Annotated in this window: 106 protein-coding genes, 1 tRNA gene, 1 pseudogene and 1 riboswitch; of the genes and pseudogenes, 63 read left to right on the plus strand and 45 right to left on the minus strand. The window is 66.1% G+C overall.

The window, feature by feature from the left end:
* On the plus strand, positions 1-988 hold a 988-nt coding region (boxB, locus tag NLR35_RS14280; RefSeq protein ID WP_257167172.1), incomplete at its 5' end, for a benzoyl-CoA 2,3-epoxidase subunit BoxB.
* A gap of 257 nt (positions 989-1,245) precedes the next feature.
* Here the strand turns inward: boxB and NLR35_RS14285 are convergent.
* Both NLR35_RS14285 and NLR35_RS14290 read right to left on the minus strand, forming a co-directional pair.
* Positions 1,246-2,055, minus strand: coding sequence for an SDR family oxidoreductase (locus NLR35_RS14285; RefSeq protein ID WP_257167173.1), 810 nt, complete (start codon positions 2,053-2,055; stop codon positions 1,246-1,248).
* 114 nt (positions 2,056-2,169) lie between these two features.
* On the minus strand, positions 2,170-3,228 hold the full coding sequence (locus NLR35_RS14290) for a polysaccharide deacetylase family protein (RefSeq protein WP_257167174.1): 1,059 nt from the start codon (positions 3,226-3,228) through the stop codon (positions 2,170-2,172).
* Positions 3,229-3,393: 165 nt separating this feature from the next.
* On the opposite strand from NLR35_RS14290, the gene NLR35_RS14295 reads away from it, so the two are divergent.
* The 4 genes from NLR35_RS14295 (at position 3,394) to NLR35_RS14310 (ending at position 7,944) form a co-directional block, all read left to right on the plus strand.
* On the plus strand, positions 3,394-4,788 hold the full coding sequence (locus tag NLR35_RS14295; protein WP_257167175.1) for an OmpA family protein: 1,395 nt from the start codon (positions 3,394-3,396) through the stop codon (positions 4,786-4,788).
* 2 nt (positions 4,789-4,790) lie between these two features.
* The gene (locus tag NLR35_RS14300) at positions 4,791-5,096 is read left to right on the plus strand and encodes a hypothetical protein (protein ID WP_257167176.1); all 306 of its coding nucleotides are present in this window, start codon (positions 4,791-4,793) and stop codon (positions 5,094-5,096) included.
* Between the two features lie 456 nt (positions 5,097-5,552).
* Positions 5,553-6,608, plus strand: a complete 1,056-nt coding sequence (locus NLR35_RS14305; RefSeq protein ID WP_257167177.1) for a lysylphosphatidylglycerol synthase domain-containing protein — start codon at positions 5,553-5,555, stop codon at positions 6,606-6,608.
* Between the two features lie 28 nt (positions 6,609-6,636).
* The gene (locus NLR35_RS14310) at positions 6,637-7,944 is read left to right on the plus strand and encodes an ATP-binding protein (RefSeq protein ID WP_257167178.1); all 1,308 of its coding nucleotides are present in this window, start codon (positions 6,637-6,639) and stop codon (positions 7,942-7,944) included.
* A gap of 66 nt (positions 7,945-8,010) precedes the next feature.
* Here NLR35_RS14310 and NLR35_RS14315 read toward each other — a convergent pair whose 3' ends face one another.
* Positions 8,011-8,526: a GcrA family cell cycle regulator gene (locus NLR35_RS14315; protein WP_257167179.1), complete on the minus strand. Its 516-nt coding sequence runs from the start codon at positions 8,524-8,526 to the stop codon at positions 8,011-8,013.
* 474 nt (positions 8,527-9,000) lie between these two features.
* Between NLR35_RS14315 and NLR35_RS14320 the strand changes: the two genes are divergently transcribed.
* The 3 genes from NLR35_RS14320 (at position 9,001) to NLR35_RS14330 (ending at position 12,449) form a co-directional block, all read left to right on the plus strand.
* On the plus strand, positions 9,001-10,212 hold the full coding sequence (locus NLR35_RS14320) for an aspartate aminotransferase family protein (protein WP_257167180.1): 1,212 nt from the start codon (positions 9,001-9,003) through the stop codon (positions 10,210-10,212).
* Between the two features lie 8 nt (positions 10,213-10,220).
* Positions 10,221-11,147 (plus strand): ornithine carbamoyltransferase, encoded by a 927-nt coding sequence (argF, locus tag NLR35_RS14325; RefSeq protein WP_257167457.1) that lies wholly within the window; start codon positions 10,221-10,223, stop codon positions 11,145-11,147.
* A gap of 306 nt (positions 11,148-11,453) precedes the next feature.
* Positions 11,454-12,449 carry an Hsp33 family molecular chaperone gene (locus tag NLR35_RS14330; RefSeq protein WP_257167181.1) on the plus strand — a complete coding sequence of 332 codons (996 nt, stop codon included), beginning with the start codon at positions 11,454-11,456 and terminating at the stop codon, positions 12,447-12,449.
* Between the two features lie 1,173 nt (positions 12,450-13,622).
* Here the strand turns inward: NLR35_RS14330 and apaG are convergent.
* Positions 13,623-14,018, minus strand: a complete 396-nt coding sequence (gene apaG, locus NLR35_RS14335) for a Co2+/Mg2+ efflux protein ApaG (protein ID WP_257167182.1) — start codon at positions 14,016-14,018, stop codon at positions 13,623-13,625.
* 427 nt (positions 14,019-14,445) lie between these two features.
* Here apaG and NLR35_RS14340 point away from each other — a divergent pair, with 427 nt between their 5' ends.
* The 4 genes from NLR35_RS14340 to NLR35_RS14355 all read left to right on the plus strand — a co-directional run bounded on the left by NLR35_RS14340 (position 14,446) and on the right by NLR35_RS14355 (position 17,871).
* Entirely contained in the window at positions 14,446-15,756 is a 1,311-nt protein-coding gene (locus tag NLR35_RS14340) for an OpgC domain-containing protein (protein ID WP_257167183.1), read from the plus strand.
* On the plus strand, positions 15,756-16,514 hold the full coding sequence (locus tag NLR35_RS14345) for an SGNH/GDSL hydrolase family protein (protein WP_257167184.1): 759 nt from the start codon (positions 15,756-15,758) through the stop codon (positions 16,512-16,514). Before NLR35_RS14340 ends, NLR35_RS14345 begins: the two co-directional genes overlap by 1 nt.
* Positions 16,515-16,527: 13 nt before the next feature.
* Positions 16,528-17,652, plus strand: a complete 1,125-nt coding sequence (locus NLR35_RS14350; protein WP_257167185.1) for an SGNH/GDSL hydrolase family protein — start codon at positions 16,528-16,530, stop codon at positions 17,650-17,652.
* Between the two features lie 81 nt (positions 17,653-17,733).
* Positions 17,734-17,871, plus strand: a complete 138-nt coding sequence (locus tag NLR35_RS14355) for a hypothetical protein (RefSeq protein ID WP_257167186.1) — start codon at positions 17,734-17,736, stop codon at positions 17,869-17,871.
* A 22-nt stretch (positions 17,872-17,893) separates the two neighbouring features.
* On the opposite strand, the gene NLR35_RS14360 is transcribed toward NLR35_RS14355, so the two are convergent.
* On the minus strand, positions 17,894-19,132 hold the full coding sequence (locus NLR35_RS14360; protein ID WP_257167187.1) for an O-succinylhomoserine sulfhydrylase: 1,239 nt from the start codon (positions 19,130-19,132) through the stop codon (positions 17,894-17,896).
* Between the two features lie 76 nt (positions 19,133-19,208).
* Positions 19,209-19,288, minus strand: a riboswitch (SAM riboswitch).
* Between the two features lie 112 nt (positions 19,289-19,400).
* Here NLR35_RS14360 and NLR35_RS14365 point away from each other — a divergent pair.
* Positions 19,401-20,507: a 2'-deoxycytidine 5'-triphosphate deaminase gene (locus tag NLR35_RS14365; protein ID WP_257167188.1), complete on the plus strand. Its 1,107-nt coding sequence runs from the start codon at positions 19,401-19,403 to the stop codon at positions 20,505-20,507.
* 121 nt (positions 20,508-20,628) lie between these two features.
* Positions 20,629-22,098, plus strand: a complete 1,470-nt coding sequence (locus NLR35_RS14370; RefSeq protein ID WP_257167189.1) for an MATE family efflux transporter — start codon at positions 20,629-20,631, stop codon at positions 22,096-22,098.
* A 3-nt stretch (positions 22,099-22,101) separates the two neighbouring features.
* Here the strand turns inward: NLR35_RS14370 and NLR35_RS14375 are convergent, their stop codons facing one another.
* The 5 genes from NLR35_RS14375 to NLR35_RS14395 all read right to left on the minus strand — a co-directional run bounded on the left by NLR35_RS14375 (position 22,102) and on the right by NLR35_RS14395 (position 25,014).
* Positions 22,102-22,503: an SRPBCC family protein gene (locus tag NLR35_RS14375; RefSeq protein WP_257167190.1), complete on the minus strand. Its 402-nt coding sequence runs from the start codon at positions 22,501-22,503 to the stop codon at positions 22,102-22,104.
* 10 nt (positions 22,504-22,513) lie between these two features.
* Positions 22,514-22,873, minus strand: a complete 360-nt coding sequence (locus NLR35_RS14380) for a VOC family protein (RefSeq protein WP_257167191.1) — start codon at positions 22,871-22,873, stop codon at positions 22,514-22,516.
* 51 nt (positions 22,874-22,924) lie between these two features.
* The gene (locus NLR35_RS14385; RefSeq protein ID WP_257167192.1) at positions 22,925-23,764 is read right to left on the minus strand and encodes an AraC family transcriptional regulator; all 840 of its coding nucleotides are present in this window, start codon (positions 23,762-23,764) and stop codon (positions 22,925-22,927) included.
* A gap of 63 nt (positions 23,765-23,827) precedes the next feature.
* Entirely contained in the window at positions 23,828-24,400 is a 573-nt protein-coding gene (locus NLR35_RS14390) for a methylated-DNA--[protein]-cysteine S-methyltransferase (protein ID WP_257167193.1), read from the minus strand.
* A gap of 191 nt (positions 24,401-24,591) precedes the next feature.
* Positions 24,592-25,014 carry an SPW repeat protein gene (locus tag NLR35_RS14395; RefSeq protein ID WP_257167194.1) on the minus strand — a complete coding sequence of 141 codons (423 nt, stop codon included), beginning with the start codon at positions 25,012-25,014 and terminating at the stop codon, positions 24,592-24,594.
* Positions 25,015-25,280: 266 nt separating this feature from the next.
* On the opposite strand from NLR35_RS14395, the gene NLR35_RS14400 reads away from it, so the two are divergent.
* Together NLR35_RS14400 and NLR35_RS14405 are read left to right on the plus strand one after the other, a co-directional pair.
* Positions 25,281-25,354 (plus strand) — tRNA-Gly (locus NLR35_RS14400).
* Positions 25,355-25,557: 203 nt separating this feature from the next.
* Complete coding sequence (locus tag NLR35_RS14405) at positions 25,558-26,313, plus strand: SDR family oxidoreductase (RefSeq protein ID WP_257167195.1); 756 nt, start codon at positions 25,558-25,560, stop codon at positions 26,311-26,313.
* 121 nt (positions 26,314-26,434) lie between these two features.
* On the opposite strand, the gene NLR35_RS14410 is transcribed toward NLR35_RS14405, so the two are convergent.
* Entirely contained in the window at positions 26,435-28,288 is a 1,854-nt protein-coding gene (locus NLR35_RS14410) for an AMP-dependent synthetase/ligase (protein WP_257167196.1), read from the minus strand.
* 191 nt (positions 28,289-28,479) lie between these two features.
* The gene (locus NLR35_RS14415; protein ID WP_257167197.1) at positions 28,480-28,845 is read right to left on the minus strand and encodes a nuclear transport factor 2 family protein; all 366 of its coding nucleotides are present in this window, start codon (positions 28,843-28,845) and stop codon (positions 28,480-28,482) included.
* 167 nt (positions 28,846-29,012) lie between these two features.
* On the opposite strand from NLR35_RS14415, the gene NLR35_RS14420 reads away from it, so the two are divergent.
* From NLR35_RS14420 to NLR35_RS14445, 6 genes are all read left to right on the plus strand, one after another.
* Positions 29,013-29,372 (plus strand): hypothetical protein, encoded by a 360-nt coding sequence (locus NLR35_RS14420; protein ID WP_257167198.1) that lies wholly within the window; start codon positions 29,013-29,015, stop codon positions 29,370-29,372.
* A gap of 685 nt (positions 29,373-30,057) precedes the next feature.
* Positions 30,058-30,582, plus strand: a complete 525-nt coding sequence (locus NLR35_RS14425) for a hypothetical protein (RefSeq protein WP_257167199.1) — start codon at positions 30,058-30,060, stop codon at positions 30,580-30,582.
* Between the two features lie 196 nt (positions 30,583-30,778).
* Positions 30,779-30,910 (plus strand): hypothetical protein, encoded by a 132-nt coding sequence (locus NLR35_RS14430; RefSeq protein ID WP_306577518.1) that lies wholly within the window; start codon positions 30,779-30,781, stop codon positions 30,908-30,910.
* A gap of 21 nt (positions 30,911-30,931) precedes the next feature.
* Positions 30,932-31,528, plus strand: a complete 597-nt coding sequence (locus NLR35_RS14435) for an SCO family protein (RefSeq protein WP_257167201.1) — start codon at positions 30,932-30,934, stop codon at positions 31,526-31,528.
* Between the two features lie 101 nt (positions 31,529-31,629).
* Complete coding sequence (locus NLR35_RS14440; RefSeq protein WP_257167202.1) at positions 31,630-32,538, plus strand: transporter substrate-binding domain-containing protein; 909 nt, start codon at positions 31,630-31,632, stop codon at positions 32,536-32,538.
* 111 nt (positions 32,539-32,649) lie between these two features.
* The gene (locus NLR35_RS14445; RefSeq protein WP_257167203.1) at positions 32,650-34,296 is read left to right on the plus strand and encodes a lysine--tRNA ligase; all 1,647 of its coding nucleotides are present in this window, start codon (positions 32,650-32,652) and stop codon (positions 34,294-34,296) included.
* A gap of 206 nt (positions 34,297-34,502) precedes the next feature.
* Here NLR35_RS14445 and NLR35_RS14450 read toward each other — a convergent pair whose 3' ends face one another.
* Positions 34,503-35,264, minus strand: coding sequence for a carbonic anhydrase (locus NLR35_RS14450; RefSeq protein ID WP_257167204.1), 762 nt, complete (start codon positions 35,262-35,264; stop codon positions 34,503-34,505).
* 282 nt (positions 35,265-35,546) lie between these two features.
* On the opposite strand from NLR35_RS14450, the gene NLR35_RS14455 reads away from it, so the two are divergent.
* Both NLR35_RS14455 and NLR35_RS14460 read left to right on the plus strand, forming a co-directional pair.
* Entirely contained in the window at positions 35,547-35,891 is a 345-nt protein-coding gene (locus NLR35_RS14455; RefSeq protein WP_006615238.1) for a DUF952 domain-containing protein, read from the plus strand.
* Positions 35,888-36,982 (plus strand): quinone-dependent dihydroorotate dehydrogenase, encoded by a 1,095-nt coding sequence (locus tag NLR35_RS14460; protein WP_257167205.1) that lies wholly within the window; start codon positions 35,888-35,890, stop codon positions 36,980-36,982. Before NLR35_RS14455 ends, NLR35_RS14460 begins: the two co-directional genes overlap by 4 nt.
* A gap of 135 nt (positions 36,983-37,117) precedes the next feature.
* Here NLR35_RS14460 and NLR35_RS14465 read toward each other — a convergent pair whose 3' ends face one another.
* The 5 genes from NLR35_RS14465 to NLR35_RS14485 all read right to left on the minus strand — a co-directional run bounded on the left by NLR35_RS14465 (position 37,118) and on the right by NLR35_RS14485 (position 42,868).
* A complete protein-coding gene (locus NLR35_RS14465) occupies positions 37,118-38,404 on the minus strand; it encodes an MATE family efflux transporter (RefSeq protein WP_257167458.1) in 1,287 nt (428 codons plus the stop codon).
* A 145-nt stretch (positions 38,405-38,549) separates the two neighbouring features.
* A complete protein-coding gene (locus NLR35_RS14470) occupies positions 38,550-39,284 on the minus strand; it encodes an MBL fold metallo-hydrolase (protein WP_257167206.1) in 735 nt (244 codons plus the stop codon).
* A gap of 14 nt (positions 39,285-39,298) precedes the next feature.
* A complete protein-coding gene (locus NLR35_RS14475) occupies positions 39,299-39,607 on the minus strand; it encodes a DUF6460 domain-containing protein (RefSeq protein WP_257167207.1) in 309 nt (102 codons plus the stop codon).
* 295 nt (positions 39,608-39,902) lie between these two features.
* Complete coding sequence (locus NLR35_RS14480) at positions 39,903-41,825, minus strand: ATP-dependent DNA ligase (RefSeq protein WP_257167208.1); 1,923 nt, start codon at positions 41,823-41,825, stop codon at positions 39,903-39,905.
* Positions 41,822-42,868: a ligase-associated DNA damage response exonuclease gene (locus tag NLR35_RS14485; protein ID WP_257167209.1), complete on the minus strand. Its 1,047-nt coding sequence runs from the start codon at positions 42,866-42,868 to the stop codon at positions 41,822-41,824. The genes NLR35_RS14480 and NLR35_RS14485 overlap by 4 nt, the downstream gene beginning before the upstream one ends.
* A 172-nt stretch (positions 42,869-43,040) precedes the next feature.
* Here NLR35_RS14485 and NLR35_RS14490 point away from each other — a divergent pair, with 172 nt between their 5' ends.
* The 4 genes from NLR35_RS14490 (at position 43,041) to pdeM (ending at position 49,714) form a co-directional block, all read left to right on the plus strand.
* Positions 43,041-43,967: a methyltransferase domain-containing protein gene (locus NLR35_RS14490; protein WP_257167210.1), complete on the plus strand. Its 927-nt coding sequence runs from the start codon at positions 43,041-43,043 to the stop codon at positions 43,965-43,967.
* Positions 43,968-44,075: 108 nt separating this feature from the next.
* The gene (locus NLR35_RS14495) at positions 44,076-45,305 is read left to right on the plus strand and encodes an ABC transporter substrate-binding protein (RefSeq protein ID WP_257167211.1); all 1,230 of its coding nucleotides are present in this window, start codon (positions 44,076-44,078) and stop codon (positions 45,303-45,305) included.
* 1,170 nt (positions 45,306-46,475) lie between these two features.
* On the plus strand, positions 46,476-49,013 hold the full coding sequence (locus tag NLR35_RS14500) for a ligase-associated DNA damage response DEXH box helicase (protein ID WP_257167459.1): 2,538 nt from the start codon (positions 46,476-46,478) through the stop codon (positions 49,011-49,013).
* Positions 49,014-49,060: 47 nt separating this feature from the next.
* Positions 49,061-49,714 (plus strand): ligase-associated DNA damage response endonuclease PdeM, encoded by a 654-nt coding sequence (gene pdeM, locus NLR35_RS14505; protein WP_257167460.1) that lies wholly within the window; start codon positions 49,061-49,063, stop codon positions 49,712-49,714.
* Between the two features lie 49 nt (positions 49,715-49,763).
* Here pdeM and NLR35_RS14510 read toward each other — a convergent pair whose 3' ends face one another.
* Positions 49,764-50,630: a LysR family transcriptional regulator gene (locus tag NLR35_RS14510; RefSeq protein ID WP_257167212.1), complete on the minus strand. Its 867-nt coding sequence runs from the start codon at positions 50,628-50,630 to the stop codon at positions 49,764-49,766.
* Between the two features lie 97 nt (positions 50,631-50,727).
* Between NLR35_RS14510 and NLR35_RS14515 the strand changes: the two genes are divergently transcribed.
* Entirely contained in the window at positions 50,728-51,645 is a 918-nt protein-coding gene (locus NLR35_RS14515) for a DMT family transporter (RefSeq protein ID WP_257167213.1), read from the plus strand.
* Here NLR35_RS14515 and NLR35_RS14520 read toward each other — a convergent pair.
* The 5 genes from NLR35_RS14520 to NLR35_RS14540 form a co-directional block, all read right to left on the minus strand.
* A complete protein-coding gene (locus NLR35_RS14520) occupies positions 51,642-52,421 on the minus strand; it encodes a TIGR02186 family protein (RefSeq protein ID WP_257167214.1) in 780 nt (259 codons plus the stop codon). The genes NLR35_RS14515 and NLR35_RS14520 overlap by 4 nt on opposite strands.
* Positions 52,418-53,344, minus strand: a complete 927-nt coding sequence (locus NLR35_RS14525) for a sulfite exporter TauE/SafE family protein (protein ID WP_257167215.1) — start codon at positions 53,342-53,344, stop codon at positions 52,418-52,420. Before NLR35_RS14525 ends, NLR35_RS14520 begins: the two co-directional genes overlap by 4 nt.
* A 147-nt stretch (positions 53,345-53,491) precedes the next feature.
* Positions 53,492-54,343, minus strand: coding sequence for a hypothetical protein (locus NLR35_RS14530; RefSeq protein WP_306577520.1), 852 nt, complete (start codon positions 54,341-54,343; stop codon positions 53,492-53,494).
* A 129-nt stretch (positions 54,344-54,472) separates the two neighbouring features.
* Positions 54,473-57,970: a hypothetical protein gene (locus NLR35_RS14535; RefSeq protein ID WP_257167217.1), complete on the minus strand. Its 3,498-nt coding sequence runs from the start codon at positions 57,968-57,970 to the stop codon at positions 54,473-54,475.
* A 188-nt stretch (positions 57,971-58,158) separates the two neighbouring features.
* Entirely contained in the window at positions 58,159-58,746 is a 588-nt protein-coding gene (locus tag NLR35_RS14540) for a PadR family transcriptional regulator (protein WP_257167218.1), read from the minus strand.
* A gap of 149 nt (positions 58,747-58,895) precedes the next feature.
* Between NLR35_RS14540 and NLR35_RS14545 the strand changes: the two genes are divergently transcribed.
* The 4 genes from NLR35_RS14545 (at position 58,896) to NLR35_RS14560 (ending at position 64,873) form a co-directional block, all read left to right on the plus strand.
* On the plus strand, positions 58,896-59,294 hold the full coding sequence (locus NLR35_RS14545; RefSeq protein ID WP_257167219.1) for a nuclear transport factor 2 family protein: 399 nt from the start codon (positions 58,896-58,898) through the stop codon (positions 59,292-59,294).
* Between the two features lie 141 nt (positions 59,295-59,435).
* Positions 59,436-61,226: an acyl-CoA dehydrogenase C-terminal domain-containing protein gene (locus NLR35_RS14550; RefSeq protein WP_257167220.1), complete on the plus strand. Its 1,791-nt coding sequence runs from the start codon at positions 59,436-59,438 to the stop codon at positions 61,224-61,226.
* 84 nt (positions 61,227-61,310) lie between these two features.
* A complete protein-coding gene (locus NLR35_RS14555; protein ID WP_257167221.1) occupies positions 61,311-62,519 on the plus strand; it encodes an acetyl-CoA C-acetyltransferase in 1,209 nt (402 codons plus the stop codon).
* Between the two features lie 140 nt (positions 62,520-62,659).
* On the plus strand, positions 62,660-64,873 hold the full coding sequence (locus NLR35_RS14560) for an FAD-dependent oxidoreductase (protein ID WP_257167222.1): 2,214 nt from the start codon (positions 62,660-62,662) through the stop codon (positions 64,871-64,873).
* 124 nt (positions 64,874-64,997) lie between these two features.
* On the opposite strand, the gene NLR35_RS14565 is transcribed toward NLR35_RS14560, so the two are convergent.
* Positions 64,998-65,225 (minus strand): addiction module protein, encoded by a 228-nt coding sequence (locus tag NLR35_RS14565; RefSeq protein WP_257167223.1) that lies wholly within the window; start codon positions 65,223-65,225, stop codon positions 64,998-65,000.
* Positions 65,226-65,372: 147 nt separating this feature from the next.
* On the minus strand, positions 65,373-65,987 hold the full coding sequence (gstA, locus tag NLR35_RS14570; RefSeq protein ID WP_257167224.1) for a glutathione transferase GstA: 615 nt from the start codon (positions 65,985-65,987) through the stop codon (positions 65,373-65,375).
* A gap of 144 nt (positions 65,988-66,131) precedes the next feature.
* Between gstA and NLR35_RS14575 the strand changes: the two genes are divergently transcribed.
* The 5 genes from NLR35_RS14575 (at position 66,132) to NLR35_RS14595 (ending at position 70,265) form a co-directional block, all read left to right on the plus strand.
* On the plus strand, positions 66,132-66,620 hold the full coding sequence (locus NLR35_RS14575) for a MarR family winged helix-turn-helix transcriptional regulator (protein WP_257167225.1): 489 nt from the start codon (positions 66,132-66,134) through the stop codon (positions 66,618-66,620).
* A 96-nt stretch (positions 66,621-66,716) separates the two neighbouring features.
* Entirely contained in the window at positions 66,717-68,087 is a 1,371-nt protein-coding gene (locus NLR35_RS14580) for a glutamate--cysteine ligase (protein ID WP_257167226.1), read from the plus strand.
* A 247-nt stretch (positions 68,088-68,334) separates the two neighbouring features.
* Complete coding sequence (locus NLR35_RS14585) at positions 68,335-69,006, plus strand: PAN domain-containing protein (protein ID WP_374940815.1); 672 nt, start codon at positions 68,335-68,337, stop codon at positions 69,004-69,006.
* Positions 69,007-69,143: 137 nt separating this feature from the next.
* Positions 69,144-69,542 (plus strand): thioredoxin family protein, encoded by a 399-nt coding sequence (locus NLR35_RS14590; protein ID WP_257167227.1) that lies wholly within the window; start codon positions 69,144-69,146, stop codon positions 69,540-69,542.
* Between the two features lie 6 nt (positions 69,543-69,548).
* The gene (locus NLR35_RS14595; protein WP_257167228.1) at positions 69,549-70,265 is read left to right on the plus strand and encodes a cytochrome c biogenesis CcdA family protein; all 717 of its coding nucleotides are present in this window, start codon (positions 69,549-69,551) and stop codon (positions 70,263-70,265) included.
* A gap of 169 nt (positions 70,266-70,434) precedes the next feature.
* On the opposite strand, the gene NLR35_RS14600 is transcribed toward NLR35_RS14595, so the two are convergent.
* From NLR35_RS14600 to tldD, 4 genes are all read right to left on the minus strand, one after another.
* A complete protein-coding gene (locus NLR35_RS14600) occupies positions 70,435-71,004 on the minus strand; it encodes a nucleotidyltransferase family protein (protein ID WP_257167229.1) in 570 nt (189 codons plus the stop codon).
* 81 nt (positions 71,005-71,085) lie between these two features.
* Complete coding sequence (locus NLR35_RS14605) at positions 71,086-71,424, minus strand: MmcQ/YjbR family DNA-binding protein (RefSeq protein ID WP_257167230.1); 339 nt, start codon at positions 71,422-71,424, stop codon at positions 71,086-71,088.
* A 13-nt stretch (positions 71,425-71,437) separates the two neighbouring features.
* Positions 71,438-72,244 carry a signal peptidase I gene (gene lepB, locus NLR35_RS14610; RefSeq protein ID WP_257167231.1) on the minus strand — a complete coding sequence of 269 codons (807 nt, stop codon included), beginning with the start codon at positions 72,242-72,244 and terminating at the stop codon, positions 71,438-71,440.
* Entirely contained in the window at positions 72,241-73,665 is a 1,425-nt protein-coding gene (gene tldD, locus NLR35_RS14615; protein WP_257167232.1) for a metalloprotease TldD, read from the minus strand. The genes lepB and tldD overlap by 4 nt, the downstream gene beginning before the upstream one ends.
* 84 nt (positions 73,666-73,749) lie before the next feature.
* Between tldD and NLR35_RS14620 the strand changes: the two genes are divergently transcribed.
* Complete coding sequence (locus NLR35_RS14620; protein ID WP_257167462.1) at positions 73,750-74,250, plus strand: GNAT family N-acetyltransferase; 501 nt, start codon at positions 73,750-73,752, stop codon at positions 74,248-74,250.
* 83 nt (positions 74,251-74,333) lie between these two features.
* Here NLR35_RS14620 and NLR35_RS14625 read toward each other — a convergent pair whose 3' ends face one another.
* On the minus strand, positions 74,334-74,960 hold the full coding sequence (locus NLR35_RS14625; protein ID WP_257167233.1) for an invasion associated locus B family protein: 627 nt from the start codon (positions 74,958-74,960) through the stop codon (positions 74,334-74,336).
* Positions 74,961-75,437: 477 nt separating this feature from the next.
* On the opposite strand from NLR35_RS14625, the gene coxB reads away from it, so the two are divergent.
* The 10 genes from coxB (at position 75,438) to NLR35_RS14675 (ending at position 83,416) form a co-directional block, all read left to right on the plus strand.
* On the plus strand, positions 75,438-76,268 hold the full coding sequence (coxB, locus tag NLR35_RS14630; RefSeq protein WP_257167234.1) for a cytochrome c oxidase subunit II: 831 nt from the start codon (positions 75,438-75,440) through the stop codon (positions 76,266-76,268).
* 70 nt (positions 76,269-76,338) lie between these two features.
* Positions 76,339-77,952: a cytochrome c oxidase subunit I gene (gene ctaD, locus NLR35_RS14635; RefSeq protein ID WP_257167235.1), complete on the plus strand. Its 1,614-nt coding sequence runs from the start codon at positions 76,339-76,341 to the stop codon at positions 77,950-77,952.
* A 175-nt stretch (positions 77,953-78,127) separates the two neighbouring features.
* On the plus strand, positions 78,128-79,066 hold the full coding sequence (locus NLR35_RS14640) for a heme o synthase (RefSeq protein WP_257167236.1): 939 nt from the start codon (positions 78,128-78,130) through the stop codon (positions 79,064-79,066).
* Positions 79,067-79,073: 7 nt separating this feature from the next.
* The gene (locus tag NLR35_RS14645; protein ID WP_257167237.1) at positions 79,074-79,250 is read left to right on the plus strand and encodes a CoxF protein; all 177 of its coding nucleotides are present in this window, start codon (positions 79,074-79,076) and stop codon (positions 79,248-79,250) included.
* A 22-nt stretch (positions 79,251-79,272) separates the two neighbouring features.
* A complete protein-coding gene (locus NLR35_RS14650) occupies positions 79,273-79,938 on the plus strand; it encodes a cytochrome c oxidase assembly protein (protein WP_257167238.1) in 666 nt (221 codons plus the stop codon).
* Positions 79,939-80,025: 87 nt separating this feature from the next.
* Positions 80,026-80,883 carry a cytochrome c oxidase subunit 3 gene (locus NLR35_RS14655; protein ID WP_257167239.1) on the plus strand — a complete coding sequence of 286 codons (858 nt, stop codon included), beginning with the start codon at positions 80,026-80,028 and terminating at the stop codon, positions 80,881-80,883.
* 184 nt (positions 80,884-81,067) lie between these two features.
* Positions 81,068-81,457, plus strand: a complete 390-nt coding sequence (locus tag NLR35_RS14660) for a DUF983 domain-containing protein (RefSeq protein WP_257167240.1) — start codon at positions 81,068-81,070, stop codon at positions 81,455-81,457.
* A 263-nt stretch (positions 81,458-81,720) separates the two neighbouring features.
* On the plus strand, positions 81,721-82,479 hold the full coding sequence (locus NLR35_RS14665; RefSeq protein WP_257167241.1) for an SURF1 family protein: 759 nt from the start codon (positions 81,721-81,723) through the stop codon (positions 82,477-82,479).
* Positions 82,480-82,584: 105 nt separating this feature from the next.
* Positions 82,585-83,064, plus strand: a complete 480-nt coding sequence (locus tag NLR35_RS14670; protein ID WP_257167242.1) for a MerR family transcriptional regulator — start codon at positions 82,585-82,587, stop codon at positions 83,062-83,064.
* Positions 82,949-83,416: a carboxymuconolactone decarboxylase family protein gene (locus NLR35_RS14675; protein ID WP_257167463.1), complete on the plus strand. Its 468-nt coding sequence runs from the start codon at positions 82,949-82,951 to the stop codon at positions 83,414-83,416. Before NLR35_RS14670 ends, NLR35_RS14675 begins: the two co-directional genes overlap by 116 nt.
* A gap of 86 nt (positions 83,417-83,502) precedes the next feature.
* Here the strand turns inward: NLR35_RS14675 and NLR35_RS14680 are convergent, their stop codons facing one another.
* Complete coding sequence (locus NLR35_RS14680) at positions 83,503-84,345, minus strand: PhzF family phenazine biosynthesis protein (protein WP_257167243.1); 843 nt, start codon at positions 84,343-84,345, stop codon at positions 83,503-83,505.
* A gap of 231 nt (positions 84,346-84,576) precedes the next feature.
* Between NLR35_RS14680 and NLR35_RS14685 the strand changes: the two genes are divergently transcribed.
* The gene (locus NLR35_RS14685) at positions 84,577-85,344 is read left to right on the plus strand and encodes a hypothetical protein (RefSeq protein ID WP_257167244.1); all 768 of its coding nucleotides are present in this window, start codon (positions 84,577-84,579) and stop codon (positions 85,342-85,344) included.
* Between the two features lie 71 nt (positions 85,345-85,415).
* Here the strand turns inward: NLR35_RS14685 and NLR35_RS14690 are convergent, their stop codons facing one another.
* Together NLR35_RS14690 and NLR35_RS14695 are read right to left on the minus strand one after the other, a co-directional pair.
* A complete protein-coding gene (locus NLR35_RS14690) occupies positions 85,416-85,640 on the minus strand; it encodes a hypothetical protein (protein ID WP_257167245.1) in 225 nt (74 codons plus the stop codon).
* Complete coding sequence (locus NLR35_RS14695) at positions 85,637-85,960, minus strand: heavy metal-binding domain-containing protein (RefSeq protein WP_015663907.1); 324 nt, start codon at positions 85,958-85,960, stop codon at positions 85,637-85,639. Before NLR35_RS14695 ends, NLR35_RS14690 begins: the two co-directional genes overlap by 4 nt.
* Before the next feature lie 1,516 nt (positions 85,961-87,476).
* On the opposite strand from NLR35_RS14695, the gene thrC reads away from it, so the two are divergent.
* From thrC to NLR35_RS14715, 4 genes are all read left to right on the plus strand, one after another.
* A complete protein-coding gene (gene thrC / locus NLR35_RS14700) occupies positions 87,477-88,892 on the plus strand; it encodes a threonine synthase (RefSeq protein WP_257167246.1) in 1,416 nt (471 codons plus the stop codon).
* Complete coding sequence (locus NLR35_RS14705; RefSeq protein ID WP_257167464.1) at positions 88,892-90,181, plus strand: pitrilysin family protein; 1,290 nt, start codon at positions 88,892-88,894, stop codon at positions 90,179-90,181. The genes thrC and NLR35_RS14705 overlap by 1 nt, the downstream gene beginning before the upstream one ends.
* 91 nt (positions 90,182-90,272) lie before the next feature.
* Complete coding sequence (locus NLR35_RS14710) at positions 90,273-90,860, plus strand: GNAT family N-acetyltransferase (RefSeq protein WP_257167247.1); 588 nt, start codon at positions 90,273-90,275, stop codon at positions 90,858-90,860.
* A gap of 216 nt (positions 90,861-91,076) precedes the next feature.
* On the plus strand, positions 91,077-91,685 hold the full coding sequence (locus tag NLR35_RS14715; protein WP_257167465.1) for a hypothetical protein: 609 nt from the start codon (positions 91,077-91,079) through the stop codon (positions 91,683-91,685).
* Positions 91,686-91,791: 106 nt separating this feature from the next.
* Here NLR35_RS14715 and NLR35_RS14720 read toward each other — a convergent pair whose 3' ends face one another.
* The 5 genes from NLR35_RS14720 to NLR35_RS14740 all read right to left on the minus strand — a co-directional run bounded on the left by NLR35_RS14720 (position 91,792) and on the right by NLR35_RS14740 (position 94,378).
* Positions 91,792-92,283, minus strand: a complete 492-nt coding sequence (locus NLR35_RS14720; protein ID WP_257167248.1) for an ATP F0F1 synthase subunit B — start codon at positions 92,281-92,283, stop codon at positions 91,792-91,794.
* Positions 92,283-92,858 carry a F0F1 ATP synthase subunit B' gene (locus NLR35_RS14725; protein WP_006615623.1) on the minus strand — a complete coding sequence of 192 codons (576 nt, stop codon included), beginning with the start codon at positions 92,856-92,858 and terminating at the stop codon, positions 92,283-92,285. Before NLR35_RS14725 ends, NLR35_RS14720 begins: the two co-directional genes overlap by 1 nt.
* A 28-nt stretch (positions 92,859-92,886) precedes the next feature.
* Positions 92,887-93,114 (minus strand): F0F1 ATP synthase subunit C, encoded by a 228-nt coding sequence (locus NLR35_RS14730; RefSeq protein WP_006615622.1) that lies wholly within the window; start codon positions 93,112-93,114, stop codon positions 92,887-92,889.
* A 38-nt stretch (positions 93,115-93,152) separates the two neighbouring features.
* Entirely contained in the window at positions 93,153-93,896 is a 744-nt protein-coding gene (locus tag NLR35_RS14735) for a F0F1 ATP synthase subunit A (protein WP_006615621.1), read from the minus strand.
* Positions 93,897-94,000: 104 nt separating this feature from the next.
* Entirely contained in the window at positions 94,001-94,378 is a 378-nt protein-coding gene (locus NLR35_RS14740) for an AtpZ/AtpI family protein (RefSeq protein ID WP_257167466.1), read from the minus strand.
* Between the two features lie 491 nt (positions 94,379-94,869).
* Here NLR35_RS14740 and NLR35_RS14745 point away from each other — a divergent pair, with 491 nt between their 5' ends.
* Positions 94,870-95,436 (plus strand): hypothetical protein, encoded by a 567-nt coding sequence (locus NLR35_RS14745; RefSeq protein ID WP_257167250.1) that lies wholly within the window; start codon positions 94,870-94,872, stop codon positions 95,434-95,436.
* Positions 95,437-95,460: 24 nt separating this feature from the next.
* Positions 95,461-95,928 (plus strand): secondary thiamine-phosphate synthase enzyme YjbQ, encoded by a 468-nt coding sequence (locus NLR35_RS14750; protein WP_257167251.1) that lies wholly within the window; start codon positions 95,461-95,463, stop codon positions 95,926-95,928.
* Positions 95,929-96,032: 104 nt separating this feature from the next.
* Here NLR35_RS14750 and NLR35_RS14755 read toward each other — a convergent pair whose 3' ends face one another.
* Positions 96,033-97,658, minus strand: a complete 1,626-nt coding sequence (locus NLR35_RS14755; protein ID WP_257167252.1) for an MFS transporter — start codon at positions 97,656-97,658, stop codon at positions 96,033-96,035.
* A gap of 414 nt (positions 97,659-98,072) precedes the next feature.
* Here NLR35_RS14755 and NLR35_RS14760 point away from each other — a divergent pair, with 414 nt between their 5' ends.
* From NLR35_RS14760 to NLR35_RS14775, 4 genes and pseudogenes are all read left to right on the plus strand, one after another.
* Complete coding sequence (locus NLR35_RS14760; RefSeq protein WP_257167253.1) at positions 98,073-98,747, plus strand: response regulator transcription factor; 675 nt, start codon at positions 98,073-98,075, stop codon at positions 98,745-98,747.
* 864 nt (positions 98,748-99,611) lie between these two features.
* Positions 99,612-99,953: pseudogene (locus tag NLR35_RS34310) on the plus strand (hypothetical protein); the annotation flags it as partial.
* 226 nt (positions 99,954-100,179) lie between these two features.
* Positions 100,180-100,620 carry a hypothetical protein gene (locus NLR35_RS14770; RefSeq protein WP_257167255.1) on the plus strand — a complete coding sequence of 147 codons (441 nt, stop codon included), beginning with the start codon at positions 100,180-100,182 and terminating at the stop codon, positions 100,618-100,620.
* Between the two features lie 15 nt (positions 100,621-100,635).
* A complete protein-coding gene (locus tag NLR35_RS14775; RefSeq protein ID WP_257167256.1) occupies positions 100,636-101,088 on the plus strand; it encodes an ankyrin repeat domain-containing protein in 453 nt (150 codons plus the stop codon).
* On the opposite strand, the gene NLR35_RS14780 is transcribed toward NLR35_RS14775, so the two are convergent.
* The 3 genes from NLR35_RS14780 to NLR35_RS14790 all read right to left on the minus strand — a co-directional run bounded on the left by NLR35_RS14780 (position 101,076) and on the right by NLR35_RS14790 (position 103,416).
* Entirely contained in the window at positions 101,076-101,453 is a 378-nt protein-coding gene (locus tag NLR35_RS14780; RefSeq protein ID WP_257167257.1) for a hypothetical protein, read from the minus strand. The two genes, NLR35_RS14775 and NLR35_RS14780, sit on opposite strands and share 13 nt — an antisense overlap.
* A 151-nt stretch (positions 101,454-101,604) precedes the next feature.
* Entirely contained in the window at positions 101,605-102,417 is an 813-nt protein-coding gene (locus NLR35_RS14785) for a carboxylesterase (protein WP_257167259.1), read from the minus strand.
* Positions 102,418-102,459: 42 nt separating this feature from the next.
* Positions 102,460-103,416 carry an alpha/beta fold hydrolase gene (locus tag NLR35_RS14790; RefSeq protein WP_257167260.1) on the minus strand — a complete coding sequence of 319 codons (957 nt, stop codon included), beginning with the start codon at positions 103,414-103,416 and terminating at the stop codon, positions 102,460-102,462.
* Between the two features lie 101 nt (positions 103,417-103,517).
* Between NLR35_RS14790 and NLR35_RS14795 the strand changes: the two genes are divergently transcribed.
* Complete coding sequence (locus NLR35_RS14795) at positions 103,518-104,429, plus strand: LysR family transcriptional regulator (protein WP_257167261.1); 912 nt, start codon at positions 103,518-103,520, stop codon at positions 104,427-104,429.
* 70 nt (positions 104,430-104,499) lie between these two features.
* Here the strand turns inward: NLR35_RS14795 and NLR35_RS14800 are convergent, their stop codons facing one another.
* On the minus strand, positions 104,500-105,048 hold the full coding sequence (locus tag NLR35_RS14800) for a carboxymuconolactone decarboxylase family protein (RefSeq protein WP_257167262.1): 549 nt from the start codon (positions 105,046-105,048) through the stop codon (positions 104,500-104,502).
* Positions 105,049-105,152: 104 nt separating this feature from the next.
* Here NLR35_RS14800 and NLR35_RS14805 point away from each other — a divergent pair, with 104 nt between their 5' ends.
* Complete coding sequence (locus NLR35_RS14805) at positions 105,153-105,974, plus strand: AraC family transcriptional regulator (protein WP_257167263.1); 822 nt, start codon at positions 105,153-105,155, stop codon at positions 105,972-105,974.
* 130 nt (positions 105,975-106,104) lie between these two features.
* Positions 106,105-108,123, plus strand: a complete 2,019-nt coding sequence (locus tag NLR35_RS14810; RefSeq protein WP_257167265.1) for a DUF3857 domain-containing protein — start codon at positions 106,105-106,107, stop codon at positions 108,121-108,123.
* A 37-nt stretch (positions 108,124-108,160) separates the two neighbouring features.
* On the opposite strand, the gene NLR35_RS14815 is transcribed toward NLR35_RS14810, so the two are convergent.
* Positions 108,161-111,682, minus strand: coding sequence for a PAS domain-containing hybrid sensor histidine kinase/response regulator (locus NLR35_RS14815; RefSeq protein WP_257167266.1), 3,522 nt, complete (start codon positions 111,680-111,682; stop codon positions 108,161-108,163).
* Between the last annotated feature and the right edge of the window lie 406 nt (positions 111,683-112,088).

Raw genomic sequence — 112,088 nt, forward strand, 5'->3', positions numbered from 1 at the left:
GGAGGGCCGTCACCTCTGGGCGATGGTCTATCTGCTGCAGAAATATTTCGGCCGCGATGGTCGCGAGGAAGCCGACGACTTGCTCCGCCGCCGCTCGGGCGATGCGGACAGCCCGCGCATGCTCGGCGCCTTCAACGAGAAGACGCCCGACTGGCTGTCGTTCTTCATGTTCACCTACTTCACCGACCGCGACGGCAAGATGCAGCTGCACTCGCTCGCGCAGTCCGGCTTCGATCCGCTGTCGCGCACCTGCCGCTTCATGCTGACCGAAGAGGCGCACCACATGTTCGTCGGCGAGACCGGTGTCGGCCGCGTCATCCAGCGCACGGTGGATGCGATGCGCGAGGCCGGTATCGATGATCCCACCGATATCGCCAAGGTGCGCGCGCTCGGCGTCATCGATCTGCCGACCATCCAGAAGAAGCTGAACCTGCACTATACGCTGTCGCTCGATCTGTTCGGCTCGGAGGTCTCGACCAACGCGGCGAATGCCTTCAACGCCGGCATCAAGGGCCGCTATCACGAGACCCAGATCCAGGACGACCATCAACTCAAGAACTCGACCTATCCGGTGCTCAAGCTGGTCGACGGCGAGATCAAGCGTGTCGACGAGCCGGCGTTGACCGCGCTCAACATGCGCTTGCGCGACGACTACTCGCAGGACTGCATCAAGGGCCTGCTGCGCTGGAACAAGATCATCACGACAGCCGGCTACGAGTTCCAGCTCAAACTGCCGCACACCGCCTTCCACCGCGCCATCGGCGAGTTCAAGGATGTCCATGCGACGCCCGACGGCATCTTGATCGACGAAGGCACCTGGGCGAAGCGCAAGGGCGATTGGCTGCCCTCGGCCGACGACGGCGCCTACATCGCCTCGCTGATGAAGCCCGTCACCGAAATCGGCGAATACGCCTCGTGGATCGCCCCTCCCAAGGTCGGCATCGACAACAAGCCGGGTGATTTCGAGTACGTGAAGATCGAGACCTGAGCCTCGGCACCGCCGCCGGCTCATCATCATCGGTGTCGTCCCGGCCTTGAGCCGGGACCTGCCGCGTGATGTCGTAGTCAAGGCCGGATGGCACCGGCGCCGCGTCAAACTCCGCTGTCGTCCCTGCGAACGCAGGGACCCATAACCACAGGCGGGTGTGAGACGACGGCTGGCAGTTATGCCTCACCGATAAATTCCGCGGTATGGGTCCCTGCGTTCGCAGGGACGACCCCAATTTTGCCGCTACGATCCCGGCCTCAGCTGTCCCAGCCCGCGCCCGGAATGCCCGGGTTCGCGTAGACGATTCCGCCGTCCACCGCGATCGTATTCCCCACCACGTAGTCACCCGCGCGCGACGCCAGGAAGATTGCGGTGCCCGCCATGTCCTCATCGGTGCCGATGCGCCCGGCGGGCACGCGCGCGGCGACTTCGTCCGCATTGTCGCGTGCGGCCTTGTTCATGTCGGACTTGAACGGACCGGGCGCGATCGCGGTCACCACGATGTGGTCCTTGATCAGCTTCGCGGCCATTCGCCGCGTCAGATGGATCAGCCCGGACTTGCTCGCCGCGTAGGAATAGGTCTCGAGCGGATTGACGAAGATGCCGTCGATCGAGGCGATGTTGATCACCTTCGCGGGACGTTCGGCGCTCGCCGCCGCGCGCAGCGGCGCAGCCAGCGCCTTGGTCAGGAAGAACGGCGTCTTGAGGTTGAGGTTCATCACCTTGTCCCAGCCGCTCTCCGGGAATTCATCGAACTCGGCGCCCCAGGCCGCGCCGGCATTGTTGACGAGGATGTCGAGCTTCGGCTCGCGCTTCTTGATCTCGGCCGCCAGCATGTCGATGCCGGCCATGGTCGAGATGTCGATCGGCAGCGCGATGCATTCTCCGCCATACTCCGCCGACAGCTGCTTGGCGGTCTCCTCGCAGGGGCCGGCCTTGCGCGCGGTGATGTAGACCCGCGCCGCGCCATGCGCGAGCAGGCCTGATGCGATCATCTTGCCGATGCCGCGCGAGCCGCCGGTCACGAGCGCGATGCGCCCTTCGAGTGAGAACAGGTTCCTGAGCATGATGCCTCCCTTGATTGTTGGGTGCGCTTGTGGGCGGGACAGGTCGGCACTGTCAAGTGAGACGCGGTCGCACGAATTCGCCGCAATCAGATTGGGAGCGCGGGCGCCGGGCGCTTACGCCGCGTCGATCCGTCGGAAGCCGTTCCACATCGCGGTCGCCGCGCCGGATGTCAGCACCGGGAGCACGCGGGCGTCCTGGTAGTGACCGTTCAGGGAGACGCGCGACAATGCCGTGAGATGATCCGCGCTCTCGGCAAAGATCATGCCCGGCCGTGTGGTCACAGCGGTCTTGTAGCCGCTCGCCGCCGCCAGGACGAACTCGCGCTGGGATGCCGCGGCGCGATCGCCATAAGGGTAAGCCATGTGCAGCACAGGGCGCTGCAACTCGGCCTCGATCCGCGCACGGCTCTCGACGATCTCGCTGCGCGCCGTCTCCTCGGTCTGCCTGGCCAGATTGCAGTGACTGATCGAATGCGCGCCGATCGTGAGCAGCGGCTCGGCCGAGAGCGCCCGCAGCTCATCCCAGGTCATGCAGAGCTCCGGGCAAATCGAGGTTTCGTCGATCCCATGACGCGCGCACAGCGCGCTGATCTCACGCTGGATATCGTGCTCGCCGGGCAGCGACCGCAGCCAGTCGTGCACGCGCTGGAAGGTCACGCATTTGGCTGCCGGGTTCGACGCATCGAGCCGCAGGGCGAGGCCGCCGATCTGGACCTCGATCATGTCCGCCTTCGCCACGATCCGCTCGAGAGCGACCCACCACAGCCGGCCGCGGCCCGACGCGAAATCACTGGTGACGTAGATCGTGAACGGCGCGTCGAATTCGCGCATGACAGGCAGTGCGAAGTCGCGATTGTCGCGATAGCCGTCGTCGAAGGTGAAGCAGGCGAAGCGGCGCGCGAAGTTGCGATCCACGAGTCGATGATGCATCTCGTCGAGCGTGATGATCTCGATGTCATGATCGCGCAGATGCGACAGCATCTCGCGCAGGAAATCGGGCGTGACTTCCAGATGGCAATTGGGCTGAAAGCAGGCGTCGCGGCGTGGCCGCACGTGATGCAATGTGTAGATCGCGCCGACGCCGGAGAAAATCGGTCGGAGCCAGACATGCGCGCCGCTGAGATACAGCGCTTCCAGGCCGGCGCGGATAAAGGTTTTGCGAAATCGCCTCATCTGAAATAAGCGGCCCGGTGGATGTCGGGACAAGGTTACCGATGAATGATTGAAGAAAACCTTAGCCTGCGGTCGCAATGTACCGTGCGGTGGGCGTTCATTTCCGGTTTGACAGGCCTGCAAGGGTTTGTTTTCTCTCTGCTTCCTCGATGCGACGGATGACGAATGCGTGGACTTTTCAGGTGGAGCGGCAAATGGTGGCCCGGCGTCATCCCGCTGATCGTGCTTTGGGGCTTTGCCGCCTGGACCAGCACCGTTCCGCTCGAGACTGATCTCGCCGGCCGCAGTTCGGCCGCACTCAAGGGCGCCGTGCTCGACAAGACCAGCATCACGGTCGACGGCCGCGATGTCTCCGTGCGCGCGGATGCGTTCTCGGAGGCCGGCCGGCGCGACGCGGTGGCGGCGGTCGATGCCGTGGACGGCGTGCGGCTCGTCAACGACCAGACCCGGCTGGTACCCGAAGCCAAGCCGTTCGTGTGGTCGGCCGAGCGCGACGTCGTCCGGGTGACCCTTGGCGGCAATGCGCCGCTGCCGGCGCTCAAGGGCCGGCTGGTCGAGGCCACGCGGGCGGCGCTTCCGGGCGTCGAGGTGGCGGACCAGATGGGCCTCGCCCGCGGCGCGCCGCAGCGCTTCGAGGAGGCCGCGCTGCTGCTGATCGGCCAGGTCGGCAAGCTCAAGGACGGCAAGTTCTCGCTCTCCGACGGCGACGTCACGCTGACGGGCATGGCGCGTGAGCTCGGCGGCCGCGAGGCGATCGCAACTGCGCTGGCCAAGCTGCCGGAAGGCTTCAAGGTCGCCAGCAACGAGGTCAAGGCGCCGCCCTACATCTTCCAGGCCTACAAGGACCCGGTCGCGGTCACCGTGACGCTCGCCGGCAACGTGCCCGACGAGAACATCCACGCCGTCGTGGTCGGCTCGTCCTCGCGCAAATTCTTCAGCGAGAAGGTCGTCGACAATCTCAAGAACAGCGTCGGCGCGCCGACCAATTTCGTCAACGCGGTGGTGCCGGCGCTGGGCGCGCTGTCGCGGCTGTCAACCGGCACGCTGGTGGTGTCGGACCGGGACATCAAGATCTCCGGCGACGCGCTCTACGACGCCGCCGCCGCCCAGATCCGGACCGGGCTCGCCAAGGAAGTCCCGCAGGGCTGGCAGGTGAAGGCCGACATCACGGTCAAACCGGCGGCCGCCCCGGTCGATCCGACGGTGTGCCAGCAATTGTTCTCGGATGTGCTGGCCAAGGCCAAGATCCGCTTCGAGACCGGCCGCAGCGACCTCGATCGCGACTCCACCGGGCTGCTCGACCGCCTGGTCGAGATCGCCTTCCGCTGTCCCGCCGCCAATGTCGAGATCATCGGCCACACCGATGCCGAGGGGGACTCGGCGGCCAACCAGGTGCTGTCGCAGAAGCGGGCCCAGGCGGTGGTCGATTATCTGGTGAAGGCCGGGCTGCCGGGCGACCGCTTCAGCGCGATCGGCTATGGCAGCACCCAGCCGGTCGCCGCCAACGACACCGCCGACGGCCGGGCGCAGAACCGGCGCATCGAATTCGTGGTGAGGTGAGCATGGCCTATTTCGTTGCCTTTCACGGGGGCTGGCTGGCCGGCGCCTTCGCCATCGGGCTCGCCATGGGCTGGGTCGCCGTGGTGCATCGCGCGCCCCGCGTCTCGGGCTGGCTGACCTGGCTGCTGGCGGCGCTCGCCGCCGGGCTGGTCGCCGCCGCCGTCACCTGCCTGATCCCGGGCCGGGCCGGCTACTGGCTCGAGCTGCTGCTGGTGATGTTCGTGCCCTATCTCGTCGGCTGCGCCATCGGCACCTGGCTGCGCGCCCTGGTGGTCACGCGCAGCATGCGGCAGCGATCGGCAGCCTGACGCGGGCTGCTGCGACCCTTTCGCAATCGCCGCAAGCGCTCGCCCCGGCGGCGCTGGCAACATCGTTGCCGCCTGGGAGACACGAAGGTGTGACGCGGCCGGAACCTGTCAAAGCGGCGTCGGACGATTATCGTTTAACCATGTCCTTTCCCCGTCCAGGACGCTCCGCCGAGACGGCCGCTCCTCACCGAAGTTTAACCCGGCGTGCGCAGGCTGAACGGGACTTCCCGTCAGCCGCGCCTGCTGCCCCGTATCTTGCCCCATATGCGGCAAAACGGTGCATCGCATTTTCGCGAAGCCTGCTAAGTATATCCATGTGTACGCTTTTGTTCAGACGCCCCGTGTTCCCCAATGCGCCGAAACGCGCTACGAGGGCGTTGTATGCGCACATGACGTGGCGACCTCCAGGGCGCCCTGTCCCCGGCCGTCGTGATCGGATCACGGTGAGAGGTGTAGATGCTTGAAGCCATACGCGGAGCGGCCACGTTCCTGCGCGAGAAGCAAGTCCTGCACAAGCTCGGCGTGCTGATCAGCATCGCCGTCATCGCGGTCGCCTGCTACGTCCTCTACCACATGCTGCGCGGCATCGACACCTACGAGGTCCTGGAAGCGATCAAGAGTACGGAGCCGCACCAGATCGCCCTCGCCGCGTTGTTTGTCGCCGCAGGCTATTTCACGCTGACCTTCTACGATCTGTTCGCCGTGCGCGCGATCGGCCACGACCAAGTGCCCTACCGCGTCAATGCGCTGGCCGCCTTCACCAGCTATTCGATCGGTCACAATGTCGGCGCCAGCGTCTTCACCGGCGGCGCGGTGCGCTACCGCATCTATTCGGCCCATGGGCTGAACGCGATCGACGTCGCCAAGATCTGCTTTCTCGCCGGCCTGACGTTCTGGCTCGGCAATGCCGCCGTGCTCGGCCTCGGCATCAGCTATCATCCGGAAGCCGCGGCCTCGATCGACCAGCTGCCGCCCTGGGTCAACCGCATGGCGGCGATCGCAATTCTTGTCGGGCTGATGGGCTATGTCGCCTGGGTCTGGACCAAGCCGCGCGTGGTCGGCCGCGGGCCATGGACCGTGGTGCTGCCGGGCGGCCCGCTGACCCTGCTGCAGATCGTGATCGGCATCGTCGATCTCGGCTTCTGCGCGCTCGCGATGTATGTGCTCGTGCCTGACGAGCCCAATCTCGGCTTCGTGGTCGTCGCCGTGATCTTCGTCTCAGCGACCCTGCTCGGCTTCGCCAGCCATTCGCCCGGCGGGCTCGGCGTGTTCGACGCCGCGATGCTGGTCGGCCTCTGGCAGATGGACCGCGAGGAGCTCCTGGCCGGAATGCTGCTGTTCCGGATTCTGTATTATTTGGCGCCCTTCCTCATTTCTGTAATCCTGCTGACGTTTCGGGAGGTTATCATCAGCGCCAGATCGAAACGGCTGCGCCAGGCGGCGCTCAGCCTCGATCCCGGCCCTCCGCCCGAGGCCGCTTTTGTGAGGAAACGCAGCGATTCCGGTGCCTGACGCGACAACGGGAGCCAATTAGGACGCAATGGCGCTCGACGCTCCCTCCCAACCCCCGATGAGCATCTTCACGCCGTGGCCGGACCGCCTGCGGCATTCCGCCATCATCCTGCTGGCCGCCGCGCTGGCGCTGGCGGGCTTGGTGCTGCTCGACGAGCTGCTGCCGCTGCGCGCGCTCGCCGTGTTCCTGTGCATCGCCGGAGCCGCCCTGGTGCCGTGGCGGCTGCACAGCGCAGTGGCCAAGCGCGAGGAGGAGCGGCTCGCCAATCCGGTCGAGTCGCCGGCGGTCAGCGCCGTCATTGACGGCATCCCCGATCCGGCCGTGCTGCTCGACCGCGCCGGCCGCGTCATCTACCTCAATGCCGCCGCGGCGGAGCTTGCACCGGCGCTGCGCAAGGGCGAGCTCGCGCAGTTTGCGCTACGCACGCCCGAGATCATCACCGCGCTGCGCGAGGCGATCGCCACCACCGAGATCAGGCGCGCCAGCTATCACGATCATGTGCCGGTCGACCGCTGGATGGAATTGGTCATCGTGCCGGTGCCTGTGCCCACTGCCTTCGGCAGCACCGACAAGTGCATGCTGATGACCTTCCACGACCTGACGCCGCTGCGCCGGGTCGAGGAGATGCGTGCCGACTTCGTCGCCAATGCCAGCCACGAGCTGCGCACGCCGCTCGCCGCGCTCTCCGGCTTCATCGATACCCTGCAGGGCCCGGCCAAGGACGATCCCAAGGCGCGCGAGCGCTTCCTCGGCATCATGCACATTCAGGCGACGCGCATGGCGCGGCTGATCGACGATCTCCTGTCGCTGTCGCGGGTGGAATTGTCGGCGCATGTCCAGCCGCACAGCATGGTCGACGTCGTCGCCATCATCCGCCAGGTCACCGACGGGCTGGAGTCGCTGGCGAGGGAGCGCCAGGTGGTGATCGAGACCGCTCTTCCCGAAGCCCCGGTCACGATCGCCGGAGACCGTGAGGAGCTGCTGCGCGTGTTCGAGAACCTGATCGAGAACGCGCTGAAATACGGCGCCTCGGGCGGCCGCGTGATCGTCTCGCTGGAGCAGGCCGTCTCCGCCGACAACGCGCCGGAGGTCCGGGTCAAGGTGCGCGACTTCGGCCCGGGCATCGCGCCCGAGCATCTGCCGCGGCTCACCGAGCGGTTCTATCGCGTCGATGTCGGCGACAGCCGCGCCCAGGGCGGCACCGGCCTCGGCCTGTCCCTGGTGAAGCACATCCTCAACCGCCACCGCGGCCGGCTGCTGATCGAGAGCGTGCCGCGCAACGGCGCGTCCTTCACCGCGTGCTTCCCGCAGTCCCGGTCCGCGCGCGGATCCTGATCTTCCAGAACGCAAAAGGCCCGGCGCAAGCCGGGCCATCATCCTCGTGATGAGTTCAGCGCGCGCTCAGCGCGACGTCGACTTCGCCGGCTGGCGGCGACGGTCGGCCGCGGGCTGATAGGCGACGCGCGAATGCTGCGCGCAATAGGGCAGGCCGGCGAGCGCCTTGCCGCCGCAGAAGAAGAAGTCCGGGCTCGAGGGATCGCCGACCGGCCAGTGGCAGGTCGCCTCGTTCAGCTCCAGCAGCGACAGCCGCTGGTTCATCGGCACGACGTTGTCGAATGCAACCGGATCGGGCTCCGCCTCGACCTCGAAAACCTGTGCGAGCGCTGTGTTGCCGCGCGCCACCGGACGCGCCACCCGCATCATCGGCTGCGCGGGACGGGCCGCCTTGCGCTGGCGCGGAGCTGCTGTCGCCGGGCTCTTGGCGCGGCCGGACAGACCCAGCCGGTGCACCTTGCCGATCACGGCATTGCGCGTCACGTTTCCGAGTTCCGCGGCGATCTGGCTGGCCGACAATCCGGCCTCCCAGAGCTTTTTCAACTGCTCGACGCGATCGTCGGACCAGGTCAATACCGTCATCGAACCTTTCCCTTCGCGTTGCGCCGGCCAATTCTGGGACGGCGCTGCGATATCTGTCTCAAGAAAATCCCTGACGGCAGAATCCCTTATCCCTCGCCGGGAGCGCGTGAGGCACCCGGACGTTACGCGAACTGGAGAACTCCTAGAGGGATCTGTACTGCCGCACGAGATGTCGTACTCGACACTGAAAACGCTACAATATGGCGTGACTCTCGCGCAAGAGTCGGTAACCACCGTCCACACATTCCGCGGTTCCGTGTTGCATGTTTTGAGCTATGTCATGCGTCCGTGATCTCACGGACCGGCGTCCGCCGATCAGACGACGCGTAGTTGACTCCCACCGCCGCCCGCATACAATAGGTGCACGTGCCGCCTTGAAAAGGCGGCACATTTTGTTTTCCAGGGTGGGGTCCCTGATGCGCGATGGCATCGCATGGCGCGTGTCTCGGCCACCCGTCAGCTCATGTGATCGCCATGACAAGTGTTGCTGCTACGCATCTTCTCCCCGTATTCGCCCGGGTCGATCTTTCGTTCGAACGCGGCGAAGGCGCGTGGCTGATCGCGACCAATGGTGATCGTTATCTCGACTTCACCTCCGGCGTCGCCGTCAATTCGCTCGGCCATGCGCATCCGCATCTGGTGAAGGCGCTGCAGGAGCAGGCCACCAAGCTGTGGCACATGTCGAACTTGTTCAAGAGCCCGGACGGCGAACGACTTGCAGCAAGGCTGTGCGAGCAGAGCTTTGCCGACTACGTGTTCTTCGCCAATTCCGGCGCCGAGGCGATGGAAGGCGCGATCAAGATCACGCGCAAATATCACGCGGCGAAGGGCCATCCTGAACGTTACCGTATCATTACGTTCGAGGGCGCGTTCCACGGCCGCACCTTGGCGACGCTCGCCGCCACCGGCTCCGCGAAATATCTCGAGGGCTTCGGCCCGCCGATGGACGGCTTCGATCAGGTTCCGCTCGGCGACCTCGAAGCGGTGAAGAAGGCGATCGGTCCGCACACCGCCGGCATCCTGATCGAGCCGGTGCAGGGCGAGGGCGGCGTGCGCACCGCGCCGCTGTCCTTCTACAAGGCGCTGCGCCAGCTCTGCGACGACAACGGCCTGCTGCTCGTCGTCGACGAGGTGCAGACCGGCATGGGCCGCACCGGCGATCTGTTCGCGCATCGCTGGCTCGGCGTCACGCCCGACGTCATGTCGCTCGCCAAGGCGCTCGGCGGCGGCTTCCCGATCGGCGCGGTGCTGGCCACCGCCGAGGCCGCCTCCGGCATGACGCCGGGCTCGCACGGCTCGACCTTCGGCGGCAATCCGCTGGCGGTGTCGGCGGCCAATGCCGTGCTCGACGTGATGCTGGCGCCCGGCTTCTTCGATCACGTCCGCAAGATGTCGCTGCTGTTGAAGCAGAAGCTCGCCGCCGTGGTCGACCGTCATCCCGACGTCATCTCCGAGATCCGCGGCGAGGGCCTGTTGATCGGCATCAAGGCCGTGGTGCCCTCCGGTGATCTGGTGGCGGCGCTGCGCGATCAGAGGCTGCTGACCGTCGGCGCCGGCGACAACGTCGTGCGCTTCCTGCCGCCGCTGATCGTCAATGAATCCGAAATCGAACAATCGGTCGAGATGCTCGATCGCGCCTGCACGGCGCTGTCGGGCGGTCCTGGGAAGCAGGCGACCGCATCATGAGCAAGACCATGGGCAACACGCCGCGTCACTTCCTCGATCTCACCGAGATGCCGGTCGAGGAGCTGCGCAACATGCTGGCGCTCTCCAGCCGGATGAAGAAGACCTTGAAGGCCAACGAGCCGGCGAAGAAGCCGCTCGAGGGCAAGGTTCTGGCGATGATCTTCGACAAGCCGTCGACACGCACCCGCGTGTCGTTCGACGTCGGCATGCGCCAGCTCGGCGGCGAGGCGATCATGCTGACCGGCACCGAGATGCAGCTCGGCCGCGGCGAGACCATCGCCGACACCGCGCGCGTGCTGTCGCGCTATGTCGATGCGATCATGATCCGCATCCTCAGCCACGAGGCGCTGCTCGAACTCGCCGCGCACGCCACCGTGCCGGTCATCAACGGCCTGACGCGGCGCTCGCATCCCTGCCAGGTGATGGCCGACGTGATGACCTTCGAGGAGCATCGCGGCTCGATCGAGGGCCGCACCGTGGCCTGGACCGGCGACGACAACAACGTGCTGGCCTCCTGGGCCCACGCCGCCGAACGCTTCAAGTTCCGCCTCAACGTCGCCACGCCGCCGCAGCTCTCGCCCGGCAAGCCGATGAAGGATTTCATCCGCGCCACCCGTGCCGACATCCATCTCGGCCACGATCCTGACGTCGCGGTGAAGAACGCCGATTGCGTCATCACCGACACCTGGGTCTCGATGGGCGACAAGGACGGCGAGCACCGTCACAATCTGCTCAAGCCCTATCAGGTCAATTCCAAGCTGATGTCCTTGGCGAAGCCCGAGGCCCTCTTCATGCACTGCCTCCCCGCCCACCGCGGCGAAGAGGTCACCGACGAGGTGATCGACGGCCCGCAGTCCGTCGTCTTCGACGAAGCCGAAAACCGCCTGCACGCCCAGAAGGGCATTTTGGCGTGGTGCTTCGGCGAGCGGGCGTAGCGCTCGGCGTAGCCACACCACCGGTGTCGTCCCGGCCTTGAGCCGGGACCCATACCGCGTGATCGAAATTGTTAGTACGGATGGTCGTTGCTCTGCGTAACCGTCGTTGTGGTTGCGCCAGCTGAGCAGGGGGGCGAAGCGGCGCGCCAGACATTCTGCCGTCGTCCGCAGTCCCAGGAGACGAGCCACTGCCACCGACATCCCTCGACAGATTCCGCGGTATGGGTCCCGGCTCAAGGCCGGGACGACAGCTGGGGGATGCCCTTATGCCCTTCCATTCGGCCCAATAGACCCCAAATACGCCCCATGACAGCCAATCCCCCTGATACCAACATCAACCTCGACACCAGCCGCGCCCCTTCGGCCGTGCCTGTCGACGACGCCGTGCTGCCGTTCGAGGTCGCAGCGCTCGATCTGCGCGGGCGCCTCACGCGCATGGGGCCGGCGCTCGACGACATCCTCACCAAGCACGCTTATCCCGCGCCGGTCGGCAAGCTGCTCGGCGAGGCCATCGTGCTGACGACCCTGCTCGGCTCCTCGCTGAAGTTCGACGGCCGCTTCATCCTGCAGACCCAGACCGACGGCCCGGTGTCGTTCCTGGTGGTCGACTTCCAGGCGCCGGATCGGCTGCGCGCCTATGCGCGCTATGACGAGGCGCGGCTGTCGGAAGCCAAGGACTCCGGCGGCCTGCTCGGCAAGGGCCATCTGGCGATGACCATCGACCAGGGTCCCGACATGAGCCGCTACCAGGGCCTGGTCGCGCTCACCGGCGGCAGCCTCGAGGAGGCCGCGCACGAATACTTCCTGCGCTCCGAGCAGATCCCGACCCGCGTGCGGCTGGCGGTCGGCGAGGAGTGGAGCGGCGGCAAGCACCGCTGGCGCGCCGGTGGCCTGCTGACCCAGTTCCTGCCGCAAGCCCCCGAGCGCCTGCGCCAGGCCGATCTGCATCCCGGCGATGCGCCCGAAGGCACCGAGTTGCACGAGGTCGAGGAGGACGAGGCCTGGGTCGAGGGCCAGTCGCTGGTCGCCACCGTCGAGGACGTCGAGCTGATCGACCCCGCGCTCTCCGGCGAGCGGCTGCTCTATCGTCTCTTCCACGAACGCGGCGTCCGCGTGTTCGACCTCGTGCCCTTGCAGGCGCGCTGCTCCTGCTCGCGCGACGCGGTCGCCAACATGCTGAAGAGCTTCTCGCCCGAGGACCGCGCCGACATGGTCAAGGACGACAAGGTCGTCGTCACCTGCGAGTTCTGCTCCTCGGTCTATCAGTTCACCCCGCACGAAGCGGGCGTGACGGAGAATTGAGCTTCGCGCGTCCAAGCGTCACAAGCGGCGGCAGCTCGGCAGTTTCGCTGGTAGATACAGCGCCCTCTCCCCTTGTGGGAGAGGGCATGTTCGGCCGCATCTGCGAATGCGGTTGGGTGAGGGGTGGTTTCCGCGAGTGAGACTCGTGGAAAGAGACCCCTCACCCAACCGAGTGCGCCGCGCTCTCCTACATGCCCTCTCCCACAAGGGGAGAGGGCGCAGTCACTGACATGGTGTCGGTCTCTTCACGTGCTACGGTTGTTAGTTCGCGATCTTCGGATCTTTGACGACGCTCACCTTGCCCGTCGCGCTACTCTGTCGCAGCAACAAACAACTTGTGCCGTCGGGCAAATCAGGCGCACATTTCCGCGCGTCCCTGCTGCCGCATGAGGGGCGTGTCGCGACCGTCACGAGACGTTGGCAGTGGGATGCGATGGGCGTGTGTCGGCGCAGCGTGGATCAGTCCGCGCGGACGAACGGCGATGCACGCACGGTCAAGTCGCGCGGTCCTGATATCCCGAAGCTGATATCAACTCACGGCGACGCTTTCGCGTCCCGTGGGGATGGTGGCCAGAAAGCCCGGCGCACCAGGGAGAACGCGAAGCAGCCGTTAAAACCGATCGCGCAGGGAGGGCCGGGTCTGTCCGGCTGAACCTGTGGTACCTGCCGCCTGCACTTTTTTCGCAGGCGGGCCACGGGCCTCAGCCGAGGCCCGGCCTTCCCTGCGCCCTCTGTTTCGAGAGGGCGGATGAATGGACAAAGCTCGGGCGCGGGATGCGTGGCGAGAACGATGATGTTCGGCGTGACGGTGGCTTCTTAGCTGATGCGCCTGTCAGGGGTGGCGCAACCTGGCCCGACACCAACGGTGTCGTCCCGGCCTCGAGCCGGGACCCATAACCACAGGCAGTCGTGGTGAGACAAGATCGCCGCTCCAGCCATCGCAAAACTGGATCCTGTGGTTATGGGTCCCGGGTCGGCGCATCCGCCAACGCTGGCGCGTTGCCGGACGCTTGCCCGGGACGACAGCGGGGCAGACGCAACACGTGGGCAAGGCGACGGAGCAGGGCACGGAGGATCAATGCGAACGATCAGCCGATCAGCGGTGCACGAATCAGGGCCGAACGATCAAAGACGCGAACGCTCGGCCGTCAACCGAACTCGATGCCCGCCTTGCTAGTTCAACACCCGCTTGCCGCCATCCGGGCTGTCCAGCGAGAACGCCGGCACGGCGATGTCGAATTGCTCGCCGCCCGCGGTCTGCATCTGGTAGGAGCCGGACATGAAGCCGGAGGCGGTGGTGAGCGGGACGCCGGAGGTGTATTCGAAGCGCTCGCCGGGGGCGAGCACCGGCTGTTCGCCGACCACGCCCTCGCCGCGGACCTCCTGCTGCCGGCCGACGCCGTCGGTGATGATCCAGTGCCGGCTGCGCAGCTGCACGGTCTCCTCGCCGGTATTGGTGATGACCACCGTATAGGACCAGAACCAGCGGCCATCCGCGACCGACGACTTCTCTGGCAGGAAGTTCGGTTCGACGGTCACTTCGATGTGGCGAGTCACGGCGCGGTACATGGATGCATTGTAGCGGAAACTTGTCGCGGAACCAATCGTAACGCCATCGTGGTTTCAACACAGTTCCGGATTATGGCACCAGAATCGCGGACTCTGCGTGCTCTGCATCTCCGTCTGATGGCTCACGGAGTCGCACGGGTGTGGTCGCAGGGCGTGCGGCGGCGACGCGGTGTTGTCTGCATCACGTCGTCGCCTCCGGCTGCGCGATGGAGTTCCTGGCCCGGCTGTCGATCAGGCTGCTGGCCAGGCTTGTGAACCGAACTCTGGCTCGAACTCTTGCTGGAAGTCCTGGACCAAAGGTCTGGGCCATGCGCCGAAAACTGGGCACGGCTCTGCTGATAAGTCCTTCATCGCTTGCGCAAAAATTGCGCAGCCCTACATTCCCCTTGCCGGGCCTCTCGGGCTGGCAGCCTTGACGCGGTGCCTGATGACGTCGATTGCCGATCGCCTTTCCGGACCATCCGCCGCTGCCGCACCGACGCCGGCTGCGGAGACTGTCGCGGCTGCGAGCACGGCCGCGGCTGGCATCACGGCGGCCCCGGCAGCGGCGGCGCCGGCGAAGGCCGCTTCGCCTGCGATCACCTTCCCGGCCGTCGGCGAGCGCGAGCTGCGGCTCGATCTGTTCCGCGGGCTGGCCCTGTGGCTGATCTTCATCGATCATCTGCCGCCGAACCTGCTCACCTGGTTCACGATCCGCAACTACGGATTCTCCGACGCCACCGAGATCTTCATCTTCATCTCCGGTTACACGGCCGCCTTCGTCTACGGCCGGGCGATGCAGGATGCCGGATTCATCGTCGCCACCGCGCGCATCCTGCGCCGGGTCTGGCAGATCTACGTCGCCCACGTCTTCCTGTTCACGATCTTCCTTGCCGAGATCTCCTACGTCGCGACCAGCTTCGAGAACCCGCTCTATACCGAAGAGATGGGGATCATGGATTTCCTGAAGCAGCCGGACGTGACGATCGTGCAGGCGCTGATCCTGCGCTTCCGGCCGGTCAACATGGACGTGCTGCCGCTCTATATCGTGCTGATGCTGTTCCTGCCGCTGATCCTGTGGCTGATGCGCTGGCGCCCGGACGTCACGCTCGGCCTGTCGGTCGTTCTCTACGCGGTCACCTGGGAGCTCGATCTTTATCTCACCGCCTATCCCAACGGCTTCTGGGCCTTCAATCCGTTCGCGTGGCAGCTGCTGTTCGTGTTCGGCGCCTGGTGCGCGCTGGGCGGTGCGCAGCGCATGGCGCGCATCATCAACTCACCGATCACGCTCGGGCTCTGCGTAGCCTATCTGGTCGCGGCGTTCTGCGTCACCTTGACCTGGTACATCCCGCAGCTCGGCCATCTGATGCCGCGTAGAATCGAGCAGTGGATGTATCCGATCGACAAGACAGACCTGGACGTGTTGCGTTTCGCGCATTTCCTCGCACTCGCAGCACTCACGGTGCACTATCTGCGCAAGGATTGGCCTCTGCTCAAATCGCCCTGGCTGCGCCCGCTGATTGTTTGCGGGCAACACTCGCTGGAGATCTTCTGTCTCGGCGTGTTTCTGGCGTTCGCAGGCCACTTCGTGCTTGCCGAAGTGTCGGGCGGCGCCATGATGCATGCCGTCATCAGCCTGTGCGGCATCCTGGTCATGTGGGGGGTCGCGTCGCTGATTTCGTGGTACAAGCGCGAGGCCGATAAGGGCGCTGCGCGAAAAGGTGTGCGCAGCAACGCCGATCTGGCGGGAGGGGGCTGATGAAGTCCGTCTCGTGGTTAAGGTTTGGTATCGCAGCGCTGGCGATTTCGCTGGCGGCCTCTGCGCGCGCGGAAGATGCGCCGCAGAACTGCGAGGTGCCGGCCTACCTGCTGACGACCGAGAGCTCACTCCCGAAGGTTGCGGACGCGGTCAAAAACGCGCGCACGCTGGACATTCTGGTCGTTGGAAGCCGCTCATCCTCAATCGTCAGCACCTCGGACGCGGCTGCGTACCCCGCCCGCTTGCAGGCGGCCTTGAAGGACAAGCTGCCGGCCGTCACCGTCAATCTCACCGTCGAGCTGCAGCCGAAGAAGACGGCTGAGGAAATCGCTGGCAATCTTGTTAAACTGGTGGAAGGAAAAAGGCCTAATTTGGTCATCTGGCAGACCGGAACGGTCGACGCCATGCGGTCGATCGATCCCGATGAGTTCCGGCAGGCGGTCGATGACGGTGTGGCGACGCTGCAGAAAGCGGGAGCTGACGTCGTCTTGATGAACCTGCAATACAGCCCGCGGACGGAAACGCTGATTTCCGTGCCGCCCTATGTCGACAACATGCGGGTCGTCGCGCAGCAGCGCGACATCCCGCTGTTCGATCGCTTCGCCATCATGCGGCAGTGGAACGAGCAGGGCGATTTCGACCTGTTCAATCCGACGCATGGGGTCGAGCTGGCCAAGCAGGTTCATGATTGCCTCGGACGGGCGCTGTCGAAGTTCATCATCGACGCGGCGCATCTCGGCCCGGCGCAGCAGAACTAGGGTCACGTTGTCTATGTGTTCGAATAGATTGTACCGCGGATCTGGGACATGGGAGACGCTTTCGGCTGTCGTGGTCCTGGTGATGGCTCTCTCGAGCAGCCCGCAGCTCGCACAAGCCCAGGGCACCGAGGCGGCCGCCGCTGATGCACTCGCGGTCAGCGAACTGCGTCCCAGCATCGGCCACGTCACGCTCGCTCAAGCTGGCAATCAGGCGCCCGGGCCGATCGCCGCCGTCAACCCCGCGGCCAAGACATCGCCGCCGGCACCGGCAAATCCGCCGGCCATGACGGATGCGCAATCGCCGACGAATGCGCCGGTCATGGCCGCCACCCCGTCGCAGCCGCGCAGCATCACCGAGCGTGCCATCGACAAGGTCAAGCAGGTCGCGAAGTCGGCCACCGACATCTTCAACCGCGTGCCGTGCCTGCCGCCCAAGGGCGTCGCGAAGAAGAACTTCATCTCGCTGCCGCACGTCGCCAACAAACTGGCCTCCGGCCTGCCGGTCGTCATTGTCGCCTTCGGCTCGTCATCGACGCAGGGCTATGGCGCCAGCACGCCCGACTACAACTATCCGAACCGGCTCGCGGCCCAGCTGCGCCGGCAATATCCGATGGCTGACATCAGTGTGATCAATGCGGGCGTCGGCGGCGAGGATGCGCCGGAGATGATGAAGCGGCTGGAGACGTCGGTGATCGACCGGCATCCGGATCTGGTGATCTGGCAGGTCGGCACCAACGCCGTGCTGCGCGATCTCGATCCGACCGAGACCGCCAAGCTGGTCGAGGACGGCGTCGCCAAGATCCAGGGAGCGGCCTCCGACGTCGTGCTTGTCGACCTGCAATATTCGCCGCGCGTGAACGAGCGCTCCGAGAACGCCAGCCGCATGAACAAGCTGCTCGGCCGCATCGCCGAGCTGCATCACGCCGGCATCTTCCCGCGCTTCGAGGTGATGCGCGACTGGCACGAGCGCCAGGCGATCCCGATCAATGAGTTCGTGATCTCGGACGGCCTGCACATGAGCGACTGGGGCTACGCCTGCTTCGCCCAGCTGCTCGGCGACGACATCATCCGCTCCGTCGGCCAGATCAAGCTCGGCATCAATCAGCCGGCCGAAGTGCTGACGTATCGGCCGATGTGACGAGGGCGAATAGCTGGGCTATCGAATATGGAAATCCGGGGCTGTCGCGACCGACAAATCCCGGCAGTTAGTTACTCCGTCATGCCCGGGCTTGTCCCGGGCATCCACGTCGTTCTCAGCGTGCCGACCGGCGTGGATGGCCGGGACAAGCCCGGCCATGACGATGTGGCGACGGACGAGCGCACCATTTCGATCGAGCGAGTATGGAATGGCGAATAGGTTCTGCCTATTCGCCTATTCGCTACGCGGCCTTCAAGGCGGCGTCGAGATCCTCGATCAGATCGTCCGCATGCTCGAGCCCCGCGGAGAAGCGAATGAAACCCTCGCTGATGCCGAGCTCGGCGCGCGCCTCCGGCGACAGCCGCTGATGCGTGGTCGTCGCGGGATGAGTGACCAGCGTCTTGGAGTCGCCGAGATTGTTGGAGATGCGCGCGAGCTTCAGGCCGTTGAGCGTGCGGAACGCGCCGGCCTTGCCGCCCTTGACCTCGAAGCCGACGAGCGTCGAGCCTGCGCGCATCTGCTTGCGCACGGTCGCCGCCTGCGGATGGTCCTCGCGGCCCGGATAGATCAGCCGCGAGATCTTCGGATGCGCGGCCAGGAAGTCGGCGACCTTCGCCGCCGTGTCGGTCTGCGCGCGGACGCGCACGGCCAGGGTCTCCAGGCCCTTGAGCAGGACCCAGGCGTTGAACGGCGAGATCGACGGGCCGGTCTGGCGCATGAAATTGTGGATGTGCTCGGCGATGAACGCCTCCGACGACAGGATCACGCCGCCGAGGCAGCGGCCCTGGCCGTCGATGTGCTTGGTCGCGGAGTAGACGACGACATCGGCGCCGAGCGCGAGCGGGCTCTGCCAGATCGGCGTGGCGAACACGTTGTCGACGATCAGCCGCGCGCCATGGGCATGCGCGATCTCGGCAATCGCCGGAATGTCCATCACGTCGAGCGTCGGATTGGTCGGGCTCTCCAGGAAGAACGACTTGGTGTTCGGCCTGACCGCCTTCTGCCATTGGTCGAGATCGAGCCCGTCGACCAAGGTGGATTCGATGCCGTAGCGCGGCAGCAGGTCCTCGACGACGTAGCGGCAGGAGCCGAACAGCGCCTTCGCCGCGACGACATGGTCGCCGGCGCGCAAGGGGGCGAGGATCGCGGTGGTGACGGCGGCCATGCCGGTGGCGGCCGAGCGGCAGGCCTCGGCGCCTTCGAGCTCGATCATGCGGCGCTCGAACATCGCCGTGGTCGGGTTGGAGAAGCGCGAATAGATGAAGCCGGGATCCTCGCCCTTGAAGCGCGCCTCGCACTCCTCGGCGGTGGCGTAGACGAAACCTTGGGTGAGGTAGAGCGCCTCGGCGGTCTCGCCGAATTCGGAGCGCAGGCCGCCGGAATGCACCAGCCGGGTTTCGGGACGATACTGGGCGAACGACGCCGGGGTCTTCGCGGGGGACTTCGAAGCAGGAGAATTGGACGCAGGAGAATTGGACATGTGACCTCCATCGTGACCATCGCCGCTGGCGACGGGCACAAAAAAACCGGCCTGGGAAAACTCCTCACGGCCGGGATCACAATCGTCCCCGGCCTGTTTAGCGACTTATTTAACGTGGCTGCAAGCCGGCCGGCTCAAATCACCACGGGATAAGTCGTGCTCTTAGTCCCACCCGGCCTTTCCGTCAAGCCAGCCATCGGATAACCGGTAAAAAGACCCTATATAGGCTCGCATAGCCGCCATTCCGGCGCCTGCAAAGGATCAGGTCTTGCCGTTTACGCTTCCCGCCGACGCCCATGGCATCCTGCCCGATCGCATGATCGTGGCGATGGCGGAGGCCGGCCTGATCATTCCCGAATATGATTTCGTCGAGAGCCAGATCCAGCCGGCGAGCCTCGATTTGCGGCTCGGCGACGTCGCCTACCGGGTGCGCGCGAGTTTCCTGCCGGGGCCGGGCTCCACAGTGGCCGAGCGCATCGACGAATTGAAGCTGCACGAGATCGCGCTGGCCGACGGCGCGGTGCTGGAGACCAACTGCGTCTACATCGTGCCGCTGCTGGAGAGCCTGGCGCTGCCGAAGGACATCGTCGCGGCCGCCAACCCGAAGAGCTCCACCGGCCGCCTCGACGTATTCACCCGCGTGATCGCCGACGGCACCCGTCGCTTCGACATGATCGGCGCCGGCTATCACGGCCCGCTCTATGCCGAGATCAGCCCGAAGACGTTTCCCGTCTTGCTGCGCGAGGGTTCGCGCCTCTCGCAGGTCCGCTTCCGCTACCGCGACGCTGTTCTGTCTGAAGACGAACTGATCGCGCTGCACGAGGCCGAGCGGCTGGTCGATCGCGACGATGCCGATCTCGCCGGCGGCGTGGCGCTGTCGGTCGACCTGTCCGGCAGCAACGCCAACGGCTACGTCGGCTACCGCGCCAAGCGTCATACCGGCGTGGTCGATGTCGACCGTCGCGGCGGTTATCCGGTCGAGGAATTCTGGGAGCCGATCAAGGCGCGGCCAGACGGCAGCCTGATCCTCGATCCCGGCGAGTTCTACATCCTGGCCTCGAAGGAGGCCGTTCAGGTGCCGCCGGACTACGCCGCGGAGATGGTGCCGTTCGATCCCCTGGTCGGCGAATTCCGCGTGCACTATGCCGGCTTCTTCGACCCCGGTTTCGGCTATGCCGGCGCCGGCGGGCAGGGCTCTCGGGCGGTGCTCGAGGTGCGCTCGCGCGAGGTGCCGTTCATCCTCGAGCACGGCCAGATCGTCGGCCGCCTCGTCTACGAGAGGATGCTGGCGCGTCCCAACGCGATGTATGGCAGCCGTATCGGCTCCAACTACCAGGCCCAGGGCCTGAAGCTTTCCAAGCACTTCCGCCTCTAGCCGGCTGCGCGCGCCGCGCGGACCCCCCTTGCGTCCGCCGCACGCGGCGGCGCCCGGCAGTGTGCTAGGAACGAGCGACAATTGCGCTGCGACATCAACCGCAGCCGAGCGGGGAGCGAACATGTCCGAGATCGGCTTGGCCGACACTCCAGTCGGCGAGGGGCAGCCCGCGCCGCCCGCCAAGCCGGCGCGGAATGCTGTGGCCGATGGGCCGATCCTGAAGACGCTGCTGTCGCTGGCCTGGCCGAACCTCATCGCCAACTCCGCCGGCACCTGCGTCGTCATCGCCGAGACCTCCTATATCGGCCGCCTCGGCATCGAGGCGCTGGCCGCCATGGCCTTGGTGTTCCCGCTGGTGATCCTGACCATGACGATGTCCGGCGGCGCCATGGGCGGCGGTGTCGCTTCGGCGATCGCCCGTGCGCTCGGCGCCGGCGAGACTGACCGCGCTTCCACGCTCGCGTCGCATGCGCTGCTGATCGCATTGTCGTTCGGCGCGACCTTCCTCGTCGGCATGCTGGTGTTCGGCCCCGCTCTGCTCGAAACGCTCGGCGGCCGCGGCGCGGTGCTGGACCATGCCGTCGCCTATCTACAGATCTTCTTCGGCGGCGCGATGCTGCCCTGGCTGATGAACTCCATGGCCGGCATCTTGCGCGGCACGGGCAACATGAAGCTGCCGTCGTTCATGATCCTGAGCTCAGCCGTGCTGCAGATCGTGCTTGGAGGAACGCTGAGCCTTGGCCTCGGGCTGGGCATGCGCGGCGTCGCGGCTGGCGCGCTGCTCGCCTTCAGCGTCAGCATCTCGGTGATGGGCTGGTACCTGTTCTCCGGCCGCGCCCGCGTGAAGCCGAAGCTGCGCGGACTCAAGATCAGCCGGGCGATGTTCGCCGACATCCTCAAGGTCGGCGCGGTCGCCTGCTTCTCGCCGCTGCAATCGGTGCTGTCGATCGCGATCTTCACGCACATGCTCGCGGGCTTCGGCACGGCGGTGCTGGCCGGCTACGGCATCGGCGCGCGCCTGGAGTTCATGATGACCACGGTCGGCTTCTCGATCGGCATGGCCTCCGTGCCGATGGTCGGCATGGCGATCGGCGGCGGCCACGTCGCGCGTGCCCGCCGCATCGCCTGGACGGCGGGCCTCGTTTCCTTCACCGCGATGGGTGTGCTCTCGACCATCATCGCCATCGTCCCGCAGCTGTGGGTCGACATCTTCACCCAGGACGAGAGCGCGCGCAGCGCCGGACGGCACTATCTGCAAATCGCAGCCCCGATGTACGCCTTCATCGGTCTCGCGATCGCGATGTACTTCTCGTCGCAGGGGGCGGCGAAGGTCATCGGGCCGGTGCTGGCGCAGACTGCGCGGCTCATCTTCATCGCTGCGGGCGGAAGCTACCTGCTGAGCCACGCCGCGACCGAAGGTCAGTTCTTCATGCTGGCCGCGGCGTCGATGGTGCTGCTCGGTGTGTCGACCCTCGCCAGCGTCATGCTGACCCGCTGGGGACCGAAGCCGGCCGCGCTGGAGCTGCGCCCGGCCGCGGTCGCGGCCGAGCTCAGCTCCGGGCCGGTGACGCGGTCGCCGCGCGTCGGCTGATGGCTATCCGCCGGGCCGGCTCAATGCCGCCTGCATCGCACGTGCGCCGAGCTCCATCTGCTGCTCGATATATCCGGCGATCTCGTGCGGCAGCACGTCGGTCGTCCAGATCACCCGGCAACGTTCCTCGCCGTCCGGGACGATCTGAAACGACGCGCTGTGCTGGGTGATGCGCTCGTTCTTGATCGCATAGACGAGGCGCCGGCGTTCATCATTGCAGTCGACCAGTTGCTCGCGCGCCACGCTGCCATTGGCAAAGCTGACGATGCGGACGTCGCCATCGAGTTCGGTGTCGGTCACGAACCCGGGCGCCACCCTGGTATGAACCGCGCCGAAATCCCGCACGGCGTTCCACACGGCAGCCGCCGGGGCTGCGATCGGAATCTCCTTCTGAATCGATGCCATTGCCAGGACCTCACGGACACACGGCTTCGATGTTGTTGCCGTCGGGATCGATCAGGAACGCCGCATAATAGGTCGGGCTATAGTCCGCGCGCGGCCCGGCGCCGCCATTGTCGCTGCCGCCGGCCTTCAGCCCGTCGCGGTGGAATTTGCCGACCGCGGCATGATCCTCGGCGCGGAACGCGACATGCGCCGTGCCGCCGCTTGCGCCGCGGTCGAGATACAGCCACAGCGCCGGCTCGCCCTTGGGGCCGATGCCTGCGGAGGTCTCGTCCTTCGAGCAGAGGATGTGGCCGAGCGGCGCGAGCGCTGACGTGTAGAAGCGGACGCTGGCGTCGAGATTGCGGACCTTGAGGCCGACATGATCGTACATCGATGATCTCCATGCTCGCACGCGGCTGCCGCGTGCGTTGGGATCATCCAATCAATGGCGGCGCAACCGTTCTTGGAAAATCTTGCGCTCGCCGCGCGACGCCTTGCGGAATTTGAGCGGCGAGACACCGGCGGCCCGGGTGAACGTGCGGGTGAAATTCGACAGGTCGGCAAAGCCGACGTCGTAGGCGATGTCGGTGACCGGCGTATCCTCTTCGCCGAGGCGCCGGGCTGCGCGGCGCAGGCGGGCGCGGATCAGATATTGGTGGGGCGTCACGCCGATGACGGCTGCGAACACGCGCAGGAAATGAAACGGGCTGACGCCGGCTTCGCGCGCTGCATCCGCGAGGTCGATGTCCTGGTCCGCATTGTCGTCGATCCACAACGCGCTCTCGACGGCACGCCGGCGGTCGCGCTGGCTCGGCGCCGCCGGCCGCTCCGCCTCTCCGCTCACTGTCGCGATGAATCGGCTGGCGATCAGATGGCCGACCTCGTCGAGACCGAGCGTCTGCTCGCGGGTCGCAGAGGCCTGGGCGAGCTCGCCGAGCACGATCAGCTCCGGAACGGGGGGCACGGCGCCGGCCTGCCAGAGCCGCCGGTCGCCGCCGATCTCCTCGATGAGAGCGTCATCGAAGGCGAACGACAGACATTCGTCGCCGCAGACATGGTCATGCGTGCACATGAACTCATCGCCGGGATGGCCGATGAGCAGCGAGCCGGTGACCAGCTCGAAGAAGCGGCCGCGGTGATGACAGCCGAAGCTGCCCTTGCGCACATAGGACAGCGAGTAGCCGGCAAATTGCTCGGCATAGGGACGCTCACCCGGCACCGCCGTGCAGCGGAACTCGGATACCGTGACGTCGCGGCCTTCGAACAGTTGGCTTGCACTCATGCCGTCAATCTAAGACATCGCGGGCGAAACGCGAGGGGCTTCGTCCGCGATCATCGCAGAGCCTTAGGACGCCTGCCGTCGATCGACCGCGAGGAATGCGTCGAACAGGGTCAGGCCGGCATGCGGCCGGGCGCCCTCGAGCGAGAGCAGGCGCCGCTTGGAGATGATGCCGCTGTTGGGCGAGAGGCTGTCGAGCCCGTTGCCCACGTCGCGGACGCGATGACACGGCACGATCACAACCAACGTGTTCTTCGTCAGCGCTTGCGCAATCGAGTTCAGCGCGCCGGGGACGTGCAGCTCCGCGGCGATTTGCTCCGCACCGCGTGTCTCCCCGCGCGGAATGGCGCGGATCGCCTCATAGACGCGCTGATTGAACGGCGTCACGCCGGCGAGATCGAGTGTGACATCCGAGAAGTCGACATCCTGGCCGCGCAACATCGCGGTGATGCCTTTGATCGCGAGTTCAGTATTTGAACACGGGCGCTGCTCCCGTGCTTCGGGAAACTGCCGGAACAGCCGCCGACGCGTCTCGATTTCGCGTGCTTCCGGCAGTTGCACGCCGGTGATGCCGGCATCGCTCCACGCAATGCCGCAACGGCCGAGGGCCGTATCAAAGATCGTATACCCACGCCCCATGACGCCACCCCAACCCCACGCCGCAACCATAGCACTGCCGCGATCGCCCGCATCAATTTTGTTAACAACATGTTAACAGAGCGGCACGACCGGGGCGGGGTTTGCCCTGATTTGGGTCGTGGTTGTCAAGCGCCGTCTCGCGATCGCTGTCGTTGGTATCGTGATGGTGGCAGGCGACGCAGCACGCGTCGTCACGACCGGTTCGCAAGGGACGGGCGATCGCCAGCGAAATCAGGATCATGCGCCAGCCAGAGCTCGAGCAGGCTCACGAACGTGACGACGATCCCGATCGCGATGCTCACATGCATCGCCGGCGTATGGACGAAGCCGAGCAGCCACGGCGCCGCGATCAGCCATACCCCCAATGCGACTTTCAGCCACTCCTCCCAATCCGCGAACGCCATCAGTCCCGCGATCGAGAGCACGACCACGGCGAGGCCGACGATCTCCGCATCGAGCCGGCCCGCGGGGCGAACGAAGCCGAACAGCCACGGCGCGCCGGCGAGAAACAGCCCGCAGGCGAGCGTGTAGATGTTCAGCGCGGAGGGACGCGCCATGATTGCAAAGGCGCTGGACCTTGCTTGTGTCGATGGCGCGGGGCTGTCGTTGCGCATGGTCTCAGCTCCCAGCTTGGCGGCTGTCTTGCCTGCTTCGACCTCGTGAGCTCGCGTGGGTTCGGCTCGCATTCGAACTCGGCTTGCATCCGACGGCTGCAGCGCGGCTCTGCCTCGGACGGCAAAAGCGGCGGCTGCGCCATTCGTTCCAGCAGCCGCTCTCTACGCCGATCACGATCGGGCGATTGCCGGTGCGCAAGGCCGGTCTGGCCCGGGACAACAAGCCGCTTGGCGAAACGCCGCGTCTCGGCTAAGCATGGATCCATGCGGGCGTAGTTCAATGGTAGAACGGCAGCTTCCCAAGCTGCATACGAGGGTTCGATTCCCTTCGCCCGCTCCAGCCCCATCAAGCCCATCTGACTTCCCAGCGCGCCGGCGGATGGTTGCGTTCGTGCGTCGCAGCGCGACCAACTCGCAGCCTTTGCAGGTGGTCACTGCCAGCCATCTGCGGACGCGAGACCCGGGGCCAGCGTTGACGGCTGTGGCCATCGATAAGATAACCTCGCGCAACGGTGATCGAATCGTGCAGGCGGAGGAAGCGGAGTGGCGGTCGACTTGTTCGATCTGGCGGGGCGTCGTGCCCTGGTGACCGGATCATCTCAAGGCATTGGGCTCGCGCTGGCGCGTGGCCTGGCTGATGCCGGCGCGGAGGTCGTGCTCAATGGCCGTGATGAGGCCAAGCTCGCCGCGGCCGCGAGCGCGATCAAGGGATCGCGCGTGCTCGCCTTCGACGTGACCGATCATGCCGCATCGCGCGCCGCCGTCGACCGCTTCGAGGCCGAGATCGGGCCGATCGATATTCTCGTCAACAATGCCGGCATGCAGCACCGTGCGCCGCTCGAGGATTTTCCGGAGGAGGCGTTCCAGCGGCTGCTGCAGACCAACATCGCCTCGGTGTTCAATGTCGGCCAGGCCTGCGCGCGGCACATGATCACCAGGCGCGCCGGCAAGATCATCAACATCGCCTCGGTGCAGACCTCGCTCGCACGCCCGTCGATTGCGCCCTACACGGCGACCAAGGGCGCAGTCGGAAATCTCACCAAGGGCATGGCGACGGATTGGGCCAGGCACGGCCTGCAGGTCAATGCGATCGCGCCCGGCTATTTCGACACGCCGCTCAATGCCGCGCTGGTCGCCGATCCCGCCTTCTCGGCCTGGTTGGAGAAGCGCACGCCGGCCGGGCGCTGGGGCAAGGTCGAGGAGCTCGTCGGCGCCTGCATCTTCCTCGCCTCGGCCGCGTCGTCCTTCGTCAATGGCCACGTCCTGTATGTCGACGGCGGCGTCACCGCCTCGCTCTGAGAGCCTGGTCGATTGCTGGGTCTCAAGCGCGATGAGATCGCGATGAATCGTCATCGCGCTTTAGGTTGTTGTTTGCGCATGATCTTTCGGAAAACCGCTGCGCACTTTTCCGGATCATGCTCTAGCGACGTGGGGGCGCGGAGGCCGCCGGCCGCTTGGCGTAGATCGCCTCGATCTCCCGCGCGAAGGCCCGCTCGATCGCCGGGCGCTTGTTCTTCAGGGTCGGCGTGATCAGGCCCGCCTGCACCGTCCACGGCTCCAAGGTCCAGTGTACGGCCTTCGGCGTCGCATAGGCCGGGTAGGCCTTCACCGCGCGGGCGATGTGGCGCAGCAGCGACGCTGCTTCGGCATCGCTGCCGCGCTGGCCGTGGGCGGCGAGCCTCGCCTGCTGCTCGGCCCAGCCCTTGGGATTGAGCACGACGATCGCCGCCAGGAACGGCCGGTTCTCGCCGATGACAATGGCCTGCTCGAACAGCGGGTCGGTGAGAACAGCGGTTTCGAGATCGGCCGGTGCAATCTTCTCGCCGGTCGAGGTGACGAGAATGTCCTTGATCCGCCCGGTGATGGTGATGCGTCCCGCATCGATACGGGCCTGGTCGCCGGTGTGCAGCCAGCCGTCGGGCTCCTTCACGCGCGCGGTCTCCTCCGGCTTGTGCCAGTAGCCGAGCATCACGCTGGGGCCGCGCACCATCAGCTCATCATTGTCGCCGACGCGCACCTCGACACCTGCCAAGGCGCGGCCGACCGTGCGGGGATCGTTATCTCCGGGCGTGTTCACGCTGACCACCGGCGAGGTCTCGGTCATGCCGTAGCCCTGCAGCACCTCCAGCCCGAGTGCGAGGAACAGCCGCACCACCGGCTCGGCGATCGGGGCGCCGCCACTGACGGCCACCTGCAACCGCCCGCCGAACCGCGCCAGCACCTTGTCGGCGACGAGGCGTTGCAGCAGCGGCCAGGCGAGGCGGTCGAAGGCCGAAAGCTTCGCTTGGCCCTGCTGCGCATCGAAGCGGCGGCCGCCGATCGCGAGCGTCAGATCGAGCAGCGCGCGTTCAAGCGGATTGGCCACTGTGCGGTGATGCATCACCAGCGAGTAGATCCGCTCATAGATGCGCGGCACCGAAATCAGGATGGTCGGACGGACCTCCAGCAGATCGTCCGGCAACTGCTTCACCGAACGTGCATAGGCGACGCAGGCGCCGATCGCGATGGCGTAGTAGTAGCCGGCGGTGCGCTCGAACGTGTGCGACAGCGGCAGAAATGACAGGAATACGTCGTCGATGTCGGCCGCGAGCCGCTGGTGGATCGCCTTGACGTTGGCGACGACGTTGTCGTGAGTCAGCATCACGCCCTTCGGCCGCCCTGTGGTGCCGGAGGTGTAGACGATCGCGGCGAGATCATGCGGCGCGATCGCAATGTCATTGCGGGGCGGCGCTGCGCCTGCGGCTGCGTTCAGCCAGGCGTCGAGCGCGACGAGACGTGGATCGTCGGCTGCTCCGGACTCGTCGCGCCGTTCGGCGCAGACGATCCGTTGCAGGTCCGGCAGCGCCTGGCCCACGGCCGCGATCTCCCGCCAGCGCGCGTCGGAATCGACGAGCAGCAGCCGGGCGCCGGAATCGGCCAGGATGTAGGCGATGCTGTCGGCATTATCGACGGCGTGCATCGGCACCGGCACCAGGCCGCGCGACAGCGCCGCCTGGTCCATCGCAAGATGCGCGATGCCGTTCGGCATCAGGATGGCGATGCGCTCGCCCGGCGCGAAATCCTCCACCGCCAGCGCCCGACGCCAGCGCGCAACATGGTCCTCGATCTCGCGCCATGTGAAGCTCACCCAGCCGCGGTCCGGATCGAAATGGCGATAGGCCGGCTGGTCCGGGCTTTGACCGACGCGCCAGCGCCAGAGATCGGGGAGGGTGGCGACGGCCGCCAGCGTGCCGGCCGCCGCAGCGTGATCATCGATGGGACTTGCCTGCTGCACCCGCGCCTCCGGCGATCCTGAATTCGTCGCACCGGCTGCGTCTTGCAGCCGCCGGTCAGGACCGACGTTGACGTAGCGCAATCCCCCGGCATGTGCTCGCCCGCCCCGGCATGGCAGCCTGTCAAAGCCGGGGATGCGGTCTGCCATGTCCCCTGAACGGATCAGGCGCGGATGCAGCCCTGCCTTCGAGGTCAGGCGCCCTCCGGGACCTTGTCGAGAAAGCCGGTGACGCGCCGGATGCGACCATCGGCCAGCTCGACGAAGTCCGTCCCCTGGATTGGACAGTCCGCGTTGTCAGGGCCGAAGCCCCAGGAGAAGCGGACATAGTTGCCGTGGCCGTCGGCGGCGCCGAGCCGGCGGAAGCGAAACTCCGGGAAGCGCTGCTGCACGCCGTTCACCAGCGCGTCGATGCCGTCGACACCATCGCCATGCATCAGCGGATCGACATAGCTGGCATCCGCTGTCCACTGACGCGCGAGCCGAGCGCGGCGCTGCGCGCCGTCGCGTTCATTCCACAGCGCAATGTAGCCGTCGGCGATTGCGGTGAGGTCGGTCATCTCTGCTCTCCATGTTGTGAACGCTGAGGAGCCGAAGATCGCGCACGCCGCGCATCGAATCGATTACGTCCGACGTCATCTCATTTGGCATGACCAAACTGTAAGTTGCCGCTTCTCTGCGCGAGGCCTACCCAGCGCATAGAGACGGTGCGGGGGATTTGCGTCGCATGTTGTCCGACACTTGGAAGTTGATCGCGGTTGCGATCTGTCTCGTGCTGTTCACGGCCGACACCGTGCTGAAGCCGCAGGACAAGCCCAATCGCATGGTGTTCTTCGAGCTGCATCGCGGCGAGAGCCCGACGGTGATCGGCGTGATGCGCGATGATCTCGTCAAGCTGCCGGGACGCGGCGCCGCGCGCATTCATGATGCGCTCGCGCGCGGCGAGACGTTAACGGTCTGGCAATACGAGTTAAAAAAGACTGAAGACGGTAGCTATCAGGAAGTGCCGGAGCGGCAGATCCAGCTCGGCGCCGCCGATGCGCCGCTGGTCACCTTCGGCGCGCGCATTCGCCTGCCGAACGATTAGCCGGCGCGCGCAAGCGCGGACGCTGACGCGCTCGTCAAACTGTTTGGTCCGCAGTCCGCGCCAAAACGGCACACGTCGGGAGACGTGTTGAGTCCGGAGGTGATCGGCCGAGCCCATCAGACGTTGCGCCGGCCGCGGCGGTCGCGCGATCAACCGTCTCACGGCCGCCCACCTCGTGCCCTGGTCCGCGATCACCATGGTTGCGTGGACGAGGATACCGCACCGAATCTCATGTCCCCGAACGCTGCGCGTCTTCGCGCGCACACCAGCGGTTCCATCTAGGAACCCCGGGTTTTCCCGGGGGTCTTTCGCGCTGCCGTGATGCGAATGCCGCGCCTGCGGGCGAATCATGCCGGGCTGTCGCCCAGCCCGTGGCGCAACTGCCATGCTCGGAGCCAGATGAGGCGATTTTTTCCCAGCAGCAACCGGGTGGTGCAGCGGGCCTGCAACACTTGCCCTGAATTTGGTTCGTGCTGCTGCACCGTCCTGGACAAAAACACGATCTCGCAACACGCTGCATGTGCGATTTGGATTTGGCTTTCACGTTTCCGGTCTGGGGAAGGGCTCGTGATTGCAAGGTCCGCCGCAGTCCAAGCATCACAACAAGCGCATCACGTGACTTCCATCATGCGACGCGCGTCACAGTCGGTCAGATCGGCTTCGCCGGGTTGAACTGGGGCTCGACATGAAATTCTGGACGGGGTTGCTCGCGGTCGTTCTCTTGCTGTCGGGTGTCAGTGCGAGCCAGGCCGTGGTCCGCATTGCCGATGACCGCGGTGGTCGGATCGGGACCTATGTCGACAAGTACCAGGGCCTGCGGTCGTCCGGTGAGTACGTGATCATCGACGGCCTGTGCGCGTCGGCCTGCACCATCGTGCTCGGCGCCGTTCCGCACGACAAGATCTGCGTCACCTCGCATGCCAATCTCGGCTTCCATGCCGCCTGGGATTTCGGCGCCAATGGCCGGGCCGTCACCAATCCCGAGGCGACCCAGATGCTGTACTCGATGTATCCGTCGCCGATCCGCCGCTGGATCACCCAGCGTGGCGGCCTGACCCCGCGGATGATCTTCCTGAAGGGCAGGGAGCTGCAGGCGATGTACAAGCCCTGCTACATGGACGCCCAGGCCTCCACGCCATCGGCGCCGCAGGTTGCCCCGAACGCTCCGGCGATCTCTCCCGCCGCCGCCAAGGCGTCGGCCTCGCACTGATCGGGCCAGCGCTCCGCGACCTCTCGACGTCCTCAAGCCCTGGAGTGCTTGCCTCTCCCGCCGCTGCGGCCTATTTCAGAGGTCGAGAGGCGGGTCACGGCTTGTGTCATTTCAGGCCAGTGCCCCGCGGAGTGGGCACGCCATCATGCAGCCTCTTTCAGCGCAGCAAAACATATCCCCCGGTGCCGGTCGCCGTTTGACCGCGCCGGCGATTGCGGCTGCGGTGCTGGCCTTCGGCCTGGTCGCCGGGGCCGTGACGCTGTGGGCGCATTACGGGACCGCGGTGTTCTTCGAGATGATCGCGGCCGGCTTCAGCGCCTGCTTCTGAGACAGAGATAAGGAACACGGCATGCCGTCCAATGCCATCCGCCCCCTGGTGATCGTCGGAGCCTTTGCCTTGAGCCTGGTGATCGGGCTGGCGGGGATGTTCCTCGTGATGGGCGGCGGTGGCCGCAACATCGCTGCTCCGGCTGCGATCGGCGGACCGTTCCAGCTGACCGACCAGTCCGGCGCCGTCGTCACCGAGAAAAGCCTCGAGGGCCGTCCGAGCCTGATCTTCTTCGGCTTCACCCATTGTCCGGACGTCTGTCCGACTTCGCTGTTCGAGATCTCCGAGGTGCTGCGGGCGATGGGCACGGATGCTGATCGCGTCAACGCCTATTTCGTCTCGGTCGATCCCGAGCGCGACAATCCGGCGACGATGAAGGATTACCTCTCCAGCTTCGACCCGCATTTGAAGGGCCTGACGGGGGATCCCGAGGTGCTGGCCAAGGTCCTCACCGAATACCGGGTCTATGCCAAGAAGGTCCCCCTCAAGGACGGCGACTACACCATGGACCACACCGCCCTGGTCTATCTGATGGATCGCAACGGCCGCTTTGTCGCGCCGTTCAACCTGAAGCGGACCCCGGAGGAGGCCGCCTCGGACCTGAAGAAATACCTCTGAGCGCGTTAACGCCAGTGGCGGGGCGGGGGCCGTGGAGCCTCCTCCAGCCTCGAATTTGCGCCGGGATGGTCTATAACGCGCGCTGACCATCGGGAGCGCTGATGCCGACCGCCTTGTCACACCCCGCCAAGCCCACCCGTGCAGCCCGCGTCGCGATCGCGGGCGTGCTGCTTTGTCTCGGCCTGGCTGCTTCCGGCCCAGCGGCGCGCGCCCAGGCTCCGGTTCGTCCCGCCGTCGAGGCGGCCCCGCAGGCGGTGCCCGGCTTCTGGGATCCGCGGCGCCGCCCCGAGCGGCCCGATCTGTCACGCCTCACGGTGATTCGCTTCCTGACCGAGACCGACTACCCGCCGTTCAACTTCACCGGCCCTGACGGCAATCCGGCCGGCTTCAACGTCGATCTGGCACGGGCGCTCTGCGACGAGATCAAGGTCACCTGCACCGTCCAGATGCGCCGCTTCGAGACCCTGCTCGACGCGCTGTCCTCGAACCGCGGCGATGCGATCATCGCCTCGATGGCGGTGACGCCGCAGATGCGGGCGCGGCTGGATTTCTCCGATCCGTATTACCGGGCGCCGGCGCGCTTCGTCTCCCGGCGCGACGCGGTCATGACCGAGATCCGCCCCGAGTTCCTCGAGGGCAAGAAGATCGGCGCCATCGCCGGCACGGCCCATGAGGCCTACCTCAAGGCGATGTTCACCGATGCCGAGATCAAGCCCTATCCGAACGACGACGCGCTGCGCCAGGCGCTGCGCCGGGGCGAGGTCGATTTGATCTTCGGCGACGGCATCGCGCTGGCCTTCTGGGTCAACGGCACGGATTCCGCCGATTGCTGCGCCTTTTCCGGTGGACCTTTCGTCGAAAGCCGCTATTTCGGCGAGGGCGTCGGGATCGGGGTGCGCAAGGGCAACGACCTCTTGCGCCAGGCCCTGAACTGGGCGCTGTTCCGGGTCTGGGAAAAAGGCCGCTACACCGACCTGTGGCTGCGCTATTTCTCGATCAGCCCGTTCTAGAGTTAAACCTGTAAGGTGGGCAAAGGCGCGTAGCACCGTGCCCACCATCACCGCGGTGGGCACGCTTCGCTTTGCCCCACCCTACGCATATCGAAAAGCCGGTACTTCAAGATGTCCACGATCGATCTCGCCCTCCCCAGCCCGAGCGACATGCGTGCGCTCGCCGAGAACTCCAATGCCTGGCCGTTCGAGCAGGCGAAGGCGATCGTCAACCGGCTGAAGAAAAATCCGAAGGACGAGGTGCTGTTCGAGACCGGCTACGGTCCGTCCGGCCTGCCGCATATCGGCACCTTCGGCGAGGTCGCCCGCACCACGATGGTGCGGCATGCCTTCCGCGTGCTGACCGAGGACAAGATCAAGACGCGGCTGATCGCGTTCTCCGACGACATGGACGGCCTGCGCAAGGTGCCGGACAACGTGCCGAACAAGGAGATGCTGGCGAGCCATCTCGGCAAGCCGCTGTCGCGCGTCCCCGATCCGTTCTCGAATGAATATCCGTCGTTCGCCGCCCACAACAATGCGCGGCTGCGCGCCTTCCTCGACACCTTCGGCTTCGAGTACGAGTTCGCTTCGTCAACCGACTACTACACCTCCGGCAAGTTCGACGCGGCGCTGCTGCGCATGCTGGAGCGGCTGGAGAAGGTGATGGCGATCATGCTGCCCAGCTTGCGCGAGGAGCGCGCCGCCAGCTACTCGCCGTTCCTCCCCATCTGTCCGCGCACCGGTCTCGTGCTGTACGTGCCGATCGTCGAGCACGACGCCAAGGCCGGCACCATCTCCTATGACGATCCGGAGACCAAGGAACGGATGACTGTCCCGGTCACCGGCGGCCATTGCAAGCTGCAATGGAAGCCGGACTGGGCGATGCGCTGGTTCGCGCTCGGCGTCGACTATGAAATGGCCGGCAAGGACCTGATCGACTCGGTGAAGCTGTCGGGCAAGATCTGCGCGGCGCTCGGCGGCACCCCGCCTGAGGGCTTCAACTACGAGCTGTTCCTCGACGAGAAGGGCCAGAAGATCTCGAAGTCGAAGGGCAACGGCCTGACGATCGACGAATGGCTGCGCTACGCCTCGCCGGAATCGCTGTCGCTGTTCATGTACCGCGAGCCCAAGGCGGCGAAGCGGCTGTATTTCGACGTCATCCCGCGGATGGTCGACGACTATCAGCAGTTCCTGGAGGGCTTCCCCAGGCAGGACGCCAAGCAGCAGCTTGGCAACCCCGTCTGGCACATCCATTCCGGCCAGCCGCCGAAGGCCGACATGCCGGTCACGTTCCAGCTGCTGCTCACGCTGGTGTCGTCGTCGAATGCCGAGAATGCCGAAACGCTCTGGGGCTTCATCGGCCGGTACCGGCCGGGCGTGACGCCGCAGACGCATCCGAAGCTCGACGCGATGGTCGGCTACGCCATCAACTACTATCGCGACTTCGTCGCGCCGACCAAGACGTTCCGCGAGCCGACCGAGGGCGAGCGCGTGGCGCTGCAGGATCTGCGCGACGCGCTGTCGAACCTGCCGGCGGAGGCCACCGCCGAGGACATCCAGAACGTGGTCTACGAGATCGGCCGCCGCGAGCCGTTCCTCGATCACGTCAAGAAGGGCAAGGACGGCCGGCCCGGCGTGTCGCTGGACTGGTTCAACATGCTCTACCAGGTGCTGCTCGGACAGGAGAAGGGCCCGCGCTTCGGCTCCTTCGTGGCGGTCTATGGCATCGGCAATGCGGTGAGCATGATCGACGGCGCGTTGGCGCGCTCGGCATAATTGCCACGTGGCTCGCCACACAAAAGGTGTCGTCCCGGCCTTGAGCCGGGACCCATAACCACCGGCGGCGATGAGGCGGAAGATCTCCGCCACCTTCCAAACCAATCGGCATTCCGCGGTATGGGTCCCGGCTCGGAGGCCGGGACGACAGCGGAATGCTTGGGTGGCTGCGTCGATTCGAAGCAGCCTAGACTAAGTCGAGAGACTCACACCCCCTGCAGCACGAAGCGGCGGTCGAGCTTCTGCACCGGGCGGGCGTTCATCGGATACAGCTTGGCGAACTTCGCCACGTCGGCTTCGGCGACCGAGACCGGCTCGCTCAGCAGCAGCCACTCGACCACCTCGGAGCAGGGCGGCGTCGTCAGCGAGCCGGCATAGCGATAATAGGTGCGGCGGTTGGGCAGCATCTGGTTCGGATTGATGCGCGCGTCGGCTTTCACCGCGGGGCCTTCCTTGTCCGGCATCGTCGCCACGATCTGCGCGAAGGCGGGGTTGGGACGGCCGGTGGTCATCAGCACGCCGACCACGGCGAGCCCGCCCGAGGCGGCGCGGTGAACGAAATGCGCCTCCATCGGATAGTTCTTGCCGCCGATCTGGTGCTCGCTCGGACGATGGAAGTGCACCTGCAGCAGCTTGTAGGTGGTGCCGTCGAGCTTCAGGGTGCTGCTGCCGTCGGCGAAGTTGAGCTGGATGGTGTGGCCGTTGTTGACGATGGTCTCTGCGCTCTTGGCCCAGTTCAGCTTGAAGTCGGGCAGCTGGGCCCGGGTCGGATGCTCGATGTCGACGGGGGATTGCTGGGTGCCGACGCCGCAGACCTTGTTGGCCGCGTCGAGATCGCCCCATTTGGCGGGGCCGGTCGCGCCCTCATAGCTCCAATGCGGCGCGCCTTCGGCGGCGAAGCCGGGCTGGGCGCAGACGGGGCAGAGGGCGAGCCCCGCAAGGGCCTTCAAAACGTTGCGGCGGTCCATGGCAATCTCCCAAAGGTCAAGTGTGATGCAGGCAAACAATGCGGCCCATCGGCGCCGGCGGCGCGGGGCGAATCGCGACCTCTAGGAAAGCCGAATTCCGTTAATCCTTGCTGAGGAACCGGCTGCACCCAGGAAAACCCGTGGCGCCACGAGCACAACCTTCGCGGGCCGGACGGCGCCACTTCAGGGCAATCGATGCTTGAGTTCGAAAGCCCCTGCCGATACGGTCGGTCGCTCCCGAAAACATCAGCAAACTCAAGATCAAGCCAGGATCGCGCGAAGGTGCCCAAAATCTACAAAATCTGCTCAGCGTCGGCCTGGCGCGAGGCGGAGCGGCAGGGTGTCTACCGCGGCAGCGCGGACGATCTGCGCGACGGCTTCATCCATTTTTCGACCGCCTCGCAGGTGCCGGAGACCGCCAGGAAGCATTTTTTCGGGCAGAGCGCGCTGTTCCTGGTCGAAGTCGAGGCCGACGCGCTCGGCCCGGGCTTGCGCTGGGAGCGGTCGCGCAACGACGAGCTGTTCCCGCACCTCTATGGCGAGCTCGATCCCGGCGCCGTCACCGCCGTTCACCAGATGCACAGCCGGGCCGATGGTGGCCACGACATTCCGGACCTGAAGCCGTGATCCGCGCCTTCGACCAGCTCTCGCTGCCGCTGCTCCGCTGGCTCGACGCCGAGGATGCGCACCGGCTCGCCATCCAGGGCCTCAAGCTGCTGCCTGCCATCAAGCCGCGGCCCGACGACGCCAAGCTCGCGGTGCGCGCCTTCGGTCTGAACTTCCCGAACCCGGTCGGCATGGCCGCGGGCTTCGACAAGAACGCCGAGGTGCCGGACGCGCTACTGCGGCTCGGCTTCGGCTTCGTCGAGATCGGCTCGGTGACCCCCCTGCCGCAGAGCGGCAATCCGCGACCCCGGCTGTTCCGCCTGGAGCGCGATGAGGCGGTCATCAACCGCATGGGCTTCAACAATGACGGCGCCGAGATCGTGCTGCGCCGGCTGGCCGGCCGCGCCAGCCAGGGCGGCATCGTCGGCGTCAATGTCGGAGCCAACAAGGATTCCGCCGACCGCGTCGCCGACTATGTCCGGCTGATCGAGACCTTCGCGCCGGTGGCGAGCTATTTCACCGTCAACATCTCCTCGCCGAACACGCCGGGCCTGCGCAATCTGCAGCAGGCCTCACAGCTCGACGAGCTCCTGTCCAAGGTGCTGGAGGCGCGCGATCGCGTCCGCCGCAAGGCGGGTGATACGCCGGTGCTGCTCAAGATCGCGCCCGATCTCAGCCTCGCCGAACTCGACGACGTCGTCCATGTCGCGCGCTCGCGCGGCGTCGATGGCATGATCGTCTCGAACACCACGCTGGCCCGGCCCAACTCCTTGCGCGAGCAGTTGCGCGCCAAGGAGCAGGGCGGTCTCTCGGGCCGGCCGCTGTTCCGGCTGTCGACCCGCATGGTCGCCGAGACCTTTGTCCGCGTCGAGGGCGCATTCCCCTTGATCGGCGTCGGCGGCATCGACACCGGCGGCGCCGCGCTGACCAAGATCCGCGCCGGCGCCAGCCTCATCCAGCTGTATTCCTCGCTCGTCTACAAGGGGCTCGGCCTGGTCGAGAGCATCAAGGCCGATTTGACCTCGACCTTGCTGCGCACGGGGCGCGACTCGCTGTCGGAGATCGTCGGCGCCGACGCGGCGACGATCACGGCGGAGGATTGGCCGGTTTAATCTCTGCTGTCTTTGACGAGCGAGCGCTGTGTATATGAATGTGCCCTCTCCCCCAAGGGGAGAGGGCGCTGTACCGCACAGCGTCGAATTAAGAATGTAGGTGCGCACGCTTGCGCTTCGCCCACCCTACGAACCTCATGATTTGCCGAACGACGCCCGCAGCAGCGCCGGATAGCGCGCGGCCTGGAAGCCGCCGCGGGCGGCGTAGAAGCTGAGCAGGGCGATCCACAGGCCCGTATTGCCGAAGCCGCGCAGCGCCAGCCAGGTGCCGAGGAACACGATCAGCGCGGCGATCATCAGATTGCGCATGTCACGCGCCCAGGTGGCGCCGATATAGACGCCGTCGAATGCGAAGGCGAACACCGACACCAGCGGCGAGGCCACCACGAACGGCAGATAGTCGCGCGCGGCGCTGCGCACGGCGGGGCTCGCGGACATCACGTCGATCAGAACCGGCCCGAACAGCGCGAAGATGACGGCCACGACGAGCGCGAAGCCGAAGCCCCAGATGAGCACCAGCCTGGTGGCGCCGGCGAAGCCGTCGCGGTTGCGCGCGCCGAACGCATAGCCGCAGAGCTGCTCGGCGGCATTGGCGAGGCCGTCGAGGAAGAAGGCCGCGACTAGCAGGAAATTGTTGAGCACCGCGTTGGCGGCGAGCGTGGTGTCGCCGGCGCGCGCGCCCTGCGCGGTGAAGAACAGGAAGGCCACGATCATCGCCGCGGTGCGGATCATGATGTCGCGATTGACCGCCATCATGTGCATCAGCTTGGCGCGGTCGAACAGCAGCGGCAGCGACAGGCCGCTGGTGGTCCTGACCAGCCGGCGCGCCAGCACCAGGCCGATCGCGACGCCGACGGCCTCCGCGAACAGTGCGGCGATTGCAGCGCCTGCGATCCCCGTCTCCAGCACCTGCACCAGCAGGATGGTCGCGGCCATGTTGATCAGGTTGATCGCGACCTGAACCCCGAGCGCCAGCCTTGCGCGGGCCAGCCCGACCAGCCAGCCGAGCAGCACGTAGTTGGCGAGCGCGAACGGTGCCGACCAGATCCGGATCGTGAAATAGATCCGGGCGGCGCCGAGCACGGCATCGCTGCCGCCCATGATCTGGAAGATGACCGCGCCCAGCGGCAGCTGCAGGACGATCAGCGCGACGCCGATCAGCGCGGCCAGCGCCAGCCCGCGGATCAGCACCCTCAGGATCTCGTCGGTCTCGCCGGCCCCGAGCGATTGCGCCGTGAAGGCCAGCGTGCTGGCGCGCAGGAAGGCGAACAGCCAGAACAGGCAGTCGAAGATCACCGAGGCCATCGCGACGCCGCCGAGCATCGCGGCCTCGCCGAGCCGGCCGATCGCCGTGGTCGAGACGATGCCGATCAGCGGCGTGGTCAGGTTGGCGATCATCGCGGGGCCCGCGATGGCGAACACCTGCGCGGTCGTCACGGCCGGCGCTTTCGGTCCCGGTGAATGCAACGGAAATGCTCGCTCGCCTTGCCGGCCCCATCCGGCGCGCTGCTGCGGCGGATTTCAGCCCCGGTCTGTGCCTAGCATAATCGTGGCGCCCGGTATGACGCTATAGATCAATCGTCATACCGTCATGCGCCGCCATGTGAGGCAGGCCATCCGCCCGGTGCAGCATGTCGTCGCTCATATGCGTGAGCACCAGTCGCTTCGGCCTGATCGCGTCGAGATGCGCCTCCAGCGCGGCGAGGCTCAGATGGTTCTTCACCGGCTTGTCGAACGTGTAGGCCTCGGCGATGAACAGGTCGGCATCGCGGCCGAGCGGGATCAGGCTGTCCGTCCATTCGGTGTCGGCGGTGTAGGCGACGATCCTGCCTTCGGATTCGATGCGGTAGCCGAGAAACGGTCCGCCCGAGCTGCCGTGAATGACAGGGTAGGGCGTCACGCCGATCTCACCGAAGCGCGAGGGCTGCCCGGGCGCCAGCTCGATGACCGACAGCTCGAATTTGCGCGGCGTGCTCGACGAATGCTCGAACAGCGCCTCCATCACCTGCGACAGGCGCGCTGCGATGCCGGCGGGGCCGGCGATCACCAGCGGCTGTGTCCGCCGCGAGAACTGCGCGTCGAGCAGCAGGAAGGGGAGGCCGGCGAAATGATCGCCATGGAAATGCGTGATCAGGACCAGCGCCACGTCGTTGCAAGCGATGCCGAGCCGCTTCAGCGCCGGCAGCGACGAGGCCCCGCAGTCGATCAGCAGATTGGTGTGCGCACCCGTCAGATGGAAGCAGGTGTTGAACCTGCCGCCCGAGCCGAACGCGTCACCGCAGCCGACGACGCGAAGCTGCATCGGCTGCGCCCTCTCTATCGGCCGCGCGGCGCGAAAATCCGCGACAGGAACCAGATCGGGATCACGATCACGGCGCCGAGCAGGAAGTAACGCCACAGCCAGTTGAAGGCGTCGAAGCCGAGCTCGTAGAGCCGGATGAACAGCAACTGAATGCTATGGAGAATGTTCAGCGGATCGAAGCCGATCGCCGACAGCACGACACCGACCAGGATCGACAGCAGGATCAGCCGGAACGCGACCGCGACCGGCGAGCCGCCGAGAAAGCGATACAGGCCATCCGAGCTGCGGGCGCGGGCCGGATAGTCCCTGATGTCGTTCGACATGTCATCGTCTCCAAGGCCGGTGACCGGCGGATTCGTGCCCGATTATAAAGCACGGCAGGGCAGGTGGGGAACCCGCCCCGACGCTGCAAGCCGCTTACCGGCATTTAATGTTCTCGCGCGGGCCTTCGGCTTTCGCCGTTGCGCCGTAATGCCAAACGTCGTCATGGCCGGGCTTGACCCGGCCATCCATCTTCCCGGCCATCCATCTTCACGGGCGGATGGATGCCCGGGTCAAGCCCGGCCATGACGAGTCGCAAATTGTCACGCGTCCCGCCTTCGAAGAAGTGAGCCTCGTTCACCCCTCAGTCTCGCTCTTCAACATCCGCTCCAGCGTCTCCAGCCGGTCCGCGTCGCGCGGCGGCTTGTCCCAGCGCAGGCGGTTGATGCGGGGAAAGCGCATTGCGACGCCGGATTTGTGGCGCGGCGATTTCTGCAGGCCCTCGAACGCCACCTCCAGCACCAGGCCCTGCTCGGGCTCGTGCACGACGTGGCGAACCGGGCCGAACTTCTCGGTGGTGTTGCGGCGGACGAAGCGGTCGATCTGCAGCAGCTCCTCGTCGGTGAAGCCGAAATAGGCCTTGCCGACCGGCACCAGCTGATCGCCGGCCTCACCGGCCGTCCACACACCGAACGTGTAGTCGGAGTAGTAGGACGAGCGCTTGCCGTGGCCGCGCTGCGCATACATCAGCACGGCGTCGATGATATGCGGGTCACGCTTCCACTTCCACCACTGCCCCTTCGGCCGGCCCGGCAGATACACCGCGTCGCGCCGCTTCAGCATCACGCCTTCCACCGCCTCGGCGTCGTCTCCGGCGCCGGCGGATGCGGGATCGGCGCGCGCGGCCTTCAGCTCGTCCCAGGTGGAGAACGCGATCGTCGGCGACAGATCGATGCGCGGATCGTCCAGCCGCGTGATGAACCCCTCGAGCCGCTCGCGCCGCGCCTCGAACGGCAGCTCGCGCAGATCGTTCTCTTCGTCGCCGAGCAGGTCGTAGGCGCGCAGGTGGATCGGGTACTCCTTCATCAGCTTCGGCGACACCGTCTTGCGGTTCAGCCGCTGCTGCAGCACGTTGAAGCTCTGCACGCGCTGATCACGCACCACCAGCAGCTCGCCGTCGAGCGCGCCGGGGAGATGCAGCGACGGCAGGAGATCAGGAAAGCTCGCCGTGATATCCTCGCCGCTTCGCGAATACAGCCGCGTCACCATGCGGCCGTCGGCCTCGCGGCCGCTCACCGCCTGCACGCGGATGCCGTCCCATTTCCATTCGGCGACGTAGTCGGCCGCGTTCATGCTGGCGAAGTCATCGTCCTCGACGGCATGCGCCAGCATCACCGGGCGGAACGGTGCGGGATCCCGATTGACCGGCTTGTCGCCGCGGCCTTCCAGCCAGGCGAACAGATCGAGATAAGGCGGCGACAGGCCGGGCCAGATCAGCTCGACGTCGTGCGGGTCCTTGTCGCCGAGCGCGGCCGCCGCGGTCTTGGCCAGGCGCGCGGAGATGCCGATGCGTAAGCTCCCGGTGACGAGCTTCAGCAGCGCCCAGCGTCCGGTCTCGTCGAGCTCGTCCAGCCATTGTGCGAGCTGCTTCGGCATCTCGGTCTTGCCGAGGGTGCGGAGCGTGGTGACGACCTCGGTGAGAGTCGGCGGGGGCGGGTTATTGTGGCCGGATGCGAGGTGATCGGGTGGCGCCTCGCCTTCGCTCGCAGGGCTATCGCATACGGAGAGGCTAGCTTCGCGTTCATCTGCTTCTACATCGTCATGGCCGGGCTTGTCCCGGCCATCCACGTCGTTCGGCATCCTGGGAGCGGCGTGGATGCCCGGGACAAGCCCGGGCATGACGGAGTAACTAATTGGCAGGGCTGACCGTGGTGAGAGCTCCAAATCGGCATCTGCGATAGCGCCGCCTTCACGCGGGGGGAACGCGGTTGTGCGTGCGGGCGATGCTTGCTTCGGCCACATCAGCGCGACGGTCTCCGACAGGTCCCCCACGTAGTCATACGACAGCGCGAACAGCACCGGATCGGTGCGTGCGGCGATGAGGTCGCGGATCAGCGCGGGCTTGGCGTGCTTGAACGACAGCGCGCCGGTCAGCGCAGCCAGCGCGTAGCCGCGGTCGGGGTCTTCGACCTCGCGGAAATACGAGGTCAGCAGGCGCAGCTTGTTGTTGCGGCCGGGCTCATAGGCGAGGCGGTCGAGCAGCTCGGCGAAGCGGTTCATGTCTCCGCGTCCTCCGTGGCCACCACCTCGTTCTCTTCCTCGTCGCCATAGCCGACGAGATCGAGCGGCCGCGCGGCGAGGCCTTTGCTCTGGCACCAATGCACCAGCGCGTCCTCCTGGCCGTGGGTGACCCAGACCTCGCCGGCGCCGGTCGCAGCGATCGTCGCGGTGAGCCCATCCCAGTCGGCATGATCCGAGATCACCAGCGGCAGCTCGACGCCGCGCTGCCTCGCGCGAGCGCGCACGCGCATCCACCCCGAGGCGAAGGCGGTGACCGGATCAGGAAAACGCCTGGTCCACAGATCGGAGGTCGCGCTCGGCGGCGCCAAGGTGATGGTCCCGGCAAGCTCCGCCTTCTTGACGCCCTTCACCGGCCGGAGCTCGCCGAGCGGGATGCCCTTGTCCTGGTAGTAGCGCGTGATCTTCTCCATCGCGCCGTGCAAATAGATCGGGGCGTCGTAGCCGGCCTCGCGGATCAGCGCGATCACCCGCTGCGCCTTGCCGAGGGAATACGCACCGACCAGATGCGCGCGCTCGGGAAACAGCGCCACCGACGCCAGCAGCTTGTTCACTTCGAGCGAAGTATCGCCGTGCCGGAACACCGGTAACCCGAACGTCGCCTCGGTGATGAAGACGTCGCATTGCACCAGCTCGAACGGCGCGCAGGTCGGATCGCGCGCATCCTTGTAGTCGCCGGACGCGACGATGCAGATGCCGCCCGAGGACACCTTGATCTGCGCCGACCCCAGCACATGACCGGCCGGGTGGAAGCTCACGGTGACGTCGCCCAGCCGGATCTCCTCGCCATAGCGGATCGCCTGCGTCGAACCGGCAAAGTTCTCGCCATAGCGCAGCCGCATGATGTCGAGGGTTTCCTGCGTCGCCAGCACCGCGCCATGGCCGGCGCGGGCATGGTCGGAATGGCCATGCGTGATCAGCGCCCGCTCGACCGGGCGCACGGGATCGATGTGAAAGCCGCCGGCCTTGCAGCACAGGCCGGAGGGAACGGGCAGCAGGATGTCTTGCGGACGCATGTTGCTCATATAGGTCGCGCGTGAGGATTTTCAGCTTGTCGGATCATTCTCTGCTCGTCATGCGCGGGCTTGACCCGCGCATCCATCTCCTGAATGAAGTTCCTCGATGGATGGCCGGGTCCCGCCTTCGCTGAAGCTACGGCGGGCGGGCAAGCCCGGCCATGACGACATTGGTTCCAGCATGCCCCACCGCTTCTTTCTCTCCTCCGGCGACCTGATTGCCGACCGCCGCTACGAGTTCGCCCGCGACCTGCACCTCAAGGGCGATCTCGCCGCGGCGGCCGAGGTGATGGAGCAGGCCATTGAGGTCGCGCCGAGCTTTGCCTCGGCGTGGTTCGAGCTCGGCAAGATCCGCGTCGATCTCGGCGAGACCGACAAGGCGATCTCCGCCTTCCAGAACGCCGTCGCGGCCGATCCGGATGACCGCCACGGCGCCGCCGTACGGTTGATGCAGCTCGGCGCCGCGCCGCTCTCCGACATGCCCAAGGCCTATGTGCAGTCGCTGTTCGACCAATACGCGCCGCGTTTCGAGAGCGAGCTGATCGAGCGGCTGCACTACCGGGCGCCGGCGATCCTGTTCAAGGCCGTGCTCGCGGTTCGCGCCGCCGGGAAGAAGCCGGCCTACTTCAAGCGCGCCATCGATCTCGGCTGCGGCACCGGCCTCGGCGCCGCCGCCTTCGCCAACAATGTCGACAGCTTCATCGGCATCGATCTGTCGGCGGGCATGATCGCGGAGGCGCGCGCGACCGGGCTCTATGCCGAGCTCGAGATTGACGACATGACGGCCGGCCTCGCGCGGCAGGAGGATGCCTCGGCCGATCTCGTTCTTGCGGCGGACGCGATGGTCTATGTCGGCGATCTCGGTCCCGTGCTGCGCGAGACGACGCGCGTGCTCACACATGGCGGGCTCGTGGCCTTCACCGTCGAGACCCATGATGGTGACGGTGTGATCATGGGCAAGGGACTGCGCTATGCCCATGGTGCGGAATATATCCGCGGTGTCGTCGCGGACACCGGTCTGAAGCTGGCGCATCTCGAGCCGGCGTCGCCACGGACCGAAGATCAAGCACCGGTGCGTGGCCTTTCAGTGGTCGCGACCAGGACTTGAGTCTACACGCTATTGAATGCGCTGCACGCAGCGCGCGATGCGGCAACTTCGCTCTTGCCGCGGCTCTCCCGATGCCAAAAAATGCCGGCAGTCTAGGGAGAGACAACAATGAAAAAACGACTGACCCGGCGCGATTTCTGCGCCACCGCGATCGCGACCATCGGCGCCTCCACCATCGCTTCGCCTTACGTCTGGGCGGCCGAGAAGAAATACGATGCCGGCGCCAGCGACACCGAGATCAAGATCGGCCAGACCATCCCGCATTCCGGCCCCGGCTCGCTCTACGGCGTGCTCGGCCGCATCGGCGAGGCCTATTTCCAGATGCTCAACGAGCAGGGCGGCATCAACGGCCGCAAGGTCAAGTTCCTCACCATGGACGACGCCTACAGCGCGCCGAAATGTGTCGAGGCGACGCGACGTCTCGTCGAGCAGGAGGAGGTGCTGGCGCTGTACGGTTCGCTCGGCACCGCCCCGCAGACGGCCGTGCACAAATATCTCAACTCCAAGGGCGTGCCGCAGCTTCTGCTCAACACCGGCGCCTCGAAGTGGAATGACCCGAAGAACTACAAATGGACCATGGCCGGCCTGCCGCTCTATCCGACCGAGGCGCGCATTCTCGCCAAGCATGTGCTGAGCGTGAAGCCGGAGGCCAAGATCGGCATCCTCTATCAGAACGATGATTTCGGCCGCGATTTCCTGGGGCCGTTCAAGAAGGTGCTGGCCGATGCCGGCGGCAAGGCCCAGGTGATCATGGAGCAGACCTATGATCTCACCGAGCCGACGGTCGACTCGCAGCTGATCAACCTGTCGAAGTCCGGCGCCGACGTGTTCTACAACATCTCCACCGGCAAGGCGACGTCGCAGTCGATCCGGAAGGTGGCCGAGCTCGGCTGGAAGCCGCTGCAACTGTTGTCGGCCGGCTCGACCGGCCGCTCGATTCTCTCGGCTGCGGGACTCGAAAACGCCAAGGACATCGTCGCCATCCGCTATTCCAAGGATGCCGGCGTGCCGCAATGGAAGGACGATCCCTATGTGAAGGCCTTCGAGGCGCTGCGCGCGAAATACGTGCCGAACATCGACCCGGACAACAGCATCGCCTATGCCGGCTACGGCCAGGCCGCGTCGATGGCCGAGATCCTGCGCCGCTGCGGCGACACGCTCACCCGCGAGAACGTGCTCAAGCACGCCACCACGCTCGCCGGCTTCCACTCGCCCTACTTCCTCGACGGCGTCGACTATGCCTACACGCCCGACGACTACACGCCGATGAAGACGCTCTACATCTCGATCTTCGACGGCAAGGACTGGAACATCTCCGAGAAGCCGATGACGGAGTAGGCGGCGGGACCGAGCCTGCTCCATATCGTCATTGCGAGCGGGGCGAAGCAATCCAGAGTCCGTCCTACGATAAAGCTTGGATTGCTTCGTCGCCGCGCTCCTCGCAATGATGGTGGAGCTCGCGAGGTGGCTGCACACTCCGCTGTCGTCCCTGCGAACGCAGGGACCCATACCGCGGACTCTCTCGGTGAGACACAACTGCCAGTCATCGTCCCATCGGGGCCGGTGGTTATGGGTCCCTGCGTTCGCAGGGACGACAGCGGAGAGCTGTGAAGCGCCGGTGGGCAAACAGGCCAAGACTTTCGAAAAAAATAATCCTATTGCTATTTTTCAAAAATCATGATTTTATCCCGCCATCCCGTCCCAAGCCAAGGGGCGTTGCGCGCGATCGTCACGACACGCGGGGCGGGGAGCGGTGGCCGCCGCGATGCCGCAGCGTGAGCGAAGGCTTGCGCGGACGAACGGTGTCCGGCGGACGTGAAGTCGTGTGGTCCTGGCCTCCCGGTGCCGAGGTCAAACCGACGGAGCGCTGATGCGCTGCGGTCGGCGACGGGGTCAATCAGCCGGTCCCCGAGGAGAGCACGAAATAAGCGTGAAACCCACCGCGCAGGGAAGGCTGGGCGTTTCCGGCTGCACCTGTGGTACCTGCCGCCTGCACTCTTTTCAGCAGGCGGGCCGCAGGCGTCAGCCGACGCCTGGCCTTCCCTGCGCCCTCTGCAGTTCAGAGGGAGACGTCATCGCAAAACTCGGGGCGCAGTCCGCCGCGAGGCCGCGATTGCTTGATCGGATGTTCTAGCTTCGGTGGAGCCTAGTGCCCGGAGGTGAGGACTATCTTCCCGTACCGGTCGGAATGGGTCCGAGCGGTGATCACCGGCACATACGTCGCAGGGATGATCGTGAGACCCGAACTGGAGCCGAACATTCAGCTGTCGTCCCTGCGAACGCAGGGACCCATACCGCGGAATCTCTCGGTGAGGCACAACTGCTAGTCATCGTCTCATGGAAGCCTGTGGTTATGGGTCCCTGCGTTCGCAGGGACGACAGCGGGGGGGTGGCGAGGCACCGGTGCCATCAGGGAAAGGCTGGAACGGCAGCGCCGGTCGTAGCGGCCAGCCACACGTCATCTCCCTGACCCTCGACGAACCGCAGGCGACTGCCTACCTTCCCCCGGTGCCGCCCCGCATCCGACCAGTCCCGCCCGATGACCGCGCCGCGCTGCCCGACCATTTTACGACATGGTTCGCGGCGCGCGGTTGGACGCCACGCGCGCATCAGCTGGCGCTGCTCGACAAGGCCCGCGCGCAGCGCTCGGCATTGCTGATCGCGCCGACCGGCGCCGGCAAGACGCTGGCCGGGTTCCTGCCGACCTTGGTGGAGCTGGGCGAGACACCAACGCCGCGATCCCTGGCGCGTCCCGCCGGCCTGCACACCCTCTACATCTCGCCCCTGAAGGCGCTCGCCGTCGATATCGCGCGCAATCTCGAAGCGCCGATCTCCGAGATGGGGCTGCCGATCAAGGTCGAGACCCGCACCGGCGACACGCCGGCGTCGCGCAAGCAGCGCCAGCGCCGTTATCCGCCGGACATCCTGCTGACGACGCCCGAGCAGCTCGCGCTGCTGCTGTCGTCCGACGACGCGCCCTATCTGTTTTCCTCGTTGAAGCGCGTCGTGCTCGACGAGCTGCATGCGCTGGTCACCTCCAAGCGCGGCGATCTGTTGTCGCTCGGGCTGGCGCGGCTGTGGCGGCTGGCGCCTGACATGCGCATGATCGGTCTGTCGGCGACCGTCGCCGAGCCGGAGCAGCTTGCGCGCTTCCTGGTGCCCCAGCCCGATGGCGCGATCGCGGCTGCGGACGTCGTCGTCGCCGGCGGCGCCGCGCAGCCGGTGGTCGAAATGCTCGACACGCGCGAGCGCCTGCCATGGGCCGGTCACAGCGCACGCCATGCGCTCAACGAGATGTACGAGCTGATCAAGGCCAACAAGACCACGCTCGTCTTCGTCAACACGCGCAGCCAGGCCGAGATGCTGTTCCAGGAGTTCTGGCGCATCAACGACGACAATCTCGCCATCGCGCTTCACCACGGCTCGCTCGACGTCGCGCAGCGTCGCAAGGTCGAGGACGCAATGGCCGCGGGCCGGCTGCGTGGTGTGGTCTGCACCTCCTCGCTCGATCTCGGCGTCGACTGGGGCGATGTCGATCTCGTCATCAATGTCGGCGCGCCCAAGGGCTGCTCGCGGCTGATGCAGCGTATCGGCCGCGCCAATCACCGGCTCGACGAGGCCTCGCGCGCGGTGCTGGTGCCGGCCAATCGCTTCGAGGTGCTGGAATGCTCGGTCGCGATCGATGCCATCGCCGACAATGCGCAGGACACGCCGCCCTTGCGCACCGGCGCCCTCGACGTGCTGGCGCAGCACGTGCTCGGCTGCGCCTGCGGCGAGCCGTTTCTGAGTGACGAGCTCTATGCCGAGGTGATCACGGCCGCGTCCTATGCGACGCTGACGCGCGCCGATTTCGACGATGTCGTCGACTTCGTCGCGTCGGGCGGCTACGCGCTGAAGACCTATGAGCGTTTCGCGCGCATCAAGCAGGATGCCAAGGGACGCTGGCGCGTCGCCAATCCCAAGGTGCGGCAGAGCTATCGCTTGAACGTCGGCACCATCGTCGAGGAGGCGATGCTGAAGGTGCGGCTGGTGCGCTCGCGCGGCGGCGGCAAAGGTGCGACCGGTGCGATCGCGCGCGGCGGCCGGCTGCTGGGCGAGATCGAGGAGGCGTTCATCGAAGGTCTCACGCTCGGCGACACCTTCGTCTTCAGCGGCGAGATCGTGCGCTACGAGGCACTGGCCGAGGACCAGGTCTATGTGTCGCGCGCGAGCGATTCCGATCCGAAGGTGCCGTCCTACATGGGCGGCAAGTTTCCGCTCTCGACCTACCTCGCCGAGCGCGTGCGCGGCCTGCTCGACGACCGCACGGCCTGGGGCGTGTTGCCGGAGCAGGTCCGCGACTGGCTCTCATTGCAGAAGGACGTGTCGCGCATTCCCGCGCGGCGCGAGCTTCTGGTCGAGACGTTCCCGCGGTCCAACAAGCACTACATCGTCTGCTATCCGTTCGAGGGCCGGCTTGCGCATCAGACGCTCGGCATGCTGCTGACGCGGCGGCTGGAGCGCGCGCGCGCCCGGCCTCTCGGCTTCGTCGCCAACGAATATGCGCTCGCGGTGTGGGGGCTCGGCGACATGTCGCTGATGGTCAAGCAGGGACGGCTGGATCTCGCTGCGCTGTTCGATCCGGACATGCTGGGCGACGATCTCGAGGCGTGGCTCGACGAATCGGCGCTGATGAAGCGCACCTTCCGCTCCTGCGCGATCATCTCCGGCCTGATCGCGCGGCGTTCCACAACCGAGGAAAAGACCCGCCGGCAGGTGCTGTTCTCGACCGATCTCGTCTACGACGTGCTGCGCCGGCACCAGCCCGATCACATGCTGTTGCGCGCCGCGCGCGCCGATGCCGCCACCGGCCTGCTCGATCTGCGCCGCCTCGGTGATATGCTCCAGCGTATCGAGGGCCGAATCACCCATCGCCCGCTCGATCGCGTCTCGCCTCTGGCGGTGCCGGTGATGCTGGAAATCGGCCGCGAATCCGTCTATGGCGAGGCCGCCGACGAGCTCCTGGCGGAAGCCGCCGAGGAACTCGTCAAGGAGGCGATGGGGTAGCGAGAGGCGAGGCGGATTTGCGGGGCACACTCTGCGTATCGGGGATGATGGAGGTCGCCGGCACCGCGCTGCGCGCCGATCTCTCCGGCGCGCTGGTGTGGGACGAGCAGCGCCTGCTCGTCGTCTCCGATCTGCATCTGGAAAAAGGCTCGAGCTACGCGTCGCGCGGCACCCTGCTGCCACCGTTCGATACGGTCGCCACCCTGCGCCGGCTCGCGACCGTGATCGCGCACTACAATCCACGCACGGTGATCGCGCTCGGCGATAGTTTTCACGACCGCGATGCGCATACCCGCCTGACCGGCGACGACCGCGCCTGCATCGCCAACCTTCAAGTCGGCCGCGACTGGATCTGGATCACCGGCAATCACGATCCCGCGCCGCATGGCATCGGCGGCGAGGTTGCCGACGAGATCACGCTCGGCGCAGTCACGTTCCGCCACGAGCCGACCGGCATGCGCGGCGAGATCGCCGGCCATTTGCATCCCAAGGCGCGGGTCGCGACGCGGGCGCGTACGCTGGAGCGCCGCTGCTTCGTCTCCGACGGCGCCTGCGCGGTGATGCCGGCGTTCGGCGCCTATGCGGGCGGCCTCAGCGTCCGCGACGCCGCCTTCGCCAGACTGTTCCCGAAGCGCGCCTTCGTCGCGCATGTGCTGGGGGATACTAAACTGCACAGCATCGCCGCGGCGAGGTGTTATTAGTCGGACGATCGTTATTGATAGTTGGGTCGAGTGATCCTTCTGGCACCAGCTACGCCGCCTTCGCCTGCACCTTTTCGCAGAACTCCGCCAGCCGGTCGGCCAGCCGCAGTGTTGCCGGGCTGGCATTGGGCGAGGCGAGCAGCGCGACCTCGGTGCGGTCGATCGGCGCAAAGCCCTCGCGCGCGGTCAGCACGCGGTGCTCGGCCTGAACCGACATCTCGGAGAGGATGCTCAGCCCCATGCCCGCGGCCACCGCGGCCTGGATCGCGGCGAGGCTCGATGACGTGTAGGCCATGTGCCAGGCGCGGCCCGCGGCTTCCAGCGCGTGGATGGCGCGGCTGCGATAGATGCAGCCGAGCGGGAAGCCGATCAGCGGCACCGAGCGGGCTTCGAGGCTGACCGGATGGCTCTTGCTGGTCACCCAATAGACCTGCTCGGGCCACGCCGCGATCGCCGTACGCGTCTCATCGACGCCGCGCTTGAGCAGCGCGAGGTCGAGATCGCCGCGCTCGATGTCGCGCTTCAGGTTCAGGCTCTGGTCGGCGCGGACGTCGAGCCTGAGATCAGGGTGGGCACGGGAGAACGCCGCGAGCAGTTTTGCCAGCCGGTAGGCGGCGAAGTCCTCGGGAATGCCGAGCTTCACCGCGCCGTCAGGCCCGGGACGCGCCACGACGTCGCGGGCCTCCTCGGCCAGCGCAAGCAGGCGGCGGGCATAGGACAGCAGCCGCTCGCCCGCTTCCGTGGGCGTCACCTCGCGGCCGTCCCGGTTGAGCAGCGTCTGGCCGAGGTCCTCCTCCAGCCGCCGGATCTGCTGGCTGACGGTCGACTGCGTGCGGTGGACGCGCTCGCCGGCCCGGGTGAAGCCGCCGGCCTCGACCACCGAGACGAAGCTGCGCAGCAGCTCCAGATCGAGCATCGAGAACCTCCATTTGAAATTCCACTGAGGTTTAGTCTATCATTTAATTTCCAAATGAGGAAGAACGGCCCTACACCGGCGGCAAAGGAGCACTCCAATGTCCTCCGTGTCCTCGCCGGCCGCCGTGACCCCGATGAAGTCGAACCTGCTGCCGCTCGAGATCGGCCTGTTCTGCCTGCTGTGGAGCTTCGCCTTCGTCGCCGGCAAGATCGGCGTGACCTATTGTCCGCCGCTGCTGCTGCTCGCCGCGCGATTTTCGCTGGCGGGCGTCCTGATCCTGATCGTTCCCGCGCTCAGGGGCGAGTGGGGCATGAGCTGGCGCGATGCCGCCGTGTTCGCGATCATCGGCATTGCCAACAATGCGCTGTATCTGGGCCTCGGCTATACCGGGCTGAAGACGGTGTCGGCCGGGCTGGGCGGGCTGATCGTGTCGGCCAATCCGGTGTTCACGGCGGTGTTCGCCGCGCTCCTGCTCGGCGAGCCGCTGACCTTGCGCAAGGTCGCAGGGCTCGCGCTCGGCACGCTGGGCGTCGCGATGATCGTGTGGCACCGCATGTCGGTCGGGACCGATCATCTCGAGGGCATTCTCTACACGTTGGCCGCCTTGGCCTCGATCGTCACCGGCACCATCCTGTTCAAGCAGTTCGCGCCGAAAGGCAGCCTGTGGGTCGGCAACGGCATCCAGAACCTCTCGGCTGGACTGGTGTTGTGGCCCGTCGCGCTCGGCATCTCCGATGTCCACGACATCGTGCCGAATACGCAGTTGATCGGCGCCTTCGCGTTCCTGGTACTCGGCGGTTCGATCCTCGCCTATGTGCTGTGGTTCCACCTGCTGAAGGTGTGCGGCGCGACCGCGGCCAGCGCCTATCACTTCGTGATGCCGCCGCTGGCGATGATCTTCGCCTTCCTGGTGCTCGGCGAGCATGTCGCCCTGCAGGACCTGCTCGGCGTCGTCCCGGTTGCCATCGGCATCTATCTGGTGACGCGTACGCCGGCGCGCGCCAGCGCGGCCTAATCCCGCCGGAACACGATCGAGGCCATCCAGCCCGTCATCAGCGCCATGGCGGTGGTGACGAGACCATAGACAAAGCCGTTCTGCCGCGCCGAGCTGGCGACGAACTGTTCGAAGCCGACCTTGACGATCTCGAACGCCGTCTCCGTCTTGGCGATCATCGCGCCGTCCGCGAGCAGCTTGATCTCGATCTCATAGGTGCCGATCGGAACCGCGGCGGGCAGCGGAATGCCGGTGCGGAACAAGGTCGGCGTCAGGAACGTCACCGCCGACGTGTCCTCGCGGTAGAGCCCGTGCTGCGACTGCAGCCGCACGAAGGCGCTGCGGAAGGCATCGTTCGGCACCACGTCGCCATAGTCCGGGCCGACGCGCTGCGTCAGCAGCACGTTGGTCAGGCCGAGCTGCTGGCGCCGTTGCACCTCGGGATTGGCCATCGCATCGAACGGCCGGTTGGCGAACAGCGCGAGATAACCGGGCACCTTCAGGAACTGGCGCGAGTCGGTGTTGATCCAGATGCCGAATTTGCGTTCCTTGCGCCGCGTCACCATGTCGGCGCGCGGCCCGCGCACGGTCACCACGAGGTCGTAGGCGGTGCGGGTCGGCGGGGTCTGGGCATCCTTCTCGACCGAGCCGAACAAGACGAGTTCTTCGCCGGAATAGTTCGGCGTCACCGTGACGCGATGGTTGGAGACGGAGGCGATCAGCCGTTCCGCGCGCGTCGGAGCGGCGCCGACGAGCAGCAGCGCGAGCGTCACCCAGGCGAGGCGGAGCTGGATCATCGGCTCGCCTCGGTCTCGCGGATGGTGAAGAGGTCGTCGGGCTTGATCACGAGCTCGATCGCAAAGCGGATTCCGACGGCAAGGATCAGGAGGCCGAGCAGCAGCCGCAGCTGCTCGCCGCGGATCATCTGGCCGGCGCGGGCGCCGAACTGCGCCCCGGTGACGCCGCCGACCATCAGGATCAGCGCCAGCACCGCGTCGACCAGATGATTGCTCATCGCATGCAGCATGGTCGCGATCATCATGGTGGCAAGCGTCAGCACCATCGAGGTGCCGATCACGGTCGAGGTCGGCACGCGCAGCAAATAGATCAGCAGCGGCACCAGGATGAAGCCGCCGCCGATGCCCATGACGGCGCCGAGAAAGCCGATGAGGATGCCGATGCCGATGACGGGAATGACCGAGACGTAGATCTTGGAGCGCTTGAATCGCATCTTCAGCGGCAGCCCGTGGACCCACACATGGCTGCCGGGCCGGCGCACCGTGGCCGGCGCGCCCTGGCGTGCGCGCAGCATGGCGCGCAGGCCCTCCCAGAACATCACGCCGCCGACGCTGGTCAGCAGCACGACATAGGAGAGCGCGATCATCAGGTCGAGCTGGCCGAGCGAGCGCAGCAAGGTGAAGGTGGCGACGCCGAGCGCGGTGCCGAGCGTGCCGCCGATCATGAGCACCAGCGCCAGCGAGGGATCGATTGCCCGCCGTCGCCAATAGGACAGCGCGCCGGAGAACGAGGAGGCGGCGATGTGGCTGGACACCGAGGCGACCGCGACCGCCGGTGTGATGCCGACGAAGATCAGCAGCGGCGTCATCAGGAAGCCGCCGCCGATGCCGAACATGCCGGACACGAAGCCGACGGCCGCGCCCATGGCCAGCAGCAGGAAGATGTTGACCGGGATGTCGGCGATGGGGAGATAGATCTGCATCCGCGCGGTCCTGCGAACGTTCAACCGAAGCATCCCGCGCATGCGAAGCAGGTGCTGCGGTCCTGCATAACCGAAAACGCGGCCGAAGGGATCAGAGATTCCCGACCCAAGCCCCGCGATCTGCTGACGGTGTCACCGGCGGATCGATCAGAGCGGCTTGAGCGGAGCCGTGACCAGCTTCATCGCCTCGGCCTCCTGCGGATCCAGCCAGCGGATGTCGCGGGTCTCGGACATGGTCTCGATCACCTGCGACGAGATGCCCATGCGGGTGACATAGCCGAGGATCGCGCCGGTGACGCGCTGGGTGTCGGCCACCGCATCGTTGCCCTCCGCCGCCGAGGTGAAGCGGTGGACGCCCAGCGCCGAGCCGTCGATGCCGTAGCGGGTCTGGCCGCCCGCAAAGGTGAAAACGCAGGCGCTGGCGCAGAAGCCGGGACGGATCCGGCCGTCCTTGTCCACCACGCCGACAGCGGTGGCGAGGCCGTGGGCGCGGATGATCTCGCCCATCAAGACGCCCTGCTCGAGATTGCCGCCGGGCGACGACAACAGGACCACGTCGCCGGTTTTCAGATGGGATTCATTGATCCGCTCGCGCAGCCAGATCGCCGCGGCCGGCCCGATGCGGCCGCTGACCGCGAGCACGGCACGATCCGCGCCGCCAGCCATCGCGGCATTCGCAACCAGCGCCCAGGACAGGCTGGGCGAGACGTACTGATCCTTCCAGAACGACCAGGCATCCGGACGCGACAGGTCGCGATAGGCGCGGATTCCGCCGCTGAGCATGATCCCGACGAAGAAGATCACCGAGGCAATCCGGCGCCAGCGGAACGCCGCGGGATAGCCGTCGGTGACCTGCTGCACGGGGGATCGAGGCGTGGCGATGAAGCTCGGCTGCGGCTGCGGAGCCACGCGCGGGCCGGTCGGCGATTGTCGGAACGGCGCGCCGTCCTGCTGCTGGTTTCCGGCTGTCACGCGCCGACACTCCCTCGCGGCGTCCATCACGCGCCGTCGCGAAGTCCTATACCGATCGCCCGCACGACACTATGGCGCGCGGGCGGACGCGTTCAGGATTTTGTCGCCACCTTCAGGGCCGCAGTATCGCGCCGGCGAGCTGCGCTGAGGGGGCCCTCAGCGCGGGGCGGCCGAGGCCGACCGCTTGGCCAATGCGGCCTTGGCTGCAGCGGCCTTGGCGATCGCCTGGTTGCCGTCCCAGCCACCGGCGGGCGCCGGCACATTGATGGAGTCATCCGGCTGCGGCTCGACCGTGAAGGTCTGGATCGCGAGCTTGGCCGCGGCCAGCGACTGCGCATCGAGGCGCTTGGCGACGTCGTCACGCTTGCGTCCGGCGTCCGCATCGCCCTGGGCGGCGGCGAGGGTGAACCATTTGTAGGACTCGGCGAGGTTCTGCTCCACGCCGATGCCGCGGGCATAGAGGATGCCGAGGTTGAACTGGCTGTCGGCGACGCCGCGCTCGGCAGCCTTACGGAACCATTGCGACGCGCTCTTGTAGTTCGCGCCCTTTCCGCCGCCATCGGCGTCGAGCACGGCGAGATTGTGCATCGCCTTGGCGTTGCCGCGCTCGGCGGCGACGACGTAGTAGCGGCGGGCGATGTCAGGGTCCTTCTTCACGCCGAGGCCCTTCTCGTAGAAGGTGCCGAGCCGGAACACGGCGGGAATGAGCCCGGCCTGCGCGGCGCGGTCATACCATTTGGCGGCTTCCTCATAGTTCGGCGCGATGCCCTTGCCCTCGGCAAAGCGCACGCCGACCTCGTAGGCCGCGGTCGGATCCCCCTTCAGCGCCGCGTTGCGCAGCGCCATGCCGCCGATCGCATCGGGCAGCTTTTCGGACGCCGGCACCTGGACGAGGCCGAGCTTCTGGCCGTTGGCGGCGGTCGGGATCGTCCCGGTGATGTCGCCTGAGGCGGCCTGCTTGTCGCTATCCTGCGGGATCGCAAGCATCGCGATCGTCTCCGCCTCGCTCGGCATCGCCCTGTTATAGGACTGGCGGTCGATCGGCGTGGGCGAGGTCAGCGACGGCACGCTCTGGTCGGGCGTGGCCGGGCGCGGCGACATGCTGGGCGTCGACGACGGCATCTGCGCGCGCGGCGCCTCGCTCTGGCTCTCCATCGGGGCGACGGGCGGCGGCGTGGAGCCGGTGTCGAGCAGCGACATGGCGAATTTGAAGGTGCCGAGCACGATCACCACGACGCTGGCGCCGACCAGCAGCGAGCGGATCTTCGAGCCGATGGTCGAGACCTCCTCGTCACCTTCGGCGGTCAGAGCGATCGTCGGCTTCTCCTTGGTCTTGGCCTTTGCCGGCTCCTTGGGCGCTTCCTTGGCGACGGCCTTGGGCGGCGGCTCCTTGGCCTTCTCCTTCGGCTTGTCCTTTTTCGCCTTCTTCGGATCGACGGGCTGTGCAGCAGCCGCAGCCTGCGCGGCGCGCCGGGCAGCGGCGATGAAGCTGGACGTGGAGACGGGCTCGCGCTTGCCGGCGGGCAGCTCGCTCAGCGCATCCTCGGACGCGGCGATGCGTTCCGCGGGAGACGCGGTCCGGCCGGGCGGGCGGGTGCCTGGCTCCAGCGGATGATCCGGCGGCAATTCAGGAACGATCGCAGCGGGGCGCGGCGCCTGTGCCGCTTGGGCGGCGTGCGGCTCCAGGATGTCGGCGATCGCCTTGGGCGGGATCGGCGGCGGCATCGGGGCGGCGGCGGGGGCCGCTGCTGCGTGGAAGTCGCGCGGGGCGGCGGCGAACGCCGATGCGGCGGGCGCCGGCGGCGCGATGGGGGCAGCCATCTGCGCGGCTGCCGGGTTCGGCAGCTCCGGCCGATAGGCCGGCTCGGTTCGAGCCGGTTCGGCATAGGCCTGCGGCGCCGGCGCACGTGCGGCGGGCGGCATCGGCGGCTCGATCGTCGGCGCAAGCGGCGGCAGGACCGCTGGCTGGCTGGTCGTCGCCCGCACATTGCGCAGATCGCCTTCGATCATCGCGAGGCGGTCGACGACGTGGCCGAGTGTATTGTGGACCGCTTCGAGCGAATCCTGGGTGTTGCGGTCGGTCTCGGTCTGGCTGAAGCGGATGTCCGACAGCTCGCGCTTGACCATGTCGACGAGGCCGGTGTCATGCGACGCCTCGCGCTGCGACCGGCTCTCGGAGAGCGCGGCGAACGTAGCCTGCTGCCGCTCGAGATAGCGCAGGATGTCCTGCAGCCCGTCCTCGACCCGGGACATGTTGCCGCCGCGCGGATCGTTGGCCGCTTCCAGCCGCTCCAGGAGATAGCTGATGCGCTGCTCGAGATGGGTGATGGCGGACGAGCCGTCATTGCCGACCTGCAGCCGGTCGATGCGATCGGACAGGCCGCGGAGCGCGTCCTCGATCTGGGCGGTGTTGTCGGGCGCGGGGGCAGGGTGCTCGCGGCTTTCGAGCGTCGAGGTCAGGGCCGCGATGCGCTGCTCCAGCGCCGCGAAGGAATCGTGGAAGGACTCGTGCGTGTCGCGCGCCTGCGTGACCTGGTCGACCTTCGAGGACAATTGCCGCAGATCATCCGACAGCCGCTCCAGCGCATCGTTGGAGGCGACGTTGGCCACGATCGCGCGCAGCGCCGTGATGGCGCTTTCGAGTTGCTGAACCGTGCCGGGATCGTCATTGGCACGCAGGATCAGGTCGAGCTTGGCGCCGAGATTGCGGATCGCCTCGTCATAGACGGCGAGCTGCTCGGCCGGCTTCAGCGAACCGACCACCTCGCGGATGTCGGTCAGCGCGCGTTCGATGCCGGCGAGCGCCTGGCCGTCGACGCCGCTCTGGCGGTTCTCGTCGATGCGCCGCGACAGCGAGTGGATCTCGTTCTCGATCGACTCGATCGCGCGCCGCGGCATCGCCTCGGTGATGGTGAGGCGGATCTCCGCAAGCTCGGTGCGGAAGCCCGCGATCGACTGCTCGATGCCGTCGTCGGGACGATGCAGCGCCTCGATCTGGCTGGTGATCTTCAGCAGATGCCGTTCGAGCAGCGAGAAATCGGGGGCCGGGGCGGACGCCGGCGGCGGGGTCATCAGCGGAGCGGCAGCGTGCGCCATCGCAGGCGCAGTCGGGGGTGCCTGATGCGGCGGCAACGGCCGCGCATTGTCGAGCTCGCTCTGCCGCGCGCTGATCTCCGCCACGGCGATGTCGAAGGAGCCGGCGCTGAGCGGCTGGGCCGGACGGTAGAGCTGCGCGGCCGCGCGCTCGACTCCGTCGGGGCCGCGATAGCGATCCTCGGCGGCGGGCTTGTGCAGCGGCGTGGAGATTTGCGACAGGCGGGCATCGAGCCGGGAGATGGCGTCGTTGAGCTGGCGGGCCACGCCCTGCTCGTCGCGTGGCGTGTCCTTGCGCGCGCCCGGCCGCGACATGTGCTCGATCTGCCTCGCGATGGAATCGAGCCGCTGATGGATGTCCGAGACTTCACGGGCATCGCGACTGGTCGGGGGCGTGCTGCGGGGGGCGGGACTGCCGCGGAAATCGGGCGGAGCTGATGCGCCGAGCGTGGAGTTGATCCAGTCGTTCAGCGTCATGCCGGCGCGCTGCGCCGCAGCCTCGGCCCTCTCACGGACGGACGGGTCGATGCCTTCATTACTCCACGGTACGCGCGAATTCATGTCTCGTCCGGTTCCGCTTCCAGCGCTCCACCCCAGCGCCTCCAGCCTCCCCACGCGTCCCGGACATGAACATGAACGGGTCCGCGCAGATCGTCTGCTCCAGGTCCCGACTTTTGACTTTTACGGTAAATAACGCGTTAAGTTTACCGCGGGCGCGGTCAGAACTTTTGCCGCGCGGGCGACGCGAATCAGCCGGCGTTTTCGCGCGACGATGAATCGAGCGGCCGCACGCTTGACGTCGTCGAGAGAGCCGACAACGCGGTGATCGCCTCCTCGCACCATTCCGCGACCATGCGCTCGTGACGCAGGCCGAGGCGCAAATTGAGCAGCTTGCCCATGTCGGCGGGCGCGACGCTGCCGTCGGCGTAGTGCTTCTTCAGGATGCGATCATAGCGCTCGGCGCGGTCGCGATGATGTTCCAGCCGCGCCATCAGGTCGGCTCGGATCGGCGCGATGTCGGCCGCTCCCAACGCATAGAGCCGCACCAGCAGATCGTCCTTGGTCGAGGCCGGCGTGCTCGGCCGTGCCGCCCAGCTGCGAAAAGCCGCGCGGCCCTCGGACGTCAATGTGTAGACGAGCTTGTTCGGCTTGCCGGTCTGCACCACCTCGCGGCCCTGGATGTAGCCGCGGTCGCGCAGCCGGGACAGCTCCCGGTAGATCTGCTGATGGTCCGTCTTCCAGAAGAATCCGATCGAGGAGTCGAACGTCTTGGCGAGCTCGTAGCCCGTCATCGGATGTTCGGTGAGACAAGCGAGGATGGCGTCGCCCAGGGCCATGGCCGGAAACTGCTCCCGTTTTTCTGATCTTGTTTCTGGTCTTGGTCTGCCCCGCTCCACGCTTGACATTATGCACATTGGCGCATATGCGTCAATGTGCATATGGGGTGGTTGTGGTGCTGGCCTGTTCCGCCCCGAGGAGACGCCCAATGACAATGACCGGCCTCGATGGATGGTACGGCTATATGAGGTCTCACGATCTCGGCGCGCTGCGGGAGCTGCTGCACCCGGACGCCGTGTTCGAAAGTCCCGTCGTGCATACGCCGCAGCGCGGCCGCGACATCACCTTCAAATATCTCGCGAGCGCTGAGAAAGTCTTAGGCGGTCCGGGATTCAAGTATGTCGGGGAGTGGCGTAACGCCACGGGCGCCGTGCTCGAATTCGAGAACGAGATCGAAGGCATCAAGCTCAACGGCGTCGACATCATCACGTTCGATGATTCCGGTCTGATCACTCACTTCAAGGTGATGGTGCGCCCGCTCAAGGCGATCAATCTGCTGCACCGCCTGATGGGCGAGCAGCTTGTGGCTATGAGCAAGCCGTCGTGAACAAGCCGTCCTGACGCGACCGACAGCCGCAAATGAACGGCTGCCCCAAGCTGAGAGAAATCGCTAAAGTCCGCGGCCTGCATTGCCTGCCGCGTCCGCAAATTCCAGTCTGAACCTTCAGCCTTCCTGCCGGAGACGCCGATGCCGATCTACAAAGCCCCCGTGGAAGATGTGACCTTCCTGCTCAACGACGTGTTCCAGATCGACCGCTACGACAATCTGCCGGGCTTCTCCGATGCCTCGGCCGATGTTCGCGAGGCGATCCTGGGCGAAGCCGCCAAGCTCGCCGAAGAGGTGCTGCACCCGCTCAACCGCGTGGGCGATCTCGAAGGCTGCAAGCGCCATGACGACGGCAGCGTGACCACGCCGAAAGGGTTCAAGGACGCCTACAAGCAGATCAAGGATGGCGGCTGGCTCGGCCTCTCGGCGCCGACTGAATATGGCGGCCAGGGTCTCCCGGTGACGCTCAGCCAGACCGTCAACGAATTCCAGTGCTCGGCCAACATGGCGTTCTCCATGTATGGCGGCCTCACCATGGGCGCGACCGCTGCGCTCATCGTGCATGGCAATGAGGAGCAGAAGAAGACCTACGTGCCGAAGATGGTGGCGGGCGAATGGACCGGCACCATGAACCTGACGGAGCCGCATTGCGGCACCGATCTCGGCCTGCTGCGCACCAAGGCCGTGCGCCAGGACGACGGCAGCTTCAAGATCTCCGGCACCAAGATCTTCATTTCCGCCGGCGAGCACGATCTCGCTGATAACATCATCCATCTGGTGCTCGCCCGTATCGAGGGCGCGCCGGCCGGCATCAAGGGCGTGTCGCTGTTCGTCGTGCCGAAATTCCTGGTCAATCCGGACGGCACGGTGGGCGCGCGCAACGGCGTCATGTGCGGCTCGATCGAGCACAAGATGGGCATCCACGGCAACTCCACCTGTGTGATGAACTACGACAACGCCACCGGCTGGCTGATCGGTGAAGAGAACAAGGGCATGCAGGGCATGTTCGTGATGATGAACGAGGCCCGGCTCGGCGTCGCCGTGCAGGGTCTCGCGCAGTCCGAGGTCGCCTATCAGAACGCCGTCGCCTATGCGCGCGAGCGCATCCAGGGCCGCTCGCTGACGGGTGCGAAGGCGCCCGATAAGGCCGCCGATCCGATCATCGTTCATCCCGACGTGCGCCGCACGCTGCTGTCGATCCGCGCCTTCAACGAAGCCGCGCGCGCGATGGTGGTGTGGACCTCGCTGAAGAGCGACGTCGCCCACCGCTCGCAGGATCCGAAGGACCGTCAGGCGGCCGACGACCACATGGGCCTGATGACCCCGGTCATGAAAGGCTACATGACCGACATGGGCTTCGCCAACGCCGTCCAGGCGCAGCAGATGTATGGCGGCCACGGCTACATCGCCGAATGGGGCATGGAGCAGTTCGTGCGCGATGCGCGCATCGCGATGATCTACGAGGGCGCCAACGGCATCCAGGCGCTGGATCTCGTCGGCCGCAAGCTGCCGCGCGACGGCGGCCGCGCTGTCATGGCGTTCTTTGCCGAGGTCGGCTCCTTCGCCAAGGAGCACGGCGGCAACGAGGCGATGAAGCCGTTCATCACGCCGCTGTCGATGGCGCTCGGTCATCTGCAGCAGGCCACGACGTGGCTGATGCAGAACGCGATGACCAAGCCGGACAATGCCGGTGCCGCCGCGACCGACTACATGCATCTCTTCGCGCTGGTCACCTTCGGCTACATGTGGGCGAAGATGGCCAAGGTGGCGCAGGACAAGATCGCGGCCGGCGACAGCTCGACCTATCTCACCACCAAGCTGGTGACGGGCCGTTTCTTCATGGAGCGCGTGCTGCCGGAGACGGCGGCGCATCTCGCCCGCCTGCAGGCCGGCTGCGCGACCGTGATGGAACTGCCGGCGGAAGCCTTCTGATTTCGGAGCAAAGGCCGGTGCGCGCCGCGTGCCGGCCTTCGCTTATGCTGACAACAACAAATTGGACCAGATGAGGAGGGCGTGATGCCTGAGGCCTTTATCTACGACCACGTACGGACTCCCCGCGGCCGCGGCAAAGCCGATGGCTCCCTGCATGAGGTGACCGCGCTCGCGCTCGCGACCGTGCCGCTGAAGGCGCTCAAGGACCGCAACAACCTGCCGGAGGATTCCGTCGACGACGTCGTGCTCGGCGTCGTCGATCCCGTCGGCGAGGCCGGCTCCGACATCGCGCGTTTCGCCGCGCTCAACGCCGGCCTCGGCGAGGCCGTCCCCGGCGTCCAGATCAGCCGCTTCTGCGCCTCGGGCCTGGATGCCGTGAACTTCGCCGCCGCGCAGATCATGAGCGGCCAGCACGAGCTCGTCATCGGCGGCGGTGCCGAATCGATGAGCCGCGTCGGCATCGGCGCCTCCGGCGGCGCCTGGCCGATGGATCCGTCGATGGCCGTGCCGGCCTATTTCATGCCGCAGGGCATCTCGGCCGATCTGATCGCGACCAAATACGGCTTCTCGCGCGACGACGTCGATGCCTACGCCGTGCAGAGCCAGCAGCGCGCGGCCAAGTCCTGGGAAGAGGGCCGCTTCAACAAGTCGGTCGTGCCGGTCAAGGACATCAACGGCCTGACGATCCTCGCCAAGGACGAACACATGCGCCCGTCGACGACGATGCAGTCGCTGGCGCAGCTGCAGCCGTCCTTCGTGCAGATGGCGCAGATGGGCGGCTTCGACGCGGTGGCGATCCAGTCGCACCCCGAGCTCGAGCGCGTCAACTACGTGCATCACGCCGGCAACTCCTCAGGGATCGTCGACGGCGCCGGTGCGGTGCTGCTCGGCAGCAAGGAGGCGGGTGAGAAGTACGGCATGAAGCCGCGGGCCAAGATCCGCGCCTTCGCCAATGTCGGCTCTGAGCCGGCGATGATGCTGACCGGCCCGGTCGACGTCACCGAGAAGCTGTTCGCGCGCTCCGGCATGAAGAAGTCGGACATCGATCTGTTCGAGCTCAACGAGGCCTTCGCCTCGGTCGTGCTGCGCTACATGCAGGCCTTCGAAATCGACAAGGACAAGATCAACGTCAATGGCGGCGCCATCGCGCTCGGCCATCCGCTCGGCGCCACCGGTGCGATGATCCTCGGCACCGTGCTCGACGAGCTCGAGCGCACCGGCAAGGCCACCGCTCTGGTCACGCTGTGCATCGGCGGCGGCATGGGCACCGCGACCATCATCGAGCGGGTGTGACAGCCGTAGGGCGGGTTAGCCGCAGGCGTAACCCGCCCTGTTGCGAGAGACGGTGGGTTACGCTGCGCTAACCCACCCTACGATCGACGAATACAGGACAACGCCGCGCCGACCGGCTGCTGGCACCGAGGGAGCACCATATGGCCTTCAAGAACTTCAAACTCGAAACCGATGCCGACGGCATTGCGCTGATCACCTGGGACATTCCGGGCCGTTCGATGAACGTGCTCGACGAGACCTCGACCAACGAGCTCGAGGCCCTGGTCAAGCAGACCACCGCCGACGCCGCCATCAAGGGCGTCGTCATCACCTCGGCCAAGGAGGCGTTCTGCGCCGGCGCCGATCTGTCCATGCTCGAAGGCATGAACCGCATCTACGCGGACGTGCTGAAGAGCAAGGGCGAGGAAGCCGCCAACCAGATGCTGTTCGACACCAGCCGGCGCTTCTCGCAGATCAACCGCGCGATGGAGACCTCGGGCAAGCCGTGGGTCGCCGCGATCAACGGTCTCGCGCTCGGCGGCGGCTTCGAGATCACGCTGTCGTGCCACTACCGCGTCGCGGCCGAGAACCCGAAGACCCGCCTCGGCCTGCCCGAGATCAAGGTCGGCCTGTTCCCTGGCGCCGGCGGCACCCAGCGCGTGCCGCGCATCGTGCAGCCGCAGGACGCGATGAACCTGCTGCTGAAGGGCGAGGCGCTCACCCTCGACAAGGCCAAGGCGCTCAAGCTGGTCGATGCGATCGTGCCTGCCGCGGACCTGATCAAGGCCGCCAAGGACTGGATCAAGGGCGGCGGCAAGGCGGTTCAGCCGTGGGACGAGAAGGGCTTCAAGCTGCCCGGCGGCCCGGTATTCTCCAAGAACGGCATGATGATGTTCCCGGCGGGCAACGCCATCTACCGCCGCGAGACCTACGACAATTATCCTGCCGCGCGCGCCATCATGAGCTGCGTGTATGAGGGCCTGCAGCTGCCGATCGACGCCGCGCTGCGCGTCGAGTCGCGCTACTTCACCAAGATACTGCGCTCCAAGGAAGCGGCGGCGATGATCCGCAGCCTGTTCCTGTCGATGCAGGAATTGAACAAGGGCGCGCGTCGTCCGGCCGATGTGCCGGCGACCAAGCTGAAGAAGATCGCCGTGATCGGCGCCGGCTTCATGGGCGCCTCCGTCGGCTACGTGTCGGCGCGCGGCGGCCTCGAAGTCGTGCTGATCGATCGCGACCAGGAGAGTGCCGACAAGGGCCGCGCGCATGCGCAGGGCGTGGTCGACGGTCTGGTCAAGAAGGGCCGCACCAAGCCCGGCGAGGCCGAGGCGATCATGGGCCGCATCACCGCGACCGCCGACTACGCCGCGCTCAAGGATTGCGATCTCGTCATCGAGGCCGTGTTCGAGGACCGCAAGGTCAAGGCCGAGACCTACGCCAAGGCGCAGGCCTATCTGAAGGACGGCGCGATCTTCGCGTCGAACACCTCGACCCTGCCGATCACCTCGCTGGCCGAGGAGTTCAAGGACCAGGGCCGCTTCATCGGCATCCACTTCTTCTCGCCGGTCGAGAAGATGATGCTGGTCGAGATCATCATGGGCAAGGCCACCGGCGACGTCGCGTTGGCGACCGCGCTGGATTATGTCCGCACCATCGGCAAGACGCCGATCGTGGTCAACGACTCCCGCGGCTTCTTCGCCAACCGCTGCGTGATGCGCTACATCGCCGAGGGCAACGAGATGTTCCTCGAGGGCGTGCCGCCGGCGCTGATCGAGAACGCCGCCAAGATGGCCGGCATGCCGGTCGGCCCGCTGTCACTGTCGGACGAGGTCGCGCTCGATCTCGGCCTGAAGATCATGAAGGCGACCGAGCACGATCTCGGCGCCAACGCGATCAACCAGGACCACAAGAAGCTGATGGTCGAGCTGGTCGAGAAGCAGGGCCGCTTCGGCCGCAAGAACGCCAAGGGTTTTTACGACTATCCCGAGAAGGGCAAGGGTCAGAAGAGCCTGTGGCCGGATCTCGCGAAGCTGCAGCCCAAGCATCTCGATCCCGATACGCTCGATGTCGAGGAGCTGAAGCAGCGCTTCCTGGTGGTGCAGGCGGTGGAAGCCGCGCGCACCGTGGAGGACCACGTCATCACCGACGTGCGCGAGGCCGATGTCGGCTCCATCCTCGGCTTCGGCTTCGCCCCGTTCACCGGCGGCACGCTGTCCTACATCGACTTCATGGGGACGAAAAAGTTCGTCGAGCTGTGCCACAAGTACACGGCGAAGTACGGCTCGCGCTTCGCCCCGCCGAAGCTGCTGGAGGAGATGGCCGCCAAGGGCGAAACCTTCTACGGCCGCTTCCCGCCGAAGAAGGCGGCGGCTTGACGGCCACCAGCGGCCTGTGGCGCAAGCTCGCTAGCGCCCCATCGCCGGTGCACTCCCCTCCCCCTTGCGGGGAGGGGTCGGGGGTGGGGATCTCAGGAAAAGGTCTCAGTTGGTGAGACCTCTTTCATTTCGAAGTCTCAGCACGAGATTTGCTCGCAAATTCGTGCTCGATATCGTCCCACGGTGCAGCGCCTCGCGCATCCGCATCGAAGGTGGCCATGCGACGGGTCACTTCGGCTTGTTGAGCTGAAGTCAGCTGCACGTCTTCGGTTGTCAGGCTGTCCCACAGCAGCTCGATGAGAACGAGCCGTTGTTTCGTGGTCAGCTTGGAAATCTCGACCGGAAGGGACATCAGGTTAGCCTCAGTTGAAGACGGGAGGTCCAGGGACATCGTTAGAGTCCCCGTGTGGACCCCCACCCCCTACCCCTCCCCGCAAGGGGGAGGGGGGCTCACCGGCTTCGCGGCCACACGGTCGCGTCCTAGAAAGCGAGCTTTAGCTCACCCCGCCTTCATCAGCCCTTCCTTCTCCAGCGCCTCCTGCACCTTCGGGCGGGCCGCGACGCGGTTCTTGTAGGCGACCAGGTTCGGCATCGCCGACAGGTCGAACTTCATCCGGTCGGCCCAGGTCAGCACCGTGAACAGGTAGCCGTCGGCGACGGTGAACTCCTTGCCCATCAGATAGTCGCGGCCGGCGAGCTGGCTGTCGATGTATTTGAACTTGCCCATCACCCGGTCCTTGAAGAAGGCCTTGGCGTCGTCGGCGAGCACCGGCGAGAACATCGGGCCGAAATTCTTGTGCAGCTCGGAGGTGATGAAGTTCAGCCACTCCAAGAGCTTGTAGCGCTCGCCGCTGTCGCGGGCTGGCGCCAGGCCCTTGTCCTTGGCCTGGTCGGCGATCATCTGGACGATGACCGGGCCTTCGGTCACGATTTCGCCGCTCGGCAGCCCCAGGGCGGGCACCTGGCCCTTCGGATTGACCTTCAGGTAATCATCGCCATTTTCCAGGGTCTTGGCGCGCAGATCGACCTTCACCAGATCGTAGGGCAGGCCGGCTTCGAGCAGGGCGATATGGGGCGACAGCGAGCAGGCGCCGGGTGAATAATAAAGCTTCATCCTGTATGTCCTCCGTGAGACCGTTTTGGGTGGAACCAACTGGGCGGTAACACCCGCCCCTAAATGCATTGGCATGGAATCGTCAAGATTGATGCAGCTGCATCAAATGCGCTAGAACGAGGACCAGAGGATACGAGCCGGCCCATGAAACGCAAACCATCGACCGAGGCGACCGCCGCCTGGATCCGCCTGATGCGGGTCCAGAGCCGGGTGCTGGACTGCGTCGAGCAGGAGCTGAAGAAGGCCGGTTTCCCGCCGCTCGCGTGGTATGATGCGCTTCTCGAGCTGTCGCGCGCGCCCTCCGGCGAGCTGCGCCCGGTCGAGCTCGAGCGTCAGATGCTGATCCCGCAATATTCGACCTCGCGGCTGATCGACCGGCTGGTCGATGAAGGTCTGGTCACCAGGCGCGAATGCAAGATGGACAAGCGCGGCCAGTTCGTCGAGATCACCGAGGCCGGCCGCGAGCTGCAGAAGCGAATGTGGTCGGCCTATTCGGCCGCGATCGAGAAGCATGTCGGCTCGAAGCTGTCGGATACCGATGCCGCCAAGCTCTGCATGCTGCTGGATCGACTCGGTTGCTCCTGCGGTCAGGCCGCGCCGTTGGCGGCCGGAGAGGGCGCGTCGACCCGATGACCCATCCGCTTCCCATCACATCCGCGGCTCCCCGGAGTCCGCGGCCCTTCCTGTCACCACGCGCGACCATCGAAGCGCTTCTGAACCGAGACTCCCATGGCGCGTGACCAGATCGATATGACCCCGCTGCAGTCGCGCGACGAGCTCGTGGCGTGGCTGGAGGCCGGCGTGAAGCCGCCGTCCGCGTTTCGCATCGGCACCGAGCACGAGAAGACGCCGTTCACGCTCGACGGTCACCGCCCCGTGCCTTACGAGGGCGCACGCGGCATCGGCGCGCTGCTCGAAGGCATGAAGCTGCTGCTCGGCTGGGAGCCGATCATGGAGCGCGGCAACATCATCGGGCTCTATGACGTCACCGGCGGCGGGGCCATCTCGCTCGAGCCGGGCGGCCAGTTCGAACTCTCAGGCGCCCCGGTCGAGACCGTGCACCAGACCCAGAGCGAACTGATGGCGCATCTGGCGCAGGTGCGCGAGATCGCCACCCCGCTCGGCATCGGCTTCCTCGGCCTCGGCATGACGCCGTCCTGGTCGCGCGACGAAATCCCGGTGATGCCCAAGGGCCGCTACAAGATCATGCGCGGCTACATGCCGAAGGTCGGCAGCTACGGCCTCGACATGATGTTCCGGACCTGCACGGTGCAGACCAATCTCGACTTCTCCTCGGAAGCCGACATGATCAAGAAGCTGCGCGTCTCGGTCGCGCTGCAGCCGATCGCCACCGCGCTGTTCGCCAACTCGCCCTTCACCGAGGGCAAGCCGAACGGCTTCCTGTCGTTCCGCTCGGAGATCTGGCGCGACACCGACAATCAGCGCGCCGGCATGATCCCCTGGGCGTTCGAGGACGGCATGGGGTTTGAGCGCTGGGTCGACTACGCGCTCGACGTCCCCATGTACTTCGTCAAGCGCGAGGAAGACTACATCGACGTCTCCGGCACGTCGTTCCGCCAGTTCTTCGAAGGCAAGAATCCGGCAATGCCCGGCGAGCGCCCGACACTCTCGGATTGGGCCAATCATCTCTCGACCGCATTCCCTGAGGTCCGCCTGAAGCGCTATCTGGAAATGCGCGGCGCCGACGGCGTGCCGTGGGGCCGACTGCCGGCGCTGCCGGCGTTCTGGGTCGGCCTGCTCTATGACGACACCAGCCTCGATGCCGCCTGGGACCTGGTCAAGAACTGGACTGCGTTCGAGCGCCAGAACCTGCGCGACGACGTTCCACGGCTCGGCTTCAAGGCGCGCATCCGCAATCGCTACGTGTTCGAGGTGGCCAAGGACTGCCTGACGCTGGCGCATCATGGCCTGCGCCGGCGCAACCGCGTCGACCATCATGGCCGCGACGAGAGCCGCTACCTCGAGCCGCTCGACCAGATCATCGATTGCGGCCGCTCCCCCGCGGAGGAGATGCTGGAGAAGTACAACGGCCCGTGGCACGGCTCGGTCGAGCCGGCCTATGACGAATACGCGTTCTGATCGGAGCGGCTGAACCTGCGGTCGTCGCGGGTTCGGCGCGCCGCCACCGGTTTTTGGCGCAGACGGCGCTCGATCTACTTTTTTGTTGCGATTTGTGTCTGCTGCGCGGTTCGAGGCCCGCGCCCAGGAGCTCCAGCGGCGCTTTGCTTAGAGCTGTTCCAAGACGCCAATGCCGTTCATGCGCCATACAGGTTCGTGGCGATCAAATGACCACCCAAAAGCACGCAAGAAAACACAAGCGTTAACAATGGGTCGGATGGTTCAGCGGCGCGCGGGGCGCTTCATCGGGGCATGGCTGCGGGCACTGGCGTGCCTGCTCGCGGCCCTGTGCCTGACGCCCGCTGATGCCCAGACCTATTCCGACCGTCCCGGCGGCGACTACATGAGCGCGCCGATCGCCTCAGGCGACCCGGCCGATTGCGCGCTGCTGTGCGAGCACGACCGGCGCTGCCGCGCCTGGAGCTTCAACTATCCGACCGTGATGGAAGCCGGCGCCGTTTGCTGGCTGAAGAACAGCGTGCCGGCGCGGGTTCCTGACAATTGCTGCGTCTCAGGCGTGCGCGGCGCCGGTGTCGTCGAGATCCGCAACGATGCGGTGGAGACCTCGATCGATCGGCCCGGCGGCGACTATCGCAGCTTCGACATCAAGACCACCGATCTCAAGGCCAACGACAAGGTGGAAAAGCCCGCCGACAAGGTCGCTGACAAGGGCAGCGACACCAAAGTGGCGGACAAGAAGGACGAGAAGGCCGCCGACGCCGAGGAGATCTGCAAAGCCGCCTGCACCGGCGACAACAAATGCCGCGCCTGGACCTTTGCGCGGCCCGGCTATGCGGGCAAGGAGGCACACTGCTTCCTGAAGAAGGAGATCAAGCCGCCACGGCGCAAGGCCGGTTTCACGTCCGGCGTCGTGCGCTGAGGCGTCGAGCCCCTGGCCGTCAGGATTATTTTCTCCGTCAGCGCGTAACATTGCAGCGGTCCCGTTCGAAATGAGTTGCGCCGCCGGAGTTCTTTTGCCGGCTGCTCGTCGCAACGCAAAGATCGGGATTTGCCAGGATGTTTTCGCGCAGGTTTTTCGCCACCGCAGCCGTGGCTGCCACGGTCGCCGTGGCCGGGTTTGGCACGGCCTTCGCCGTCGAAACCACCCCCTATTCGGACGCTGCCTTCAAGGCGGCGCAGACCGCAGGCCAACCGATCCTGATCGAGATACACGCCGGCTGGTGCCCAACCTGCAAGGCGCAGAAGCCGATCATCGACAAGCTCGCGGCCGAGCCGAAATTCAAGGACCTGAAGATCTTCCGCGTCGATTTCGACGACCAGAAGCCGGCGGTGAAGGGCTTCGGCGCGCAGATGCAGTCGACGCTGATCGTGTTCAAGGGCGCGAGCGAGACCGGGCGCTCCGTCGGCGACACCAAGGAAGCCTCGATTGCCGCGCTGCTCGACAAGAGCCTGTAACGCATCATGATCGCGCTGGCGCTGGCCTTTCTGGCCGGCCTGCTCTCGATCCTGTCGCCCTGCGTGCTGCCGCTGGTGCCGATCGTGCTCGGCGCCGCGGCCTCGGCGCATCCACGCGGCGTGGTGGCGCTGGCGGCAGGCCTCGCGCTGTCCTTCACCGGCATCGGCCTGTTCATTGCGCTCGCTGGCAATCGGCTGGGTCTCGATGCCGGCGCGTTCCGCCTAGTCGCGGCGGTGATCATGCTGGCGATCGGCGTCGTCCTGCTGGTGCCCTCCTGGCAGGCGCAACTCGCCGTCGCCGGCGGCCCGGTGCAGCGCTGGGCCGACCGGCATTCACAAGGCTTCGCGGTGTCGGGCGCGGGCGGTCAGTTCGTGATCGGGCTCCTGCTCGGCGCCGTCTGGTCGCCCTGTGTGGGACCGACGCTGGGCGCCGCCTCACTGCTGGCCTCGCAGGGGCGCGACCTCGTCCGCGTCACCCTGACGATGCTCGCGTTCGGCCTTGGCGCCGGCCTGCCGCTGGTCGTGCTCGGAATGGTGTCGCGGACCACCATGATGCGGCTCCGCGAGCGGCTGCTGTCCGCCGGCAAGCTCGGCAAGATGCTGATGGGCGCCGCGTTCGCGGTCGTGGCGGTCGCGATCCTCAGCGGCGCGGACAAGCAGCTCGAGGCCTGGCTGGTCGCGATCTCACCGGCGTGGCTGACGGAACTGACGACGTCAATCTAAATTGCCCACGGGACGCGCTGGCCGCGCAACACGCTCGCTGTCATTCCGGGGCGGGCCGCGCAGCGGCACGAGCCCGGAATCCATACTCCCGGTCGTGGCTATGGATTCCGGGCTCGCGCTCCGCGCGTCCCGGAATGACGCGTAGAGAGAGCTGTGGCTCCCCACGGAATCATGGCTCGGGTGCGATCACCGTGATCTCCGGCCACAGCGCCTTCCAGCGCGCCGCCTTGGCCGCGTAGTTGGCCGCCGTGAAATTGGCCGTGTAGTTCGGCCGCACGATCATCTGGTCGATGTCGTCCAGGCCCTTGGGCGCATAGATCTCGTATCCGTCGCGGACAGGGCGAAGGCCGACCTGCGTGTTGGCGGTCAGGAACCGATCGATGCCGTCGGTCGATCGCGACAGAGGCGGGTAGGGGCGGCCGTGCTTGGCCGGGTACCACAGATGCACGCGGGCCTGATTGCGCACTTCGACTTTGGCATCGATCCCGACGAGACAGGATGCGACCCGCCGGATCACCACATCTTCGGCGTCCCACGACGTGTCAGGATCGAAATAGAATACATCATAGTCGAGGATGCCGTGGTCGACGGGGCGTCCGGTGCGCACGTTCCAGACCGTCTGCACGAGGCAGCCCGACACGATCCATGCATCCGGCAATGCCGTTGCGCGCAACACGTCCATGATCGCCGCGTTGACAGGATTTTTTATCGCTGACGTGACGAAGTCATCTTCGGTCATGTCCCTTGATAGCACGCGAATACCGTCCGCTCACGCGGACATCGCACGATTCCCCGCAACGGATGTGGGAAAACGAAGCGCTCAGCCGCGCTCGAACGTGGCGACGGCTTTTTTCGACGCCAGCGCCCGCCATTGTCGCCGCAACAACGGCTCGACGTCAGCCGGCCGCGCCGTCGACAGCCGCAGCAGCACGATCGGATAATCGCGATAGTGATCGGTGAAATAAAACAGTTTTGGCCGGCTCTCGACCAGCATCGCGCGCTCGTCCGATGGCACGCCGGGCAGGACGAGACTATCCCCGTCCTCCTTCAGCCGCGCCAGCATCTTCTTGCGGACCTTCAGCGCCGGCGTCCCGTAGGACGTGCCGTCCTCGACCTCCGGCCATGCCAGCGCGAGCGCCCTGACATCGTCGAAGGTCACGGTCGTCGTCCGCTCAGCGCACCGCGGTGAAGAAGCGGTCGAGCCGGAAGCCGGACAGCCAGGCCCAGACCGGCTGGTTCTTGAAGCCGAGATCCCAGGAGCCGACCACCGCATCGGCGCGGCCGACCAGATTGTCGATCGGCAAGAAGCCGACGCCGCCGTCGCGCAGCGAGACGCGGCTGTCAGCGGAGTTGTCACGGTTGTCGCCGAGCACGAACAGCTTGCCGGGTGGCACGGTGACCTCCGTCGTGTTGTCGAGGCGGCCGTTGTCGCGCATCTTGAAGATCAGGTGCGACACGCCGTTCGGCAGTGTCTCGACGTAGCGATAAGCGGGCTCGTTGCGGCCGGTGTCGTCCTCGGCGTCGCCGATGCCGTCGGGCTTGAGCCCTGCTGCCTCGCCGTTGATGTAGAGCTGGCCCTGGCGCATCTGGATGCGGTCGCCGGGCAGGCCGACGACGCGCTTGACCCAGGCCTGCGAGGTGTCGCCCGGCCAGCGGAACACGACGACGTCGCCGCGCTTCGGCGTCTCGCCGAACAGACGTCCCGTCTCCGGCAGGGTGATCTGCATCGGCAGCGACGAGGTGCCGTAGCCGTAGGGGAATTTCGACGCGAGCAGGGCATCGCCGATCAGCAGTGTCGGCTCCATCGAGCCCGAGGGCACATAGAACGGCTCGGCGATGGCGCCCTTGGCCAGGAAGACGACCGCCACCACGGCTGCGAGCTGGGCGATCTGTCCGCCCCAGCCTGTCTCTTTACGGGTGGTCTCTTTGCGCGGGGCCTTCGTGCTGACCTTGCTCGTGGACATTTTGTCGAGGCTCATCGGCCCGTGCCTCCCACCGTGATGCGATCCATGCGAAGCGTCGGCTGTCCCACGCCGACCGGCACGCCCTGGCCGTTCTTGCCGCAGGTGCCGATACCGGTGTCGAGCGCGAGATCGTTGCCGATCATGCTGATGCGGTTGAGGTCGGTCGGGCCGTTGCCGATCAGCATCGCGCCCTTGACCGGCGCGCCGACCTTGCCGTCTTCGATCTTGTAGGCCTCGGTGCACTGGAAGACGTATTTGCCCGAGGTGATGTCGACCTGGCCGCCGCCGAAATTCACGGCGTAGATGCCGTTCTTGACGGAGGCGATGATCTCGGCGGGATCGCGGTCGCCGGCCAGCATGTAGGTGTTGGTCATGCGCGGCATCGGCACATGCGCGTAGCCCTGGCGGCGGCCGTTGCCGGTCGGCGCCATGTTCATCAGCCGCGCATTCTGGCGGTCCTGCATGTAGCCGACGAGAATGCCGTCCTCGATCAGCACGGTGCGGCTGGTCGGCGTGCCCTCGTCGTCGATCGACAGCGAGCCGCGGCGCGAGGCCATGGTGCCGTCATCGACCACGGTAACGCCCTTGGCCGCGACCGGCTTGCCCAGCAGGCCGGCGAAGGCCGAGGTCTTCTTGCGGTTGAAGTCGCCCTCGAGGCCGTGGCCGACGGCTTCATGCAGCATCACGCCGGGCCAGCCGGCCCCTAGCACGACGTCCATCTCGCCCGCGGGAGCGGGGACGGATTCGAGATTGACCAGCGCCTCGCGCAGCGCGCCGTCGGCGGCCTCGCGCCAGGCCTTGGTCTCGATGAAGCGCGCATAGGGCTCGCGGCCGCCATAGCCCTTGCTGCCGCTCTCCTGGCGGTCGCCCTGGCCGGCGACGACGGAGACGTTGACGCGCACCAGCGGACGGATGTCGCGATAGCTCTCGCCGTCGGGCCGCAGGATTTCCACGACCTGCCAGGTCGCACCCAGGCTCACCGTCACCTGGCGCACGCGCGGATCCTTGTCGCGCAGATAGGCGTCGATCTCGCCGAGCAGCTTGACCTTGCTCTCGAAGCCGGGCGCGTCGAGCGGATTGTCGTCGGCATACAGCCGCACATTGGTGTGCGGCGGCGCGCTCGCGAACGTGCCGGAATAGCCGCCGCGCACCGCGCTCACGGCATCGGCAGCGCGCATCAGGGCCGGCAGCGACACGTCGGAGGAATGGGCGTAGCCGACCGCATCGTCCTTCACCGCGCGCAGGCCGAAGCCCTGGCTGGTGTCATAGGTCGCCTGCTTGAGCCGGCCATTGTCGAAGGTCAGCGCCTCGGTCTGGCTGTATTCGAAGAACAATTCGCCGTCATCGGCGCCGGAAAGGCCGCGCGCGACCTCGCTCCGGACCGCATCACGATCCAGATTGGCGCGCTCGAGCAGAGAGGTGGTGGGAGCAGTCATGGGTCAATCCGTTGTCGGAGCGTTCATTCCAAGATAGTTGTTTTGACGCCGGGGCGCGAGGGGCAGGATGATTACCGAACTGACATGGTTGAGATCGTTCCCATTACGGCCGCTCACATCGAGAGCTTCCATCGCACGCTGGACTGCGTCGCGCGCGAACGCCGCTACCTGTCCTTCGTGCAGGCGCCGCCGCTGGAGTCGACGCGCGCCTTCATTCTGAACAACATCCACGAAGGATATCCGCAATTCGTCGCTCTCTCGGCGGGCGAGGTGGTGGGCTGGTGTGATGTGACGCCCAAATCGGGGCCGATCGATGCCCGGATTGGGGTGCTCGGCATGGGCCTTTTGCCGCAGTTCCGGCACCAGGGCCTTGGCCGGCGCCTGATGGACGCGACGCTGGAGGCGGCGCGGGTCGCCGGCTTCTCGCGCGTCGAGCTCAACGTCTATCGCGGCAATACCAATGCGATCCGGCTGTACCAGAAGGCAGGCTTCCTTCTGAAGGCGGTTCAGCCGCGGGAGGCCGGCGATGATGGCTTCGACAGGACCCTGCTGGTGATGGCGTTGGCGCTGGACGCGTCGCGCTGAGCTAGCAGCTTCCGCAACAAGGGCGAGAACGCACACCGATCACGGCAATGTGCACCAAGTCCTCGCGTCAATCCAGCGCGACGTCAGGGCAGCTTGTCAAATCCGTCGGCGAGGCCGTTCAGGCTGAGCGGGAAGCCGATGCCTTCCTCCGGCGTCTCGAAGATGATGAAGGTCGCGGTCTTCGCCGTCTTGAGCTGGCCGAGCAGCTTGTCTTCCAGCACCACCTCCGCGACGCAGCCGTTCGGCAGGCAGCGCACGAAGCCGGCGCGGCCGACATCCTGGTTATCGAGCTTGAGGCCGAGGCCGGACGGCAGCAGCACGCCGAGCGGCGCGACCACGCGCATCAGCCGGCTCTTCTGGTCGGCGGTCTTGAGCATGATCACCGTCAGGCCGGCATTGGAGCGGTCCTCGGCGACGACGCTTTGGATCAGGGCGCATTGCTCGGCCTGCGCGCCCGGCGGCGTGTCGCAACGGATCTGCCAGTCGCCATGCACCGAGCGCACGGCGCCCTGCGCAAAGGCCGCGTGCGGCACACCGATGGCCGTTGCCATCACCACGAACACGCTCGCTGCGGCACAGACCATCGCGACGGCGCGCGCGAAGCGTCCGCTGTCAGCGCTGAGTCGGCACAAACGGCGCGAGTCATTCGCAGCTGGGGGGAGCATGTCAGCTGTCCTGTCCGTTGAAACCCTGGTTCGGGTCAGTGCCATGACAATTTCCTGTGGGTGATCTGCGCATCCGACGCCATGATACGGCAATGATGGCGTCATGAGGACCGCCTCACCAGCCTACGGCACGAAACGATACGAAATATGGCCGCACCCGGTGCACTCCCGCTGCGCCTCGCCGAATCAGCGTCGCAAGCGGTCATGTTCCGTTGCCTACATCGCAGCATACACCTGTCAAGCGCTCGTTGTCCGGGAAATCACGGCATGCGGCAATTTCTCGGAAAAATTAGCTCATTGCAGCCGATGACGCCGCGCGCGAAATCCGGCTTAAGACTGCATTGCGATAGATCAAGAATTATGGTTTGAGAAGAAAGATTTCGTCATTCCAGTGAACTGGCCCAGGTGCTTTTCTAAGCGTCCGCCCGAAGGCCATTTGTCAGGAGAGCGGATCGAACGGCGCGCCGCCGCGTAAGACGGGCGGTGCGCTGAGGGGGAAAGTTCTGAAGGGAGCGCGACGGCATGAAGATGTCGAAAGGCCAATTGGGCGCCTGCTTGCTGGGGTTGGCCGTGGCAGGCATGACGGGTGGATCGGCATTTGCTGAAACCGGGCAGCCGGCGCCGTGGGAATACAAGCTGCAGGAAGCCGCAACGCCGGTGATGGAGAACATCACCTGGTTCCACGGGCTGCTGCTGGCGATCATCACCATCATCACGCTGTTCGTGCTGGCGCTGCTCGTCGCGGTGGTCGTGAAGTTCAACGCGCGCGCCAATCCGGTGCCGTCGCGGACCACGCACAATACGCTGATCGAGGTGGCGTGGACGCTGATTCCGGTGCTGATCCTGGTCATGATCGCGGTGCCGTCGTTCCGCCTCTTGTTCCTCGAGCTCGACGTGCCGAAGGCCGACCTGACGATCAAGGCGACCGGCAAGCAGTGGTACTGGAGCTACGCCTATCCCGACAACGGCAAGTTCGAGTTCGACTCGCTGATGGCGCAGGACAAGAAGCCCCGCCTGCTCGCGGTCGACAATGAGATGGTCGTGCCGGTCAACAAGGTGGTTCGTGTCCAGACCACCGGCGCAGACGTCATCCACTCCTGGGCGATCCCGTCCTTCGGCGTGAAGATCGACGCCATTCCGGGTCGTCTCAACGAGACCTGGTTCAAGGCGACAAAGGTCGGCATGTATTACGGCCAGTGCTCCGAGCTGTGCGGCAAGGACCACGCCTACATGCCGATCGCGGTGCGGGTCGTGAGCGACCAGGAATTCACCGCCTGGGTCGAGGACGCCAAGAAGAAGTACGCCAGCGCGCCCACGAGCACGTACGCCTCTGCTGCCGGCGTGTCGCAGTAACGCACGGGGACGAACGCGAAGGAATTGAGGGCCGCGTCACGCGGTCCACGGGGACACTGAGGATTGGACAATGGCGACGAACGTAGCGACCCACACAGGCCATGACGATCACGCGCACGACCATCCGACCGGATGGCGGCGCTGGGTCTATTCGACCAACCACAAAGACATCGGCACGATGTATCTGATCTTCGCGGTGTGCGCCGGCATCATCGGCCTCGCCATGTCGGTCGCGATCCGCATCGAGCTGATGTATCCGGGCGTGCAGCTCTTCCACGAGAACCACACCTACAACGTGTTCGTGACCTCGCACGGCCTGATCATGATCTTCTTCATGGTCATGCCGGCGATGATCGGCGGCTTCGGCAACTGGATGGTGCCGCTCATGATCGGTGCGCCGGACATGGCGTTCCCGCGCATGAACAACATCTCGTTCTGGCTGCTGCCCGCCTCGTTCGCGCTGCTGCTCACCTCGACCTTCGTCGAGGGCGAGCCCGGCGCCAACGGCGTCGGCGCCGGCTGGACGATGTATGTGCCGCTGTCGACCTCCGGCCATCCGGGACCGGCGGTGGACTTCGCGATCCTGTCGCTGCATCTCGCCGGTGCATCGTCGATCCTCGGCTCGATCAACTTCATCACGACCATCTTCAACATGCGCGCGCCGGGCATGACCCTGCACAAGATGCCGCTGTTCGTGTGGTCGATCCTGGTGACGGTGTTCCTGCTGCTGCTGTCGCTGCCGGTGCTCGCCGGCGCCATCACCATGATGCTGACCGACCGCAATTTCGGCACCACCTTCTTCGATCCGGCGGGCGGCGGCGATCCGCTGCTGTTCCAGCACCTGTTCTGGTTCTTCGGCCATCCCGAAGTGTACATCCTGATCCTGCCCGGCTTCGGCATGATCAGCCAGATCGTCTCGACCTTCTCGCGCAAGCCCGTGTTCGGCTATCTCGGCATGGCCTACGCCATGGTCGCGATCGGCGGCATCGGCTTCGTGGTCTGGGCGCACCACATGTACACGGTCGGCATGTCCTCGGCGACGCAGGCCTATTTCGTCGCCGCCACCATGGTGATCGCGGTGCCCACCGGCGTGAAGATCTTCTCCTGGATCGCCACGATGTGGGGCGGCTCGATCGAGTTCCGCGCGCCGATGCTGTGGGCCGTGGGCTTCATCTTCCTGTTCACGGTCGGTGGCGTCACCGGCGTGGTGCTCGCCAATGCGGGCGTCGACCGCGTGCTGCAGGACACCTACTACGTCGTCGCGCACTTCCACTACGTGCTGTCGCTCGGCGCCGTGTTCGCGATCTTCGCGGGCTGGTACTACTGGTTCCCGAAGATGTTCGGCTACATGTACAACGAGACGATCGCGAAGGCGCACTTCTGGGTCACCTTCGTCGGCGTGAACCTGGTGTTCTTCCCGCAGCACTTCCTCGGCCTGTCGGGCATGCCGCGCCGCTACATCGACTATCCCGACGCCTATGCCGGCTGGAACCTGGTCTCCTCGCTGGGCTCCTACATCTCGGCCTTCGGCGTGCTGATCTTCATCTACGGCGTGGTCGATGCCTTCATGCGCAAGCAGCAGGCGGCGAACAATCCGTGGGGACCGGGCGCAACGACCCTGGAATGGACCTTGTCGTCGCCGCCGCCGTTCCACCAGTTCGAGGTGCTGCCGAAGGTGCAGTAAGCCCCGACGGCCTCCGATGCGGCGCCGTTTTCGGCGCCGCATCGATATCTGCCAGCCGGTACGCTCTTGGGCCTGACCCTGGGCATGCCGGCCGGATCTCCGAAGCCAACGTGCTGACCTGCGCGCTGCCTGCGCAAAAGTCCGGCGCCCTTTTGAATTGAAGTCTGGATTCGCCGTGTCGGTCATTGATCAGAACGCCATCGCCGTCGGCCCGCGGATTTCCGAGGCCGATGTCGGCGATTATCTCGCGCTGCTGAAGCCGCGCGTGATGTCGCTCGTGATCTTCACGGCGCTGATCGGCCTTCTGATCGCCCCCGGCCACTTCCACCCCGTGCTGGCGATCACCTCGCTGCTGTGCATCGCCGTCGGCGCCGGCGCGTCCGGCGCGCTGAACATGGCGCTGGAAGGCGACATCGACTCGTTGATGTCGCGCACCGCCAATCGTCCGATCCCGCGCGGCCGCGTCACCCGCCAGGAGGCGCTCGCCTTCGGCATCACGCTGTCGTTCTTCTCGGTGCTGACGCTCGGCATCCTCGTCAACTGGTTCGCCGGCGCGCTGCTCGCCTTCACCATCTTCTTCTACGTCGTGATCTACACGCTGTGGCTGAAGCGCTGGACCGCGCAGAACATCGTCATCGGCGGCGCCGCCGGGGCGCTGCCGCCGGTCGTGGCCTGGGCCGCGGCCACCGGATCGGTGGCGCCGGAGCCGCTCTGGCTGTTCCTCATCATCTTCTTCTGGACCCCGCCGCATTTCTGGGCCCTGGCGCTGTTCCGCACCGACGACTACGCCCGCGCCGGCGTGCCGATGCTGCCCGTGGTCGCCGGTCCCGATGCGACCCGGCTGCAGATCCTGCTCTACACCATCGTCCTCGTAGCCATCGCCGCCGCGCCCTGGCCGCTCGGCTATTTCGATGCCGTCTATGGCGTCGTCTCGCTCGCGCTCGGCGCCGGCATGCTGTGGCTGGCCATCGAGGTGTTCCGCAAGCGCGAGCGCAGCCAGTCGCTGCGCGCCAACCGCAAACTGTTCGCGTTTTCGATCCTGTATCTTTTCGCGCTGTTCGCGACGCTCGGCCTCGAGGCGGTCGCGCGCATGATCGCGCCGCTGATCTGGTAAAGGACGAATGGCAACCGCGATGGCCGATCCGAATGAGCCAGAGGGCATCGTCCTCACCGAGGCGCAGCTGCGCAGCCGCCGCCGGCGGTCGATCGCGATCGCGCTGGCGCTCGGCGTCCTCGTGGTGCTGTTCTTCGCAGTCACCATGGTCAAGGGCCCCGTGGTGCTGAAGCGGCCGATGTAGAGATGTGAAGCAGAGCCAGCCGATGGACAGCAGCGACCAGACCCCTCCGACATCAGCGCAGGCTGCGCCGGCTTCCGCCGCGCAGGGCGCCACCGCGTCGCGCCGGGGTTGGGGTCGTGACGCCCTGGTCGGCACCATCTGCGGCACGGTCGTCGTGTTGATGGTCGGCGCCTCCTACGCCGCCGTGCCCTTCTACAACTGGTTCTGTCGCGCCACCGGCTTCAACGGCACCACGCAGGTCGCGACCGCAGCGCCGTCCTCGGCGCCGCTGGCGCGCCGCATCGGCGTGCGCTTCGACGCCAACGTCGCCGGCGGCCTGCCCTGGAAATTCGAGCCGGAGAAGACCGAGATCGAGGTCGCGATCGGCGAGGTCGTCACGGTCTACTACAAGGTCACCAACCAGTCGGCGCGCACCACCATGGCGCAGGCCGCCTACAACGTGACGCCGCTGACCTCGGGCGCCTATTTCCAGAAGATCAACTGCTTCTGCTTCACCGAACAGACCATGGCCCCGGGCGAGACCCGCGAGATGCCGGTCGTGTTCTACGTCGATCCGGCGATCACGGGCGATCACGAGAACGACGGGCTGCAGACGATCACGCTGTCCTACACCTTCTATCCCGTCCGCGACGCCGAGCCCAAGCCGGTCGCCGCGGGCGAGCCGGACAAGCCGCGGGGCAATCTATGACCGCGGCGACCTCCGGAATTCGGGGACCATCGCTGTTGAACGACACTTTGCCGGGGCGACCGGCATCGATCTGGGGAGAGACTTGCCATGGCTGAGGCGCACGCCAAGCATCACGACTACCATCTGGTTGATCCAAGCCCGTGGCCGTTCGTCGGCTCGGTGTCGGCCTTCATCATGGCGTTCGGCGCGATCGGCTGGATGCACAAGATGTACGGCGCCGCGCCGATCGTGTTCGGCATCGGCACCATCGGCGTGCTCTACACGATGGCGAGCTGGTGGGGCGACGTGATCAAGGAAGCCCAGTACAAGGGCGACCACACCCGTGTGGTGCAGCTGCATCACCGCTACGGCATGATCCTGTTCATCGCCTCCGAGGTGATGTTCTTCGTCGCCTGGTTCTGGGCCTATTTCAACGTCGCGCTGTTCCCGGGCTACGAGGTGCAGGCCACCCGCGACGCGCTGATCGGCGGCGTCTGGCCGCCCAAGGGCATCGAGACCTTCGACCCCTGGCACCTGCCGCTCTTGAACACGCTGATCCTGCTGACCTCGGGCACCACCGTCACCTGGGCGCACCACGCGCTGCTCGAAGGCGACCGCAAGGGCCTGAAATACGGCCTGATCCTCACGGTGCTGCTGGGCGCGACCTTCACCTGCGTGCAGGCCTATGAGTACGGCCACGCGACGTTCTCGTTCGCCGGCCACATCTACGGCGCCACCTTCTTCATGGCCACCGGCTTCCACGGCTTCCACGTTCTGGTCGGCACGATCTTCCTGATCGTCTGCCTGATCCGCGCCTATGCCGGTCACTTCACACCCAAGCAGCATCTCGGCTTCGAGTTCGCCGCCTGGTACTGGCATTTCGTCGACGTGGTGTGGCTGTTCCTGTTCATCTGCATCTACGTCTGGGGCCACGGCGCCGAGTCCATGGCGCACGGCGCGCACTAAAGCAGCACGCGCCGGTTGCATCGAACGTGTTAAGAAAGGGCGGCCGTCGGGTCGCCCTTTTTCGTATCGCGCCGCGCCGGCTGATCCAAATGTGATCCGCTCTCGTCGCCTCCGGTTGTATCACCGGCAGGCGTCGTCCGGGCCGCCCAGCTCGGGACCAGGGGCAAGAAAGGGGCAAGACAGCATGACCACCCATCCGCCCGTCGCCTTGAGCCAGACCATCTTTCGCGGGCTCGCCTGCCGCTGCCCGCGCTGCGGCCAGGGCAAGCTGTTCGAGGGCTTCCTCAACCTGCGCAAGCGTTGCGAGGCCTGCGACCTCGACTACGCCTTCATCGACACCGGCGATGGCCCTGCGATCTTCATCATGATGCTCGCCGGCGCCATCGTCGTCGGCGCCGCCCTGATCGTCGAGGTCAAGTACCAGCCGCCGTTCTGGGTGCACGCCGCGCTGTGGGGCCCGTTGATCCTGGTCACGACATTGCTGCCGCTCCGCGCGATGAAGTCGCTGCTGATCGCCCTGCAATTCCACCACAAGGCCGCCCCCGGCCGCCTGGTGGACAAGACGCCGCAATGAGTTTGGACCCTCTTTTTGAGAGGCAAGCCCGCGCCACGTAACTCGTGCGCTCCCTCTCCCCGTTCTTACGGGGAGAGGGTTGGGGTGAGGGGCATCCGCACGGGGAGTGTTCGTGGTGAGACCTGTACCCCCTCACCCGGATTGCATCTTGCGATGCAATCCGACCTCTCCCCGCAAGCGGGGCGAGGTGAGGACCGAACCCGCGGTAGGGTCTCGTGAAATCAACTGCAGGGGCGCCAAGACATGACTGATCCAACCTACTCATGACCTCCAATCGTCCCAAAACCTCTTCCCGCGCCTTCGCCGCCTTCACCCTCGTGATGGTCGCTCTGTTCATCGGCCTCGGCGTGTGGCAGCTGCAGCGCCGCGCGGCCAAGCACGCGCTGATCGCCGCGCTCACCGATCGCGTCGCCGCGGCGCCCGCGCCGCTGCCGCCGCCAGGCGACTGGCGCATGTTGACGCCCGAGCGTGACGAATTCCGCCGCGTCAGCTTCAGCGCCACCTACGCCAAGCTCCCCGACGCGATGGTCTACAGCGCCGGCTCGGCCGTGCGCGAGGACGTCTCCGGCCCCGGCACCTGGGCCTTTCTGCCGGCGCGCCTGCCCTCCGGCGAGACCGTCGTGATCGACGCCGGCTTCGTCGCCAACACCATGCAGGAGCGCGGCATCCAGGATCGCCAGGTCGGCAAGCTCGTCACCGGTGAGCCCGTGATCCTCACCGGCTATCTGCGCTTCCCCGAAGCCGCCGGCCTGCTCACCGCGGCGGAAAACCACGACAAGCGCCTGTGGTTCACCCGCGACCATGTCGCGATGGCGCGCGCGCTCGGCTGGGGCGAGGTCGCACCGTTCTACATCGACCTCGAATCCCCGGTGCCGGAGAACGGCATTCCCAAGCCCGGCCCGCTGTCGCCGCATCTGCGCGACGAGCACATGCAATACGCCATCACCTGGTTCTCGCTGGCGGCGGCGCTGATCGCGGCCTTTGCCGTGTGGGCGAGGGGACGCCGCGCGGCGAACGGATGACGCCGCCGCCGCTCATGCCCTGGACACCGCCAGCGAAACGCCGCTTGACTTAGAGCGCGCTCGAACCCGTAGCCTGCCCGGCGTCGTGAATGAGATGAGGCACGCATGAAGATCGGCGAGCTGGCCAGACAGTCGGGGCTGACGGCCCACACGATTCGCTACTACGAGCGGATCGGTCTGCTGCCCAGAGCTGATCGCGATCATGCATGCCAGCGGGACTACGACGCATCGATCCTGACCTGGATCGAGTTTCTCGGCCGCCTGAAGGCCGCGGGAATGCCGATCCGCGACATGCTCCGTTATGCGGAGCTGCGTGCCCGCGGCGCCGCCACCGAGCCGGAACGACGCCGGCTGCTGGAGCGGCATCGCGAGGTGGTCCGAACGCGCGTCGCCACGTTGCAGGATTGCCTTCTCGTTCTCGACGGCAAGATCGCCGGCTATGCCGGCAGCAGCGAGAGGACTGATGACCATGACGCAATCCATCCCGAGCCGATCCGCGACAACGAGCACGGCGCCAACCGGCGCGCAATCCGACGCCAACCACGATCAGGACCGGTTGGCGCGCGGCCGGCGCGCGCTCGATAGAATCGACGGCGAGGCCGGTCACAACGTGATCGCGGCGCTCGCGGACATCGCGCCTGACTTCGCCACCTACGTGATCGAATTCCCGTTCGGCGACATCTATTCGCGCCCGGGTCTCGACCTGCGCAGCCGCGAGATCGCGACCATCGCGGCCCTGACCGCGCTCGGCAATGCCGGGCCGCAGTTGAAGGTGCATATTCACGCCGGCCTCAATGTCGGCCTCAGCCGCGAGGAGATCACCGAGGTGATCATGCAGATGGCGGTCTATGCCGGCTTTCCCTCCGCCCTCAACGGGTTGTTCGCAGCCAAGGCTGTGTATGCCGAGGCCGATGCAAAGGCCGCTGCGGCCGCTTAGCTCTCAGCGACGATGCGAGGGCGTCATGGCCCGCGCGAGCGAAGCGAGATGCGGGACTGGCGGTGACGCCCGCAGGTCGCTGCCGCTCAAGCGGGCGACGCCTCGATCGACCTCACGCTGCCGGAGACTCTCACCGGCGCGCCCGGTTGCCCGTCGAGATCGACCTGGAGGCCGCACGGCACGCCCATGTCCTCGCCCTGCCGGATCATGATCGACCCTACGGCCGGCCACGCCAGCTCGCGCAGATAGCCGGCGAGCGCCGCGGCGGCCGCGCCCGTCGCCGGGTCCTCGTAGACGCCGCCGAACGGAAACGGGTTGCGGGCGTGAAACAGCTCCGGCGTCTCGGCGTGAACGAGAGCGAAGGTGCAGTAGCGCTGGCGCTGCGCCAGCGCCTGACCACGGTTGAAGTCGTAAGCGATGGCGGCGAGGCGGCCGCGGTCGCGCAGCGCGATCACCGGATGATCCATTCCGGCGTGGGCGATGACGGGCGGGATCCTTTCGTCGAGGTCGCCGTGCGACAGTCCGAACAGCGCGAGGATTTCGTCCAATGCGTCCGGAGACAGCGCGCGCGTCTGCGTCGGCGGCGATCGAAATGCCGCCCCCCATTCGCCAGCCGAGTGATGGCCGTCGACGGTGATGGCGGCATGGTTGAGCTGGAGCGCGAACGTCCCCGGGCGTTCGTGCCGCGCGAGCGCCGCGCCGAGCGCGATGGTCGCGTGCCCGCAGAAGTCCACCTCGGCCTCCGGCGCGAAGTAGCGCACACGCCATGTGTCACCGTCCGGCGCCGCGAACGCGGTCTCGGAATATCCGATCTCCGCCGCCATCGCCTGCATTGCAGCTGCTTCAGGCAGCGTCTCGCCAATCACCACACCCGCCGGATTGCCGCCGCGTGGTCCGTCGGTGAAGGCTGCAATGCGTTGGATGATCATGAGGCTAGAGATAGTCGTTGGTGGTGGCCAGAAACTGTAACCAGGACGTCAGAGTTGCGCTTGCCACAATCATTGCCGAACGCTTGGGACCATTCTATCGTATCGTCGGACTAGCTAGTCAGATCAAGATAGGCATTCGTTCATTCCCGCAGCCCAGTTTCGGTAAGGTTCTTCAGGTAGCCGCATACTCGAAAAAGACCTCACCACTTCTTTTTGCTGGACGTCATTGTTATGATTGAACCCTTAGATAAATTCAAGGAAGCGAAACTAAAGGTTAGATGGGCCCAGATTCATATCTACAAGCTTATTGATCAATATAGTGCGTTTCTCGCGTCTGAAGCTGCGCAGGCGACTATCCTTCAAGATGAGAAAACGGGAAGCCATCATCTTGAACTCCAAGCTCCTCAGGAGTTGATGCCTAAAGTTGCGTTGATTGTAGGTGACGTGGTGCACAATCTACGCACCGCGTTTGATTACATCTCGATTGGTATAACTGGCATCGAAGCGATGTCGTTGCCCGTTGGTCGAAGAAAGAGCGACCTTCTTGCTCTCAAGCGCTACAAGGAGATCAGGCAAGTGAACTCCACGTTGGCGGACTTTATCGTTGATGAGATCCAGCCTTATCATCGTGGGAGATACATGCTCTGGGAGCTATCCGAGCTAGACCGTCTCGACAAGCATCGTCTGATACTGCCTACTATTCAACATGTGCATCGCCTTGGGATGATTTTAGAGGATGCGAACGGCAAAACTCTAGAGAATCGATGGGTTTCCAATCAAAGTAGTTTGGGTGCTCGAGTTCTGCCTGGCGATGGCCCGTTTAAAATCAGGGACCAAGGTCAATCGGGCATAAGCGTAAGCTTCGGGCCCGGAACGCCATTCAATAACGAGCCCGTACTCGAAACTCTAGATCGGCTGGTTGAATGTGCTCCCCGCGCTATTCAAGCGTTTGAAGAGTTCTACTTTGGAAAAAACTCTGATGCCGATTCGTCCGAATAGTTCAGTTATCGAAATCTACGTACGTGCATATGTCGATCAATCTTGAGTACAATTAGCTTTTCGATTCTTTGTTATTTTCGGTCCGTCCGCACATACGCCCGCTCGCCCGTGCGCGGCTGAAACCACACGTCCAGCGTCTCGCCGCTGCTGGGATCGACGAAGCGCTCGTCGGTCTTGATCCAGTCTGGCCCGGGCGGGGCGGAGAGCGCGGCGCGCTTGTAGCCGCCCTGGCGGAAGAAGAACCACACCAGCACGATGGCTGACATAACCGCGAGCCAGAGCATGAGGCCGATCATGGCGCGGGTTCGATGACGGCGGCTGTGCCATAGGCGACGATCTCGCTCATGGTCTGGCCGATCTCGGCGCTGTCGAAGCGCATCATCAGAATGGCGTTCGCGCCCATCGACGTCGCGTTGTGGACGAGCCGATCGAGCGCGTGGCGCCGTGCCTCCTCCAGCATCTGCGTGTATTCATGGATCTCGCCACCGACGATCGAGCGCAGGCTGGCCACCAGATTGCCGCCAAGCCCACGGCTGCGCACCACCACGCCAAAGCACTGGCCCAGCATCCGCACCGTGCGGTGGCCGGTCACGTTTTCGGTCGTCACGACAATCATGGGTAACCTCCGTCTGATGCCGGCTGTTGCGGCCGGCGCTCGATTTGACAATCGAGCGACCGTTTCGGTTCATGCGAGCCGCCAGCCTGCGCCAAGTCTCTTTCGGAGCCCATGCTGCGCCCCAAATTCCGCTGTCGTCCCGGGCAAGTGGGCCGGCGCGGCAGCGCCGGCGCGCGCCGACCCGGAATCCATACTCCCGATCGATGATAAGGCGGCAGGCTGGAGCGACAGCACGCCTCGCACGGGCGATGGTGGTTATGGGTCCCGGGTCGGCGCCCGACAACGCTTGCGCGTTGCCGGGCTTGCCCGGGACGACCACCGAGGGCCAGGAGATTATGCGGGCCACGAAGCGTGCCAGCCTTGTCGTGTCGAACTGAGTCGCCCGACGGGCAGTCAGGATCGACGCCGGCGATCACACGAACTAATAAGTTCGGTCGCCCCGGAAATCCAATTTTCTCATCAGATCCAAAGCCATCAGCGTATCCAGCCCAGTCCGCCCAGAAATTTGACTTTCACTTTTTCCGAAATCATGATTGTCTAGGCCCATCCCGCCTCGTTGCGAGGGGCGTACGCGTCGTCACGGACGTGAGGTGGGATGCGATGGACGGGTCGGCTGCAACTGACGAGTGCGGCCGGCACGGACGGCGAAGTCGCGTGGTCCTGACACCCCGACGCTGGTGTCCCCCGCGGTGGTGCGCGCAAGCGCATTGTCGCGGCACGGTGGCCATAAGCCGGTGCACCGAGGAGAGCGCGTATAAGTCGTAAGCCATCGCGCAGGGAAGGCCGGGTCGCTCTGGCTGAACCTGTGGTTCCTGCCCCGTGCATTCTTGTTCGCACGGGGGCCGCGGGTGCCAGCCGGCATCCGGTCTTCCCTGCGCCCTCCGTTCGAGGAGGGAGGAATTTCCGCAAAGCTCGGGCGCCGATCGCGCCGCGAGAAGGTGAAGTTGCGCTCTGACGGGGGTCCAACCGTTGCCGCGCATGGGTTGCCTGGGAGGCTGTCGGCTCTTTCGACGTCATTGCGAGGAGCGTCGCGACGACGTGTCCGCCGAAGCCCATCGGGCGAAGGCGGAAGCCATCCAGAGTCCCGCCCAGCACCCTGGATTGCTTCGCTTCGCGCGCAATGACGGAGGAACGAGCGGTGCTTTCAACGAGGAGTCTGACATGGGTCCCGGCTGCTCGCCACCTCCACCGCCGTTGTCCCCGCGAAGGCGGGGATCCAGTACGGCGCGACGGTTCGGTCGAGCACAGCCGCCGCGGCATACTGGATCGCCCGGTTGAACCGGGCGATGCCAGCCGGGCTGGTCGGATGAGACGGTGGACCGACCAGCGCTGTCAGTCTCGTGCCGGTCGCCGTAACGCCGCCGTAACCCCGGATCGCAACCATGCCCCCCGGCAACAAGCGGTTTCACAGGCAGCCCAAAACCATTATGGTGCCGGACCATGTTGCCGCCACGCGGTTCCGATTTCGAGTTCAATCAACGGGTTATGGCCTGGTGACGCAGGTCAGGAGAGCGGTTTGACGCGCTATGTTTCGACCCGCGGGGAGGCCCCCGCGCTCACCTTCTGCGATGTGATGCTGACCGGGCTCGCCCGCGACGGCGGCCTGTACGTGCCCGAGACCTGGCCGCAGCTGACGTCCGAGACCATCGCCTCGTTCTTCGGCCGGCCCTATTGGGAGGTCGCGGTCGAGGTCATCAAGCCGTTCGTCGCCGGCGAGATCTCCGATGCCGAGCTCGGCCGCATGGCCAACGAGGCCTACGCCACCTTCCGCCATCCCGCGGTGGTGCCGCTCGACCAGATCGCCCCGCACCAGTTCGTGCTCGAGCTGTTCCACGGCCCGACCTTGGCGTTCAAGGACGTGGCGATGCAGCTGATCTCGCGGCTGATGGACCACGTGCTGGCCAAGCGCGGCGAGCGCACGACCATCGTGGTCGCGACATCGGGCGATACCGGCGGCGCTGCGGTCGACGCCTTCGCCGGCCGCGACAATGCCGATCTGATCGTGCTGTTTCCGCATGGCCGCATCTCCGAGGTGCAGCGTCGCATGATGACGACGTCGGGCGCGTCGAATGTGCACGCGCTGGCGATCGAAGGTCATTTCGACGACTGCCAGGCGATCGTGAAGGGCCTGTTTAATCATCACGCCTTCCGCGACTCCGTGGCGCTGTCCGGCGTGAACTCGATCAACTGGGCGCGTATCGTCGCCCAGGTCGTCTACTACTTCACGTCGGCGGTCGCCGTCGGCGCGCCGCATCGCGCCGTCGACTTCACCGTGCCCACAGGCAATTTCGGCGACATCTTCGCCGGCTACGTCGCCAAGCGCATGGGCCTGCCGGTGCGCACCTTGCGCGTCGCCACCAACGTCAACGACATTCTTTCCCGTACGCTGGCCACCGGCATCTACGAGGTGCGCGAGGTGCATGCGACGGCGTCGCCCTCGATGGACATCCAGGTCTCGTCGAATTTCGAGCGGCTGTTGTTCGAGGCCGGCGGCCGCGACGCCGGCGCGGTGCGACGGCTGATGGAGAGCCTGAAGCAGTCCGGGCGCTTCGTGCTGCCGGATGCGATGCTTTCGGAGATCCGGTCCGGTTTTGAGGCGGGGCGTGCCGACGAGACGGAGACGGCGGCGGCGATTCGCGCCTGTTACCGCGAGGCCGGCGATCTGGTCGATCCGCATACGGCGGTGGCGCTCGCGGTGGCCGATCGCGACGGCACCGATACCTCGGTGCCGAACATCGTGCTGTCGACGGCGCATCCCGCCAAATTCCCCGACGCGGTCGAGGCCGCTTGCGGACAGCGTCCGCATCTGCCGGTCTGGCTGGAGGGGCTGATGAGCAAGCGCGAGGACATCAGGATCATGCGGAACGACCAGGCCGAGGTGGAGAAATTCATCCGCTCGGTCAGCCGGGCCGCCAAGCAGGGAATTGCATGATGGGCGTGGAAGTCACCAAGCTGCCGACGGGGCTGACGGTCGTCACCGACACGATGCCGCATCTGGAGACGGCGGCGCTCGGCGTCTGGGCCGGTGTCGGTGGTCGCGACGAGAAACCGGACGAGCATGGCATCTCGCACCTGCTGGAGCACATGGCGTTCAAGGGCACGACGACGCGCAGCGCGCGCGAGATCGTCGAGGCGGTCGAGGCGGTCGGCGGCGATCTCAACGCCGGTACGTCGACCGAGACCACGGCCTATTATGCGCGCGTGCTGAAGGCCGACGTGCCACTGGCGCTCGACGTGCTCTCCGACATTCTGGCCAATCCGTCCTTCGTGCCGGAGGAGCTGGAGCGCGAGAAGAACGTCATCGTGCAGGAGATTGGCGCGGCGCAGGACACGCCTGACGACGTCGTATTCGAGCATCTCAACGAGCTGTGCTTCCCCGACCAGCCGATGGGCCGGTCGCTGCTCGGCACCGCCAAGACGCTCGAGGCGTTCGACCGCGACAAGCTGCACGGCTATCTGTCGACGCACTATCGCGGACCCGACATGGTGGTGGCCGCCGCCGGCGCGGTCGATCATCAGCGCGTGGTCGAGGACGTGACCAAGCGCTTCGCCAGCTTCAACGGCGGCGAGGGACCGAAGCCGCTGCCGGCGGCTTTCGGCAAGGGCGGCTCGCGGGTGGTGCATCGCGATCTCGAGCAGGCGCATCTGACCCTGGCGCTGGAGGGCGTGCCGCAGGCCGATCCGTCGCTGTTCTCGCTGCAGGTGTTCACCAACATCCTCGGCGGCGGCATGTCGTCCCGCCTGTTCCAGGAGGTGCGCGAGAATCGCGGGCTCTGCTACTCCGTCTACACTTTCCACGCGCCCTACAGCGACACCGGCTTCTTCGGCCTGTACACCGGCACGGATCCGGCCGACGCGCCCGAGATGATGGAAGTCGTCGTCGACATCATCGGCAACGCGGTGGAGAGCCTGACCGACGCTGAGGTGGCGCGCGCCAAGGCGCAGATGAAGGCGGGGCTGCTGATGGCGCTGGAGAGCTGCAGCGCCCGCGCCGAGCAGCTCGCGCGGCATATCCTCGCTTATGGCCGGCCGCAGACGCTGCAGGAGATGGTCGCCAAGATCGAGGCGGTGAGCGTCGAGAGCACGCGCGATGCGGCGCGTGCGCTGCTCGCACGCAGCAAGCCGGCGGTCGTGGCCTTGGGGACCGGCAGGGGTCTGGACACGGCAGTGACTTTCGCCGAAGGTCTCACCGGGCCGAAGTCGAAGGCCCAGCTGCATTGAGCACGGGTCCTGACACGTCGAGCACCTGGCGGATCGCCGCCGGGAGCGCCGGCGGTGGATTCGGGTGCTGAAGAGCAGGGGAGCATCACCGATGGCCCTGTTTCGTTTACCGTCCAGTGGACCGGCTGCGCTCGCCCCGCGCGGCAATGGTCTGCTGCTGCGTTCGCCACAGATGGCCGACTACGCCCAATGGGCGCGGCTGCGCGAGATCAGCCGCGATTATTTGACGCCATGGGAGCCGATCTGGCCGTCCGACGACCTGACGCGCTCCGGCTTCCGCCGCCGGCTGCGCCGCTATGCCGAGGACATCTCGGCCGACCGCTCCTACCCGTTCATCGTGTTCCGCGAATCAGACGGCGCCATGCTCGGCGGCATCACGCTTGCCAATGTCCGGCGCGGCATCGTCCAGGCCGGCACGATCGGCTACTGGATGGGCCAGCCGCACGCCCATCACGGCTACATGACGTCGGCGCTGCGGCTGCTGCTACCGACCTTGTTCGGCGAGCTCAATCTGCACCGTGTGGAGGCCGCCTGCATCCCGACCAATACGCCGTCGATCCGGGTGCTCGAGAAGTGCGGTTTCACCCGGGAAGGGCTGGCGCGGCGCTATCTCTGCATCAACGGGGTCTGGCAGGACCATTACCTCTATGGCCTCCTGCATGAGGATTTTCGCGGTTAGCATTTGTGATCGGGCGGGGAGAATGCGAGGCCGAACGGGGCTGGTTCCGGCCTCTGAAATGGGTATAGACGCCTTCAGGTGAGCCGCCTTGATGCCGGCGTCCTTCGGCTTGGCCGCGCTCGCGCGATCCGAGCCGTGGGTCGGGCCGTCGAGCCGGGCGACCGAGATGCCGGGGACTTCGAGATGCGACAGACGCGTGTGATTCGGGTGGGGACGTTGGCAGCCGTGCTGCTGGCCATGGGAGCGGCAGCGGTCGCACCGCCGGCTGCGGCCCAATCGCTCACGGACCGTTTCAAGAGCCTGTTCGGCGGCGGCTCGGACGACAAGGAGCAGCAGAACCTGCCTGCAGGCGGTCCGCCCGTCGATCCGACCGAGGGCTTGACCTGTCCGCAGGTCAACATCCGGGCTGGCGCCTCGACCTATGCGGTGGCGGTGCCCGGCAAACAGGCCGTCGGCAACGACGTGCGGTTTCAGGCCTCGATCGTCAAGACCGCGCGTGAGTGCAATCTCAACGGCGCCGAGATCGTCGCCAAGATCGGCATCCAGGGCCGCGTCGTCGCCGGGCCCGCCGGCGCGCCGGCCACCGTCGATATCCCGGTGCGCATCGCGGTGGTCCAGGGTGGAATCGGCGAGAAGGTGATCGCCACCAAGGCCTACCGGACCACGGTGCAGATGACCGGCGACGGCAGCGTGCCGTTCACGATTGTCGCCGAGGACATGGTCTATCCGGTGCCGCCGCCCGGCGCCAACGCCGACAATTACGTGTTCTACATCGGCTTCGATCCGCAGGCCCTGACGCCCGAGCGCGGCAAGAAGCGGAAGTGAGGCGCGGCCGGTCGCACCGGCGGCCAGGACGGGAACAGGTTGGAAAAGCAAAAGGCCGGTGCGCGGCACCGGCCTTTTGGAAGATGTTGGATCGATCGAGCGCGGCTCAGTTCAGCTTGCGGCCGACTTCTGCGATGCCCTTGGCGACCAGGTCTTCGCCGAGACCGCCCTTGACCGACTGCGACAGCACGGTCGCGGCGGCCTGGACAGCGGCGTCGGCCGCGGCGGCCCGGACGTCGGCCAAAGCCTGGGCTTCGGCGAGCGCGATCTTGCTCTCGGCGGCCTTGGTGCGACGGGAGACGAAGTCTTCCATCTTGGCCTTGGCGTCCGCCGCGATACGCTCGGCTTCCGCCTTCGCGCTGGTGACGATCTCCTCGGCCTCACGCTCGGCGCTGGCGCGGCGGGTCTTGTAGTCGGCGAGCACCTTGGCCGCCTCGTCCTTGAGCCGCTTGGCCTCCGCCAGCTCGTTCCTGATGCGATCGGCACGGTGGTCGAGCGCCTTCAGGATCATGCGGTGGACACCGAGATAGGCGAACAGGCCCATCAGGATCACGAAAGCAATCGCAACCCAGGTTTCCGGATCAGCGAGCAAATGCATCAGGCTGTTCCCTTCAACGATGCATCGACCGCAGCTTCCACCGTCTTGGCCGCAGGGGCCTTGCCGGTGAGCTGCTGCACGATCGCAGAGGCCGCATCAGCGGCGATGCCGCGGACATTGCTCATTGCGGTCGCACGCGTGGTGGCGATGGACTTCTCAGCTGCCGCGAGCTTGGCCGCGAGGCTATCTTCCAGCGCCTTGCGTTCGGCATCCGACGAGGCCGCGAGCTTGTCGCGGGTTTCGGCACCAATCGCCTGGGCGCGGGCGCGAGCCGTCGCCAGCTCGGTTTCATACGCCTTCATCGCGGCTTCGGATTCATCCTTCAGCCGCTGTGCCTCGGCCAGATCGCCGTCGATCGCCTTCTGGCGGGCGTCGATGACGGCCCCGACCTTCGGCAGCGCCACACGCGACACGATCACGTACAGCGCCACGAAGGCGATCACCAGAGAGACGATCTGGGAGGGAAAGGTTTCCTTCGAGAAGGGAGGGAAACCATGCCCGCCATCGGCCTCCGTATGGGCGCTTGCGGTGCCCTTGGCCTCGCCGCCCTTGGCCTCACCATGACTTTCAGCCACGGGCTTCTCCTGTCCGGCTCAGGCCGTCTTAGACGGCGTACAGCAGGAGCAGGGCGATCAGCAGCGAGAAGATGCCGAGCGCTTCGGTCACCGCGAAGCCGAAAATCAGGTTGCCGAACTGGCCCTGGGCGGCCGACGGGTTGCGCAGAGCAGCCGACAGGTAGTTGCCGAAGATGATGCCGATGCCGGCACCCGCGCCACCCATGCCGATGCAGGCAATGCCCGCGCCAATGTACTTCGCTGCGACCGGATCCATGACGAACTCCTTTGAGAGGTTAGGTAGAGAGGGCCGGATCAGTGGCCCGGATGGATAGCATCGTTGAGATAGATGCAGGTGAGGATCGTGAAGACGTAGGCCTGGAGGAACGCGACCATCAGCTCGAGGCCGGTCAGGGCGACCGTGAGACCGAGCGGCAGCAGCGCGCCGACCTTGCCGACGAAACCGAGCGCGCCGAGCATGGTCACGAAGCTCGCGAACACCTTCAGCGTGACGTGTCCGGCCAGCATGTTGGCGAACAGACGGACGCTGTGCGAGATCGGGCGGGAGAAGAAGGAGATGATTTCAATCACGACCACCAGCGGCAGGATCACCGCGGGGATGCCGGACGGCACGAACAGCTTAAAGAACTTCAGGCCGTTCTTGTAGAAGCCGTAGATGATGACCGTCAGGAACACCAGGAGCGCCAGCGCGAAGGTGACGATGATGTGGCTGGAGACGGTGAAGGTGTAGGGGATGATGCCGACGATGTTCGAGACGAAGATGAACATGAACAGCGAGAACACCAGCGGGAAGAACGTCATGCCGTGCGAGCCGGCGCTGGTTCTGATGGTGTTGGCGACGAATTCGTAGGACAGCTCGACCATCGACTGGAAGCGGCCCGGGACGAGCGCGCGTCCGGCGGCCATCATCATGACGGCGATGAGAACGACCGCGAGCAGCATGTACGCGGACGAATTGGTGAAGGCGATCTCCTGATTGCCGATGTGGCCGATCGTGAAGATCTTGTTGAGGTGGAATTGATGGATCGGATCGATCATCCGCGTGGCGTCTCAGTTGTTCACCGGCCACGCCGGCGCTTTGCAATTCACTCGTGGGCCTTCAGAGTCGTGGGCCTTCAGAGTCACGGTCTTTCGCGCAGAACTCACTGGCGGGACCTGTCGGGAGCTATGCCTGCAGATCTCACCACGTTCAACACGCCGGCGGCGAAGCCGAGCAGGAAAAACACGATAAATCCGAAGGGCGATGTCGACAGCAAGCGGTCGAAGCCCCAGCCAAGCACCGCGCCGACGAGGACACCGGCGATCAACTCGGAGGACAGTTGCAGGCCACGCGCCATGGCCGAAGCCCGGGCTGCAGTGTCACCGCCGCTGTTTCCAGGTTGATCAGCCCCGATCTTTCGGCCGTCGCGAAATTCGGACAACCGTTGGTCGAGACTTCCGAGCCTTGCGGAAAGCGCAACCTCATCGGGCGACTTGTCGCGATCTCCGTGTCCGCTGCTCTCGTTCGTGCCATCCGCCATGTGCTTGTCCGCCATGTGTGGAGACCCGACCCGTTGCTGCGAGTTTCAGGAAATAGCGCCCCATCGCCCTTTAAAGCCGCGCGGACCATACTGACCGCATCCCCCCAAGTCAAGATTGCGTGTTGATCTGTTAGATGTCTGATTCTGCTCGTTTTCTCGGCTTTTTCGTCAGATCGGTCGCGCGTGTCACCGCGCCGCATCAACAGTGTTCTGTGCGGTTGCGATGGGGCGCAGGTCGAGCCGCTCAGCCGGTGCTCCAAGGCGGCGCCGATACGCCTGGTCCCCGGAGCCGGGAACCCGCGGCGGCGCACGTCCACGGCGGGGCCGGCACGACGTAAGGGACGAGCGCGTTGAAATCGCGCCGCGGCGCCTCTACGTGAGTTCAACCGGCGTCGCCTGTGGCAGGTGACCGCAGTCGAGGCAATGTCATGGCGGCGACACAATGCGAGCGTGCATGGCGGCCATCCCGAACGCGCCCTGGAGAGCGAGACATGACTGTCATGAAGTCCTGCCGGCAGCCCCTCCTCGCCGTTCTGGCATTGAGCTGTCTCGCGGGAGCGGCCTTGGCGGCGGACGACAGCGCCCCCGATGGTGACAAAGGGCGCTATACAATGTCGACCACGCCGGACGGCGTTGTCCGCCTCGACACGCGGACAGGGGCGGTCTCGACCTGCAACAACAATTCCGGTTCGGGCTGGGCGTGCTATGCCGTTCCGGACGAGCGCGCGGCGCTGGATGCCGAGATCGGCCGGCTGCAGGGAGAGAATGAGAGCCTGAAGGCTCAGCTCGCCTCGCGCGACCACAGCATCGCCGGCAAGATCGACGAGGCGCTGCCGAAGGACCAGGCGCTACCGAAATCCGATCAGCTGAAGAAGGCCGAGCCCAAGGCAGGTGATAAAGCGGGCGACTCCAAATCGGCCGATGCAACGCGCAAGCTGGAGATTCCGTTGCCCAGCGACCAGGACATGGATCGCATGATGGGCTTCCTGGAGCAGGCCTGGCGCCGGCTGCTCGACATGGCGACGCGGGTGCAGAAGGACGTCTCTGGCAAGATCTGAGGTCGAGCCGAGGAGGCGGGGCGCATGCCCACAAGATCGACATCGCGGACGGCACCGTCGGCCATAGCTCTCAATACTGTCGTGACCTCGACGTTGACCGTCCAGACGCGGGGCCGCGGCTTCACCGATCTCACGCGCGAGGCCGACGCGTTCCTGTGCGAGGTCTCCGCGAGAGAAGGTGTCGTCACCGCCTTCATCCGCCACACCTCGGCGTCGCTGACGATCCAGGAGAATGCTGATCCGACCGTGCTGCGCGATCTCACCACGGCGCTGGCGCGGCTGGCGCCGGAGGACGGCGGCTGGGTGCACGACACCGAGGGGCCCGACGACATGCCGGCGCACATCAAGACCATGCTGAGCGCGGTCTCCCTGCAGGTGCCGGTGAAGGACGGCCGCATGCTGCTCGGCACCTGGCAGGCGATCTATTTGATCGAGCATCGCGCGCGTCCGCACGCCCGCGAGGTGGTGCTGCAGTTCATCGGCGCGGTCTGATCGCAAAAGACGAAACCCCGGGGCTGAAACGCGGAACGGCCGCGGAGTGATCCGCGGCCGTTCGTTCGAAGGGGATGCGAGCGGGATTGCCGCTCGCATCATGATCAGGTCGACTGGATGTCGACGTCCTTGGTTTCCGGCAGGAACAGGAAGCCGACCACCGCGGTGATGACGGCGAACGTGATCGGGTACCAAAGGCCGGCATAGATATCGCCGGTCGAGGCCACGATCGCGAACGCGGTGGCCGGCAGCAGGCCGCCGAACCAGCCGTTGCCGATGTGATAGGGCAGCGACATCGAGGTGTAGCGGATCTTGGTCGGGAACAGCTCGACCAGCATCGCGGCGATCGGGCCGTAGACCATCGTCACGAAGATCACCAGGATGAACAGCAGGCCGATGATCGCGGCGACCTGCGGACGGAAGACGTCGAACGGATGCGCCATCTTCACGATGGCCGCGTCGCCCGCCTTCGGATAGCCGGCGGCCTGGACGGCCGCGAGGATGGCCGGGTTGCCGGCCTTGGCGTCGGCATAGGCCACGTCGGTGCCGTTGACGGTCACCTTCACGCCCGAGCCGGCCGGGCCAGGAATGGTCGAGTATTTGACCGACTGCTGGGCCAGATAGGAGCGGGCGGTGTCGCAGGGCGCGCTGAAGACGCGGGTGCCGACCGGATTGAACAGATCGCCGCAGCCCGCGGGATCCGCCACCACTTCAACCTTCGTCGTCTCGATGGCCTTTTCCAGCGCCGGGTTGGCGTTGCTGGTGATCATCTTGAAGATCGGGAAGAAGGTCAGCGCCGCGATCAGACAGCCGCCCATGATGATCGGCTTGCGGCCGATCTTGTCGGAGAGGATGCCGAACACGATGAAGAAGCCGGTGCCGAGCAGCAGCGACCAGGCGATCAGCAGGTTGGCGGTGTAGCCGTCGACCTTCAGGATCGATTGCAGGAAGAACAGCGCGTAGAACTGGCCGGTGTACCAGACCACGCCCTGGCCCATCGTGGCGCCGATCAGCGCGAGCAGCACGATCTTGCCGTTGCCCCAGTTGGCGAAGGCTTCGGTCAGCGGCGCCTTCGAGCTCTTGCCCTCTTCCTTCATCTTCTGGAACACGGGCGACTCGTTGAGGCGCAGACGGATCCAGACGGAGACGCCGAGCAGCAGCACGGACACCAGGAACGGAACGCGCCAGCCCCATTTCGCGAAGTCGGCCTCGCCGATGATGGTGCGGGTGAACAGGATCACCAGCAGCGACAGGAACAGGCCCATCGTCGCGGTGGTCTGGATGAAGGAGGTGTAGTAGCCGCGCTTGCCCATCGGAGCGTGCTCGGCGACATAGGTCGCGGCGCCGCCATACTCACCGCCGAGCGCGAGGCCCTGCAGCAGGCGCAGACCGATCAGGATCACCGGCGCTGCGAAGCCGATGGTCTCGGCGTTCGGCAGGATGCCGACGATGAAGGTCGACAGACCCATGATCAGGATCGTGACCAGGAAGGTGTATTTGCGGCCGACGATGTCGCCGATGCGGCCGAACACGATGGCGCCGAACGGGCGGACCAGGAAGCCGGCGGCGAAGGCGAGCAGCGCGAAGATGTCGCGGGTGGCCGGCGGATAGGCGGAGAAGAACTGCGCGCCGATGATCGAGGCCAGCGACCCGTACAGGTAGAAGTCGTACCACTCGAAGACGGTGCCGAGCGAGGAAGCCAGAATGACGAAACGTTCGTCCTTCGTCATGCCTCCCGTTCTCGCTGGTGTGGCGACCATTGTTGACATTGGCATTCGCTCCCCAAGATCGTTTGTGATGATGGCTTCGTCTCCGCATGCCGGACTTGGACGGCTGTCGTCGCGGAGGCCTTGGCGCCTAAGTAACATTGCAGTGAAACTCGGCCCAATACGACTTTCGGCCCTGGCTCCTGAGGCGGGCGGGAAAGGTGGGGACATTGCGGCGGATCAAGTTCGCTGATCGGGCGCTGCGCTACGTATGCTGCGTCGCACAAGGCGGGGATTAACCGCCTTCCCTCCAAGTGGAATTGCATGCTTGCATGCAACCGGTGGCCGGGCGAGTATTTCCGGAAAATCGGCGCGCATGCAGATGCAGCATGCCGTCGCCGACGCGAGGTCACGTCAGGATTGTTCAAGTCAGGATTTATGGCGGCTGCCAGCACCCATCTCGTCATTGCGGATGATCATCCGCTGTTCCGTAACGCGCTGCGGCAGGCGGTCGCGAGCGTGCTCAGCGAGGCCGTGGTCGACGAGGCCGGCTCTTTCGAGGATCTGACTGCGCTCCTGGAAAAGGATTCCGAGGTCGACCTCGTGCTGCTCGACCTCACCATGCCCGGCATCTCCGGCTTCTCCGGGCTGATCTATCTCCGCGCGCAATATCCGGCGATCCCGGTGGTGATCGTCTCGGCCAGCGACGACGGCGCGACGATCCGCCGCTCGCTCGATTTCGGGGCGTCCGGCTTCATCCCAAAGCGCTTCGGCGTCGACACGCTGCGCGACGCCATCAAGAAGGTGATGGATGGCGAGGTCTGGGTGCCGGCGGACACCGACTTTGCCGCCGGCGCCGATCCGGAGATGGCGAAGCTGCGCGACCGCCTGGTGACGCTGACGCCGCAGCAGGTCCGCGTGCTGATGATGTTGTCGCAGGGGCTGCTCAACAAGCAGATCGCCTACGAGCTCGGCGTCTCCGAGGCGACCATCAAGGCGCATGTCTCGGCCATCCTGCAGAAGCTCGGCGTCGAGAGCCGGACGCAGGCCGTGATCGCCGCGGCGAAGATCGCGGGCAGCGCGTGGCGGCAGGACGTGCCGACGGGGAAGTGACGGGCTGATCGCCTGTTGATCCAAGCCTGTTCGATCCAAAGCCGGTCTCCAGGGCGAGATTGTTGACCCTCGTGGTGAGGAGGCGCGTAGCGCCGTCTCGAACCATGAGGCCACAGCGCGGGCCTTGCCCTTCGAGACGCCCGCCTGCGGCGTGCTCCTCAGGGTGAGGGGCTCCAATCCCCGTGAGTTCAGGCAGCGCGATCACAGCAACGCCGGCGCCAGAAGCTCAGCTCGTTTGATCGATGGTTCATCGCGACACACCTTCTCAGCCTCGCGGCGCATGACGCGTCCGAGCTTTGCTCATCATCGCCCTCTCTGAAGCAGAGGGCGCAGGGAAGGCCGGGCGCTGGCCGCGCCCGTGGCCCGCCTGCAGAAAAAAAGCAGGCGGCAGTCACCACAGGTCTGGCCGAACACGCCCGGCCCTCCCTGCGCGATGGTTTTGACGGCTGCTCCGTGCTCTCCCCGGGGACCGGCGTTCTTGCCCCCGTCATCCGCAGCATCGTCGCTACGGACTTGGCATCAGCACCGGGATGCCAGGACCACACGGCTTGACCGTGCGCGCCGGATCGTTCGTCCGCGAGACCAAAGCCCGCTGCGACCCGACGCGCCCACCGCATCCCGCACCCCACGTTCGTGACGATCGCGAAGCGCCCCTCATGGCGGGCACGGGACGACTCAAAAGAGTAGCATGATTTCTGGGAAAAAGAAATAAATTTCTGTGCTCGGATTTGCTCGTACGTGTCGCATGTCAAGCCCACGCAGACCTGCTAACCTCCACCGCATGACGCGAACCCGAACCTGGGTCGAACGACCGGTGGTCCCCACCTGCTGATCCCTGCCGATCTTCTGTCAGAATGGCACGGCATCGAGGGATGGGGCGATCACGACGACCCTTCCGATCAGAGCGACTATGCGCGCGCCTGCCGGGTGACGAACTGGCTCGGGGCGATCAGCTGCGGGCAGGGTGTCGCCGTCGTGTTGTCCGGTGATGCCGGCGATGTGGCCTGGTACTCCGACGACCGGGACGACCGGGGTTTCCTGGTGCAATGGCTCGGCGTCAACGACGAGGGACTGATCGGTCCTGCTCTGCAGACGTCGCAACTGCGTGTCGATCTCGACGGCCCCGGGGCAGAGCGGCTCGAATTCGAGACCGGTGTGTCGGGTGTGATGTGGCTGACCGATGCGGCTGATCCAGGCGATGATCGGCGCAGCAACCATCTGACCGTGGCGTTGCGGCCGGGGCGATATTTGGCGCGGGCGATGGCTCACGACTCTGCTCGCCTGCTGATTGTCGTCCGCGAGCTGTGTTGGACCGGCCCGTCGCCCGTGGGTAGGATGAGAAAGCAGGCGGCCGCTCGCGGCTTCCTGATCCGGCGTGGGCTGTCACGCTGCACGACAGGGACGGGCCAGCACGATGTCAGGATTCCGGCGCATGCGTCTGGCTTTTCCAGTGGCCGCCATTACGATCGCGCAGATCTCGCCAGCGGCCGCCTGCTCGTCCTTGAGCGGGCCGTCTTCCGAGGAGCAGTTGTTCGCGAAGGCGACTTCGGTGTTCGTCGCGCATGTGACGTCGGTCGCAGAGATCGCCGCACCGGACGATGTGAGGAAGCATTACCCGCAGATCCTCGAAGCGTCGATCAACACCATCGAGGTGATCAAGGGGCAGCCGCCCGCCGATGCGAAGGTCAGGAGCCTGCCGTTGGGATACGGCAATTGCACGCTGCCGCTGCTGGCAGGTGCCGACTACATCTTCTTCTTTCAGGATCAACTGTCCTACGTCACCTTCGTGACCGGATCCGCCGGACCCATCCTGAATCTCGCCGGGACCGAGGTGCGCGGGCGACTCGAGCGGCTGAGATCGCTGGCAAAATGAGGCGCTTGCCTGCACATGGCCGCCGCGGCTCAACAGTCCCGGATCGTCAGCGAGCTGATCTCGCGGGGAGCTGACGTCCATGCCCGCAACAGGGGCGGTGCGCAACCGCTGCACTACGCCGCCGATGGCGGGCCCGGATCGCCAGGCTGGAAGCCCGATGAGCAGGTCATCGTGATCGCCGCGCTGGTGCGAGCCGGTGCGGACCCGAACGCGCTCGACAACAGCGGCGTCGCGCCGCTGCCCCGCGCCGTATGTAATCGCTGTGCGAACGCGGTGATGTCTCCGATCGAGGCTGGCGCCGATCCACGTCTGCGCAACAAGAGAGAATCCGCCGATCGGCACATGCGGCCGGCAGCGATCGGGATCGCCGCCGGCAAGTGGTCAAAGCGGCGCTGCCCGCTCGATCCCGCTGCGCCTGCAGCGGATCAAGCTACGAACGATGCCTGGATCCATTCTCAGCGATCGTAGTAGCCGTGATGATGATGGTGGTGGTGATGATGATGGCCTCGTCCGATGCTGACGCCGCCGACGCCGGGAATGCCGATGACCGTGCGGTGATGGTGATGATGGTGGTGGTCGTGATAGTGCCGGCGGCCTCTGCGGATGATCACGGTTTCTGCCACCTTGACCTCGTCCGTTTTGGCCTGGGCGCGTGCGGCGTCGTCGGCCTGCAGCACTGCCAGAGCATTTGGAAGTGGTGCGAGCAACTCGGCGTAGGACGAGGCCTGCGGGATGGCGGACGGGTTCGCGCCTGGCAATGTATTGGCCTGTGCGCCACTGGCGGTGATTGCGGCGGCTGCGGCTCCGAGCAGTGCGGCTGTCTTCTTGTCCATATCGGTGTTCTCCAGGGACTGGATCTCGACACGCCGCTTTTCGACGCATGGAAGCCTGAACGCAGATCCCGCTGCCTTGTTCCTTTCGGAGGTGCTGCGGACGGATCATTGTCGCACGGGCCGGTCACCGCGCGGCCGCTCGCCAGCCGCGCTAAAGAAAGCGCTTCACGAACTTCAGCGTCGCCTCCGCCACCTCGCGCCAGCCGCTGTCGATGGTCAGCGAATGGCCGCGTTGCGGAAGCTGAGCGAACTCGGTGACGGCGTGCTGGTTGCGCTTCTGCAGCTCATAGGCGGCGTGAGCGACGGAGGGCGGCACAGTGTGGTCGTGCTCGCCGGAGATGATCAGCAGCGGTCCGCGGTTCGCGGCCTCGCTGTCGACGCGGGCTTCGGTCCAGGGATTGAGGTTGGCGGCCGCGGCCTGGAAGATCGGGCGACCCGGAGCCGGCGCCTGATAGGCGTCGTAGAGGTTGTCGCTCTCGGTCTCGGGCACCGCGTTGGCGAAGGCATAGCGAAACTGGTCGGGCGTGAGGCTGACATTGCGGCTGGTGTTGGCGGGATTGTGCAGCACCGGCCAGGCCGAGCGGAGTGCGGAGATGGGCAGCGGCAGCACGCCGCGGAACGGCGCCGGATCGATCGCGACCGTCGCGGCCGATAGGCCGCGGCCGGCGAGGATCTGCGCGATCAGGCCGCCGAAGGAATGGCCGATGAGGGCGGGGCGGCGGTCGAGCCTGCCTGCGATCGCGGCGAAGTGGGCCGCGACCTCGCCGATGGTCTCCGGGGCGGCGGCGCCGCCCATCTCCGCCGGCCAGCCGGGGGCCAGCGCGGCGAAGCCGGCAGCGTTGAACATCTCGGCCCAGCGGTCCCACGAACTCGGCTTCAGCCACAGGCCGTGAATGAAGATGACCGAGAGCCTTTGCGATGCGTTGGCCTCCCCAATCGCCTCATCGAGGGAATGCGTCGTCATGATCGGTGTCCTTCCACGCGGGATTGGAGAGGTGATGTGAGATCAGCGCGCTGACGGTGCGTTGAGGAAGGCGTCGATCGCGGCGACCGTCGCGGCGGGCTGCTCCTCCATCAGCCAATGGCCGGAGCCTGGAATGACCTGCTCCTGCACGTTGTCGGCGCCGGCCCGTGTCACCGTGGCCATGGTCGCGCCGAACGATGCGCCGCCGCCGATCGCCAGCACCGGCATCGTCAGCTTGCCGTGCGCCGCGAGCCAGGCGCGGTTGTCGATCGCGTCCTGATCGAAGGCTGCAAACTGGCTGAAGCCGGCATGCATCCGTCCCGGGCCGGCGTAGAGCTCGGCGTAGTGGACGCGCGCGGCCTCCGGGAAGTTCGCAGGCTTGGCCGAGAACTCGTTCCAGAAGCGGTCGAGATAGATGCGCTCGCGGCCCTCGACCAGGCGCTCCATGTCCGGACCGCCGAAGCGGAAGTGCCACAGCAGCGGGTTCTTCAGGATCTCCTCCCATGGGCCGATGCCCGGCACCGGCGCATCCATCAGCACCAGCTTGGTCACGCGGTCGGAGTGCCGCGCGGCGAGCGCATAGGCGACCATGTTGCCGATGTCGTGCGCGACAACCTCGGCAGTGCGTGCGCCCAGCGCATCCATCACGCCGGCGATGTCCTCGGCTTGGTTGGCCTTCTCGAACCCCTTGTCGGCGCGGGCGGAGAGGCCGAGCCCGCGCAGGTCGGGCACGATGACGGTGTGGTTCGCTGCCAGCTTGGCGGCGAGCGGCACCCACATGTCGCCGGTGTCGCCATAGCCGTGCAGCAGCACGACCGCCGGCCCGGTGCCGCCGACGCGGACGTGGATCGTGGTGCCGTTGGTCGGAATCTCCTGGGTGCGGAAGCCGGCCGGGAAATGGCCCGGCGCCTCGGTGGCGTCGGCAAGGGCGACGGCGGCCAGCGCGGTGAGTGCGGTGGCGGCGAGCGCGGTTCGTTGCAGCAGGCGGGGCAAAGTCATGATGATCTCCTCTGGGCTTGTCGATGTACGCAAAGCTAGACGAGGGACGCTCGCGGTATTAGAGGGTATGGGCGCCAAGGATTTTTGCTCTGGACGCAAAGATGATGCTGGCCAGTGCCGACCGTGCGAGGGATCTCGAAGTGTTCTGCGCCGTCGCCGACAGCGGCAGCTTCTCGGCGGCCGGGCGGAGCCTCGGGCTGACGCCATCGGCGGTCAGCCGCACGCTCGACCGCATCGAGATCAGGCTCGGCGCGCGGCTATTGCTGCGCTCGACGCGGGCGCTGACGCTGACGGCCGAGGGGCAGGCCTATCTGGCGGCCGCCCGCCGCATCCTCGCCGATCTCGACGAGGCGGAGCAGGCGATCGCCGACCAGGGCGCGCCGCGCGGGCGCATCCGGGTCAGTGCCGCGCTCTCGCACGGCCGTCTCTGCATCGTGCCTCTGCTCGGCGAGTTCGTGCGGCGCTATCCGAACATCCTGGTCGACATCAATCTCAGCGACGGTCTCGTCGACATCGCGGCGGGACAGGCGGACGTGGCGATCCGCGGCGGTCCTATGGCCGACAGCGCGCTGACGGCGCGCCGGCTCAGCGACAACGGCCGCAGCATCGTCGCCTCGCCCGATTATCTCGCGCGCTGGGGCGTGCCGGAGACGCCGGAGGATCTGCACAACCACAATTGCCTCAACTTCAGCTTCCGCCGCGCCGAGCCGGTGTGGCCGTTTCGCCGCGACGGCGTCGACTACGCGCTGAAGCTGCGCGGCGCCATCGAAGCCAACAGCGGCGACACGCTCACCGAACTCGCGCGCGATGGCGTCGGCATCGCCCGCGTCGGTGATTTCAGCTTGGGCAACGCGATCGCCGACGGCCGGCTGGTGCGGCTGCTCGAGGCGTTCAATCCCGGCGACCGTGAGGTCTTCCACGCGGTGTTCGTCGGCGGCGCCAACACGCCGGCGCGCGTGCGCGTGTTCGTGGACTATCTGGTGGAGCGGATGGGCGCGCGGCGAGAGTCGTAGTCGTCATGGATCACGCGTGCCGCCCGCTCGCGCTCGAAAGCCCAGGCGGGCGGCCTGCGTGTCCTGGCGATCAGGCCGGCTGCAAGGTGAGATCGACCTTGGGGAAGTCGATGACGGTCTGCGCCGCGTTGTTGGTGTAGTTGGTGAGGACGTTGATCGCGACGTTGGCGATGATCTCGAGCAGCCGGCCATCGTCCAGGCCTGCGGAGCGGGCCGCTGTGAGATCAGCGTCGGCCACCTGGCCCTTCGCTTCGAGGACGCGGCGCGCGAAGCGCGCGATGGCGGCGTCCGTCGTGTCGTCAGCCGTTCCCGCGCGCGCCTTGCGCAGGCCGTCGGGGGAGAGACCTGCACCCTTGCCCATCAGCGAGTGCGCCGCGAGGCAATACTCACAGCCGTTGGCCTGGGCGACGGTGAGCGCGATGATCTCGCGCTGCCTGGCCGTGAGCGCGCCCTTGGCGAGTGCATCCGAGAAGCCGACGTAGCCGTTCAGCACGGCCGGCGACTGAGCGAAGGTCGAAAACAGGTTCGGCGTCATGCCGATCTTGGCCTTCACGGCGGACAGCGTGGCGAGAACGCCGGCTTCGGCGCGGGCGGTGTCGACGACAGCGATACGGGGCATGGGGAAGATCCTTTATTGGACTGCGGGGTTGCACGCGCTCTCTATGCCGGACTATTGGTGACATCAGGTGCCGAAAACATTGCAGATCGTACCGAGGGCGTCTCATGGATCCGTTCGCCGCCTTGTTCGCCCATGTCACGCCGCGGGCCCGGACCTTCTTCGCCGGCAACCTCTGCAACACCGTGGAGTTCGGGCCGGAGGGCCATCTGCATCTGTTCAAGGGCGGCGTGCTGACGCTGGTTCAGCCGGGCGCCGATGATCTGGATCTGCACGAGCCGACCTTGCTGTTCTTCCCGCGCGGGCGCACGCACCGCTTCCGCGTCGATCCCGACCGCGGCGCCGATCTGGTCTGCGCCACCGTCGAGCTCGGCGGCGCCGAGGGCAATCCGATCGGCGAGGGGCTGCCGGAGCTGGTGATCATGCCGCTCGCCGGGCATCCGACGCTCGCGCCGGTCTGCGACCTCCTGGTCGCCGAAGGCTTTGCCGAGGGTGGTGGGCGGCAGGCGGCGCTGGACCGGCTGTTCGACTATCTGCTGATCCTGATCGTGCGCCATGTCGTAGCCGGCGGTCGCGTCGAGAGCGGCGTGCTCGCCGGTCTTGCCGATCCGCGTTTGGCGAAGGCGCTGACTGCGATCCACGAGGCGCCGGCCAAGGCGTGGACCCTGGAGGATCTGGCCGAGGCCGCCGGCATGTCGCGCACGCGCTTCGCCGACCTGTTCCGGACGCGCGTCGGCCGCACGCCGATCGACTATCTCACGGCCTGGCGCATGACGCTGGCGCGGCAACTGCTGGCCAAGGGCAAGCCCGTGAAGAGCGTCGCGGCGCAGGTCGGCTACGACAGCCCCGCCGCGTTCTCGCGCGTGTTCAGCCGGACGTCGGGACGCCCGCCGAGGGAGCTGGCGGGCAAGGGCGATCGCGACGGCTGAACAGGCCGCGCTTCGCTGAGCCGCTCGTGCCTTCGCTTGAACGCTTTTGCGAACGACGGTAACCCAAGCTGGGTTGCGTGTGGGGCGTGTCATCGTGAATGAGGTCGAGGAAAAGGCGCTCGCTGGGGCAATGGCGGGCAAGGCCGAGGAGGTGCGCCATACGCCCGTCCCGGCCTGGGTGGATCTCGCCGCGTATGCGGTGGAGCCGTCGCCGGAGCAGGAGTCCTGCGTTGCCAACGGGGTCTGCCGGCTGCTGGCCGATGTCCAGGTCAACCTCACCGGATCACAGCCGCTCTGGACGTTTCGGTCGGCGCAACGGATCCTGACCAAGGAAGGCGCCGAGAGGGCGTCCCACATCGTCATCGAGTTCGACCCCGGCTACCAGACGCTCGAGGTCCACTATGTCCGCATCCTGCGCGGCGACCAGCGCATCGAGCATGCGCAGCCCGGCTGTTTCCAGGTCTTCCGCCGCGAGCGCGACATCGAGCGGCTGATGCTCAACGGGCGCCTCACCGCGTCTTTCCTGGTCCCGGACGTGCGCGCCAACGATATCCTGGAGTTCTGCTGCTCGCTCCATGGCGACAAGCCGATCTTCCGCGGCAAGTATCTGACCTGGGTGGCGCTCGACGCGTTCAATCCGACCTTCGATCACCGTCACCGGCTGTTGAAGCCGCGCGACCGCAACATCGCCAGCCGCGATTTCAACGACCCTCCGCGTCCAGAGATCAGCGTGCATGACGACATCGAGGACATTCGCCGGCGTCTGGTGGGTCAGAAGAAGCGCGGCCCGAGCGCGCCATTGACGCCCCCCTGGGTTTTCGAGGTGCCTGCGTTTCAGCTCAGCGAGTTCGAGAGCTGGGGCGAGGTCGCGGGCTTGATGGCCGGGGCCTATGACAGCCACGGCATTCCGCCGGAGCTCGCCATCGAGATCGATCGGATCGGCCAAGCCTTTGCTGAGCCCGAGCAGCGGGCGGTGGAATGGCTGCGCCTGGTCCAGGGCGAGTTGCGCTACTTCTTTCTCTCGTTGGGGGAGGGCGGCCTGACGCCGCGCGACCTCGAGACGATCTGGTCCGGTCGCTTCGGCGACTGCAAGGACAAGGCGCGACTGTACGTGGCCGGTGCGCGCCGCCTCGGACTCGACGCCTGTGCCGCGCTGGTCTCGACGACGCATGGTGTCGCGCTGGACCAGGTGCTGCCGAGCCCGGCTGTGTTCGATCATTGCATCGTCCGCCTCCGCCTCGGCGGACGCAGCTATTGGCTTGATCCGACCCTCTCGCTTCAGGGCGGCAGCCTCGGCCAGATCGAAGTGCCGCATCTCGGATGGGCCTTGCCGCTGGCGCCGGACGTCTCTCGGCTGGAGCGCCTGCCGGAGCACGCCGTCCACCAAATCATTCACTGCCACGACGACTGGCGCATCGGTCCAACGCGCCAGGCTCCGGCCACGCTGCGTCGCAGCCTGGAATTCTCTGCCTGGGGTGCCGACCAGGTCAGAAACATGATTGCGAATGAGGGGGAGGCCGGCCTCGCACGCAGCTTGCTCAACCAATTGCAGGCCAATTGGCCGACGGCGACTGAAGCGATGCCGATCGAGATCCAGGACGACCGGGTCCAGAACAGGATATTACTGGATGCACGATACGCGGTCAGTGACTGTTGGCGCGGATCGGACAAGCCTGACGAAATTCGTCTGCAGTTCGTCGAAAACCATATCAGCACAGACGTGTCAGCCGCCGGACGTGCCGCGCGCGAGCACGATATCTTTCTTGGTCGTCCCAGGCGCCTCTCGTGGCTGCTTCAGGTAGAAATGCCACGCGACTGGCCGGACGCGAGGTCCGAGGAGTCCCATGATCTGCCCGGCCTCAGGCTCGCGAGCCGATGCAGCGCCGAAGGCCGCCATATCGAGAGCTTCATGGAATTGACGGTCGAGAGCTGGACCCTGCCGCGGTCCAAGGCCGAGGAGTACGACCTCCTCGTGAGGTGCGCGCAGCAGAACATCCTGTTTGTCCATGCATCGGCCAAGCACGACAAGATCCGCCCGCCCGGCTTTCAATCGAACCTGAACCTGAAGTTCTCGGCTCCATTCGTCTTTGTGGTCCTCTGGCTCGCCATCGCTGTCCTCCGGGCGCTATTGACGGCAGGCAACCACTGAGCTGGCGACAGCGCAATTCGGCAAGAGAGGGCCTTCGCTACTCCGCCGCCACCATCTGCTGGATCCGCCATTGTCCGAGCAGCGCGCGCAGCGACGCCGGCTTCAGCGGCTTGTTGAGCACGGCGATGTTGTCGTCGCGGGCGGCGGCGCGGACGTGCGGGCTGCGGTCGGCGGTGATCAGGATCGCGGGCAGCGTCTCGTTGAAGCGGCGGCGGATGTCGCGGATCGCGGCGATGCCGTTGCCGCGGTCGAGGTGATAGTCGACCAAGAGGCCGGTGACGGCGCCATTGCGCGCCGCGATGGCCTCCTCGGCGGACTCCGGATCTGAGACGGCGATCACTTCGGCGTCCCAGGCCGTGAGCAATGTGCGCATGCCGTCGAGAATCGCCGGATCGTTCTCGATGCAGACGATCAGCGCGCCGCCGATCGACGTCTTGGCGAGCGGCGTGGCGCTGGTGACGGCCGCAGTGTGGTTGATGGCTTTCGCGATCGGCACGGTGACTGAAAAGACCGAGCCGCGGCCGGGCCGCGAGTCCAGCGCGATGCCGTGGTTGAGCACGCGCGCGATGCGCTCGACGATCGACAGGCCGAGGCCGAGGCCGCGGGCGATCCGCGCGCCCTGTTCGAGGCGGTGGAATTCCTTGAAGATCTCGCCGCGCTTGACCGGGGGGATGCCGACGCCGGTGTCATACACGCCGATCTGCAATGACGTGCCGTGGCGGCGGCAGCCGACCAGCACGCGGCCATTGGGCGTGTATTTGATGGCGTTGGAGATGAAGTTCTGCAGCAGCCGGCGCAGCAGCAGGCGGTCGGATTCGACCGGCAGTGAGGACGGCACGAAGATCAGCTCGAGACCTTTGGCGCGCGCGGCCGGCGCGAACTCGATTTCCAGCGAGCGCATCAGATCGGCCATCTTGAAGCTCGACACTGACGGCGTCATCGCGCCGGCATCGAGCCGGGAGATATCGAGCAGCGCGCCGAGGATTTCCTCGATCGCTTCGAGCGAGTCGTCGATGTTCTCGACCAGGCGTGAATCCTCGCCTGCCGTCTGCCGCTCGACCAGGCTCGTGACGTAGAGCCGCGCCGCGTTCAGCGGCTGCAGGATGTCGTGGCTGGCGGCGGCGAGGAAGCGCGTCTTGGAAATGTTGGCGTCCTCGGCGGCGCTCTTGGCGACCGCGAGCTCGGAGTTCAGCCGCGTCAGCTCCTCGGTGCGGTCGCGCACGCGCTTTTCCAAGGTGGCGTTGGCGCGCTCCAGCGCTTCGGCGGCCTCGAACGACGGCGTCACGTCGGTGAAGGTGATGACGAGGCCGCCATCGGGCATGCGGTTGGTGCGGACCTCGATCACCATGTGGCGGTCGGCGAGGCGCTCGAGATAGGGCTCGCCCTCGGTGGTGTAGGCGGCGAGCCGTCGGGCCAAGAGCGCCTCGCTGTCCTCATAGGTCGGCGCGCCGATCGTGCCCATGAATTCGAGGATTTCCTTCAGCGGGCTGCCGATCTGCACGAGATGCGGCGGCAGGCCGAGCAGGTCGACGAACTGGCCGTTGGAGCAGATCAGCTGCAGATCGGCGTCGAACACGGCGATGCCCTGGCGCACATGGTTGAGCGCGGTCTGCAGGATCTCGCGGTTGAAATGCAGCGCGGCGTGGGAATCGTCGAGCAGCTTCAGCGCGGCCTTGGCCGACACGGTGCGCTTGCGCAGCAGGAGCGACATCACCAAGCGCGACGACGCCGCGCCGATCGACGAGGCGATCAGGTGCTCGGCATGACGCAAGAGTTCGAAATCCGCGGGCGAGGCCGGATCGAGCGACATGTTGCGCTGAAGGGCGAACGCCTCGAACGAGGCGCGGGCGCGGTCGGGACCGAGATATTGGCCGACCGTGCTCTGGATGTCCTGCACGGTCACGGTCGATCGCCAGCGGCGGAAGCTCGGCGCGCTCGGCGTCAGCTCGGCCGGTACGAACAGATCGGCCTGCAGCAGCTCGATCGACGATGGCTGCCGCGCCAGCGACAGCACGATATAGGTGAGCAGGTTGAGCGACAGGCTCCACAGCACGCCATGCAACAGCGGCGGCAGGTCGGTGCCGAGCAGCGCCTGCGGCCTGAGCGCCTCCAGCCCGAACGGGCCGTGCTGCAGGAACAGGATGCCCGCCGTCGAGGTGTCGAGGAAGCTCGGGATGAACAGGGTGTAGAGCCAGACGGCGAAGCCGACCAGCATGCCGCCCATGGCGCCGCGCGCGGTGGCGCGCCGCCACAGCAGGCCGCCGAAAAAGCTCGGCGCGAGCTGCGCGATCGCGGCGAACGACAGCAGGCCGATCGCGGCGAGCTGCGCGGTGCCGAGCGCGCGGTAGTAGAAATAGGCCATCACCATGATGGCGAAGATCGCGATACGGCGGGTGCCGAGCAGGAAGCCCGCGAAGTCGCGGCCGATCTCGCGCTGCGCCTCCTGGCGCTGCAGCACCAGGGGCACGACGATGTCGTTGCAGACCATGATCGACAGCGCGACGCATTCGACGATCACCATCGCGGTCGCCGCCGACAGGCCGCCGACGAACACAAGAATCGACAGCCATTGCGAGCCTGCCTCGATCGGCAGCGCCAGCACATACATGTCGCTGTCGACGGCGCCGAACGGAAAGGTGACGAGGCCGGCGAGCGCGATCGGGATCACGAACAGATTGATCGCGACGAGATAGAGCGGGAACAGCCAGCGCGCGCGGGAGACTTCCGCGTCGCCGGCGTTCTCGACCACGCTGACGTGGAACTGGCGCGGCAGCAGCATGGCGGCGCAGAACGACAGCAACGTCATGGTGAGGAAGTTGCCGATCCCCGGCACGTATTCCAGCGCGCGCTCGGCCTCCGGCGATTTCATCGCGCGCTCGATCAGCTCGACCGGCGAGAACATCCAGAAGGTGACGAAGGCGCCGGCCGCGATGAAGGCGACCAGCTTGATGATCGACTCCGTGGCCACCGCGAGCATCAGGCCATGCTGGTGCTCGGTCGCATCGGTCTGCCGCGTGCCGAACAGCACCGCAAACATCGCCATCGCGAGCGTCACCATGAGCGCCATGTCGCCGACGATCGGGATGTGGGCGAAGGCGCGGTCGTCGATCAGGATGGTCTGCAGCGAGGAGGCGACGGCCTTCAGCTGCAGCGCGATGTACGGCACCGAGCCGATGATCGCGATCAGCGCGACGGTGGCGGCCACCGCCTGGCTCTTGCCGTAGCGCGCGCCGATCAGGTCGGCGACGGAGGTGATGTTCTGCGTCTTGGCGAGATGGATCACGCGGCGCAGCAGCGGCGTGCAGGCGCCGACCATCAGGATCGGGCCGAGATAGATCGCGAGGAAATCGACGCTGGTGCGCGAGGCGAAGCCGACCGAGCCGAAGAACGTCCAGGACGTGCAGTAGATCGCCAGCGACAGCGGGTAGATCAGACCGGCCAGCCGCCCGCGCCCCTCCGCCGGCCGCCGCTCCCCGGCCCGGTTGCCGCGGCTGGCGACCAGGAACAGGAAACCGATATAGCCGAACGCGGCCAGGATCACGCCCCAGTCGTGCAGCATGTCTCGCGCGAACTCCTCGCTCGTTCCGCCCTGGATTGGGCCGCGAGCTTAGCGCCTTGGAGGAGGAGGGGCGATAGGGATGTGCCGGAGACGCAGGGAACGCGGAGGCATCGTTAAGGGCGGGCGGTCGCCTTCGCTCTCGCGGCGCGTCTTGCCCATGAGAGCCGACGTCGGCACAGCAGGGCCGGTGCACTCCCCTCCCCCTTGCGGGGAGGGGTTGGGGGTGGGGGTCTCCGGGCGCTGAACTGAGATGGCGTGCGCGTCGGACGATCCGCTCGCGACTGAGCGGCGGGAGTCGTCGCTCTAGAGATCTTGGGGCCTCATTGAAAGCGGGACTCGTGGACCCCCACCCCCGACCCCTCCCCGCGAGGGGGAGGGGAGCGCACCGCTGTCGCGTCCACGCGTG

The organism is Bradyrhizobium sp. SRS-191 (assembly GCF_024586915.1).
GTDB lineage: Bacteria > Pseudomonadota > Alphaproteobacteria > Rhizobiales > Xanthobacteraceae > Bradyrhizobium.

What these genes read in the sequence shown, in the direction of transcription:
- NLR35_RS14360 (WP_257167187.1), bottom strand. Translation starts at nt 19,132, where the DNA reads ATGTCCAATTCTCCTGCGTCCAATTCTCCTGCTTCGAAGTCCCCCGCG.
- NLR35_RS14370 (WP_257167189.1), top strand. Translation starts at nt 20,629, where the DNA reads ATGTCCGAGATCGGCTTGGCCGACACTCCAGTCGGCGAGGGGCAGCCC.
- NLR35_RS14395 (WP_257167194.1), bottom strand. Translation starts at nt 25,014, where the DNA reads ATGCGCAACGACAGCCCCGCGCCATCGACACAAGCAAGGTCCAGCGCC.
- NLR35_RS14540 (WP_257167218.1), bottom strand. Translation starts at nt 58,746, where the DNA reads ATGGCCCTGGGCGACGCCATCCTCGCTTGTCTCACCGAACATCCGATG.
- NLR35_RS14470 (WP_257167206.1), bottom strand. Translation starts at nt 39,284, where the DNA reads ATGCAGCTTCGCGTCGTCGGCTGCGGTGACGCGTTCGGCTCGGGCGGC.
- NLR35_RS14390 (WP_257167193.1), bottom strand. Translation starts at nt 24,400, where the DNA reads ATGGGGCGTGGGTATACGATCTTTGATACGGCCCTCGGCCGTTGCGGC.
- NLR35_RS14740 (WP_257167466.1), bottom strand. Translation starts at nt 94,378, where the DNA reads ATGGCGGATGGCACGAACGAGAGCAGCGGACACGGAGATCGCGACAAG.
- NLR35_RS14385 (WP_257167192.1), bottom strand. Translation starts at nt 23,764, where the DNA reads ATGAGTGCAAGCCAACTGTTCGAAGGCCGCGACGTCACGGTATCCGAG.
- NLR35_RS14670 (WP_257167242.1), top strand. Translation starts at nt 82,585, where the DNA reads ATGAAGATCGGCGAGCTGGCCAGACAGTCGGGGCTGACGGCCCACACG.
- ctaD (WP_257167235.1), top strand. Translation starts at nt 76,339, where the DNA reads ATGGCGACGAACGTAGCGACCCACACAGGCCATGACGATCACGCGCAC.
- NLR35_RS14575 (WP_257167225.1), top strand. Translation starts at nt 66,132, where the DNA reads ATGAAACGCAAACCATCGACCGAGGCGACCGCCGCCTGGATCCGCCTG.
- NLR35_RS14705 (WP_257167464.1), top strand. Translation starts at nt 88,892, where the DNA reads ATGGGCGTGGAAGTCACCAAGCTGCCGACGGGGCTGACGGTCGTCACC.
- NLR35_RS14560 (WP_257167222.1), top strand. Translation starts at nt 62,660, where the DNA reads ATGGCCTTCAAGAACTTCAAACTCGAAACCGATGCCGACGGCATTGCG.
- coxB (WP_257167234.1), top strand. Translation starts at nt 75,438, where the DNA reads ATGAAGATGTCGAAAGGCCAATTGGGCGCCTGCTTGCTGGGGTTGGCC.
- NLR35_RS14290 (WP_257167174.1), bottom strand. Translation starts at nt 3,228, where the DNA reads ATGAGGCGATTTCGCAAAACCTTTATCCGCGCCGGCCTGGAAGCGCTG.
- NLR35_RS14305 (WP_257167177.1), top strand. Translation starts at nt 5,553, where the DNA reads ATGCTTGAAGCCATACGCGGAGCGGCCACGTTCCTGCGCGAGAAGCAA.
- NLR35_RS14375 (WP_257167190.1), bottom strand. Translation starts at nt 22,503, where the DNA reads ATGGCATCGATTCAGAAGGAGATTCCGATCGCAGCCCCGGCGGCTGCC.
- tldD (WP_257167232.1), bottom strand. Translation starts at nt 73,665, where the DNA reads ATGACTGCTCCCACCACCTCTCTGCTCGAGCGCGCCAATCTGGATCGT.
- NLR35_RS14480 (WP_257167208.1), bottom strand. Translation starts at nt 41,825, where the DNA reads ATGAACCGCTTCGCCGAGCTGCTCGACCGCCTCGCCTATGAGCCCGGC.
- NLR35_RS14300 (WP_257167176.1), top strand. Translation starts at nt 4,791, where the DNA reads ATGGCCTATTTCGTTGCCTTTCACGGGGGCTGGCTGGCCGGCGCCTTC.
- NLR35_RS14690 (WP_257167245.1), bottom strand. Translation starts at nt 85,640, where the DNA reads ATGATCGGCCTCATGCTCTGGCTCGCGGTTATGTCAGCCATCGTGCTG.
- NLR35_RS14565 (WP_257167223.1), bottom strand. Translation starts at nt 65,225, where the DNA reads ATGTCCCTTCCGGTCGAGATTTCCAAGCTGACCACGAAACAACGGCTC.
- NLR35_RS14340 (WP_257167183.1), top strand. Translation starts at nt 14,446, where the DNA reads ATGACGTCGATTGCCGATCGCCTTTCCGGACCATCCGCCGCTGCCGCA.
- NLR35_RS14675 (WP_257167463.1), top strand. Translation starts at nt 82,949, where the DNA reads ATGACGCAATCCATCCCGAGCCGATCCGCGACAACGAGCACGGCGCCA.
- NLR35_RS14590 (WP_257167227.1), top strand. Translation starts at nt 69,144, where the DNA reads ATGTTTTCGCGCAGGTTTTTCGCCACCGCAGCCGTGGCTGCCACGGTC.
- NLR35_RS14295 (WP_257167175.1), top strand. Translation starts at nt 3,394, where the DNA reads ATGCGTGGACTTTTCAGGTGGAGCGGCAAATGGTGGCCCGGCGTCATC.
- NLR35_RS14790 (WP_257167260.1), bottom strand. Translation starts at nt 103,416, where the DNA reads ATGACTTTGCCCCGCCTGCTGCAACGAACCGCGCTCGCCGCCACCGCA.
- NLR35_RS14555 (WP_257167221.1), top strand. Translation starts at nt 61,311, where the DNA reads ATGCCTGAGGCCTTTATCTACGACCACGTACGGACTCCCCGCGGCCGC.
- gstA (WP_257167224.1), bottom strand. Translation starts at nt 65,987, where the DNA reads ATGAAGCTTTATTATTCACCCGGCGCCTGCTCGCTGTCGCCCCATATC.
- NLR35_RS14620 (WP_257167462.1), top strand. Translation starts at nt 73,750, where the DNA reads ATGGTTGAGATCGTTCCCATTACGGCCGCTCACATCGAGAGCTTCCAT.
- NLR35_RS14760 (WP_257167253.1), top strand. Translation starts at nt 98,073, where the DNA reads ATGGCGGCTGCCAGCACCCATCTCGTCATTGCGGATGATCATCCGCTG.
- NLR35_RS14810 (WP_257167265.1), top strand. Translation starts at nt 106,105, where the DNA reads ATGGCGGGCAAGGCCGAGGAGGTGCGCCATACGCCCGTCCCGGCCTGG.
- NLR35_RS14580 (WP_257167226.1), top strand. Translation starts at nt 66,717, where the DNA reads ATGGCGCGTGACCAGATCGATATGACCCCGCTGCAGTCGCGCGACGAG.
- NLR35_RS14425 (WP_257167199.1), top strand. Translation starts at nt 30,058, where the DNA reads ATGAAATTCTGGACGGGGTTGCTCGCGGTCGTTCTCTTGCTGTCGGGT.
- NLR35_RS14315 (WP_257167179.1), bottom strand. Translation starts at nt 8,526, where the DNA reads ATGACGGTATTGACCTGGTCCGACGATCGCGTCGAGCAGTTGAAAAAG.
- NLR35_RS14350 (WP_257167185.1), top strand. Translation starts at nt 16,528, where the DNA reads ATGTGTTCGAATAGATTGTACCGCGGATCTGGGACATGGGAGACGCTT.
- NLR35_RS14490 (WP_257167210.1), top strand. Translation starts at nt 43,041, where the DNA reads ATGCCCCACCGCTTCTTTCTCTCCTCCGGCGACCTGATTGCCGACCGC.
- NLR35_RS14600 (WP_257167229.1), bottom strand. Translation starts at nt 71,004, where the DNA reads ATGACCGAAGATGACTTCGTCACGTCAGCGATAAAAAATCCTGTCAAC.
- NLR35_RS14770 (WP_257167255.1), top strand. Translation starts at nt 100,180, where the DNA reads ATGCGTCTGGCTTTTCCAGTGGCCGCCATTACGATCGCGCAGATCTCG.
- apaG (WP_257167182.1), bottom strand. Translation starts at nt 14,018, where the DNA reads ATGTACCGCGCCGTGACTCGCCACATCGAAGTGACCGTCGAACCGAAC.
- NLR35_RS14730 (WP_006615622.1), bottom strand. Translation starts at nt 93,114, where the DNA reads ATGGATCCGGTCGCAGCGAAGTACATTGGCGCGGGCATTGCCTGCATC.
- NLR35_RS14805 (WP_257167263.1), top strand. Translation starts at nt 105,153, where the DNA reads ATGGATCCGTTCGCCGCCTTGTTCGCCCATGTCACGCCGCGGGCCCGG.
- NLR35_RS14645 (WP_257167237.1), top strand. Translation starts at nt 79,074, where the DNA reads ATGGCAACCGCGATGGCCGATCCGAATGAGCCAGAGGGCATCGTCCTC.
- NLR35_RS14495 (WP_257167211.1), top strand. Translation starts at nt 44,076, where the DNA reads ATGAAAAAACGACTGACCCGGCGCGATTTCTGCGCCACCGCGATCGCG.
- NLR35_RS14440 (WP_257167202.1), top strand. Translation starts at nt 31,630, where the DNA reads ATGCCGACCGCCTTGTCACACCCCGCCAAGCCCACCCGTGCAGCCCGC.
- NLR35_RS14755 (WP_257167252.1), bottom strand. Translation starts at nt 97,658, where the DNA reads ATGACGAAGGACGAACGTTTCGTCATTCTGGCTTCCTCGCTCGGCACC.
- NLR35_RS14785 (WP_257167259.1), bottom strand. Translation starts at nt 102,417, where the DNA reads ATGACGACGCATTCCCTCGATGAGGCGATTGGGGAGGCCAACGCATCG.
- NLR35_RS14685 (WP_257167244.1), top strand. Translation starts at nt 84,577, where the DNA reads ATGATTGAACCCTTAGATAAATTCAAGGAAGCGAAACTAAAGGTTAGA.
- NLR35_RS14595 (WP_257167228.1), top strand. Translation starts at nt 69,549, where the DNA reads ATGATCGCGCTGGCGCTGGCCTTTCTGGCCGGCCTGCTCTCGATCCTG.
- NLR35_RS14585 (WP_374940815.1), top strand. Translation starts at nt 68,335, where the DNA reads ATGGGTCGGATGGTTCAGCGGCGCGCGGGGCGCTTCATCGGGGCATGG.
- NLR35_RS14355 (WP_257167186.1), top strand. Translation starts at nt 17,734, where the DNA reads ATGCCCGGGCTTGTCCCGGGCATCCACGTCGTTCTCAGCGTGCCGACC.
- NLR35_RS14485 (WP_257167209.1), bottom strand. Translation starts at nt 42,868, where the DNA reads ATGAGCAACATGCGTCCGCAAGACATCCTGCTGCCCGTTCCCTCCGGC.
- NLR35_RS14655 (WP_257167239.1), top strand. Translation starts at nt 80,026, where the DNA reads ATGGCTGAGGCGCACGCCAAGCATCACGACTACCATCTGGTTGATCCA.
- NLR35_RS14625 (WP_257167233.1), bottom strand. Translation starts at nt 74,960, where the DNA reads ATGGCACTGACCCGAACCAGGGTTTCAACGGACAGGACAGCTGACATG.
- NLR35_RS14800 (WP_257167262.1), bottom strand. Translation starts at nt 105,048, where the DNA reads ATGCCCCGTATCGCTGTCGTCGACACCGCCCGCGCCGAAGCCGGCGTT.
- NLR35_RS14665 (WP_257167241.1), top strand. Translation starts at nt 81,721, where the DNA reads ATGACCTCCAATCGTCCCAAAACCTCTTCCCGCGCCTTCGCCGCCTTC.
- NLR35_RS14320 (WP_257167180.1), top strand. Translation starts at nt 9,001, where the DNA reads ATGACAAGTGTTGCTGCTACGCATCTTCTCCCCGTATTCGCCCGGGTC.
- NLR35_RS14380 (WP_257167191.1), bottom strand. Translation starts at nt 22,873, where the DNA reads ATGTACGATCATGTCGGCCTCAAGGTCCGCAATCTCGACGCCAGCGTC.
- NLR35_RS14545 (WP_257167219.1), top strand. Translation starts at nt 58,896, where the DNA reads ATGACAATGACCGGCCTCGATGGATGGTACGGCTATATGAGGTCTCAC.
- NLR35_RS14735 (WP_006615621.1), bottom strand. Translation starts at nt 93,896, where the DNA reads ATGATCGATCCGATCCATCAATTCCACCTCAACAAGATCTTCACGATC.
- NLR35_RS14660 (WP_257167240.1), top strand. Translation starts at nt 81,068, where the DNA reads ATGACCACCCATCCGCCCGTCGCCTTGAGCCAGACCATCTTTCGCGGG.
- NLR35_RS14420 (WP_257167198.1), top strand. Translation starts at nt 29,013, where the DNA reads ATGTTGTCCGACACTTGGAAGTTGATCGCGGTTGCGATCTGTCTCGTG.
- NLR35_RS14530 (WP_306577520.1), bottom strand. Translation starts at nt 54,343, where the DNA reads ATGGACGCCGCGAGGGAGTGTCGGCGCGTGACAGCCGGAAACCAGCAG.
- NLR35_RS14745 (WP_257167250.1), top strand. Translation starts at nt 94,870, where the DNA reads ATGACTGTCATGAAGTCCTGCCGGCAGCCCCTCCTCGCCGTTCTGGCA.
- NLR35_RS14775 (WP_257167256.1), top strand. Translation starts at nt 100,636, where the DNA reads ATGGCCGCCGCGGCTCAACAGTCCCGGATCGTCAGCGAGCTGATCTCG.
- NLR35_RS14515 (WP_257167213.1), top strand. Translation starts at nt 50,728, where the DNA reads ATGTCCTCCGTGTCCTCGCCGGCCGCCGTGACCCCGATGAAGTCGAAC.
- NLR35_RS14330 (WP_257167181.1), top strand. Translation starts at nt 11,454, where the DNA reads ATGACAGCCAATCCCCCTGATACCAACATCAACCTCGACACCAGCCGC.
- pdeM (WP_257167460.1), top strand. Translation starts at nt 49,061, where the DNA reads ATGGAGGTCGCCGGCACCGCGCTGCGCGCCGATCTCTCCGGCGCGCTG.
- NLR35_RS14310 (WP_257167178.1), top strand. Translation starts at nt 6,637, where the DNA reads ATGGCGCTCGACGCTCCCTCCCAACCCCCGATGAGCATCTTCACGCCG.
- NLR35_RS14780 (WP_257167257.1), bottom strand. Translation starts at nt 101,453, where the DNA reads ATGGACAAGAAGACAGCCGCACTGCTCGGAGCCGCAGCCGCCGCAATC.
- NLR35_RS14720 (WP_257167248.1), bottom strand. Translation starts at nt 92,283, where the DNA reads ATGCATTTGCTCGCTGATCCGGAAACCTGGGTTGCGATTGCTTTCGTG.
- NLR35_RS14415 (WP_257167197.1), bottom strand. Translation starts at nt 28,845, where the DNA reads ATGACCGACCTCACCGCAATCGCCGACGGCTACATTGCGCTGTGGAAT.
- NLR35_RS14450 (WP_257167204.1), bottom strand. Translation starts at nt 35,264, where the DNA reads ATGGACCGCCGCAACGTTTTGAAGGCCCTTGCGGGGCTCGCCCTCTGC.
- NLR35_RS14650 (WP_257167238.1), top strand. Translation starts at nt 79,273, where the DNA reads ATGGACAGCAGCGACCAGACCCCTCCGACATCAGCGCAGGCTGCGCCG.
- argF (WP_257167457.1), top strand. Translation starts at nt 10,221, where the DNA reads ATGGGCAACACGCCGCGTCACTTCCTCGATCTCACCGAGATGCCGGTC.
- NLR35_RS14435 (WP_257167201.1), top strand. Translation starts at nt 30,932, where the DNA reads ATGCCGTCCAATGCCATCCGCCCCCTGGTGATCGTCGGAGCCTTTGCC.
- NLR35_RS14475 (WP_257167207.1), bottom strand. Translation starts at nt 39,607, where the DNA reads ATGTCGAACGACATCAGGGACTATCCGGCCCGCGCCCGCAGCTCGGAT.
- NLR35_RS14750 (WP_257167251.1), top strand. Translation starts at nt 95,461, where the DNA reads ATGCCCACAAGATCGACATCGCGGACGGCACCGTCGGCCATAGCTCTC.
- NLR35_RS14710 (WP_257167247.1), top strand. Translation starts at nt 90,273, where the DNA reads ATGGCCCTGTTTCGTTTACCGTCCAGTGGACCGGCTGCGCTCGCCCCG.
- NLR35_RS14345 (WP_257167184.1), top strand. Translation starts at nt 15,756, where the DNA reads ATGAAGTCCGTCTCGTGGTTAAGGTTTGGTATCGCAGCGCTGGCGATT.
- NLR35_RS14815 (WP_257167266.1), bottom strand. Translation starts at nt 111,682, where the DNA reads ATGCTGCACGACTGGGGCGTGATCCTGGCCGCGTTCGGCTATATCGGT.
- NLR35_RS14680 (WP_257167243.1), bottom strand. Translation starts at nt 84,345, where the DNA reads ATGATCATCCAACGCATTGCAGCCTTCACCGACGGACCACGCGGCGGC.
- NLR35_RS14795 (WP_257167261.1), top strand. Translation starts at nt 103,518, where the DNA reads ATGATGCTGGCCAGTGCCGACCGTGCGAGGGATCTCGAAGTGTTCTGC.
- lepB (WP_257167231.1), bottom strand. Translation starts at nt 72,244, where the DNA reads ATGAGCCTCGACAAAATGTCCACGAGCAAGGTCAGCACGAAGGCCCCG.
- NLR35_RS14695 (WP_015663907.1), bottom strand. Translation starts at nt 85,960, where the DNA reads ATGATTGTCGTGACGACCGAAAACGTGACCGGCCACCGCACGGTGCGG.
- NLR35_RS14535 (WP_257167217.1), bottom strand. Translation starts at nt 57,970, where the DNA reads ATGAATTCGCGCGTACCGTGGAGTAATGAAGGCATCGACCCGTCCGTC.
- NLR35_RS14550 (WP_257167220.1), top strand. Translation starts at nt 59,436, where the DNA reads ATGCCGATCTACAAAGCCCCCGTGGAAGATGTGACCTTCCTGCTCAAC.
- NLR35_RS14525 (WP_257167215.1), bottom strand. Translation starts at nt 53,344, where the DNA reads ATGCAGATCTATCTCCCCATCGCCGACATCCCGGTCAACATCTTCCTG.
- NLR35_RS14520 (WP_257167214.1), bottom strand. Translation starts at nt 52,421, where the DNA reads ATGATCCAGCTCCGCCTCGCCTGGGTGACGCTCGCGCTGCTGCTCGTC.
- NLR35_RS14285 (WP_257167173.1), bottom strand. Translation starts at nt 2,055, where the DNA reads ATGCTCAGGAACCTGTTCTCACTCGAAGGGCGCATCGCGCTCGTGACC.
- NLR35_RS14510 (WP_257167212.1), bottom strand. Translation starts at nt 50,630, where the DNA reads ATGCTCGATCTGGAGCTGCTGCGCAGCTTCGTCTCGGTGGTCGAGGCC.
- NLR35_RS14445 (WP_257167203.1), top strand. Translation starts at nt 32,650, where the DNA reads ATGTCCACGATCGATCTCGCCCTCCCCAGCCCGAGCGACATGCGTGCG.